At 66.6% G+C, this 110,676-nt stretch carries 119 protein-coding genes, 1 tRNA gene and 1 riboswitch (1 of these 121 running past the window's edge); of the genes, 59 read left to right on the forward strand and 61 right to left on the reverse strand.

Annotation, left to right across the window (positions count from 1 at the left end; genetic code table 11):
• Window positions 1-172: 172 nt before the first annotated feature.
• Entirely contained in the window at window positions 173-742 is a 570-nt protein-coding gene (locus ACP7AR_RS07225) for a carboxymuconolactone decarboxylase family protein (RefSeq protein ID WP_426184180.1), read from the forward strand.
• A gap of 65 nt (window positions 743-807) precedes the next feature.
• Here ACP7AR_RS07225 and ACP7AR_RS07230 read toward each other — a convergent pair whose 3' ends face one another.
• Both ACP7AR_RS07230 and ACP7AR_RS07235 read right to left on the reverse strand, forming a co-directional pair.
• The gene (locus ACP7AR_RS07230; RefSeq protein ID WP_426184182.1) at window positions 808-1,005 is read right to left on the reverse strand and encodes a hypothetical protein; all 198 of its coding nucleotides are present in this window, start codon (window positions 1,003-1,005) and stop codon (window positions 808-810) included.
• Window positions 1,006-1,044: 39 nt separating this feature from the next.
• A complete protein-coding gene (locus tag ACP7AR_RS07235) occupies window positions 1,045-1,239 on the reverse strand; it encodes a hypothetical protein (protein ID WP_426184184.1) in 195 nt (64 codons plus the stop codon).
• Window positions 1,240-1,483: 244 nt separating this feature from the next.
• On the opposite strand from ACP7AR_RS07235, the gene ACP7AR_RS07240 reads away from it, so the two are divergent.
• The gene (locus tag ACP7AR_RS07240; RefSeq protein WP_426184186.1) at window positions 1,484-1,825 is read left to right on the forward strand and encodes a LysR family transcriptional regulator; all 342 of its coding nucleotides are present in this window, start codon (window positions 1,484-1,486) and stop codon (window positions 1,823-1,825) included.
• A 4-nt stretch (window positions 1,826-1,829) separates the two neighbouring features.
• Here ACP7AR_RS07240 and ACP7AR_RS07245 read toward each other — a convergent pair whose 3' ends face one another.
• On the reverse strand, window positions 1,830-3,494 hold the full coding sequence (locus tag ACP7AR_RS07245; RefSeq protein ID WP_426184188.1) for an ABC-F family ATP-binding cassette domain-containing protein: 1,665 nt from the start codon (window positions 3,492-3,494) through the stop codon (window positions 1,830-1,832).
• Between the two features lie 59 nt (window positions 3,495-3,553).
• Here ACP7AR_RS07245 and arfB point away from each other — a divergent pair, with 59 nt between their 5' ends.
• Window positions 3,554-3,997: an alternative ribosome rescue aminoacyl-tRNA hydrolase ArfB gene (arfB, locus tag ACP7AR_RS07250; protein WP_426184190.1), complete on the forward strand. Its 444-nt coding sequence runs from the start codon at window positions 3,554-3,556 to the stop codon at window positions 3,995-3,997.
• Window positions 3,998-4,010: 13 nt separating this feature from the next.
• Here the strand turns inward: arfB and ACP7AR_RS07255 are convergent, their stop codons facing one another.
• Together ACP7AR_RS07255 and ACP7AR_RS07260 are read right to left on the reverse strand one after the other, a co-directional pair.
• Window positions 4,011-4,577 (reverse strand): HEAT repeat domain-containing protein, encoded by a 567-nt coding sequence (locus ACP7AR_RS07255; protein ID WP_426184192.1) that lies wholly within the window; start codon window positions 4,575-4,577, stop codon window positions 4,011-4,013.
• A gap of 37 nt (window positions 4,578-4,614) precedes the next feature.
• Complete coding sequence (locus tag ACP7AR_RS07260) at window positions 4,615-5,196, reverse strand: alpha/beta fold hydrolase (protein ID WP_426184194.1); 582 nt, start codon at window positions 5,194-5,196, stop codon at window positions 4,615-4,617.
• Between the two features lie 212 nt (window positions 5,197-5,408).
• Between ACP7AR_RS07260 and ACP7AR_RS07265 the strand changes: the two genes are divergently transcribed.
• Window positions 5,409-5,843 carry a hypothetical protein gene (locus tag ACP7AR_RS07265; RefSeq protein WP_426184196.1) on the forward strand — a complete coding sequence of 145 codons (435 nt, stop codon included), beginning with the start codon at window positions 5,409-5,411 and terminating at the stop codon, window positions 5,841-5,843.
• 1 nt (window position 5,844) lies between these two features.
• Here ACP7AR_RS07265 and ACP7AR_RS07270 read toward each other — a convergent pair whose 3' ends face one another.
• Window positions 5,845-6,831 carry a helix-turn-helix transcriptional regulator gene (locus tag ACP7AR_RS07270; protein WP_426184199.1) on the reverse strand — a complete coding sequence of 329 codons (987 nt, stop codon included), beginning with the start codon at window positions 6,829-6,831 and terminating at the stop codon, window positions 5,845-5,847.
• 106 nt (window positions 6,832-6,937) lie between these two features.
• Between ACP7AR_RS07270 and ACP7AR_RS07275 the strand changes: the two genes are divergently transcribed.
• The gene (locus ACP7AR_RS07275) at window positions 6,938-7,348 is read left to right on the forward strand and encodes a VOC family protein (protein WP_426184201.1); all 411 of its coding nucleotides are present in this window, start codon (window positions 6,938-6,940) and stop codon (window positions 7,346-7,348) included.
• Window positions 7,349-7,421: 73 nt separating this feature from the next.
• Here the strand turns inward: ACP7AR_RS07275 and ACP7AR_RS07280 are convergent, their stop codons facing one another.
• The 5 genes from ACP7AR_RS07280 to ACP7AR_RS07300 form a co-directional block, all read right to left on the reverse strand.
• Complete coding sequence (locus ACP7AR_RS07280) at window positions 7,422-7,952, reverse strand: putative immunity protein (RefSeq protein WP_426184204.1); 531 nt, start codon at window positions 7,950-7,952, stop codon at window positions 7,422-7,424.
• 44 nt (window positions 7,953-7,996) lie between these two features.
• A complete protein-coding gene (locus ACP7AR_RS07285; protein WP_426184207.1) occupies window positions 7,997-8,542 on the reverse strand; it encodes a hypothetical protein in 546 nt (181 codons plus the stop codon).
• A 37-nt stretch (window positions 8,543-8,579) separates the two neighbouring features.
• Complete coding sequence (locus ACP7AR_RS07290) at window positions 8,580-8,861, reverse strand: hypothetical protein (RefSeq protein ID WP_426184209.1); 282 nt, start codon at window positions 8,859-8,861, stop codon at window positions 8,580-8,582.
• A 266-nt stretch (window positions 8,862-9,127) separates the two neighbouring features.
• Window positions 9,128-9,481 (reverse strand): DUF1801 domain-containing protein, encoded by a 354-nt coding sequence (locus ACP7AR_RS07295; protein ID WP_426184210.1) that lies wholly within the window; start codon window positions 9,479-9,481, stop codon window positions 9,128-9,130.
• Between the two features lie 226 nt (window positions 9,482-9,707).
• Window positions 9,708-10,073, reverse strand: a complete 366-nt coding sequence (locus ACP7AR_RS07300) for a DUF4440 domain-containing protein (protein ID WP_426184212.1) — start codon at window positions 10,071-10,073, stop codon at window positions 9,708-9,710.
• Window positions 10,074-10,096: 23 nt separating this feature from the next.
• Here ACP7AR_RS07300 and ACP7AR_RS07305 point away from each other — a divergent pair, with 23 nt between their 5' ends.
• Complete coding sequence (locus ACP7AR_RS07305) at window positions 10,097-10,405, forward strand: GrpB family protein (protein ID WP_426187680.1); 309 nt, start codon at window positions 10,097-10,099, stop codon at window positions 10,403-10,405.
• On the opposite strand, the gene ychF is transcribed toward ACP7AR_RS07305, so the two are convergent.
• Genes ychF through ACP7AR_RS07320 form a run of 3 tightly spaced genes read right to left on the reverse strand, consistent with a single transcriptional unit; the run spans window position 10,395 to window position 12,944 of the window.
• On the reverse strand, window positions 10,395-11,468 hold the full coding sequence (ychF, locus tag ACP7AR_RS07310; RefSeq protein ID WP_426184214.1) for a redox-regulated ATPase YchF: 1,074 nt from the start codon (window positions 11,466-11,468) through the stop codon (window positions 10,395-10,397). The genes ACP7AR_RS07305 and ychF overlap by 11 nt on opposite strands.
• Before the next feature lie 24 nt (window positions 11,469-11,492).
• Window positions 11,493-12,152 (reverse strand): Type 1 glutamine amidotransferase-like domain-containing protein, encoded by a 660-nt coding sequence (locus ACP7AR_RS07315; RefSeq protein WP_426184217.1) that lies wholly within the window; start codon window positions 12,150-12,152, stop codon window positions 11,493-11,495.
• Window positions 12,153-12,191: 39 nt separating this feature from the next.
• Window positions 12,192-12,944, reverse strand: a complete 753-nt coding sequence (locus ACP7AR_RS07320; protein ID WP_426184219.1) for a class I SAM-dependent methyltransferase — start codon at window positions 12,942-12,944, stop codon at window positions 12,192-12,194.
• Window positions 12,945-13,004: 60 nt separating this feature from the next.
• Here ACP7AR_RS07320 and ACP7AR_RS07325 point away from each other — a divergent pair, with 60 nt between their 5' ends.
• The 3 genes from ACP7AR_RS07325 to rmuC all read left to right on the forward strand — a co-directional run bounded on the left by ACP7AR_RS07325 (window position 13,005) and on the right by rmuC (window position 15,405).
• On the forward strand, window positions 13,005-13,598 hold the full coding sequence (locus ACP7AR_RS07325; protein WP_426184222.1) for a 3'-5' exonuclease: 594 nt from the start codon (window positions 13,005-13,007) through the stop codon (window positions 13,596-13,598).
• Between the two features lie 38 nt (window positions 13,599-13,636).
• The gene (locus ACP7AR_RS07330) at window positions 13,637-14,044 is read left to right on the forward strand and encodes an ankyrin repeat domain-containing protein (RefSeq protein ID WP_426184224.1); all 408 of its coding nucleotides are present in this window, start codon (window positions 13,637-13,639) and stop codon (window positions 14,042-14,044) included.
• A 65-nt stretch (window positions 14,045-14,109) separates the two neighbouring features.
• A complete protein-coding gene (gene rmuC, locus ACP7AR_RS07335; RefSeq protein ID WP_426184226.1) occupies window positions 14,110-15,405 on the forward strand; it encodes a DNA recombination protein RmuC in 1,296 nt (431 codons plus the stop codon).
• On the opposite strand, the gene ACP7AR_RS07340 is transcribed toward rmuC, so the two are convergent.
• Both ACP7AR_RS07340 and glpX read right to left on the reverse strand, forming a co-directional pair.
• Complete coding sequence (locus ACP7AR_RS07340) at window positions 15,402-15,692, reverse strand: hypothetical protein (RefSeq protein ID WP_426184228.1); 291 nt, start codon at window positions 15,690-15,692, stop codon at window positions 15,402-15,404. The genes rmuC and ACP7AR_RS07340 overlap by 4 nt on opposite strands.
• 155 nt (window positions 15,693-15,847) lie before the next feature.
• On the reverse strand, window positions 15,848-16,834 hold the full coding sequence (glpX, locus tag ACP7AR_RS07345; protein WP_259061370.1) for a class II fructose-bisphosphatase: 987 nt from the start codon (window positions 16,832-16,834) through the stop codon (window positions 15,848-15,850).
• A gap of 187 nt (window positions 16,835-17,021) precedes the next feature.
• On the opposite strand from glpX, the gene fbaA reads away from it, so the two are divergent.
• Window positions 17,022-18,050, forward strand: a complete 1,029-nt coding sequence (fbaA, locus tag ACP7AR_RS07350; RefSeq protein ID WP_426184230.1) for a class II fructose-bisphosphate aldolase — start codon at window positions 17,022-17,024, stop codon at window positions 18,048-18,050.
• A 149-nt stretch (window positions 18,051-18,199) separates the two neighbouring features.
• Window positions 18,200-18,382: a DUF1918 domain-containing protein gene (locus ACP7AR_RS07355; protein ID WP_426184232.1), complete on the forward strand. Its 183-nt coding sequence runs from the start codon at window positions 18,200-18,202 to the stop codon at window positions 18,380-18,382.
• Window positions 18,383-18,401: 19 nt separating this feature from the next.
• On the opposite strand, the gene ACP7AR_RS07360 is transcribed toward ACP7AR_RS07355, so the two are convergent.
• From ACP7AR_RS07360 to ACP7AR_RS07370, 3 genes are all read right to left on the reverse strand, one after another.
• Entirely contained in the window at window positions 18,402-18,890 is a 489-nt protein-coding gene (locus ACP7AR_RS07360; protein WP_426184234.1) for a COG4315 family predicted lipoprotein, read from the reverse strand.
• A gap of 66 nt (window positions 18,891-18,956) precedes the next feature.
• Window positions 18,957-19,649 (reverse strand): anti-sigma factor family protein, encoded by a 693-nt coding sequence (locus ACP7AR_RS07365; protein ID WP_426184236.1) that lies wholly within the window; start codon window positions 19,647-19,649, stop codon window positions 18,957-18,959.
• Window positions 19,646-20,152 carry a sigma-70 family RNA polymerase sigma factor gene (locus tag ACP7AR_RS07370; RefSeq protein ID WP_426184238.1) on the reverse strand — a complete coding sequence of 169 codons (507 nt, stop codon included), beginning with the start codon at window positions 20,150-20,152 and terminating at the stop codon, window positions 19,646-19,648. The genes ACP7AR_RS07365 and ACP7AR_RS07370 overlap by 4 nt, the downstream gene beginning before the upstream one ends.
• An 83-nt stretch (window positions 20,153-20,235) precedes the next feature.
• Between ACP7AR_RS07370 and ACP7AR_RS07375 the strand changes: the two genes are divergently transcribed.
• Window positions 20,236-20,724 (forward strand): DUF2231 domain-containing protein, encoded by a 489-nt coding sequence (locus tag ACP7AR_RS07375; protein WP_426184240.1) that lies wholly within the window; start codon window positions 20,236-20,238, stop codon window positions 20,722-20,724.
• A gap of 15 nt (window positions 20,725-20,739) precedes the next feature.
• Here the strand turns inward: ACP7AR_RS07375 and ACP7AR_RS07380 are convergent, their stop codons facing one another.
• From ACP7AR_RS07380 to ACP7AR_RS07390, 3 genes are read right to left on the reverse strand one after another with little or no spacing between them, the layout of a single operon-like run.
• Window positions 20,740-21,291, reverse strand: a complete 552-nt coding sequence (locus ACP7AR_RS07380; protein ID WP_426184242.1) for an MOSC domain-containing protein — start codon at window positions 21,289-21,291, stop codon at window positions 20,740-20,742.
• Entirely contained in the window at window positions 21,288-21,812 is a 525-nt protein-coding gene (locus ACP7AR_RS07385; protein WP_426184244.1) for a DUF6264 family protein, read from the reverse strand. Before ACP7AR_RS07385 ends, ACP7AR_RS07380 begins: the two co-directional genes overlap by 4 nt.
• Before the next feature lie 60 nt (window positions 21,813-21,872).
• Window positions 21,873-22,880 carry a 4-hydroxy-3-methylbut-2-enyl diphosphate reductase gene (locus ACP7AR_RS07390; protein WP_426184246.1) on the reverse strand — a complete coding sequence of 336 codons (1,008 nt, stop codon included), beginning with the start codon at window positions 22,878-22,880 and terminating at the stop codon, window positions 21,873-21,875.
• A 149-nt stretch (window positions 22,881-23,029) separates the two neighbouring features.
• On the opposite strand from ACP7AR_RS07390, the gene xseA reads away from it, so the two are divergent.
• From xseA to ACP7AR_RS07420, 6 genes are all read left to right on the forward strand, one after another.
• Entirely contained in the window at window positions 23,030-24,307 is a 1,278-nt protein-coding gene (xseA, locus tag ACP7AR_RS07395) for an exodeoxyribonuclease VII large subunit (RefSeq protein ID WP_426184248.1), read from the forward strand.
• A gap of 19 nt (window positions 24,308-24,326) precedes the next feature.
• Window positions 24,327-24,593 (forward strand): exodeoxyribonuclease VII small subunit, encoded by a 267-nt coding sequence (locus tag ACP7AR_RS07400; RefSeq protein ID WP_426184251.1) that lies wholly within the window; start codon window positions 24,327-24,329, stop codon window positions 24,591-24,593.
• Entirely contained in the window at window positions 24,590-25,231 is a 642-nt protein-coding gene (locus ACP7AR_RS07405) for a DUF4245 family protein (RefSeq protein ID WP_426184253.1), read from the forward strand. The genes ACP7AR_RS07400 and ACP7AR_RS07405 overlap by 4 nt, the downstream gene beginning before the upstream one ends.
• Window positions 25,228-25,917 carry a carbonic anhydrase gene (locus tag ACP7AR_RS07410; protein ID WP_426184256.1) on the forward strand — a complete coding sequence of 230 codons (690 nt, stop codon included), beginning with the start codon at window positions 25,228-25,230 and terminating at the stop codon, window positions 25,915-25,917. Before ACP7AR_RS07405 ends, ACP7AR_RS07410 begins: the two co-directional genes overlap by 4 nt.
• Window positions 25,914-27,335, forward strand: a complete 1,422-nt coding sequence (locus ACP7AR_RS07415; protein WP_426184259.1) for a class II fumarate hydratase — start codon at window positions 25,914-25,916, stop codon at window positions 27,333-27,335. Before ACP7AR_RS07410 ends, ACP7AR_RS07415 begins: the two co-directional genes overlap by 4 nt.
• Window positions 27,336-27,537: 202 nt before the next feature.
• A complete protein-coding gene (locus ACP7AR_RS07420) occupies window positions 27,538-28,365 on the forward strand; it encodes a DUF559 domain-containing protein (RefSeq protein WP_426184261.1) in 828 nt (275 codons plus the stop codon).
• Window positions 28,366-28,459: 94 nt separating this feature from the next.
• On the opposite strand, the gene ACP7AR_RS07425 is transcribed toward ACP7AR_RS07420, so the two are convergent.
• From ACP7AR_RS07425 to ACP7AR_RS07435, 3 genes are all read right to left on the reverse strand, one after another.
• On the reverse strand, window positions 28,460-29,734 hold the full coding sequence (locus tag ACP7AR_RS07425) for a PhoH family protein (protein ID WP_426187682.1): 1,275 nt from the start codon (window positions 29,732-29,734) through the stop codon (window positions 28,460-28,462).
• Between the two features lie 277 nt (window positions 29,735-30,011).
• A complete protein-coding gene (locus tag ACP7AR_RS07430) occupies window positions 30,012-31,121 on the reverse strand; it encodes an aminotransferase class V-fold PLP-dependent enzyme (protein ID WP_426184263.1) in 1,110 nt (369 codons plus the stop codon).
• A 101-nt stretch (window positions 31,122-31,222) separates the two neighbouring features.
• Complete coding sequence (locus ACP7AR_RS07435; protein WP_426187684.1) at window positions 31,223-32,002, reverse strand: isoprenyl transferase; 780 nt, start codon at window positions 32,000-32,002, stop codon at window positions 31,223-31,225.
• A gap of 99 nt (window positions 32,003-32,101) precedes the next feature.
• Between ACP7AR_RS07435 and trhA the strand changes: the two genes are divergently transcribed.
• The 3 genes from trhA (at window position 32,102) to ACP7AR_RS07450 (ending at window position 34,178) form a co-directional block, all read left to right on the forward strand.
• The gene (trhA, locus tag ACP7AR_RS07440; RefSeq protein ID WP_426184266.1) at window positions 32,102-32,836 is read left to right on the forward strand and encodes a PAQR family membrane homeostasis protein TrhA; all 735 of its coding nucleotides are present in this window, start codon (window positions 32,102-32,104) and stop codon (window positions 32,834-32,836) included.
• A gap of 101 nt (window positions 32,837-32,937) precedes the next feature.
• The gene (locus tag ACP7AR_RS07445) at window positions 32,938-33,411 is read left to right on the forward strand and encodes an S-ribosylhomocysteine lyase (protein ID WP_426184268.1); all 474 of its coding nucleotides are present in this window, start codon (window positions 32,938-32,940) and stop codon (window positions 33,409-33,411) included.
• On the forward strand, window positions 33,411-34,178 hold the full coding sequence (locus ACP7AR_RS07450; protein WP_426184270.1) for an SDR family NAD(P)-dependent oxidoreductase: 768 nt from the start codon (window positions 33,411-33,413) through the stop codon (window positions 34,176-34,178). The genes ACP7AR_RS07445 and ACP7AR_RS07450 overlap by 1 nt, the downstream gene beginning before the upstream one ends.
• 7 nt (window positions 34,179-34,185) lie before the next feature.
• On the opposite strand, the gene ACP7AR_RS07455 is transcribed toward ACP7AR_RS07450, so the two are convergent.
• Complete coding sequence (locus ACP7AR_RS07455) at window positions 34,186-34,488, reverse strand: hypothetical protein (RefSeq protein WP_426184272.1); 303 nt, start codon at window positions 34,486-34,488, stop codon at window positions 34,186-34,188.
• Window positions 34,489-34,556: 68 nt separating this feature from the next.
• Here ACP7AR_RS07455 and ACP7AR_RS07460 point away from each other — a divergent pair, with 68 nt between their 5' ends.
• Together ACP7AR_RS07460 and greA are read left to right on the forward strand one after the other, a co-directional pair.
• A complete protein-coding gene (locus ACP7AR_RS07460) occupies window positions 34,557-34,943 on the forward strand; it encodes a DUF4307 domain-containing protein (RefSeq protein WP_426184274.1) in 387 nt (128 codons plus the stop codon).
• Window positions 34,944-35,035: 92 nt separating this feature from the next.
• Window positions 35,036-35,527 carry a transcription elongation factor GreA gene (gene greA / locus ACP7AR_RS07465; protein WP_426184276.1) on the forward strand — a complete coding sequence of 164 codons (492 nt, stop codon included), beginning with the start codon at window positions 35,036-35,038 and terminating at the stop codon, window positions 35,525-35,527.
• Here greA and ilvA read toward each other — a convergent pair.
• Complete coding sequence (gene ilvA / locus ACP7AR_RS07470) at window positions 35,524-36,753, reverse strand: threonine ammonia-lyase (RefSeq protein WP_426184278.1); 1,230 nt, start codon at window positions 36,751-36,753, stop codon at window positions 35,524-35,526. The genes greA and ilvA overlap by 4 nt on opposite strands.
• A complete protein-coding gene (locus tag ACP7AR_RS07475; protein ID WP_426184281.1) occupies window positions 36,750-37,943 on the reverse strand; it encodes an AI-2E family transporter in 1,194 nt (397 codons plus the stop codon). Before ACP7AR_RS07475 ends, ilvA begins: the two co-directional genes overlap by 4 nt.
• Before the next feature lie 80 nt (window positions 37,944-38,023).
• On the opposite strand from ACP7AR_RS07475, the gene ACP7AR_RS07480 reads away from it, so the two are divergent.
• Window positions 38,024-39,286: a winged helix-turn-helix domain-containing protein gene (locus ACP7AR_RS07480; RefSeq protein ID WP_426184284.1), complete on the forward strand. Its 1,263-nt coding sequence runs from the start codon at window positions 38,024-38,026 to the stop codon at window positions 39,284-39,286.
• 22 nt (window positions 39,287-39,308) lie between these two features.
• The gene (locus ACP7AR_RS07485; RefSeq protein ID WP_426184287.1) at window positions 39,309-40,178 is read left to right on the forward strand and encodes a hypothetical protein; all 870 of its coding nucleotides are present in this window, start codon (window positions 39,309-39,311) and stop codon (window positions 40,176-40,178) included.
• Window positions 40,179-40,263: 85 nt separating this feature from the next.
• Here ACP7AR_RS07485 and ACP7AR_RS07490 read toward each other — a convergent pair whose 3' ends face one another.
• The 3 genes from ACP7AR_RS07490 to ACP7AR_RS07500 form a co-directional block, all read right to left on the reverse strand.
• Window positions 40,264-40,830, reverse strand: coding sequence for a LemA family protein (locus ACP7AR_RS07490; RefSeq protein ID WP_033104860.1), 567 nt, complete (start codon window positions 40,828-40,830; stop codon window positions 40,264-40,266).
• 69 nt (window positions 40,831-40,899) lie between these two features.
• Window positions 40,900-42,213 carry a D-arabinono-1,4-lactone oxidase gene (locus ACP7AR_RS07495; protein ID WP_426184289.1) on the reverse strand — a complete coding sequence of 438 codons (1,314 nt, stop codon included), beginning with the start codon at window positions 42,211-42,213 and terminating at the stop codon, window positions 40,900-40,902.
• Window positions 42,210-43,445: an alanine racemase gene (locus tag ACP7AR_RS07500; protein ID WP_426184291.1), complete on the reverse strand. Its 1,236-nt coding sequence runs from the start codon at window positions 43,443-43,445 to the stop codon at window positions 42,210-42,212. Before ACP7AR_RS07500 ends, ACP7AR_RS07495 begins: the two co-directional genes overlap by 4 nt.
• A 57-nt stretch (window positions 43,446-43,502) precedes the next feature.
• Between ACP7AR_RS07500 and ACP7AR_RS07505 the strand changes: the two genes are divergently transcribed.
• Window positions 43,503-43,575: transfer RNA gene (locus ACP7AR_RS07505), tRNA-Leu, on the forward strand.
• Window positions 43,576-43,689: 114 nt separating this feature from the next.
• On the opposite strand, the gene ACP7AR_RS07510 is transcribed toward ACP7AR_RS07505, so the two are convergent.
• The 6 genes from ACP7AR_RS07510 to ACP7AR_RS07535 form a co-directional block, all read right to left on the reverse strand.
• Complete coding sequence (locus ACP7AR_RS07510; protein WP_426184294.1) at window positions 43,690-45,219, reverse strand: NAD(P)/FAD-dependent oxidoreductase; 1,530 nt, start codon at window positions 45,217-45,219, stop codon at window positions 43,690-43,692.
• Between the two features lie 35 nt (window positions 45,220-45,254).
• Complete coding sequence (locus ACP7AR_RS07515; RefSeq protein ID WP_426184296.1) at window positions 45,255-46,568, reverse strand: S8 family serine peptidase; 1,314 nt, start codon at window positions 46,566-46,568, stop codon at window positions 45,255-45,257.
• Window positions 46,565-47,086 carry a DUF501 domain-containing protein gene (locus ACP7AR_RS07520; protein ID WP_426184298.1) on the reverse strand — a complete coding sequence of 174 codons (522 nt, stop codon included), beginning with the start codon at window positions 47,084-47,086 and terminating at the stop codon, window positions 46,565-46,567. Before ACP7AR_RS07520 ends, ACP7AR_RS07515 begins: the two co-directional genes overlap by 4 nt.
• A 54-nt stretch (window positions 47,087-47,140) precedes the next feature.
• A complete protein-coding gene (locus ACP7AR_RS07525) occupies window positions 47,141-47,677 on the reverse strand; it encodes a septum formation initiator family protein (RefSeq protein WP_426184300.1) in 537 nt (178 codons plus the stop codon).
• A 34-nt stretch (window positions 47,678-47,711) separates the two neighbouring features.
• Window positions 47,712-48,992, reverse strand: a complete 1,281-nt coding sequence (gene eno / locus ACP7AR_RS07530) for a phosphopyruvate hydratase (RefSeq protein ID WP_426184302.1) — start codon at window positions 48,990-48,992, stop codon at window positions 47,712-47,714.
• A gap of 92 nt (window positions 48,993-49,084) precedes the next feature.
• The gene (locus ACP7AR_RS07535) at window positions 49,085-50,014 is read right to left on the reverse strand and encodes a sugar-binding transcriptional regulator (protein ID WP_426184304.1); all 930 of its coding nucleotides are present in this window, start codon (window positions 50,012-50,014) and stop codon (window positions 49,085-49,087) included.
• A gap of 88 nt (window positions 50,015-50,102) precedes the next feature.
• Between ACP7AR_RS07535 and ACP7AR_RS07540 the strand changes: the two genes are divergently transcribed.
• A complete protein-coding gene (locus ACP7AR_RS07540; RefSeq protein WP_426184306.1) occupies window positions 50,103-50,795 on the forward strand; it encodes an HAD-IA family hydrolase in 693 nt (230 codons plus the stop codon).
• Window positions 50,796-50,805: 10 nt separating this feature from the next.
• Window positions 50,806-51,504, forward strand: a complete 699-nt coding sequence (locus ACP7AR_RS07545) for an MgtC/SapB family protein (protein ID WP_426184308.1) — start codon at window positions 50,806-50,808, stop codon at window positions 51,502-51,504.
• A gap of 54 nt (window positions 51,505-51,558) precedes the next feature.
• Here the strand turns inward: ACP7AR_RS07545 and ACP7AR_RS07550 are convergent, their stop codons facing one another.
• From ACP7AR_RS07550 to ACP7AR_RS07590, 9 genes are all read right to left on the reverse strand, one after another.
• On the reverse strand, window positions 51,559-52,308 hold the full coding sequence (locus tag ACP7AR_RS07550) for a glycerophosphodiester phosphodiesterase (protein ID WP_426184311.1): 750 nt from the start codon (window positions 52,306-52,308) through the stop codon (window positions 51,559-51,561).
• Entirely contained in the window at window positions 52,305-53,693 is a 1,389-nt protein-coding gene (locus ACP7AR_RS07555; RefSeq protein ID WP_426184312.1) for an ABC transporter substrate-binding protein, read from the reverse strand. Before ACP7AR_RS07555 ends, ACP7AR_RS07550 begins: the two co-directional genes overlap by 4 nt.
• A 47-nt stretch (window positions 53,694-53,740) precedes the next feature.
• Complete coding sequence (locus ACP7AR_RS07560) at window positions 53,741-54,658, reverse strand: carbohydrate ABC transporter permease (RefSeq protein WP_426184314.1); 918 nt, start codon at window positions 54,656-54,658, stop codon at window positions 53,741-53,743.
• 11 nt (window positions 54,659-54,669) lie between these two features.
• Window positions 54,670-55,575, reverse strand: a complete 906-nt coding sequence (locus tag ACP7AR_RS07565; protein WP_426184316.1) for a carbohydrate ABC transporter permease — start codon at window positions 55,573-55,575, stop codon at window positions 54,670-54,672.
• Window positions 55,576-55,616: 41 nt separating this feature from the next.
• Entirely contained in the window at window positions 55,617-56,645 is a 1,029-nt protein-coding gene (locus tag ACP7AR_RS07570; protein WP_426184318.1) for an NAD(P)-dependent alcohol dehydrogenase, read from the reverse strand.
• A 158-nt stretch (window positions 56,646-56,803) separates the two neighbouring features.
• Complete coding sequence (locus tag ACP7AR_RS07575; RefSeq protein WP_426184320.1) at window positions 56,804-57,472, reverse strand: O-methyltransferase; 669 nt, start codon at window positions 57,470-57,472, stop codon at window positions 56,804-56,806.
• Window positions 57,473-57,549: 77 nt separating this feature from the next.
• Window positions 57,550-58,500 (reverse strand): CPBP family intramembrane glutamic endopeptidase, encoded by a 951-nt coding sequence (locus tag ACP7AR_RS07580; protein WP_426184322.1) that lies wholly within the window; start codon window positions 58,498-58,500, stop codon window positions 57,550-57,552.
• Window positions 58,497-59,501, reverse strand: coding sequence for a DUF1648 domain-containing protein (locus ACP7AR_RS07585; RefSeq protein WP_426184324.1), 1,005 nt, complete (start codon window positions 59,499-59,501; stop codon window positions 58,497-58,499). The genes ACP7AR_RS07580 and ACP7AR_RS07585 overlap by 4 nt, the downstream gene beginning before the upstream one ends.
• Window positions 59,498-59,848: a GntR family transcriptional regulator gene (locus tag ACP7AR_RS07590; RefSeq protein WP_426184326.1), complete on the reverse strand. Its 351-nt coding sequence runs from the start codon at window positions 59,846-59,848 to the stop codon at window positions 59,498-59,500. The genes ACP7AR_RS07585 and ACP7AR_RS07590 overlap by 4 nt, the downstream gene beginning before the upstream one ends.
• 104 nt (window positions 59,849-59,952) lie before the next feature.
• On the opposite strand from ACP7AR_RS07590, the gene ACP7AR_RS07595 reads away from it, so the two are divergent.
• Both ACP7AR_RS07595 and ACP7AR_RS07600 read left to right on the forward strand, forming a co-directional pair.
• Window positions 59,953-60,426, forward strand: coding sequence for a DUF4442 domain-containing protein (locus tag ACP7AR_RS07595; RefSeq protein ID WP_426184328.1), 474 nt, complete (start codon window positions 59,953-59,955; stop codon window positions 60,424-60,426).
• A 37-nt stretch (window positions 60,427-60,463) separates the two neighbouring features.
• Window positions 60,464-61,693: an APC family permease gene (locus ACP7AR_RS07600; protein WP_426184330.1), complete on the forward strand. Its 1,230-nt coding sequence runs from the start codon at window positions 60,464-60,466 to the stop codon at window positions 61,691-61,693.
• 125 nt (window positions 61,694-61,818) lie between these two features.
• Here ACP7AR_RS07600 and ACP7AR_RS07605 read toward each other — a convergent pair whose 3' ends face one another.
• Window positions 61,819-62,592 (reverse strand): helix-turn-helix domain-containing protein, encoded by a 774-nt coding sequence (locus ACP7AR_RS07605; protein WP_426184333.1) that lies wholly within the window; start codon window positions 62,590-62,592, stop codon window positions 61,819-61,821.
• A gap of 81 nt (window positions 62,593-62,673) precedes the next feature.
• Between ACP7AR_RS07605 and ACP7AR_RS07610 the strand changes: the two genes are divergently transcribed.
• The gene (locus ACP7AR_RS07610) at window positions 62,674-63,186 is read left to right on the forward strand and encodes a VOC family protein (protein ID WP_426184335.1); all 513 of its coding nucleotides are present in this window, start codon (window positions 62,674-62,676) and stop codon (window positions 63,184-63,186) included.
• On the opposite strand, the gene ACP7AR_RS07615 is transcribed toward ACP7AR_RS07610, so the two are convergent.
• The 4 genes from ACP7AR_RS07615 to nhaA all read right to left on the reverse strand — a co-directional run bounded on the left by ACP7AR_RS07615 (window position 63,161) and on the right by nhaA (window position 67,358).
• The gene (locus ACP7AR_RS07615; protein ID WP_426184338.1) at window positions 63,161-63,970 is read right to left on the reverse strand and encodes an SGNH/GDSL hydrolase family protein; all 810 of its coding nucleotides are present in this window, start codon (window positions 63,968-63,970) and stop codon (window positions 63,161-63,163) included. The two genes, ACP7AR_RS07610 and ACP7AR_RS07615, sit on opposite strands and share 26 nt — an antisense overlap.
• Before the next feature lie 53 nt (window positions 63,971-64,023).
• On the reverse strand, window positions 64,024-65,301 hold the full coding sequence (locus tag ACP7AR_RS07620; protein ID WP_426187686.1) for a histidine--tRNA ligase: 1,278 nt from the start codon (window positions 65,299-65,301) through the stop codon (window positions 64,024-64,026).
• Window positions 65,302-65,497: 196 nt separating this feature from the next.
• Window positions 65,498-66,157: a MazG nucleotide pyrophosphohydrolase domain-containing protein gene (locus ACP7AR_RS07625; protein ID WP_426184340.1), complete on the reverse strand. Its 660-nt coding sequence runs from the start codon at window positions 66,155-66,157 to the stop codon at window positions 65,498-65,500.
• The gene (gene nhaA / locus ACP7AR_RS07630; protein ID WP_426184342.1) at window positions 66,141-67,358 is read right to left on the reverse strand and encodes a Na+/H+ antiporter NhaA; all 1,218 of its coding nucleotides are present in this window, start codon (window positions 67,356-67,358) and stop codon (window positions 66,141-66,143) included. The genes ACP7AR_RS07625 and nhaA overlap by 17 nt, the downstream gene beginning before the upstream one ends.
• A 163-nt stretch (window positions 67,359-67,521) precedes the next feature.
• Between nhaA and ACP7AR_RS07635 the strand changes: the two genes are divergently transcribed.
• Window positions 67,522-70,110 carry a phosphoenolpyruvate carboxylase gene (locus ACP7AR_RS07635; RefSeq protein ID WP_426187688.1) on the forward strand — a complete coding sequence of 863 codons (2,589 nt, stop codon included), beginning with the start codon at window positions 67,522-67,524 and terminating at the stop codon, window positions 70,108-70,110.
• Window positions 70,111-70,232: 122 nt separating this feature from the next.
• Window positions 70,233-71,600, forward strand: a complete 1,368-nt coding sequence (gdhA, locus tag ACP7AR_RS07640) for an NADP-specific glutamate dehydrogenase (protein ID WP_426184345.1) — start codon at window positions 70,233-70,235, stop codon at window positions 71,598-71,600.
• Window positions 71,601-71,725: 125 nt separating this feature from the next.
• Here the strand turns inward: gdhA and ACP7AR_RS07645 are convergent, their stop codons facing one another.
• Window positions 71,726-72,322 carry a gamma carbonic anhydrase family protein gene (locus ACP7AR_RS07645; RefSeq protein WP_426184347.1) on the reverse strand — a complete coding sequence of 199 codons (597 nt, stop codon included), beginning with the start codon at window positions 72,320-72,322 and terminating at the stop codon, window positions 71,726-71,728.
• A gap of 98 nt (window positions 72,323-72,420) precedes the next feature.
• On the opposite strand from ACP7AR_RS07645, the gene ACP7AR_RS07650 reads away from it, so the two are divergent.
• Window positions 72,421-72,780, forward strand: a complete 360-nt coding sequence (locus tag ACP7AR_RS07650; protein ID WP_426184350.1) for a VOC family protein — start codon at window positions 72,421-72,423, stop codon at window positions 72,778-72,780.
• Between the two features lie 11 nt (window positions 72,781-72,791).
• Here the strand turns inward: ACP7AR_RS07650 and mfd are convergent, their stop codons facing one another.
• Window positions 72,792-76,319 (reverse strand): transcription-repair coupling factor, encoded by a 3,528-nt coding sequence (gene mfd / locus ACP7AR_RS07655; protein ID WP_426184353.1) that lies wholly within the window; start codon window positions 76,317-76,319, stop codon window positions 72,792-72,794.
• Between the two features lie 74 nt (window positions 76,320-76,393).
• Between mfd and ACP7AR_RS07660 the strand changes: the two genes are divergently transcribed.
• From ACP7AR_RS07660 to ACP7AR_RS07715, 12 genes are all read left to right on the forward strand, one after another.
• Entirely contained in the window at window positions 76,394-76,978 is a 585-nt protein-coding gene (locus tag ACP7AR_RS07660) for a GNAT family N-acetyltransferase (protein WP_426184355.1), read from the forward strand.
• Window positions 76,979-77,044: 66 nt separating this feature from the next.
• Complete coding sequence (locus tag ACP7AR_RS07665; RefSeq protein ID WP_426184358.1) at window positions 77,045-77,908, forward strand: Fpg/Nei family DNA glycosylase; 864 nt, start codon at window positions 77,045-77,047, stop codon at window positions 77,906-77,908.
• Window positions 77,909-77,985: 77 nt separating this feature from the next.
• Window positions 77,986-78,130, forward strand: a riboswitch (FMN riboswitch).
• A gap of 52 nt (window positions 78,131-78,182) precedes the next feature.
• A complete protein-coding gene (gene ribD / locus ACP7AR_RS07670) occupies window positions 78,183-79,226 on the forward strand; it encodes a bifunctional diaminohydroxyphosphoribosylaminopyrimidine deaminase/5-amino-6-(5-phosphoribosylamino)uracil reductase RibD (RefSeq protein WP_426184361.1) in 1,044 nt (347 codons plus the stop codon).
• Window positions 79,226-79,855, forward strand: a complete 630-nt coding sequence (locus tag ACP7AR_RS07675) for a riboflavin synthase (protein WP_426184364.1) — start codon at window positions 79,226-79,228, stop codon at window positions 79,853-79,855. The genes ribD and ACP7AR_RS07675 overlap by 1 nt, the downstream gene beginning before the upstream one ends.
• A complete protein-coding gene (ribA, locus tag ACP7AR_RS07680; RefSeq protein WP_426184366.1) occupies window positions 79,852-81,126 on the forward strand; it encodes a GTP cyclohydrolase II in 1,275 nt (424 codons plus the stop codon). Before ACP7AR_RS07675 ends, ribA begins: the two co-directional genes overlap by 4 nt.
• Window positions 81,123-81,599, forward strand: a complete 477-nt coding sequence (gene ribH, locus ACP7AR_RS07685; RefSeq protein ID WP_426184369.1) for a 6,7-dimethyl-8-ribityllumazine synthase — start codon at window positions 81,123-81,125, stop codon at window positions 81,597-81,599. Before ribA ends, ribH begins: the two co-directional genes overlap by 4 nt.
• Before the next feature lie 47 nt (window positions 81,600-81,646).
• Window positions 81,647-82,000, forward strand: coding sequence for a Fe-S protein (locus ACP7AR_RS07690; protein WP_426184371.1), 354 nt, complete (start codon window positions 81,647-81,649; stop codon window positions 81,998-82,000).
• 212 nt (window positions 82,001-82,212) lie between these two features.
• On the forward strand, window positions 82,213-83,382 hold the full coding sequence (locus ACP7AR_RS07695) for an ABC transporter substrate-binding protein (RefSeq protein ID WP_426184373.1): 1,170 nt from the start codon (window positions 82,213-82,215) through the stop codon (window positions 83,380-83,382).
• Between the two features lie 25 nt (window positions 83,383-83,407).
• Window positions 83,408-84,283, forward strand: a complete 876-nt coding sequence (locus ACP7AR_RS07700; RefSeq protein ID WP_426184376.1) for a branched-chain amino acid ABC transporter permease — start codon at window positions 83,408-83,410, stop codon at window positions 84,281-84,283.
• Between the two features lie 2 nt (window positions 84,284-84,285).
• The gene (locus tag ACP7AR_RS07705; protein ID WP_426184379.1) at window positions 84,286-86,010 is read left to right on the forward strand and encodes an ABC transporter permease subunit; all 1,725 of its coding nucleotides are present in this window, start codon (window positions 84,286-84,288) and stop codon (window positions 86,008-86,010) included.
• Window position 86,011: 1 nt separating this feature from the next.
• Window positions 86,012-86,737, forward strand: coding sequence for an ABC transporter ATP-binding protein (locus ACP7AR_RS07710; protein WP_426184382.1), 726 nt, complete (start codon window positions 86,012-86,014; stop codon window positions 86,735-86,737).
• Entirely contained in the window at window positions 86,734-87,960 is a 1,227-nt protein-coding gene (locus ACP7AR_RS07715; protein ID WP_426184385.1) for an alpha-hydroxy acid oxidase, read from the forward strand. The genes ACP7AR_RS07710 and ACP7AR_RS07715 overlap by 4 nt, the downstream gene beginning before the upstream one ends.
• 4 nt (window positions 87,961-87,964) lie before the next feature.
• Here the strand turns inward: ACP7AR_RS07715 and ACP7AR_RS07720 are convergent, their stop codons facing one another.
• The gene (locus ACP7AR_RS07720; RefSeq protein WP_426184388.1) at window positions 87,965-88,990 is read right to left on the reverse strand and encodes a S66 family peptidase; all 1,026 of its coding nucleotides are present in this window, start codon (window positions 88,988-88,990) and stop codon (window positions 87,965-87,967) included.
• Between the two features lie 91 nt (window positions 88,991-89,081).
• Between ACP7AR_RS07720 and ACP7AR_RS07725 the strand changes: the two genes are divergently transcribed.
• Entirely contained in the window at window positions 89,082-89,291 is a 210-nt protein-coding gene (locus tag ACP7AR_RS07725) for an AsnC family protein (RefSeq protein ID WP_426184391.1), read from the forward strand.
• Window positions 89,292-89,318: 27 nt separating this feature from the next.
• Entirely contained in the window at window positions 89,319-91,217 is a 1,899-nt protein-coding gene (locus tag ACP7AR_RS07730; RefSeq protein WP_426184393.1) for an ABC transporter ATP-binding protein, read from the forward strand.
• 175 nt (window positions 91,218-91,392) lie between these two features.
• On the opposite strand, the gene ACP7AR_RS07735 is transcribed toward ACP7AR_RS07730, so the two are convergent.
• Window positions 91,393-93,258, reverse strand: a complete 1,866-nt coding sequence (locus ACP7AR_RS07735) for a phosphoenolpyruvate carboxykinase (GTP) (RefSeq protein ID WP_426184396.1) — start codon at window positions 93,256-93,258, stop codon at window positions 91,393-91,395.
• A gap of 109 nt (window positions 93,259-93,367) precedes the next feature.
• Between ACP7AR_RS07735 and ACP7AR_RS07740 the strand changes: the two genes are divergently transcribed.
• Window positions 93,368-94,810: a helix-turn-helix domain-containing protein gene (locus tag ACP7AR_RS07740; RefSeq protein WP_426184399.1), complete on the forward strand. Its 1,443-nt coding sequence runs from the start codon at window positions 93,368-93,370 to the stop codon at window positions 94,808-94,810.
• A 10-nt stretch (window positions 94,811-94,820) separates the two neighbouring features.
• On the opposite strand, the gene ACP7AR_RS07745 is transcribed toward ACP7AR_RS07740, so the two are convergent.
• Complete coding sequence (locus ACP7AR_RS07745; protein WP_426184402.1) at window positions 94,821-95,888, reverse strand: winged helix DNA-binding domain-containing protein; 1,068 nt, start codon at window positions 95,886-95,888, stop codon at window positions 94,821-94,823.
• Between the two features lie 50 nt (window positions 95,889-95,938).
• On the opposite strand from ACP7AR_RS07745, the gene ACP7AR_RS07750 reads away from it, so the two are divergent.
• Window positions 95,939-96,589: an HAD-IA family hydrolase gene (locus ACP7AR_RS07750; RefSeq protein ID WP_426184405.1), complete on the forward strand. Its 651-nt coding sequence runs from the start codon at window positions 95,939-95,941 to the stop codon at window positions 96,587-96,589.
• On the opposite strand, the gene murQ is transcribed toward ACP7AR_RS07750, so the two are convergent.
• The gene (murQ, locus tag ACP7AR_RS07755) at window positions 96,582-97,523 is read right to left on the reverse strand and encodes an N-acetylmuramic acid 6-phosphate etherase (RefSeq protein ID WP_426184408.1); all 942 of its coding nucleotides are present in this window, start codon (window positions 97,521-97,523) and stop codon (window positions 96,582-96,584) included. The two genes, ACP7AR_RS07750 and murQ, sit on opposite strands and share 8 nt — an antisense overlap.
• Window positions 97,513-98,412 carry an N-acetylglucosamine kinase gene (locus ACP7AR_RS07760; RefSeq protein WP_426184411.1) on the reverse strand — a complete coding sequence of 300 codons (900 nt, stop codon included), beginning with the start codon at window positions 98,410-98,412 and terminating at the stop codon, window positions 97,513-97,515. Before ACP7AR_RS07760 ends, murQ begins: the two co-directional genes overlap by 11 nt.
• Before the next feature lie 139 nt (window positions 98,413-98,551).
• Between ACP7AR_RS07760 and ACP7AR_RS07765 the strand changes: the two genes are divergently transcribed.
• The 6 genes from ACP7AR_RS07765 (at window position 98,552) to ACP7AR_RS07790 (ending at window position 104,437) form a co-directional block, all read left to right on the forward strand.
• Window positions 98,552-99,409: a MurR/RpiR family transcriptional regulator gene (locus ACP7AR_RS07765; RefSeq protein WP_426184413.1), complete on the forward strand. Its 858-nt coding sequence runs from the start codon at window positions 98,552-98,554 to the stop codon at window positions 99,407-99,409.
• A gap of 124 nt (window positions 99,410-99,533) precedes the next feature.
• A complete protein-coding gene (locus ACP7AR_RS07770; protein ID WP_426184415.1) occupies window positions 99,534-100,520 on the forward strand; it encodes a GNAT family N-acetyltransferase in 987 nt (328 codons plus the stop codon).
• Window positions 100,517-101,209 carry a PIG-L deacetylase family protein gene (locus ACP7AR_RS07775; RefSeq protein WP_426184417.1) on the forward strand — a complete coding sequence of 231 codons (693 nt, stop codon included), beginning with the start codon at window positions 100,517-100,519 and terminating at the stop codon, window positions 101,207-101,209. Before ACP7AR_RS07770 ends, ACP7AR_RS07775 begins: the two co-directional genes overlap by 4 nt.
• Window positions 101,210-101,277: 68 nt before the next feature.
• Entirely contained in the window at window positions 101,278-102,594 is a 1,317-nt protein-coding gene (locus ACP7AR_RS07780; protein ID WP_426184419.1) for an extracellular solute-binding protein, read from the forward strand.
• A gap of 59 nt (window positions 102,595-102,653) precedes the next feature.
• Window positions 102,654-103,589, forward strand: coding sequence for a carbohydrate ABC transporter permease (locus tag ACP7AR_RS07785; RefSeq protein ID WP_426184421.1), 936 nt, complete (start codon window positions 102,654-102,656; stop codon window positions 103,587-103,589).
• Window positions 103,586-104,437 carry a carbohydrate ABC transporter permease gene (locus ACP7AR_RS07790; protein WP_426184423.1) on the forward strand — a complete coding sequence of 284 codons (852 nt, stop codon included), beginning with the start codon at window positions 103,586-103,588 and terminating at the stop codon, window positions 104,435-104,437. The genes ACP7AR_RS07785 and ACP7AR_RS07790 overlap by 4 nt, the downstream gene beginning before the upstream one ends.
• Window positions 104,438-104,502: 65 nt before the next feature.
• Here ACP7AR_RS07790 and ACP7AR_RS07795 read toward each other — a convergent pair whose 3' ends face one another.
• Window positions 104,503-105,012: a phosphoribosyltransferase gene (locus tag ACP7AR_RS07795; RefSeq protein ID WP_426184425.1), complete on the reverse strand. Its 510-nt coding sequence runs from the start codon at window positions 105,010-105,012 to the stop codon at window positions 104,503-104,505.
• A gap of 149 nt (window positions 105,013-105,161) precedes the next feature.
• Between ACP7AR_RS07795 and ACP7AR_RS07800 the strand changes: the two genes are divergently transcribed.
• Window positions 105,162-106,814, forward strand: coding sequence for a thiamine pyrophosphate-binding protein (locus tag ACP7AR_RS07800; RefSeq protein ID WP_426184427.1), 1,653 nt, complete (start codon window positions 105,162-105,164; stop codon window positions 106,812-106,814).
• 18 nt (window positions 106,815-106,832) lie between these two features.
• Here ACP7AR_RS07800 and ACP7AR_RS07805 read toward each other — a convergent pair whose 3' ends face one another.
• Both ACP7AR_RS07805 and phnF read right to left on the reverse strand, forming a co-directional pair.
• The gene (locus ACP7AR_RS07805; RefSeq protein WP_426184429.1) at window positions 106,833-108,602 is read right to left on the reverse strand and encodes a Na+/H+ antiporter; all 1,770 of its coding nucleotides are present in this window, start codon (window positions 108,600-108,602) and stop codon (window positions 106,833-106,835) included.
• Window positions 108,603-108,714: 112 nt separating this feature from the next.
• Window positions 108,715-109,467 carry a phosphonate metabolism transcriptional regulator PhnF gene (gene phnF / locus ACP7AR_RS07810; RefSeq protein WP_426184431.1) on the reverse strand — a complete coding sequence of 251 codons (753 nt, stop codon included), beginning with the start codon at window positions 109,465-109,467 and terminating at the stop codon, window positions 108,715-108,717.
• Between the two features lie 175 nt (window positions 109,468-109,642).
• Between phnF and phnG the strand changes: the two genes are divergently transcribed.
• Both phnG and phnH read left to right on the forward strand, forming a co-directional pair.
• On the forward strand, window positions 109,643-110,128 hold the full coding sequence (gene phnG, locus ACP7AR_RS07815; protein ID WP_426184433.1) for a phosphonate C-P lyase system protein PhnG: 486 nt from the start codon (window positions 109,643-109,645) through the stop codon (window positions 110,126-110,128).
• Window positions 110,125-110,676, forward strand: partial view of a phosphonate C-P lyase system protein PhnH gene (gene phnH, locus ACP7AR_RS07820; RefSeq protein ID WP_426184435.1) — the 5' portion only. Its footprint extends 87 nt past the window's final position; only the first 552 of its 639 coding nucleotides appear in the window; it begins with the start codon at window positions 110,125-110,127; the stop codon falls past the right edge of the window. Before phnG ends, phnH begins: the two co-directional genes overlap by 4 nt.

The raw sequence follows: 110,676 nt of genomic DNA on the forward strand, positions 1-110,676 counted from the left end.
GCTACACGACCCGCCCCCACCCCGCCGGCCGGGCGCCGACAAACACCGGGGGGGGAGGCCGCGCCACCCCACCCCTGCTTCGTCCCCGGGCTCGGATCCCCTTCTCTCCCGACGTACGAGGGAGTAGCGTGCGTCCATCCGGCCAGGACGGCCAGATGGAGAGGAACGCATCATGATCGTCATTCCACCCTCCGCCGAAGAGGTCACAGGGCACGCCGCGACCATGTACGACAGCGACACGCAGGATGACGGCTTCGTCTTCTCGCATACGCAGGTCATGGCGATCAATCCGGAGGCGCACGAGGCCTTCGAGCGCCTGATCAAGGCCGTCGTCCCGTCGATAGGCATCGGCGTCTATGAGGCCGCGACACTGGGTGCGGCGCGCGCCATCGGCTCATCGCACTGTCTTCTCGCTCACGGGCGCAAGGCTCTTCGTGCCGGAGTGCTCGACGACGACGGGCTTCGCGCATTCGCACGCCACGACGATTCCGCATTCAGCGAGCAGGAGCGAGCGGTCGTTCGTTTCGCAGAGCAGTTGTCAGCGGATGCTGCATCGATGACGGATGCGGATTCCCAAGCTCTGCGCGACGTCGGCTTCACAGACCGCCAGATCGTCGACATCACGCTCGCCGCAGCAGCCCGAAACTTCTTCAGTCGTGCACTGCTCGCCCTCGCTGTCCCCATCGACGTCGTGCCTGGTGTGGATCCGACGACGGCCGCTGCACTGACGACGTCACGCTGACAGGGAGACCTGCGCTCAGTCACTTCGCGGAGCAGCGCATCTCGTTGAGCGCTTCCGTCCTGCGTTCACGCGACCCAATCCGATACTTCCTCAGGGAGCGCCGTGAGCCAGTAGTGCGGCAGCGCTTCACGCAGGGAGATCCACTGCAGCGTCGACGGCTCGCCCGGAGTTGCGACAGCGACCTGCACGTCAGGCCCGTGGCCTGCGAGTCGCTCACGGCACACGCCGCAGGGGCTGAGCACGATGAAGTGCCCTTCCTCCATCCGGTGCAGGCAGACGGAGGCGATGATCGGTTGGTCCAGTCAGAAGGCAGCGCAGTACGGCTCGACCTCGTGACAGACGGTCGTGCTGGAATTGAGGAAGTCCGGGCTTGTGCCAGTGAGGATCGTCCGGTCTTCGAGCAGCACAGCAGCCGCTCCGCGTGCTTCTCCCGGGAACCTGTTCTCGATCAGGGCGCGGCATGCGTTCACGGTTGCGTTCAGGGCCTCTTCGCTCATCGTTCCAGCCTCACACGGGCCCGGGCTGCGGGACTGATCGATCAGGATGCCGACCTGCGCTGGACCCAGCGGGTCTACTACGCACTGTTGGGCGAGTCACTGCATGCGGACTCGGATGAGCCAGGCGACGCCGACTTTCTCGCGGCACGCATCATCGACACTCTGCTGCACGGCGCCGCGCCGCGGGAGCCCGCACGCGTACGCTGAATACCGGCCGCGATTCACGCGGACCAGGAAGGCTCCCGTGAACATCACCCTGCTTCGACGTTTCGTCGCCGTCGCCGAGGAGCTGCACTTCCCGCGAGCTGCTCAGACTCTCGGCATCCCCCTCGCTTCGCTCTACTCATCGATCGACAAACTCGAGGAAGAAGTCGGCCAGCCCCTCTTCACCCGCGATGGCGAGACGCGTCTGACGGCCGTCGGCCTGCTGCTGCTTCCCGATGCGCAGAAGCAGGTCGCTGCAGCGCCCGCCGAGACGAAGAAGCCGGTGAAGGCGGGTGGCAAGGCGAAGGCGTCAAAGGGCAAGGGTCGAGCCCCCGTCGTGAAGGGTCAGCCGAAGCCGTACAAGAAGCGTCAGGGACGCTGAGAGCTCACAGCTCCACGACCTGGCCGGCCTCGACGCGCCAGCGCCGATCAGTGTGCACAGTGTCGAGCATCCGTCGATCGTGTGTGACCAGCAGCAACGTCCCGCGGTACGAATCGAGCGCTTGCTCCAGCTGTTCGATCGCGGGCAGATCGAGGTGATTGGTCGGCTCGTCGAGCACGAGCAGGTTGATTCCTCGCGCCTGCAGCAGCGCGAGCGCAGCCCGAGTGCGCTCACCGGGCGAGAGTTCGTCGACAGGGCGATCGACATGATCGGCTTTGAGCCCGAACTTGGCCAGCAACGTGCGCACTTCTCCGGAGGCCATCTCAGGCACGAGCGCCTCGAACGCCACAGCGAGAGGTTGTGCGCCGGTCAGCAACGAGCGCGCCTGATCTATCTCCCCGATCCGGATGCTGGCTCCGAGGCTCGCCGTGCCCTCATCCGGAGACTGCTGCCCGAGCAGCGCGCGCAACAACGTCGTCTTTCCCGCACCGTTGGGGCCGGTGATACCGATGCGCTCCCCGGCATTCACCTGCAGCGAAACCGGGCCCAGAGTGAACGCCCCCTGCCTGAGGACGGCGTTGCTGAGCGTCGAAACCACGGAGCTCGAGCGTGGCGCCGACCCGATGGTGAACTCGAGCTGCCATTCCTTTCGCGGCTCCTCCACCTCATCGAGCTGAGCGATCCGACTCTCCATCTGGCGCACCTTCTGCGCCTGCTTCTCACTGGATTCGACGGACGCCTTACGTCTGATCTTGTCGTTGTCGGGCGATTTCTTCATCGCGTTGCGCACGCCCTGGCTCGACCACTCGCGTTGCACGCGGGCGCGGGAGACGAGATCCGCCTTCTTGTCGGCGAACTCGTCGTATTTCTCGCGCGCATGACGGCGGATCGTGGCGCGCTCCTCCAGATACGAGTCGTAGCCGCCGCCGTAGACCCGGTTGGAGTTCTGCGCGAGGTCGAGTTCCAGCACGCGCGTCACACTGCGGGCGAGGAACTCGCGGTCGTGGCTGACGAGTACGACTCCGCCACGCAGTCCACGAACGAACCCCTCGAGCCTCTCCAGCCCGTCGAGGTCGAGATCGTTGGTCGGCTCGTCCAGCAGCGCGATGTCGAAGCGCGAGAGGAGAAGGGCCGCCAAACCGACCCGAGCAGCCTGGCCACCGGACAACGAGGTCATGAGCACATCGTCGGGACGCGCGCCTTCGAACACGAGGCCGAGGTCTGCGAGCACGGCGGGAATGCGCTCGTCGAGGTCGGCTGCGCCACTCGCGAGCCATCTTTCCAGCGCAGACGAGTAGGCATCGGCGGGGTCCACATCGGAAGACGCGAGCGACGGGTCGCCGAGGGCCGCGGCCGCGGCATCCATGTCCTTCGTCGCGGAATCGCAGCCGGTTCGGCGGCCGATATAGCCGAGCACGCTCTCTCCTGCGACACGTTCGTGCTCCTGCGGCAACCAGCCGACGAACGCATCGGCCGGCGCCAGCGTGATGGAGCCGGCCTGCGGTTCATCGATGCCGGCGAGCAGCCGCAGCAGCGTGGATTTTCCGGCGCCGTTCGCTCCGACGACGCCGACGACGTCACCGGGTGCGACCGTCAGGTCGAGTTCGTCGAAGAGCGTGCGGTGGCCATAGCCGCCGGCGACGCCTCGAGCCACGAGGGTTGCGGTCATCATTCAATCCTGCCACCGGCGGCAGAGCATCGCCCACCACGCTTTGGCACACTGGTGGAGTGGATGATCTGCGCGTGCCTCCAGGACCGGGCGCTCCCCGCGGACTCACCATCGCGGCGAGCGAGCTGATCGAGCAGTTCTCGCGCTCCTCGGGACCCGGCGGGCAGGGCGTCAACACCGCGGATTCGCGCGTGCAGCTCAGTCTCGATCTCGCCGCGACGACTGCGTTGAGCGAGGTGCAGCGTGCCCGCGTGATCGAACGACTCGCCGCGAGACTGGCCGGCACGGTGATCACGATCAGCGCGGCCGAGCACCGGTCTCAGCGGCAGAACCGGGTTGCAGCGAGAGAACGGCTGGCCACGCTCATCCGCGAAGCTGTCATGCCGCCCAGCATCCGTCGCTCCACCAAGCCGACACACGGCTCACGGCGTCGCCGATTGGACGAGAAGCATCGGCGCTCCGAGACGAAGGCGGGCCGCAGACGTCCCACCGGCCAGGACTAGCAGCGAGTCGCTCTCAGCTCTTCGGAAGCCGTGATCGCAACTTGTCGAGGCTCTGCTGCGCCCCGCGACGGACTTCGACCTCTGGGTCTTTGAGCAGCGCCCGGATGGGGTCGATGTCGTCGGCGGATCCGATGGCGCCCAACGCCCTGACCGCGGCGGTGCGAACGCGGGGAACCTCGTCGCTGAGCAGATCGGCGAGTTCGGATGCGGCATCGAGCTCGCGTGCAGCGGCGAGCCTGGCACCCATCTCGCGCACCCGCCATGCGGGGTTGTTGAGGGTACTGATCAGAAGCGATGCCGCAGATCCGTCCACGACGGATTCATCCCAGACGTGCAGCAGCGCACGTGCGCCCCAGAGCTCGGGCCAGTACAGCACCGGAGCGCCGTCGATGATGCCCCGCGCGTGCTCTCCGCCGACGAACAGCAGGAAGTCCGCACCCTCGTTGTTGCCGGCGAGCAGCGAGAGGGAGCGCGACACGACAGCCTGCTCACCGTACCGTTCGACGGCTACCGCCAGACGACGCTCAAGGGGAAGCTCGACGGGAACGGGGGCCGGGGATGCAGGAGAGTTTCGGGACACCCCTCAACCATAGGCGGGACACGCGACGATGCGATCCTCAATCCCAGTCGAGGTACTCCTCGATGATGACGGCGGTCTCGATCGGGTGCGTCGCCGGGAACAGGTGATCAGCTCCGTCGACGGTCTTGATGCTCGCACGCTCTGGGGCAGTGGATCGCAGAGCCTCGGCAGTGGCAGACGGCGTGACCTGGTCGTCCGTCGCCTGCACGATGAGCACCGGAATCGCCGGGGCCAGCGCGATCTCGTCCTCCTCGACGCCGAGCAGCAGCAGCCCGTTGACCCGGTCGGTGTGCTGTGCGGCGAAGATGCGTGCGGCAGTGCCGCCGAGTGCGTGGCCGCCGATCCAGGTGTGATCGAGTCCGAGGTGGTCGATCACCAGTGCAGCATCCTCGACGCGATCGTGCAGCGTCGTCGCACGATCCTGGCCGCTCGAGTCGGCCCTGGGTCCGATTCGCACGACGTGGAAGCCGGCCTCTTCGGCAAGATAGTGCGCGACAACTCCGAGGCCGTCGCCGTTGAGCTCGCGGCCCGAGATGAGCACCAGCGAAACCGGTCCTTCGCCTTCCACGATGTACGGGACCGCACGGCCGTCCTGCTCAAGAATGCTCTGCTGCGTCATTGTGCTCTTTCCCTTTGGTGCTGGTGTGGCGGCTGGCCGGGGCCGAATTCGTCGCTGACATCCACGATACTGTCCGAAGCTCACCACATTGCCGTGCGGGCGTCGTTGCCACAGCCTCGGTGATCGATCAGGAATCGAGAAGCGCGAGCACGCGCCGAGTCGTAACTTGGTCACAGGTGCACACGGCACCGCAATCGAGAGAGGTGCCCGACATGGCTGAGAAGACCGCCGGACTGTCGAAAGACGAACGCGACGCCGTCAAGCAGCGTGCCGCCGAAGTGCGCGCACAGGAGAAGGCCGGAAAGTCTCGCGCTGCGGGCGAGAAGGCGGTCCGCGAGGCCATCGCCGCGATGCCGGATGACGACCGTGCGCTTGCGGGAGGCATCGACCGAATCGTGCGCGAAGTGGCCCCGCACCTGATCCCGAAGACCTGGTACGGCTTCCCCTCCTACGCCGACGCGGAAGGGAAGATCGTGGTCTTCTTCAAAGCCGCATCCAAATTCACCACGCGCTACGCGACCCTCGGTTTCGAGGAGTCGGCGCAACTCGATGACGGCGACCTGTGGGTGACCTCGTTCGCCCTGCTCAAGCTGACGCCGGAGACCGAGAAGACGATCGCCGACCACATTCGCAAGGCAGCGGGCTGATTCATCGGCCATCGCCGGCCGCATGCAGCATCCGCGTGGCAGTAGTCCTCACCCGGCTGCGCAGCTCCTCGGGATGATCGATCAGCACCTCGCAGCCGAGAGCGGCGATGACGGCCGGCAGCCAGTCGAGACACTCGGCATGGATCTCGGCACGATGCCAAGTCTGGGCGTCTTCGCTCGGATGATCCGCTCCATGGTCCAGCCTTTCGAGTCGAGCCACGCTGGGCGGCAGATGCACCCGGATGCGCTCCTCGGTATCTCGAATGCGCAGCACCACCTGCCACCGGTAGTCCGCTTCGGCGAAGAGGTCGAGGAGTCGGCGTGCCGCGTCGGGTTGCTGCGGTGACTCGAATTCCCCAGGCACTACCCGAGCCGTCCGAATGCGATCCACGCGGAACGTGCGTTCCTCATGTTTGTCCGTGTCGAACGCGACGAGATACCACCGGTCTGCGTGCGCGATCAGCCCGTACGGATGGATCGTGCGCTTCGAAGGCACTCCCCGGCCGCTGAGGTAACGGAGATCGAGTACCCGTCGAAGGCCGACGGCCTCGGCGAGAGTCAACATCACGCCAGGGTCGGGAGCCACCGTTCCGGGCGGCGTCGTACGCGTCATCACCCCGAGCAGGGCGTCGATCCTTCTCGCGTCAGCAGCCGGTAGCGCTCGTTTGATCTTCGCCAGCGCGGTCTGCGCGGCGATCTCGGACGCGTGCGAATCCGCCTGCGCACGGGCGAGCCCGAGAAAGACCGCGACCACTTCCTCATTGCTGAACATCAGTGGCAGCACGCGCTGGCCGGGGGCGAGCCGATAACCGCCGTAGCGCCCTCGCAGCGCCTCAACGGGTACTCCCAGATCGTGCAGTCGCGTCACATCTCTGCGAATGGTCCGCTCATCGACGCCGAGTCGTTGGGCGAGCTCCGAAACCGTGCGCAACTCGGCGGACTGCAACAGCTCGAGCAGTCGCAACGATCGCGCTGTCGTGTCGGCCATGACACCCATCATCACTCACATACCGGGCAGGTTTCGCCCGGTATCTCTTCTACCGTCGCTTCCGTGACCAGATTCGTGGTCCGCATCCGCAACACGAGGAGAAGAAATGCAACTGGCAGCCACTCGCATCATCACGGACGACGTCGACGGACTCGTCGCGTTCTACGAGGCAGTCACCGGGATCACCGCTGAACGGCTTCACCCGATGTTCGCCGAGCTACGCACCGTATCCGGCACGCTGGCTATCGCCAGCACTGCCACGGTCCCCTTGATCGGCGACGATGCCGCCGAAGCGCGTGCCAATCGAGGCGTCACCTTGGACTTCTTGGTAGACGACTTCGACGAAACCTACAGCGCGCTTCAGGACGTGATCGAAGTGTTCGTGAATGAGCCGACCGTCATGCCCTGGGGGAACCGCTCGCTCCTCGCTCGGGACCCCGACGGAAACCTGATCAACTTCTTCACTCCGGTCAGCGAGTCGGCCCGCACCCGATTCGCGGTGGCGGCGCACGACTGACCTGCAGGGCGCCCAGGTGTACTGGGCGCCCTTACGATCGCGCGGTGCAGTATCCAACGTCGTGGCGGAGCTCCTAACCGAGTTGCTCCTGGATCTCACGGATCGTCGATCCCAGGATGCCGCGTGAGAGGAGACCGGCGCCGAGCGGCCCCGACGAATCGCTGCCCAACGCGGGAAGCAGCCGCAGCGTTGATCGCTCTCGTTCGCTCAGATCGGCCAATTGCCACTGAATCTCGTCGTGAACCGCTGTCGGTCGATCCGCATTCGCCAAGGAGACCGCCTTCGTCGCATACGCGGCAGCACCCAGCGCGTGAGCACCCATGTGCGCTACGGCCGAAGATTGCGCCACCGCTCTGGCCGCTGCGGCACCGGCCGGAGTGGTCGCGGCATTAGCCGCTTTGACGGCCACGAGGCGCTTGCTGATCTCATCGGCTGCCGTACTCTCTCCGGCGCTGTACGCACGCGTTCGCTCGACGGCATCCCTGATCTCAGCCCGCGCCGAGTCATCGGCGTCGAACAGCGGCAGAACCCGCTCTGCGCAGGCAAGTGCCCAACGCGCAATCACTCGTCGGTCTGAATCGCTGAGGGTCTGGATCGATGCCACGAACAGATCGTGTCACATCGGAGCGGGTTGAGAGTAGGCGTGCGTCATCCCTGTGCACCAGTCCCTGAGGGCCATGACCAGACGACGTCGGCGACTCCGCCGATCGTCTCCTGTTCGCGGATGACCCGTCGCAAGTGGGATGCCGCTCGCTTCGTGGTCGGAGTGATCGGCGAATACCAGACCCAGTCCTTCGGGATGATGTGAAGCGCGAGCGTCTCGAACTCCCGCCGTTGCTCGACTGACTGCACGAGTACGACGGCGAACCGGCCGATCCCCCACCAATACCTCGGCGCTCGCACGAGCACCGACGTTTCAACGAGCCTCCGCCCGTAACCTGCGTCGAGATCGAGGAGCATCTCGGCATGGAACCCGTCACCGCCGTAGAAGTGAACCAAGTCCATCTCGAGCCTTCGCCGCATCTCCTGCAGACCGCTCGACGCCGCATCTTGCACCGAAGCTACCGCGATCGGGAAGATCGCATGCGCACCGCGATCGATGACCGGCGTACCGAGCTCAGCCCACTCGATCGGTCGGCCCTCGACACCATCGAGTGCGCGCAGGATCGCGAAGCCGTCAGCGATCCGTATCATCCGTGTACCTCAATCTGCATCAGCGTGCACGACGGGCTCACCAGAGCCACGGTGCACGAAGCACTTTTCGCAATCGTTCGACGGCCTTGTGCATCGCGTCGGTGCCCACGTCCTGGAACGATCCCATTCCGCCGCGAAAGAGAAGGTTCGACTCTTTGACCGCGATCTTCAGATCCCTCTGGCTCTCGACTCCGTCGAACAACCCGTCGAGCCAGTCGGCGGCATCCGCGCGCCGTCCGTCGCCGTCCTGCCGCGCGGCGACGCGCAATCGCTCGACGGCGTCACGGATCGTCGCGAGTGATTCGGCTGTGGTCGGCATGCTCTGGATGCTAACAGTCGCTCACACCTCAGATCCGTCGGCGTCTACCCTCGCGGTTCATCGGCGTCTACCCTCGCGGCGACCGCGATCGCAAGCGTCGCGGCAACCGGGCCCCAGAGCGGCACGGTGCCCGCCACCGTGGTCCACGTGGGTCCGCCGATGAGGATGGTCAGGAACGCGACGCCGAACGACCCGCCGAGCTGGTTGACGATGAAGAGCGTGCTGCTGCCGGAGGGGATGAGCCTGGGAGCGAGTCAACTCGACGTTCAGTCGAGCACTGAGCGAACGATCTCTGCGATGCGCTTCTCCGTGCTCTCGTCCACAGTCTCGAAGTACCACGCGGCCGGCATCAGGTTCCCGTCAGCGCCGCCTGCGGCTCGGAAAGCCACCTTTTCGGTGAGCGCGAGGTTCAACCGTTCGTCGTTACGCAATGTCACTAGCGCGGGCGTGCTCGCAGACATCGCGTAGGCGGGCATTCCGTACCAGATCCGCGGCTTCAGGTCGGGTGCTGCAGCCACGATGACGTCATGCGCGCGATGCATGACCGAGCGCCTCGGCTCGTCCATCTTCGAGATCTTGTCGAGTACCTGCGCCAGGTTCTTCTCGTCCTTCGATGACATGTCTTGTCCTCTCGTCCGCCGGTGCATGGCATCGGCGCAATGAAGTCGGCGCATCTGTGCGCCGCACCCCATCCGGACATGTCCTGATCTGCTCAGGCCTCTCCGCGATGATTCACGTGGATCGCCACGTGGAAGCGCAGTCGGTGGCGTACCACCGCGATCAGGTTAACCGATGCGAAGACGGATTGCACCCGTGCTTGTCATAAGCCAAGCTCTCAATGACGGCTCAACTCGCGGGCGTGTCCTGGCTGAACGTGTTTCGCCAGCGGCCGTCGACGTTGACCCACAGCGAACTCACGAACATCGCCTCTCGCACGGAGCTTTCGGGCCGCTGATAGTCGGCGCGATAAGAGAGCATCACCGCAGTCGCTGACACGACGATCAGTCGCGCTTGGGTGATGGCATACGACCCAATCACCGGCCCGTCGGAAAGCTGGTCAACATGATCGTCCCTTGTGGCAAATCCCGTCGGATACAGCCCGACGAAGTCACCCGACAGCAATTCACGATCGGCGCCGGCATCACCGTTGACCTGTGCGGCCCAGACCTTGGATTCAAGATTGACAAAGAACTGCGTGTCGCACTGGCACATCGCGCCATCGTCGCACAGTTCGTCTGAATCGAACCGCTGGGAGTGATCACCACGGCGAGATCTCGGCGGGTCGGCGCTATCTGACTCGCAGATCTCCTCCCGCCACCAACATCCACTTCATCGATTCGTCTTCATCGCTGTGGAGCGACAACCTCGTGTTCCGCGACTTTCTTCGATCCCATCCCGATGCTGCGAAGGCCTATGGCCACGCGACGGAACTTGCCTCGGACAAGGGCAGGCTACTCGCCTACTCGGACGATCGAAGGGGAATCGGGCGGCACACCGCGTCCGCGACCGAAGCGCTCAGCCTGCCCGACTACCTCAGTTGTTGAAGCGGAACTCCACCACGTCGCCGTCCTGCATGACATAGTCCTTGCCCTCGAGGCGGGCCTTGCCCTTCGCGCGCGCTTCCGCGACTGAGCCCGTAGCGACGAGGTCGTCGAACGAGATGACCTCGGCCTTGATGAAGCCCTTCTCGAAGTCGGTGTGGATGACGCCCGCAGCCTGCGGCGCCTTCGACCCCTTGGGGATCGTCCAGGCTCGGGATTCTTTCGGACCGGCGGTCAGATACGTCTGCAGGCCCAGAGTGTCGAAGCCGATGCGTGCGAGCTGATCGAGGCCGGACTCGTCCTGGCCGGTGGATGCGAGGAGCTCTGCGGCGTCCTCAGGGTCGAGATCGATGAGCTCCGACTCGATCTTCGCGTCGAGGAAGATCGCCTTGGCCGGCGCGACCAGTGCCTCGAGCTCAGCCTTGCGCGCAGCATCCGTCAGCACCGCCTCGTCGACGTTGAAGACGAAGATGACAGGCTTCGAGGTGAGCAGACCGAGTTCTTTGATCGGGGCGAGGTCGAGGCCGCTCACCGAGAGCAGGATGCCGCGTTCCAGAGCGTCCTTCGCGGCGTTCGCCGCTTCCAGAACGGAGGGGTCGGCCTTCTTGCCTCGTACTTCCTTCTCGATTCGCGGGATCGCCTTCTCGACGGTCTGCAGATCGGCGAGCATGAGCTCGGCGTTGATCGTCTCCAGGTCGCCCTTGGGGTTGATCGCGCCCTCGACGTGCACGACATCGTCATCGGCGAAGCCGCGGACGACCTGAGCGATGGCGTCCGCCTCACGGATGTTCGCGAGGAACTGGTTGCCCAGCCCCTCACCTTCACTCGCGCCGCGTACGATTCCGGCGATGTCGACAAACGACACGGCTGCCGGGAGGATGCGCTCGCTGCCGAAGATCTCGGAGAGCACGTTGAGTCGCGAATCGGGCAGGTTCACCACACCGACGTTCGGCTCGATCGTCGCGAACGGATAGTTCGCCGCGAGCACGTCATTCTTGGTGAGGGCGTTGAAAAGAGTCGACTTGCCGACGTTGGGCAAGCCCACGATCCCGATAGTTAGAGCCACGGGATACGAGTCTACCGGCGGTCGCTACTTCAGCCGCTTCCACTGCCCTTCGGAGATCACATCCACGTCCGTGCCGACGACGCGAACGGCGCTCTGGTCGTCGATCGCGTATGCGGGTGCTTCGATGCGCTCAGCCCACTGCTCGGCATGCGCAAGAGTGTTCTCGGGGAACGTCGGGTAGTCCAGGTGGGGGAAGATCGAGAAGTCCACGACGCCGAGCACTCCCTCACCCGGCTCGGGCGACTTCCACTGCTCGAACTGCTCGCCGATGCGGGGTGTCATCACCATGCTTCCCGCGCTGACCCCCACCCACACGGTCCGCTCAAGACGAGGGAACAGAGCCAGCAGCCCCGATCGGCGTATCCAATGCGCCAGATAGGTCGCATCACCGCCGTCGACGAGCAGGGCATCGACCGATTCCACCCACAGGATCCATCGCTCCCCCTCCATCGATGGCAGCGCCGTGAGCTCGAGAAGACCGACCGACTCCCAGCCGAGGGCGGTCATCGACTGCGGTCCTGCAAGCGAGCGAAGGGTGACATCCGGCGTGCACATCGGATGCCCGTATTGAGCCGTCGGGATGTACAGCGCTGATGACGCCTCGATGGGTTTGCCGAGTAGCTCGACCAGGGCCTCGCGGATGCTGGAGTTCGTCACTCCTCCAGAGGTGAGCAGGAGTCTCATTTCCTCAGCGTACGACCGTACGGGGCCCGAATAACAGCCTCAGTCGGCGCGCACGGCTCGGAAAGCCGTCGTCACATAGGGCAGGTCGATCGTCGCGTCGCCGTACATGCCGATCGTGTCGAACAGGGTGTCCATATCGTCATGGATGCCGTGTCGCTCCGCATCGGAGGCCGTGATGAGATGACTGCGCGAATCGGCCATGCGGTGCACCTGCTCGCGGGTCATCGGCCGCACCCACTCCCAGCGCTCGACTTCGATCCGACCGAACGGGCCCGCGATCTGCGGTCCCCGAGACGTCGGACCGTTCACCATGTTCTCCGCGGAGCTCGAGTGCATGATCTCGGTCAGGCGGCGAACCCACTCTTCACTCTCGTCGCGGATGTTCCAGATCAGTCCGAGCGTTCCGCCGGGGCGCACGACGCGACCGATCTCGGCGGACGCCGGAACCGGATCGACCCAGTGCCATGCCTGGCCGAGCACCACAGCGTCGAGGGCCGAATCGGGCAGCGGCAGGTGCTCGGCGGTACCCGTGAATGTCGGCACACCGGGGACGCTCTCGCGCAGCTTCGCGAGCATCGCGGGGTCGGGGTCGATCGCTACGACCTCGGCATCCGGGGCCGAGATGAGCACCCGCGTGAGCTTGCCCGTGCCAGCGCCGACATCGGCGATCCGGCACGATCCGTGCGGCAGGTTCTCGAGCATCCACGCCACGGCCTCGAACGGATATTCCGGTCTGGCCGCCTCGTAGTGATCGGCCGCCGCACCGAAGGAAGTCGCCCGCGCATCGTTCATGTGTGCCAGCCTACGGCGAGTCTGCGGGAATGCACTCGGGTACGGGGAGAAGGTAAAAGGGTGCCATTGGACTTCACCGCAATCGACTTCGAGACGGCGAATTCCAGCCCCGCCTCAGCATGCTCCGTCGGACTCGTCCGCGTTCGCGACGGCAAGGTCGTCGCCACCGCCGGCTGGCTGATCCGCCCTCCGGCAGGGCACGATGAGTTCCAGCATTGGAACATCAAGATCCACGGCATCCACCCTGAGGATGTACGCGACGCCGCGAGCTGGGAAGAGCAGTTCGACCGACTGTGCTCGTTCGCAGGCGCCGACGTCCTCGTCGCGCACAATGCCGGCTTCGACACGAAGGTGCTGCGCAGCGCATCCGAGGTCACGGGACTCGAGTGCCCGCCGTATCGTTCGCTGTGCAGCCTGCAGGTGGCGCGCAAGATCTACGACCTCGATTCGTATCGCCTGCCGATGGCCGCAGCGGCCGCCGGATTCGCCGAGTTCTCGCATCATGACGCGCTGGCGGATGCTCGCGCCTGTGCCCAGATCGTCATCGATGCCGCCGTACGGGCGGGAGCCGCAGATGTCGACGAACTCGCGCGTGCGCTGAGCCTGCGCGTGGTGGACGCTCCGGTACGCGTCCTCGAGCGGGCTGTCGCCTGATTCATCACAGCGCACCTGCGTCAGGGCACAATGAGTGCATGACGAATCCCACCGGCGACTCCCCCGTCAGTCTCGATGTCATCGAGGGCACCTTCGACCTCGCCCGCGAGGGACGCACGGGCCCGCTGGGCGAGATGATCGACGCCGGGGTGCCGATCGACGTACGCAATCCGCGCGGTGACACCGTGCTGATCGTGGCGACATATGCCGAGCAGGAGCACACGGTGGCGGATCTCGTGCGACGCGGAGCTGATCTGGACGCCTTGAACGCGTCGGGCCAGACGGCGATCTCCTGCGCGGTGTTCCGCAAGAACGAGACCTTGCTGCGAATGCTGCTCGATGCCGGCGCCGATCCTGATGCCGGGCCGCTCTCGGCCGTCGCCATCACCGAGCAGTTCGCACTCCCCGAGATGCGCGCGATTCTCGACGAGTACGCGAACCGCTGATCTGGCCCAATCCCTGAGCGGAGCGGCATCCGGCCGATGTCCGTGGCCGGGTGCACTCTGGATGCATGGATGCTCCGCTGATCGCTCTCATCGCCGTCGCCGCCCTTGCGGCCGGCCTCGCCGTGGGCTGGTTCGCCCGCGCGGTGCGCGATGCCACCAAGCACGCCAGCAACGCCACAGAGCTCGCTCGCATGCAGGCCGAACTCACTGCCGCCCGCGATGATCGCGACCGGCAGTACGACCTGTATCGCGACGCGGTGGAACACGCCCGCACCGAGCAGCGCGCCGAAGCGCAGCGAGTGCAGCAGCAGAATGCCGTCTTGACCGCCCTCGCTCCCGTGCGTGAGTCGCTGCAGCAGATGCAGAGCAAGGTGGCATCACTCGAGCAGGAGCGGCATGCGCAGTTCGGCTCTCTCGCCGAGCAGCTGCGCCGAGCGCAGGAGTCCGACGAAGCGCTGCGCGCGACGACAGAGTCTCTCGCGGGAGCGCTGCGTTCGACGTCCACACGTGGGGTGTGGGGCGAGACGCAGCTGCGACGCGTCGTAGAGGCCGCGGGCCTCACCCGGCACGTCGACTTCGATCTGCAATCCACCATCTCGTCTGATCGTGGCCAGGGTCGCCCGGACATGGTCATCCGCCTCGCGGGGGGAACCTCGATCGCAGTGGATGCGAAAGTGCCGCTCGACGCGTACCTCGAGGCGAGCGCGCTGACGGGCGGCGATGCCCAGGAGGCGCAGCGCCGCCAGTTCATGCAGAAGCATGTCAAGGCCGTCCGCGCGCACATCGACGCACTCGCGAAGAAGGCGTACTGGTCGGGACTCGACGCCAGTCCGGAGTTCGTGATCTGCTTCCTGCCGAGCGAATCATTGCTCGCTGCCGCAATCGACGAGGACCCGACGCTGCTCGACTACGCGTTCGGCAAGCGTGTCGCGCTCGCCTCTCCGGTGAACCTGTGGGCCGTGTTGAAGACGGTCGCGTTCACCTGGACGCAGCAGGAGGTCTCGACCGAGGCGCGAACACTGCTCAACCTCGGCACGCAGCTCTTCGACCGGCTCGGGGTTCTCGCCGGGCATGCCGATGACATGAGGCGCGCACTCGAGCGCACGGTGGAGAGCTACAACCGCTTCGCCGGTTCACTCGAGACCCGCGTGCTGGTCACGGCTCGTCAGTTCCCAGGAATCGACGCCTCGGCACTGGAGGCAGCGCCGCAGCCGATCACGACGTCGCCCCGCCGGTTCACCGCACCCGAGCTGATCGAGGGTGCTGAACCGGTCGAACGCACCGCACGGATGGAGAGCGCGCAACTCGAAGGACTCCAGGCCGACCTCGACGCCGTACGCGAGCGCATGGACGAACGCTAGGCGCTGTAGGGAACCCAGCTGAGCAGGGCGATCACCAGGCCGGAGGTCACGACGAAGGCACCGATCATCCACCACGAACTGAGCTCATGACCCTCGGGCCGGCGCACGCGGAAGAGCACATCGGCACGCCGCGCAGGATCCACGTTGGCAGCGGGGACTGTCGCGGCTGCTGCCGCGGCGACGCGGGCGGCTTCGTCCTCTGGAGTGATCCGAAGGATGCGACCGGTATTCGTGGTGACCATAGCTGTCGCCCGTGACTTCGCGTCCCGCGTCTGCTCCTTGGTCATCTCACCCTCCTGGATGCCGTCGTGAATATGACGGCGACGAACCCAGGACCTATTGTGCCAGCAAAGACTGAGTAAGACCGGATACACGCTCCATGCGGCATACCGGGTCGGTAACGATCAGCGCAGTGCGAAAGGGAGAAGTGGGCCTTCGATCCTTAGAGCCACTTGGAGACGAGGTGCTCCGAGGCGATGCGACGGAGGGTGCCTGAGGCGCCACGCAGCACGACCGATTCCGTGTAGACGTAGTTCCCCTCGCGTCGAACGCCGGCGACCAGCTGACCGTCGGTCACACCCGTGGCGACGAAGATCGTGTTGTCGCCCTTCACGAGCTCATCGGCTTCGTAGACGTAATCCATCTGCAGCCCCGCGTCGATGCCGCGCTGACGCTCATCGTCGTCACGCGGCCACAGCCGCCCCTGGATGTGCCCGCCGAGCGCCTTGATCGCGCATGCCGTCACGATGCCTTCCGGGCTGCCTCCGACGCCGACGCACATGTCGGTGCGCGCACCATGACGGGCGGCGTTGATGCCGCCGGCGACATCGCCGTCGCTCATCAGACGCGTACCGGCACCGGCCGCACGGATCTCTTCGATGAGCTTCTCGTGACGCGGACGGTTCAGCACCGATACGACGATCTCGTCGACCGGCTTACCGAGAGCTTTGGAGAGCAGACGGATGTTCTCACCGATGGGCAGCCGGATGTCGACGACACCGACACCGGCGGGACCTGTGACGAGTTTGTCCATGTAGAAGACGCTCGAAGCGTCCAGCATGGTGTCCCGATCGGAGACCGCGATGACAGAGAGAGCGTTCTGACGACCAGCTGCCGTCAGCGAGGTGCCGTCGATCGGATCGACGGCGATGTCGCACTCCGGGCCTCGACCGGCACCGACGGTCTCGCCGTTGAACAGCATCGGGGCGTTGTCCTTCTCACCTTCGCCGATGACGACCCGCCCCTGGAAGTTCACGGTGCCGAGGAATGCGCGCATGGCGTCGACCGCCGCTCCGTCCGCGGCTTCCTTGTCGCCGCGGCCGATGAACGGCACCGCGCGGATCGAGGCGGCCTCGGTCGCACGAACCAGTTCCAGCGCGAGGTTTCGATCAGGACGCAAAGGGCTCATATCGGCCGTCAGACTCACCATGTGGTCAGCCTAGCCAGCAGCCTGCTCGGAACCGCTGGTGTTTCACGCGAATTCACGCGAAGGAATTGCGTTTCTTAACCGTGGTGAAGAGTGCTGGGTGGGTGCGGGCGCCGGAGCCCGCGGCATCCGCTCGCCTGCACCGATAGAGTGAAAGCTGTCCCGGCTTCATCTATCGCAGGAGTTCCTCATGCCCGTCGCCACTCCGGATCAGTACGCAGAAATGCTCGACCGCGCGAAGGCCGGTGGCTTCGCGTATCCCGCGTTCAACGTCTCCAGCTCGCAGACCATCAACTCCGTCCTCCAGGGGCTGACCGAGGCCGGTTCCGACGGCATCATCCAGGTCACCACAGGTGGCGCCGACTACTTCGCCGGCCACACGGTCAAGGCGCGCGCCACCGGCGCTCTCGCGTTCGCGCGGTACGCCACCGAGGTCGCCAAGAACTACCCGGTCACGGTGGCCCTGCACACCGACCACTGCCCGAAGGACGCCCTCGCCGGCTTCGTCGAGCCTCTGATCGCCGCCTCTGAAGAAGAGGTCAAGGCCGGGCGCAACCCGATCTTCCAGTCGCACATGTGGGACGGATCGGCTGTTCCCCTCGCTGAGAACATCGAGATCGCGAAGGACCTGCTCCCCCGCATGAAGAACATCAACGCGATCCTCGAGGTCGAGATCGGTGTCGTCGGCGGCGAGGAGGACGGCGTGCAGCACGAGGGCTCGAACGATGCCCTCTACACGACCTTCGCGGATGTCGACCAGGCCGTCCAGGCACTCGGTCTCGGCGAGCAGGGCCGCTACATCGCCGCCCTCACCTTCGGCAACGTCCACGGCGTCTACAAGCCGGGTGGCGTGAAGCTGCGCCCGGAACTGCTGGGCGAGATCCAGGAGCAGGTCGCCGCGAAGTACAACACCGGTGCGAAGCCGCTCGACCTCGTCTTCCACGGCGGTTCCGGCTCGACCGATGACGAGATCGCGCTCGCGGTCGCCAACGGCGTCATCAAGATGAACATCGACACCGACACGCAGTACGCGTACACGCGTGCGATCGCCGACTACATGTTCAAGAACTACGACGGCGTCCTGAAGGTCGACGGCGAGGTCGGCAACAAGAAGCTGTACGACCCCCGCGCCTGGGGCAAGGTCGCCGAGTCGGCGATGGCCGCTCGCGTGGTCGAGTCGACCCGCCAGCTCGGCTCACACGGCCAGTCCAAGAGCTGACACTCCGTTCGCATGAGAATGCCTCGGCCCGGTTTCGGGTCGAGGCATTCTCATTGCCTGGACGCCCGCCCTGGCGCAAGTCCTTGCGACTGCGCGCCGCGAGGAGCATCGTTGAAGCATCCGATCCACGAGGGAAGGGTGTGATGGTCATGCACGCGAAATCCGGTGACCGGTTGATCGTCGAAGGGCGCACGGACACGGCGCACAGGCGCGAAGGTGAGATCCTCGAGGTCCATGGCGAGGACGGCTCCCCGCCCTATCTGGTGCGGTGGGACGACGGCCATGAAGGCACCGTGTATCCCGGACCCGACGCGCACGTCTCGGAGGCCTGAGTCGAAAGCGCCCCGCGCCTCACTCCGCCATCCGCTCCCCATCCGGTGACAGCACCCACCACACGTCGTTCACCGCCTGACCCGAGACGTCTCCGGCCTCAGCGTCAGCAGCGAAGTAGTACAGGGGCCAGCCGTTGAGCGTGACCTGGGTGGAGCCGTCGACGCCGGTGATCGTGCCGAGTTCACCGGTCACTCCGTCGCCCGCCACCGGGTCGCCTTCTGTGGTCACCGCCGGCCAGTTCGTCGCGCACTGCCCCTCACAGGTGCTCTCCCCTGCGCCCTGCGTGTCGCTGTCGAACATGTAGACGGTCATCCCCTCGGCGTCGACCACGATCTCGCCGAGCGTGGAGTCCGCGACCATGAGCTGAGCACCCTCGATCGCCATGCCGTACCCATCGTTCGGCTCTTCCGCCGGCGAATCCGGGTCGGACGCGCCGCCTGCACAGCCTGACAATGCCACCGTGAGCAGGGCGGCCATCGCAGCGGCCCTGCCGATCTTCTTGAACATGGATCGTCCCTTCCTCTGCGATCGCAACTGCGGTCACCGGGGAAACGACGTCGGCGCGAGAAGGGTTCAACCGGAGACTTCGACGCGCATCAGCACCTGCCCCGATCCGACGGCGCGGATCTCCAGTGTCTCGATCCCTCCGAGATCCAGCGCCGTACCCGCGCTGAGCCGAGCCGTCGTCCCTGGGCGCGCACGCCAGCTGGAGACGGCCTCCTCAACACCGTCGCTGCCGATCACGTACAGCGCGTACGGCCAGCCATCGCCTCCCCCGGCCGATCCGCCGTAGACGCATTCGAGATCGATGCGCGTGCCCCAGCCGACCTCTGTGAGTTCCGCGCTCGCTTCCAACGGCACTTCCGATGTGGCCTGCATCGTGACGACAGTGACGTCCTGCGGTGACTGTCCGAGCGGCAAAGTCACGGCGAGCACGACCGCGACCACCGCGGCCGCGGCCGCGACTGCCGCGCCCGTCCACCATCGCGTGCGGAGGCGACGCACCCGATCCGCTGTCGCGATCGTGGCGAGCTCGATGCGTCGAGACGGGTCGGGCCCGGCGGGCGTCTCCGTGAGATAGGACTCCGCATGCCCTCGCTCGACGCGTCCGAGCAGGCCGATCACCGGCGCCAGCTCTGCGACCGAACGACCGCACGCCTCGCAGTCCTCCAGATGCGCCTCGAAGAGGCGCCGGTCCGCCGAATTCAGCGCGCCCAACACGTACGCCGCATCCCATTCGGCGAATTGTGCGTGATCCGCGTTCATCGCGTCACTCCCTTCTCCTGCAGAGCGAGTCGCAGTGACCGGATGCCGTAGTGAAGGCGCGACTTCACTGTTCCCTCTGGGACATCGAGTTCTGCCGCGATCTCGGCGACAGTGCAACCGCCGAAGTACGCACGCATGATGACCACACGGTGATCATGCGTGAGGGTGGCCAGTGCATCCTCGATGAGGATCGCCTCGAACAACGCATCTGTGGCGTCGTCCACCACGCGCTCAGGCGCATCAGGCGCAGGGAACTCGTGGCGCTTTCGCGCACTGCGCGCTTCATCGATCACGAGGTGCCGCGCAACGGTGAACATCCACGACCGCGTGGTGGACGTCTCCTGTTCGAGGATGCGCGGGCTTCGCCAGGCACGCAGCAGCGTCTCCTGCACGATGTCGTCGGCGCCGGCGCGGTCACCCGTGAGATGCACCACATACCTCCAGACCGGCCCTGCGTGCGCGTCATAGAGCGCGGTGAGCCGTTCGGCCTCATCGAGTGCCATCTGCTGCACCTCCCCTGACAACACGTGGTGGAGGGTCGGAAGGTTCAGGTGAACCGGGTGCCGGTTCCTGTCGTTCTCCCAGTATGAACTCCCTGCCCTTGGCCGGAGCCCTCGAGATCGGCGGGCTCCCCCTGCACCCGCTCATCGTCCACCTGGTCGTGGTCCGGGCGCCCCTCACTGCGCTCGCGCTCGTGCTGGGCACGCTCTGGCCGACCGCGCGGCGACGCCTCGGCATCGTGACGCCGTTCGCCGCGCTCGTCGTGCTGATCCTCGTGCCGATCACGGTCGCCGCCGGGGAGAGCCTGAAGGCCGTGGTCGGCCCGCTGCCGGCCGTCGAGCGTCATGAATCGTGGGGGCGGATGCTGCTGCCCTGGGCGATCGTCCTCTTCGCGGTCGCTGCCGCTCAGTGGGGCTGGTACCGCTTCGGGCGGCCCCGTGTAGTCGAGGAACGCCCCTCGCTGGCTCGCGTCGTGGGCCTCGCGATCGGCGTGCTCGCTGTGGGGGTGAGCGTCGCGGTGACGGTCATCGTCGTGCTGATCGGTGACTCCGGAGCCCGCGCTGTGTGGGGGTGAGTTGAACGCGAGCGCTCACCGGGCTCGATACACCTCGAGGATCGTCGGCGCATCGTCAGGACGCTCCAGAACGGTGATCTCGTCGCCGGCCTCGATGCGGCCCGTCGTGACGACGCGCAGATAGGCACCGAGCCTGCCCGCCTGGGAGAAGCGCTTGACCCAGCCGCGCTCATCCTCGCCCCCGACCCAACGTGCGAATGTCTGACACGGATGCCGCGACGTGGTCACCTCGACGATCACCTTGTCGCCGATCCGCCATCGCTCGCCGACCTTGGCCGCGCCCAGGTCCATGCCGTCCACGCGCAGGTTCTCGCCGAACCAGCCCGGCGGCAGTTCCCGACCGAGCGCATCGGCCCAATAGGCGGCATCGTCCTGCGAATACGCGTACACCGCCTGGTCGAGCCCGCCATGATTCCTGCGGTCCGCCTGCACATCGGCGTACACCCCGTACGCGCCGACACGGACGGAGCCGGAGACAGGACGCTTGTCTATCGCGGTGGTGCCGACGGGGCCGGAGTCAGGTCGCAGCTTGTGCACCACGCAGACGGCGAGAACGCTCGCGCTCAACGACCCGCCATCCCGTCGACGTAGGCGATGAATGCCGGGTCGCCCAGCATCGGCACCATGATGCAGATCGAGACGATGAGCATGGTCGCGGCCGCACCGACGAGGGGAACCCACCAGGTGAGCTTTCCGGTGCGCAGGCGTCGGAGCGAGAGCCAGGCGGTGATGGCCCATCCCACGACGAGGAGTACGGCGGCTGTCGTGCCCCACAGCCTGCCCTGCGCGAAGTTGGTGAACTCACCGTCGACGCCGAGGATCCTCATGCTCTCGTTCATGACGTTCGGCAGATCGAGATACGCCAACCCCGTCATGACGACGTTGACGAGGCCGTAGGCAAGCAACGCGACCGTGATGATCCGATCCCACGGCCGTGGCTTGGCGACCGATCGGGCGGGACCGGCAGGCGCCGGTTGTTCGATCACCGTCGCGGCGACCGGCGCAGCATCCAGCGGCGGGTGGCCGGCCAGACGTCGTTGTTCGTCCGGGGTCGCATACTCGCCGTACTGGGGCCGCTGATCGGTCATCCCGTCATGCTAACCGGCCCGACTTCGAACCGATCGCAGAAACAGTCGGCTCCCGTCGATTCACCGCGTCGCGTCAGCCGCAGCAGCTGCACGACCACCGAGCGCGCGGGCGTCGCGCTGCCCGGAGGAATCCTGGCGGAGCTCCTTGGGGAGCGAGAACATCAGATCCTCTTCGGCGGTGCGGATCTCCTCCACGTCGCCGTAACCGGCGGCAGCGAGGGTCTCGAGCACTTCCCGCACGAGGACCTCCGGTACGGAAGCTCCGCTCGTCACGCCGACGGTGGCGACGCCGTCAAGCCATTCCTGCTTGATCTCGTCGGCGTAGTCGACCCGGTATGCAGCCTTCGCTCCGTACTCGAGGGCCACCTCCACGAGCCGCACGCTGTTCGACGAGTTCGACGACCCGACGACGATCACCAGTTCGGCATCGACGGCGACCTTCTTGATCGCGACCTGACGGTTCTGGGTCGCGTAGCAGATGTCGTCGGACGGCGGATTCTGCAGCTCGGGGAAACGCAGTCGCAGCCGGTTGACGGTCTCCATGGTCTCGTCGACCGAGAGGGTGGTCTGCGACAGCCAGACGACCTTCGACGGGTCCTTGACCTGGACGGTGTCCGCCTCCGCGGGAGAATTCACGATCGTGACATGCTCGGGGGCCTCGCCCGCCGTGCCCTCGACCTCTTCATGTCCTTCGTGGCCGATGAGCAGGATCTCGAAATCGTCGCGGGCGAAGCGCACGGCCTCTCGGTGCACCTTGGTCACCAGCGGGCAGGTCGCATCGATCGCTTGCAGTCCTCGATCGGATGCCGCGTTCACGACCGCGGGAGAGACACCGTGCGCGCTGAACACGACGTGCGCGCCGGTCGGCACCTCGTCGACCTCTTCGACGAAGATCGCGCCCTTCTCCTCGAGCTCCGTGACGACGTGGATGTTGTGCACGATCTGCTTGCGCACGTAGACAGGGGCGCCGTAGCGCTCGAGTGCCTTCTCGACAGCGACGACAGCACGGTCGACGCCGGCGCAATAGCCACGTGGTGCGGCGAGCAGCACCCGCTTGTGTCCGTCCACCGGGTTATTCTGAAGCCGCGCCGCCCGCGATCGTGGGATGCGGGGAAGGGGAAGATGTACCGTGGTCTGACTCACCCTCCGATCCTACCTTCGAACCGTCATGACGGGCCTGGACGGACGCTCAGACGCGCAAGCACGGAAGGGGCCAGATGACGGTCTTCGAAGCGACACCGGCGAAGGGCGAGACGCCACCGGCGGATGCCGTGGCACCGCGGGACTCGACGGCGGATGCTCCGACCTCGGTCGCCCGCCTGAACGGCACGATCCGCGACTTCATCGCCCGATGGAACGTCGTCTGGGTCGAGGGCGAGATCACCTCCTGGAACGTGCGCGGCGGCAATGTCTTCGGTCGACTGAAGGACACCCAGTCCGATGCGCAGATCTCGATCCGCCTCTGGTCGAGCGTTCGTGGGCGCATCCCCGCCGATCTCGGCATCGGCGATCACGTCGTCGCGGCGGTGAAGGCCGACTACTTCGTCAAGGCAGGCGACTTCAGCTTCACGGTGTCGTCCATGAAGCACGTCGGACTCGGAGACCAGCTCGAACGCCTCGAGAAGCTGCGAGCGCAGCTGCGCCAGGAGGGCCTGTTCGATTCGTCGCGCAAGAAGTCGCTGCCTTTCCTGCCCCACGTGATCGGTCTCATCACGGGCGAGAGATCGGATGCTGAGAAGGATGTGCACCGCAACTCGGAGCTGCGCTGGCCACAGGTGCGCTTTCGCACCGAATACGCCGCGGTGCAGGGCGATCGCTGCGTGCCGGAGACGCTGGCTGCCCTGGCGAAGCTCGACGCCGACCCCGAAGTCGACGTCATCATCATCGCCCGAGGCGGAGGCGACCCGCAGACCCTGCTCGGCTTCAGCGATGAGCGCCTCGTGCGGGCGGTGGCCGCGGCATCCACTCCGATCGTCTCCGCGATCGGACACGAGAACGACCACCCGCTTCTCGATGACGTCGCAGACCTCCGCGCCTCGACGCCGACGGATGCTGCGAAACGTGTGGTGCCCGACGTCGGCGAGCAGCGCGCGCTGATCGGCCAGCTGCGCTCACGCGCGACCACCCGGCTCACGCAGCGCATCTCGCACGACATCCAGCAGCTCGAGCAGGTGCGCTCGCGTCCGGTGCTGCGCTCCCCCGATCCGATCATCGACGCACGCGCGCAGGAGATCTGGTTGCAGGTGTCGCGCGGACGCGACACCATCACACGGCGCCTCGACATGGCAGCGCGCAAGACCACCGAGCTGCGTGCATCACTGCGCGCCCTCTCGCCGGCCGCGACGCTCGCGCGGGGCTACGCGATCGCGCACCTCGACGGCGGTGTCATCCTGCGCGATGCGGCGGACGCTCCGGCCGGCGCCGCGCTGACGATCACGGTCGACCGCGGATCGCTCGCCGCCCGTTCGGAGGGCGAGATCGCGGAAACGGAGTGACACGCGTGCGGGACGTAGGATGGAAACCGTGACTGCGCCGACCGACTCCCCTGTCGAGACCCTGTCGTTCGAGGCCGCGCGCGACGAGCTCGTGCGCGTGGTCGCCGAACTCGAACAGGGCGCACCGACACTCGAGCACTCCCTGGCCCTGTGGGAGCGCGGCGAGGCACTCGCGGCCCGTTGTGAGGAGTGGCTGCTGGGCGCGAAGCGCCGACTCGAGCAGGCTCGCGCCGCAGCATCCGACACCTCAGCGACGTCCGCCCCGTCCGGCGAGGACGACTCGTGAGCAAGAGCGCTCCGATCGTCGCCGAACTCGGACGCCCCGAGACGCCTGAGGAGACCGCGGCACGCAAGGCGGAGTTCAGCAAGAGCTACCGCGCGAGCCAGAACTTCCGCAACCTCATCGCCGCGCTTCTCATCACCCTGGCCGTGGTCGCCGTCGTCATCTTCGCCGTCCCTCGCGGCGAGCGCGCGTCCGAGACGAAGGTCGACGTCGCCGCCATCGCGCAGGATGTCGAATCGACCATGGACCGGCCCGCGATCGTCCCGGAGCTCGACGGCTTCTGGCGGGTCAATGACGCCGAGCTGCAGAGCGGGGCGACTGTCGTCTGGAACATCACGCTGGCACCGGCCGCGGAAGATGAAAGAGGGTTCATCCGCGTCGCACAGGCCTTCGACGACGACTCGTCGTGGGCGCCGCAGATGCTGGGCGGAACCGCCGCCACCGACACCACCGAGATCGGCGGGTTCGAGTGGGATGTCTACTCGCTGGGCAGCGACACGAAGGACAACGTGTCGTATGCGATCGGCACGCAGGCGGGCGACGACTACGTCCTGCTCTACGGCTCACGGTCGGCTGACTCGACAGCCGAACTCGCAGAGTCCCTCGTTCCTCAGATCAACGCCATCGCGGAGGCCTCATGACGACGCTCACCCCCACAGCAGCCTGGCAGCAGATGCTCGACGGCAACCGCAGATTCGTCAACGGGGAGCCGCGCCATCCCAATCAGGACGTCGAGCGGCGTCACGATCTCGCCCACCAGCAGAACCCGGTCGCCACGCTGTTCGGCTGCTCGGACTCGCGCCTGGCCGCCGAGATCATCTTCGATCTCGGCCTCGGCGACCTGTTCGTGGTTCGCAATGCCGGACAGGTGATCGGCGAGTCGATCGTCGGAAGCCTGGAGTACGCGGTCGAGATCCTCAAGGTTCCGCTCATCGTCGTGCTCGCCCATGACGAGTGCGGCGCGGTGCGCGCAGCCATCGACGGCACCGCGATCGACGCGACGCCGCTTCCGCCGCACATCTGGAAGCTGATCGCGCCGATCATCCCCGCAGCCCGGAAGGTCCTGGCGGAGAACGGCGGCACATCGCCGGCCGACATCGACGCCGAGCAGGTCGGACGAGAGCACCTCCGCAACACGGTCGCGAACCTGCTGCAGTCGTCGGAGCTGATCAGCGACGCCGTCGCCGAGGGCAGACTCGGCATCGTCGGGGCCAACTACCGTCTTGCCGAAGGCACGGCCGTGCCCGCCATCTCTGTGGGAATCGACACAGTGGAAACCGACACCAAGGGGATCGACGTCCCCGCAACCGAGGAGGGATCGCAGTGACCGATACACACCAGCGCAGCGGCGAAGAGTCGCAGGGCTACCGCATCGAGCACGACACCATGGGCGAGGTCCGCGTGCCAGTGAAGGCGCTGTACGGTGCGCAGACGCAGCGCGCAGTGGAGAACTTCCCGATCTCCGGCAAGGGCCTGGAATCGGCGCAGATCGCCGCCCTCGCGCGTATCAAGAAGGCCGCTGCACTCGCGAACAAGGAACTCGGCACCCTCGACGGTGCCATCGCAGATGCGATCGCCTCAGCGGCCGACCGCGTGGCCTCCGGCGCGCACGACGGGGAATTCCCCGTTGACACGTACCAGACCGGCTCCGGAACCTCGTCGAACATGAACATGAACGAGGTTCTGGCGTCCATCGCATCCAGCATCCTCGGCTCTGCCGTGCACCCGAACGACCACGTCAACGCGTCGCAGTCATCGAACGACGTGTTCCCGACCTCGGTGCACATCGCTGTGACCCAGGCGCTCATCGACACGCTCATCCCGTCGCTGGACCACCTCGCCGTTGCACTCGAGGCGAAGGCGGAGCTGTGGAAGGACGCCGTCAAGTCCGGCCGCACGCACCTCATGGACGCGACGCCCGTCACCCTCGGCCAGGAATTCGGAGGCTACGCGCGTCAGGTCCGCCTGGGCATCGAGCGCGTGCAGTCCGCTCTCCCCCGCGTCGCCGAGGTGCCCCTGGGCGGCACGGCCGTCGGCACGGGAATCAACACCCCGCTCGGATTCCCGCAGAAGGTCATCGCCCTGCTGGCGGAGGAGACCGAACTGCCGATCACCGAGGCCAAGGATCACTTCGAGGCTCAGGCCAACCGTGACGGTCTGGTCGAGGCCTCCGGCGCACTGCGCACGATCGCCGTGTCGCTCACGAAGATCAACAACGACCTGCGCTGGATGGGCTCCGGTCCCAACACAGGACTCGGCGAGCTGCACATCCCTGACCTGCAGCCGGGATCGTCGATCATGCCGGGCAAGGTCAACCCCGTCGTCCCCGAGGCCGTGCTGATGGTCTGCGCGCGGGTGATCGGCAACGACGCGACCGTCGCCTGGGCCGGAGCATCCGGTGCCTTCGAGCTGAACGTCGCGATCCCGGTCATGGGCACCGCTCTGCTCGAGTCGATCCGCCTGATCGCGAACGCCTCGCGCGTTCTCGCAGACAAGACCATCGACGGTCTGGTCGCCAACACCGAGCGCGCTGCCGCGTTCGCGGGCATGAGCCCGTCGATCGTGACGCCGCTGAACAAGCTCATCGGCTACGAGGCAGCGGCGAAGATCGCCAAGCACGCCGTCGCCCAGGGCATCACGGTGCGCGACGCCGTGATCGACCTCGGCTACGTCGAGCGCGGCGAGCTCACAGAAGCCCAGCTGGACGAGAAGCTCAACCTGCTGAGCATGACCCACCCGGGCTGAGTTCTCCGGCCTCGGCTTCGGACACGCCTGCACGACCCGGGTACACCTGCACGACTGTTCTTCTGATCGGATCGTGCATCCGTGCCCGGGCCGTGCGTCTGTACCTGGGTGACTCTTTCTCCACCGCGGTCGCACGCGTCGTCTTGTCCACATTCGCCCCGATCGAGCCTCGGAGCGTGCGCGCTTCAGGCACAGTCGTGCCATGCTCGATCCAGTCACCGTCATCAGCCGTATGGGCGGCATCGCCCGCGGCACACAACTGCAGAAGGTCGGCATCTCGCGCAAGCGGCTTGCCCAGGAGGTCTCCCGGAAGCGCATCGAACGAGTGCGCCCTGGTATCTTCGCCGTCCCACGAACGGATGCCGCAGTCCGTGCCGCAGCCGCTCATGGCGGCGCGTTGACATGCGGCTCTGCGCTTCGCTTCCACGGTGTCTGGGTTCTCGAGGAACCAGGCACGCACGTCTGGCTCGGAGACAACGGACGCACGCACTCCCATCACGGTTGCTCGTGCATGGACCACCATTTCCGAGGGCGCACCCGGTTCGGAGTCGTCGACGTCGAGACGGCCCTCGTCCATCTCTACTCATGTGCGGGAGAAGAGGCATTCTTCACTGCGTTGGAGTCGGCCCGGCGCAAGCGGCTGCTGTCGAAGTCGGCCCGATCGCGCGTGCGGGCGGCGCTTCCGGCATCCGCTCGTTGGCTCGTCGATCTCGCGCGATCAGACGCGGACAGCGGGCTCGAGTCGCTCCTGCGCCTGAGGTTGCATATCCTCGGCATCCGCCTCGACTGCCAGGTCGTCATAAACGGCGTGGGGAAGGTGGACTTCGTGATCGATGGACGCTTGATCCTTGAGGCTGACGGCAAGGAGAACCACGACGGCGAGGTGCTACGCCACAAGGACCTGGTCAGGGATGCCGCAGCATCCCGACTCGGATATGAGACCCTGCGCTTCGACTACGCGCAGATCATCCATGACTGGCCGACGGTGCAGTCGGCAATCGTCGGCGCCATGCGCCGGATGCGCGGCTGACGGGCACATCCGCACGACTGAGGTACACCTGCACGAGCAGTCGGGCGGATGGCTCGTGCATCCGTTCCCGAATCGTGCAGGTGCACCCCGCCGCCTAGTTGAGCTCCCCGCCCTCCAGCAGCTCCGTCACGAGGGCGGCGATCGCCGAGCGCTCCGATCGCATCAGCGTCACATGTGCGAACAGGTCATGGCCCTTCAGGGTCTCGATCACCGAGGCGATGCCGTCGTGACGGCCGACGCGCAGGTTGTCGCGCTGACCTACGTCGTGGGTGAGCACGACGCGCGAGTTCTGACCCATGCGGCTCAGCACCGTAAGCAGCACGTTGCGCTCCAGCGACTGCGCCTCGTCCACGATCACGAACGCGTCGTGCAGCGAGCGTCCCCGGATGTGCGTCAGCGGAAGCACCTCGAGGATGCCGCGCTCCACGACTTCCTCCATGACGTTGCCGGAGACCACCGATCCGAGCGTGTCGAACACCGCCTGACCCCACGGGCCCATCTTCTCGCCCTGGTCACCGGGAAGGTATCCGAGCTCCTGCCCGCCGACGGCGAACAACGGGCGGAACACGATGATCTTCTTCTGCTGCTGTCGCTCGAGAACTGCCTCCAGCCCGGCGCACAGCGCGAGCGCCGACTTGCCGGTGCCGGCGCGGCCGCCGAGTGAGACGATGCCGACGTCGGGATCCATCAGCAGGTCGATCGCGATGCGCTGCTCGGCCGAACGGCCATGCATCCCGAACACCTCGCGATCGCCGCGCACCAGCCGGTACTCGCCGTCGCCGGTGATCCTGCCGAGCGCCGATCCTCGCTCGGAGTGGATGATGAGGCCGGTGTTGATCGGAAGACCGCGAGCGTCTTCACTGATCCCGACCTCGCTCTCGTACAGGTCGCTGATCTCGTCGCCGGAGAGGTCGAGGTTCGCGATACCGGTCCACCCCGAGTCCACAGCCTGCTCGGCGAGGTATTCCTCGGCGGAGATGCCGAGGGATGCCGCCTTGACCCGCATCGGCAGATCTTTGGAGACGATCGTGACGTCCTGGCCGTCCTCTGCCAGGTGCATGGCCACCGCGAGGATGCGGCTGTCGTTGTCACCCAGACGGATGCCGCTGGGCAGCACCGATCCGTCGGTGTTGTTCAGCTCGACGCGCAACGTGCCGCCTTCGCCGATCGGCACGGGGAAGTCGAGTCGTCCGTGCTCGATGCGCAGCTCATCCAGGTGGCGCAGCGCCTGCCGTGCGAAGTAGCCGATCTCCGGATCGTGACGCTTGCCCTCCAGCTCGGTGATCACCACGACCGGGAGAACGATCGAATGTTCGGCGAAACGGAAGAACGCCTGCGGATCCGACAGCAGCACCGAAGTGTCGAGCACGTAGGTGCGAAGGTCCTGATCGGGCTTCCCTGAGGATGCCCGACGCGAGGACTGACGGGTGGACTGCTGTGCTGTACGTGTGGTCACGACCCACTCCCGACCCGGGACTGATTCCCGGCTATGCCACGAGTCGACCAGGGGCCACGAGTCGCGATCCGGAAGGCCGACTCGAACGGGCACCGTGCCCGATGCCTAGAACGTACGACCACCCGGCGCCGCACAGGGTGAAGACACGCCAGCGATTCCCCACAGATCGGTGAACTCCGGGTGAACGCCGCTAAGCCCCCAGCGTGCCGATCGCCTCGTCGAGCATGCGCAGCGTCTCGTCGCTCGTGCCGGCATGCGCGGCGAGGCGCACGGTCGCACCTCGGGTGGTGGCCACGATGCCCGCGTTCGTGAGGGCTGCGGACAGGGCGGCTGGTTCTTCTGGCGCGAGCGTGACGATGCCGGCGCGCTCGTTCCTCGCCCGCGGTGTCAGCACCGCGATGCCGTGACGGTCGGCTGTCTCGAGGATGCGGTCGACGCGCTCCCCGATGGCCTCATCGATCACCGCCACGCCCGCCTCGCGCACGTCGCGCAGACCGATCGCGAGACGAGCGACGGCGAGTTGATCGGCGTTGCCGACGACAAAGGCGCGAGCGGATGCTGCCGGCGCAGGCAGCTCGTCGACGGGGAGCCCGCCCTCCACACCGGCGAAGCCGGACAGCACGGGTGCGATGCGCTCTCGCGCCTTGGCGGAGAAGGAGGTGAAGCCGGTGCCCCGCGCGGCGCGCAACCACTTGTAGCCGTGCCCGGCCACGACATCGGCCACGGAGTAGTCATCGTCCACGACACCGAACGACTGCACGGCGTCGACGATCAGCAGGCGATCCGGACCCAGCACGTCGCGCAGCGCAGCGAGGTCTGCCCGGTAGCCGGTGCGGAAGTCGACATGGCTGACCGCGAGCGCGGTCACGTCATCGTCCAGAGCCTCTGCGACGGCATCCGGTGTGACGAAGGTGTGCTCAGGGTCGATCCAGCGCGGAGCGAGTTCGCCCGCCGACGTCTGCGAGGCACGCTCGAGCGTCATGCTGATGCTCGGGAACTCCGCCGACGACGCGATGACCGTTCCCTTGAGCCCGTAGAACGCATGCATGAGGCCGTGCGTCGCCGAGGGCTGCAGCGTCACCGTTTCGGCGTCGACGTCGAGCAGTTCGGCGGCGAGGTCGCGTGCCTCACCGAAGCGCTCGCTGACGAGTGCCAGCGATGAAGGCCGGCCGCTGCCCAGCAGGTCGGCGTCTGCGAACACCTCGGCGCGCACCGTCGGCGAGATCGGCCCGAATGCTGCCCAGTTCAGGTAGCCGGGATCGCCGTCGAAAGTGGCGAGATAGTCGTCGAAAGTGCTCACCAGTCGATTCTCCCACGCGAGCGACGCTTCGACAGGCTCAGCGAGCAAGCGACAGGCTCAGCGAGCCGGCGACAGGCTCAGCAAGCGAGCGCCGCGATCGATCAGCGTCCGAAGCGCCGATCACGGTCGACGTAGTCGCGGATCGCTCGCAGGAAGTCGACCTGACGCAGATCGGGGCCCAGGGCTTCGACGAAGTAGAACTCGCTGTGCGCGCTCTGCCAGAGGAGGAAGTCGCTGAGCCGCTGCTCTCCGCTCGTGCGGATGACCAGGTCCGGGTCGGGCTGGCCGCCGGTGTAGAGATGCTCGCCGATCATCTCGGGGGTGAGATGTGCCGCAAGATCCTCCAGCGTGCCGCCGGACGCATCGTGTTCGGCGATGATCGAGCGCACGGCGTCGACGATCTCGTTGCGTCCGCCGTAGCCGACTGCGAGGTTCACATGCAGTCCGGCGTGACCGGTGGTGCGCTCCTCCGCGTCGCGCAGCACACGTGCCAGCTCCTCGGGCAGGATGTCGGAGCGGCCGACGTGCTTCACCCGCCAGTCGCCGTTCTCGGCGAGGGTCTCCGCGAGCTCGGCGATGATCTCGATGAGGTCGGCGATCTCCTTCGAATCGCGTTTTCGCAGGTTGTCGCTGGAGAGCAGGTACAGCGAGACGACGCGCACCCCGATGTCGTCGCACCAGCCGAGGAACTCGCGCATCTTGGCCGCACCTGCGCGATGCCCGTCCGCCGGGGATTCGAGACCCAGTTGACGCGCCCAGCGCCGGTTGCCGTCGATCATCATCGCGACGTGATGCGGGACGGATGCCGGATCCAACTGTCGCCGGAGCCTCTTGCCGTACAGCCGGTACAGCGGCCCCCTGCCCTCGCTCGAACGTGCAATCACCTGCCCACGTTATCGCGCCGAGGCGCGTCCGTCCTGTGAGCGCGCAGTCCGGCTGCAAGTACATCGTCGACTCGAACCGCGGCTTAGAGTGAGCACGTGAGCACTTCAGACGCCGACTCCGCCCCCGTCCCCGAGCTCCCGTTGCTGGAGGACGCACACGCAGACGCCCTTGTCGAGGTCAAGCCGACCTGGCGCGGTTGGCTGCACGCCGGTACCTTCCCGGTCGCTATCGTGGCCGGCGTCGCACTCATCGTGCTCGCGGACGGCGCCGCCGCGAAGTGGGCCGCCGCCGTCTTCATGGCGAGCTCGCTGCTGTTGTTCGGCAACTCCGCGCTGTATCACCGCATCGATTGGAGTCCGAAGACCAAGCTGGTGCTCAAGCGCATCGATCACGCGAACATCCTGCTGCTGATCTCCGGCACCTACACTCCGCTGGCCGTCAACGCCCTGGTCCCGGAGAAGGGCACTCTTCTGCTCATCCTGGTGTGGAGCGGTGCTCTGCTCGGCATCCTGTTCCGGGTGTTCTGGATCAACGCGCCGCGCTGGCTCTACGTCGCTCTCTACCTCGCGCTCGGGTGGGCGGCGATGATGTACCTGGTCGACCTGTGGAACGCGAATGCCGCCATGATGGTGCTGGTCGTCGTCGGTGGGCTGCTCTACACCGGCGGCGCCGTCATCTACGCGATGAAGAAGCCCAACCCATGGCCCGGCCATTTCGGCTTCCACGAGATCTTCCACCTCTGCACGGTGCTCGCGTTCCTGTGCCACTGGACCGCCTGCCTGCTCATCTCGATGGCGCCTTACACGCCGTCGCTGGGTCTGCCAGGCTGATAAGCAACAGTTCGCAACAGGATGTGATCTCGCCGGCATCCGCAGATAGATTCGCGGTGCAGCCTGCCAGGCGTGCACCCGGAACGACGAAGGAGATCCTCATGGCCGATGTCGAGAGCTTCACGCTCGATCACACTGCCGTCCGCGCCCCGTATGTCCGTCTGATCCAGACCGAGCGCGGCCCCAGAGGCGACGCGATCTCGAACTTCGATGTGCGCTTCGTGCAGCCGAACGAGGGCGAGATCCCCACCGCCGGTCTGCACACGATCGAGCACGTGCTCGCCAGCCTGCTGCGCGACCATCTCGAAGGCGTCATCGACATCTCCCCGTTCGGCTGTCGCACCGGTTTCCACCTGATCACGTGGGGCGAGCCGAGCGTCTCAGCTGTTGTGGCTGCCGTCCGCGTCGCCCTCACGGCGATCGCCGAGGACATCACCTGGGAAGACGTTCCCGGAGTCGACGCGGTCAGCTGCGGAAACTACCGCGACCACAGTCTGCACAGCGCGCGGGAATGGTCCACGCGCATTCTCGAACAGGGCATCAGCCTCGACGCGTTCGAGCGCGTAGGAGTGTGATGTTCGACGAACTCAGTTCTCGAGTCGTCTTCGTCACCGGTGGCAACAGCGGCATCGGCGCCGGCGTGGTGGACGCGTTCCTCGCAGAGGGCGCCACGGTCGTCAGCGCCGATCTGAGCCTGCCTGCGGGGTTGAATCAGACCGGTGAGCGCGCGTGGGCGGTGCGGCTCGACGTCAGCGACGAGACCGCAGTGGAGAGCGTTCTGGATGCCGTCGCCCGGGCCATCGGCACTGTCGACGTGGTCGTGACGGCGGCGGGCACGTCGACGATGGGCTACGCGACCGAGACCACGGTCGGCGACTGGGATCGCAACCTCGATGTCAACGCGAAGGGCTCGTTCCTCGTGGCCCGCGGCGTCGCGCGCAGACTCGTCGCCGCGGACCGGACCGGACGGATCATCTTCATCTCATCGCAGGCCGGCAAGAACGGCTACCGCGGCATGACGGCGTACGTCGCCTCCAAGCATGCAGTGCTGGGCGTGACGAAGACCATGGCCGTCGAACTCGCATCGCGCGGCATAACGGTGAATGCGATCTGCCCCGGCATCATCGAGACGCCGATGAAGCACCGCGAGCGCATCGAGGGTGGCGCGATCCGCGGTATGACCGCCGAAGAGGTCGCAGACGAAGACCGCTCTCAGGTGCCTCTCGGCCGAACCGGTACGACACAGGACGTCGCCGGTGTGGCGCTGTTCCTCGCCAGCGATCTGGCGAGCTACATGACCGGCCAGGCACTCAACGTCACCGGCGGCATGACGATGCATTGAGCGGGGCTCAGCGCCCCGGATCGTCCTTCGCGGATGGTGCTTCGCCGTCGTCGTCCGCATCGACGGCGGTGCCGGCGTCCGAAGCCTGCGCATCCCGGCCTGCTGCCTCTTCCGCGTCGAGTTCTTCGCGCACCTCTTCGCGGTAGCGCACCCGTCGGATTCGACGATTCATGTCCCAGATGAGCAGGACGACGGCGATCACGACGACCACGATCACGAGGAATCCCGCGGGACCAGGCGTGACGGAATCGGGCTCGACGGTCATCGTCGGCGTCGGAATCGGAGTCTCTGTCCCGAACAGCACGAGCATGTGTCCGCCTTTCATGCGCAGGTCGCATAACCTGGAACCACAAGCCTAACGACCGAAAGCCCCGCCCCGTGACGACTGCACTCGAGCTCGATGAACGATACGGTCGCGGACGCCGCAGGCGTACGTCATGGATCATCGGCGGTGTCATCGCCCTGGTAGTGATCGTCATCGCGTCGTGGATGACCGTCTCGCAGTCGGTCAACGCGGTGGATGCCGATGATCTGAGCTACGAGCTCGTCGACGAGCACACCGTCACCGTGCGCTTCCAGGTCACGGCACCTCAGGGCAGAGACATCGCGTGCGCTGTGGAAGCGCTCGATGAGGAGTTCGGCGTCGTGGGTTGGAAGATCGTCGAGCTACCCGCCACGGACAGCCACATGCAGCAGTTGACGGCGACGGTGCCGACGGTCGCCGAAGCCACGACAGGTTTGGTGAACTCCTGCTGGGTCGCATAGACTCCCCTGAGACAACCGACGCCCTGGCCACTTGCCGGGGCGTCTTGGCATATCCCCACCGCCCTGAAGGGCGTTCGACAAAGGAGCACGCTGTGTCCACAGACGCTCAGGTACCCTTCCTCACCCAGGAGGCCTACGATCGGCTCGTCGCTGAGCTCGAGACTCTCTCCACAACGGGTCGCGACGAGATCGCGAAGCGCATCGAAGCCGCCCGCGAAGAGGGCGACCTCAAGGAGAACGGCGGATACCACGCCGCGAAGGACGAGCAGGGCAAGCAGGAGGCGCGCATCCGCACGCTCGAACAGCTTCTGAAGACCGCGAAGGTCGGCGAGGCTCCCGCCAGCCGCGGCATCGTCGAGCCGGGCACCGTCGTCACGGCGCTCGTCGCCGGTGGCGAGGAGGTCTTCCTCCTCGGCAGCCGCGAGATCGCCGCATCCGGGAGCGACCTGGACGTGTACAGCGAGGCCAGCCCCCTCGGCCAGGCGATCCTCGGCCTCAAGGTCGGCGAGAAGACCAGCTACGAGGCCCCGAACGGCAAGTCGATCTCCGTCGAGGTCACGAACGTCGAGACGTACGCGGGCTAGTCCGGAACGACGACCGGGTCGTAGCCGGCCTGTCGCAGCGTGTCGAGCGTCAGCTCGGTGTGCTCCGCTCCCCTGGTCTCGATGCTCATCTGCAGGATCACTTCGCTGATCTGCAGGCCCTGGCCATGGCGGGTGTGCATGACCTCCATGACGTTCGCGCCGGCCTGGGAGACGAGTTCGGAGACCCTGGCGAGTTGGCCGGGTCGGTCGGGCAGCGGGATGCGGATGGTCAGATAGCGACCGGATGCCGCCAGTCCATGCGACACGACGCGCTGAAGAAGCAGCGGGTCGATGTTGCCACCGGACAGCACTGCCATCGTCTTTCCTGTACCGGAGACCTTGCCTGCGAGGATCGCGGCGACGCCGACGGCGCCTGCCGGCTCGACGACGACCTTCGCCTGCTCCAGCAGTACGAGGATCGCGCGCGCGATGTCGTCGTCGGTGACGGTCACGACCTCGTCGACGAGATCCTGGATGATCTCGAAAGGCACGGCGCCGGGCTTCGCGACCAGGATGCCGTCTGCGATGGTCGGCAGCGTCTCGATCTCGACCGGATGGCCTTCGGCGAGCGACGGGGGCATGGCGGCGGCGTTCTCCGCCTGCACGCCGATCACGCGCACCGTGCGTCCGGCCTTCGCCGCCGCAGCCTTCGCAGCGGCGGCAACGCCCGCGATGAGTCCTCCGCCGCCGATACCGACGAGGATCGTGTCGACATCCGGCGCGTCCTCGATCAGCTCGAGGCCCAACGTGCCCTGACCGATCACCACGTCGCGGTGATCGAAGGGGTGGATCATCACCGCACCGGTGCGCTCCGCGAACTCGGCGGCGAGTCGCAGCGAGGTCGCGACGGTCTCGCCTTCGAGCACGACTTCAGCGCCGTACCCACGGGTGGCGAGCAGCTTGGGCACCGGCACCCCGAGAGGCATGAAGATGGTTGCGGGAATCCCGAGCGCCTGCGCAGCGAGAGCGACACCCTGCGCGTGGTTGCCTGCGGATGCCGCGACCACTCCGCGCGCTCGTTCCTCTGCCGTGAGCCGCGAGAGCCGGTACGCGGCGCCACGGATCTTGAACGATCCGGTGCGCTGGAGATTCTCCATCTTCAGCACGACGGTCTCACCGAGGATGTCTGACAGTGCCCTCGACGGCAGGGTCGGCGTGTGCGAGATCACTCGCTCCAGCCCCCGTGCGGCTTCTTCGAACTCGGCCAGACTGGGGACTGCACTCATGTATTCCTCCGACGCCGCTCGCGCGGCACTGTACTCCAGATCAGATCACCGGCTGGTTGTCTGCCGGTCTTCCAGGAACCGCTGCTGAGAGTCACGGCGACGACGTTCACGAACGCCGCCAGCGGAACAGCGAACAGCGCGCCGGGGATTCCTGCGATCATCGAACCGCCGGCGACCACGAGCACGACGGCGAGCGGGTGCACCTTCACGGCGGACCCCATCAGGATCGGCTGCAGGATGTGGCCTTCGAGCTGCTGGACGCCGATCACGACGACGAGCATCCAGAACGCGTTCCACGGGTCGTTGTAGACGAGCGCGAGGAAGACCGCCACTGCGCCGGTCGCCACCGCACCCACGATCGGGATGAACGCACCGAGGAACACGAGCACCGCCACAGGGATCGCCAGCGGGACGCCGAGCAGGAAGGCACCGAGACCGATGCCGATCGAGTCGATCGTCGCGACGAGCAACTGGGTCTTCGCGTAACTGACGACTGTCCGCCAGCCGTTACGTGCGGCCGCATCGACGGCGGGTCGTGCATCGCGAGGGAAGAGCTTCGTGGTCCAGTGCCAGATGCCGCCGCCGTCGGCGAGCAGGCAGATCAGGACGAAGATCGTCAGCAACGTGCCGACGAGGACATGACCGGCGGTCGAGCCGATGGCGAGCGCCCCGGACCAGAGCAGTTGCGCCTGTTCCTGGATGAGCGCGAAGCCCTGGTCGATGTAGTCCTGGATCTGACCGGCGGACAGATGCAGCGGTCCATCCATCAAGTACTTCTGGAACTCCTCTACAGCCTGCATCGTGCTCTTCTGCACGGATGGCCACTCGCGTGCGACTTGCCATCCGACGAGCCACAGCAGACCCGCGACGATCGCGAGGGTGCCGATGAGGACGATCAGGATCGCGAGCCATCGAGGGAAACGCTTGCGCAGCATCAGTTCGAAGGCCGGCCACAGCAGAGCCGTGATGAGGATGCCGACCAGCAAGGGGATGACGAGGAGCTTCAGCTGGATGACCAGCCAGACGACGACGCCGGCGGCGGCGGCGATCAGCAGCAGCCTCCAGGCGTAGCCGGCCGCGACGCGCAATGACAGCGGTACCGCGTTGTCGGCCTCGGTCGTGACCGTGCGGTCGGTCGGCATGCGACCCCACAGAAGATCGCGCTTGCGAGGGCGCTGCTCATCCGTCATGTGGTCAGTCTAGTTGCGAGGCTGAGCGGATGCTGCGAGGGCGCAGCGTCCATGTCGGAGGCGAGCGATACGCTGACGGCGTGACCGAGACTCTCAGTGCCGCGCAGGCTCGCCGTGTCGCCCTCGCCGCCCAGGGCTTCACACGGCGTCGCCCGACGACTGCCGTCGCTGCTCGCCACGTGCATCGTGCGATGGAGCGTCTCGGCGTGCTGCAGATCGATTCCGTCAACGTGTTCGCACGCAGTCATTACCTGCCGCTCTTCTCGCGATTGGGCGCATACGACCCGGCGCTGCTGGACCGCGTCTTCCTCTCCCGCACCACTCACTACGTGGAATACCTCGCCCACGAGGCGACCTTCGTGCCGGTGGAGGACTGGTCGCTGTGGCGATTCCGGATGGAGGCGTTCCGCAGGCGCTGGGAATCGGACCCGCAGTCGTGGCTGAGCCAGAACACGCGCACTGTCGCCTGGGTGAAGGACGAGCTGCGCACTCAAGGCCCGCTGCGGCCCGCCCAGCTGCGGGCGGATGCACCGCGCGAGCGCGGCACCTGGTGGGATTGGGACGACGTGAAGCTCGCTCTCGAGCATCTCTGGCGCACTGGAGACGTCGCGATCAGCGGCCGTCGCGGGTTCGAGCGGCACTACGCGCTGGAGGAGCAGGTGATCCCGGCGCAGGTGCGCGAGCGCGTCGTGCCCCGAGAAGAAGCCATCTTCGAGCTCATCCACCGCGCAGCACGCTCTTCCGGCGTCGCGACGGAGTCCGACCTGGCCGACTACTACCGCATCAAAGATCGCAAGGCCGTCCGCGCGGCGATCGACGATCTCGTCGACAACGGTGATCTGCAGCCTGTCCGAGTACGCGGCTGGGAACGCGGCGGTCGCCAGGTGCCTGCGTGGCTGCACCGTGATGCCGTACTCCCCCGCCGTATCGAGGCGGCGGCGATCCTCACCCCGTTCGACCCTGTGGTCTGGTTCCGAGATCGAGCGCTACGGGCATTCGACCTCGACTACCGCATCGAGATCTACGTACCGGCGCACAAGCGGCGCTACGGCTATTACTCGCTGCCCGTGCTGGTCGGAGACCGCATCGTCGCGCGCGTCGATCTGAAAGCAGACAGGGCGTCGTCGACACTCCAGGTGCAGTCTGCGTGGTGGGAGCCGCAGGCCCGCGCAGAAGACGCCGAGCCGATGGCACGTGAACTCGCGCTGGCCGCCACCTGGCAGGGGCTGGAGAACGTCTCGGTCTCCGGCTGGGGCGACGCCGCAGATGCCGTGGCAGGTGCCCTGCACGTCGAACGCGGGGGTGTGAGGCGCCACGTTCACACCCGGCAGGAGTCAGCGTGAGGCAGCGGTCGTGAGAAGGCGCATGCCGCGGATCGTCGGCGGCGCGATCGCGGTCGTGCTTGTCGCAGCGGCGCTCGCATGGTTCCTGATCCCGCGCGGCAGCCCCGAAGACGAGGCTCTGGCGTATCTGCAGGCGCTGGCCGACGGCGACGTCACCGCGGCGGAAGCGACAGGCGTCGACCTCCCTGCAACGTCGGCGTCGGCGTTCGCCGACGCGAGCGACCACCTCAGCGGCGGCGCAGTCGAGTCTTCGACGGCAGACGATCGAACAGCCGTCGTCGTGGTGTCGTACGAACTCGCTGGCGCTCGACATGAGAGCACGCTGACCCTGTCTCAGCGTGACGGGCGCTGGGTGCCGGAGGCGGCATCGGCGCTCGGATCGGTGCAGTTCACCGTTCCGGTCAGACTCACCGACACCGTGCTGCCGGCCGGTACGACTGCGCTCCTGCCGGCCGTGTACGACGCGAGCGCCACGCCAGTGGAGTTCCTCGACGGCAGCGCCACGATCGAGGTGCTTCCCGGTAGCACGCAGCAGGTCGACGTCGACGCCGCCCTTCGCCCTGAGGCCGTCGACATCGCGCAGACTCAGCTCGATGAGCACCTCGCGACATGCACACAGCCGACCTCTGAAGCTCCGCCGTCTTGCGGCATCACGATCCCGTGGGCGGCCGACTTCTCTGCGATGAGCGAGATCCGCTTCCGCATCGAGAAGATGCCGGTGATCTCGCTCACCCCGTCAGCGTTCCAGGCGGACGACGGGGTGCTCGTCGCCACTGTCGACGGAACCGCGTTCGACGGATCGAAGAAGACGCTCACGTATCGATCGACGAATTGGAGTGTGCGCGGAGACGTGGCGTTCACCGACGACGACATCGTGCTGAACGTCTGGTGAGCGACCGAGGTGTCAACGCGCTGTCGCTCGCTCAGCAGTGACACGAGAAGCCTCAATGCGCCGCGGCGCCGTGCGGCTTCTCGTGTCAGAACTGAACTCGCGGCGGTTCTGAGATCGCAGCGTTGTCCGCGACCTCGAAGAATTCCCGCTCGGTGAAGCCGAGTCCACGCGCGAAGAGGTTGTTCGGGAACACCTTGATCTTGGTGTTCAGCTCGCGTACGCCGCCGTTGTAGAAGCGGCGGGCAGCCTGGATCTTGTCCTCGGTGTCGACGAGCGCATGCTGCACCTGAAGGAAGTTCTGGCTGGCCTGCAGCTGCGGATACGCCTCAGCGACCGCGAACAGGCTCTTCAGCGCCTGCTGCAGGTGACCCTCGGCGATTCCGGCCTCACCTGGACTTGTCGCGGAAAGAGTCTCCGCGCGGGCACGGGTGACGTTCTCGAATACGGCCTTCTCATGCGACGCGTATCCCTTGACGGTCTCGATGAGGTTGGGGATCAGGTCGGCGCGTCTCTTGAGCTGCACCGTGATCCCGCTCCACGCCTCGTCGACGCGGACGTTCAATTGCACGAGGGAGTTGTAGGTCGCCCAGAAGTAGATGCCGATGAGCACCACTACGGCGACGACAATCAGAACTGGAATGAGCCATTCCATGGCACATGACCCCCTTCATGAGTTTTATTCATACTAGCCACCGTGCCTGCGCGTGAACTGGGCGACGCGTCACTCTCCGAGCACTCGGTCGAGATACCGATTCGCGAACCGTCGATCGGGATCCAGCCGGTCGCGCAAGGCCACGAAATCGTCGAACCGCGGATAGCGCTCACGCAACTGCTCTGCGTCCAGAGTGTGCAGCTTGCCCCAATGCGGGCGTCCGCCGTGTTCGAGGCAGATGCGTTCGACGGCCTCGAAGTACGCCGTCGGGTCGGCGCGCCAGTAACGGTGTACCGCGATGTACCCGCTCTCCCGTCCATGCGCAGTGGAGAGCCAGCGGTCATCAGCTGCGGCGAAGCGCACTTCGACCGGGAACTCGATCTTCCAGCCACGTTCGGCGATGAGCTCCCTGATCTGCTGGAATGCAGGGATCACGTTCTCGGCCGGCAACGCGTACTCCATCTCGCGGAACCGCACATTCCGGCTCTGTGTGAGTACCCGGTGCGAACGGTCGGTGTACTCGCGGTCGCCAGTGAGCTTCACGGCGAGGCGACTGAACGGGGGCGTGATCGCCGGAACGACCTGTCCCGCGGCGCACACCATCCGGTACACGCCGTTGGAGAGCAGAGTCTCATCGATCCACCTGCCCGCCGTCGGCAACGGCTTGCGCGGCGTCGACTCCGGCAACCTGGTCTGTCGCTTCGTGAGAGCGACCTCTGTGTGCGGGAACCAGTAGAACTCGAAATGATCGAATGCGGAGGCACGCTCTTCGAGTGTGGTCACCACCTCGTCGAGCGGTGCAGGCTCGTCGATGGCGTGCATGACGAAGGCGGGGACGCACTGCAGCGTCACATCGACGAGGATTCCGAGTGCGCCGAGCCCCAGCGCAACGGCCGGGAGCAGTTCCGCGTTCTCGTCGTCGTCCACTCTGATGAACTCCCCGTCGGCTGCGACCAACGTCGCGCCGACCACCTGCGCCGCGAGCCCCCCGAAACGCGCACCCGTTCCGTGAGTGCCGGAGGAGATCGCACCGGAGATCGATTGACGGTCGATATCACCGAGATTCTCCATCGCGAGGCCGTACGGGGCGAGCAGACGAGGGATGCGGTGCAGCCGAGTGCCGGCGAGCAGCGTCACACGTGCACGGTCGGTGTCGACGGATACCAGCCCCTGCATGTCATCGAGCTCGAGAAGCACCCCCGGAGCGACCGCGATACCGGTGAAGCTGTGACCGGCGCCGACCGCCTTGACCTGAAGGTTGTGCGCGACCGCCGCCTGCACCGCGCGCTGCACGCCCTCCGGGGTGCGGGGACGCTCCACGCTCGTCGGCTTGACCGACGCCGAGCGCGCCCAGTTCTGCCACGTGCCGCCCGGGCGCGTCACAGGAACGCCTTTCCTTCGCCGCGGTACGTCGGCAGTTCATCGATGACCTCGCCGCCGGACACCAGGTGGTACGCGGCGATGCGTTCGGCCGGTTCGCCGCTCTTCGCATGGCGGAACCAGACCCGGTCGCCGATCCTGAGCGTGCGTGCTGCAGCGCCCTGCAACGGCGTCTGCACCTCGCCGGCGGCTTCACGCGCCATCGTGCGCAGGCCCTGCGGCCAGACCGCACGAGGTTGGCGCGAAGCCACGGCGGGACCAGATGCGATCCAGCCCCCGCCGAGCACCGTGGCGATGTCATCGGACGGACGGCGCACGACATCGAACGCGAACGCGCTGGCGGGTGCAGGCCGGAAGGATCGGTAGCCGTCGAACAGATGCCCGCCGAGCAGTCCGCTGCCCGCAGATGCCTCGGTGACCGATTCATCGCTCCCGGTGAACTCCAACGAGCCGGTGCCTCCGCCGTTGAGGAACTCCAGCGGTGCGACAGCGGTGAGAGCATCCGCGATCTCGGCGCGACGGTTGCGCAGCTCTGCCCGTGACCGGGCCTGCACCATGCGGATCAACGGTGCATCAGAACCGTCGTCTCCCTGACCTGCGATCTGAGCCTCATACATCTGCAGGCCGACCAGACGGAACCCAGGTCGACGTGTGATCGCACGAGCGAAGCCCGACACGTCGGCGGCCGTGAACAGCGGCGATCGGCGCACGCCGATATGTCCGAGGGCCGCTGAGCGCCATGAGGCGTCAGCGTCGATGGCCACCCGTATCGGCTCACGCCGGTCGGGCGATGCGATGGCGTCGATCAGGTCGAGATGAGCGATGTCGTCGACCATGAGGGTGATCCGGGATGCGGCGAGCTCATCGTGAACCAGCCTCTCGAGACCTTTCCGGTCGACGGTCGGATACCCGAGCACGATGTCGCCATGGGTTTCGGCGAGCCAGAGCGCTTCGGCGAGCGAGAATGAGAGGATGCCGCGATAACCGGGGATGCGCAGCACGGCGTCGAGCACCGTCCGCACCCGTACAGATTTGGACGCGACACGGATCGGTATGCCGCCGGCACGTACCAGCAGATCCATCGCGTTGTGACGCAGCGCATCCACGTCGATCACCGCGACAGGCGCCGGAAGATGCGCGGTGGCATCCGACAGCCTCGGCCACCAGAGCGCAGGGTTCTCCCAGTCGCGCGGGCGGGCGGCAGTACGGCTCAGGTCAGCGGTGAGGTCGAGCACTCCCCCACCATACGACGTCGGTTCCCGGACGGACGCGAAGCTAGGCTGTGATGGCACGCCCCCATAGCCCAATGGCAGAGGCAGGCGACTTAAAATCGCTTCAGTCTGGGTTCGAGTCCCAGTGGGGGCACAGTCGGAGGCCGTGGTGCGGAGAACGACCGATGCGCATACACGGCAAGAACAGAACCGGCCCATATCGCGACGTGATGCGCGACATGGGCCGGTGGCGAAGCAAGCGGCGGTTCTACTTCGCCGGAGCCTTCGTCGTGGTCTTCTTCGCAGCCGGCTTCTTCGCAGGGGCAGCCGTCTCGGCCTTGTCATCTGCGGCGTTGTCCGCGACGGCGGCCTTGGCCGGAGCCTTCTTCGCCGCGGCGGGCTTGGTTGCAGCTGCCGGCGCCGCTTCGGCCTTGACGTCAGCGGGCTTCGCAGCAGCAGCGGGCGCAGCATCCGCCGCAGGACGCGGACGCGCGGCGAACTCCTCGAAGACGTAACGGGGGTTCTGCACGGTCTGCAGGTTCACGAGGTCACGGCCGAGCCACAGGTTGTTCCACCAGTCCCACAGCACGCGCCACTTGCGCTCCCACGTCGGCATTGCGAGCCCGTGGTAGCCGCGGTGCGCGATCCAGGCGACGAAGCCCTTGAGGGCGAGGTTGCCGGACTGGAACACGCCGTTGTAGAGGCCGAGGCCGGCGACTGCGCCGAGGTTCTTGTGGAAGTAATCCTTGGTGCCCTCGCCACGGATCACGGCCACCAGGTTCTTCGCGAGAAGCTTCGCCTGACGCACCGCGTGCTGAGCGTTCGGGACGCAGTAACCGCCGACTCCACCGCCGGAGAGGTCGGGGACAGCGGAGACGTCACCCGCAGCCCAGGCGCCTTCGACGAACTCCTCCGCGGAGCCGACGCGCAGGTCTGCACGGGTCTGGATGCGCCCGCGCTCTTCGATAGGAAGGTCGCCGCCGCGCACGACGGTCGGGTTCGCCATGACACCGGCGGTCCAGACGATCAGGTCGGTCGGGATGACCTCGCCGGTGGAGATGGCGACGTTTCCGTCGACCGCACCCTGCACCTGCGTGTCGAGGTGCACGTTGGCACCACGCTTGGCGAGATCCTTCAGCACCCACTCGCTCGTCTTCAGCGAGACCTCGGGCATGATGCGACCCATCGCCTCGATGAGGTGGAAGTGGGTGTCCTCGAAGCGCAGCTGCGGGTACTTCGACAGCAGCGAAGACGCGAGCGATCGCAGCTCGGCGAAGACTTCGATGCCGGCGAAGCCACCGCCGACGACGACAGTGGTGAGGAGGCGATCGCGCTCAGGCCCGGCGGGCAGCGAAGCGGCCTTGTCGAAGTTCGACATCAGCTTGTCGCGTACGGCGACGGCTTCTTCGATCGTCTTCAGCCCGATCGCGTTGTCGGCGATGCCGGGGATCGGGAAGGTGCGGGACACCGCTCCGGCCGTGACCACGATCTGGTCGTATTCGAACTCGTACGGGTCACCGGCGGGAGGCGTGATGGTCGCGACCTTGTTCGCGTGGTCGATGCCGGTCACCTTGGCGGTGACGACATGCGTCCGCTTCAGGTGACGTCGGTGCGCGACGACGGCGTGCCGCGCCTCGATCGAGCCGGCGGCGACCTCGGGGAGGAACGGCTGGTACGTCATGTACGGCAGCGGGTCGACCATGGTCACGTCGGCTTCGCGCTTGCGGAGGTGCTTCTCGAGCTTCCAGGCCGTATAGAAGCCCGCGTAGCCACCGCCGACGATCAGAATCTTGGGCACAGTGCTGTTCTCAGGCACAGAAGGACAACTCCTAGTCAGGGGGCTGGCGTGCTTTGCTTGCGCGCCGATCGGATGCGCCGGGCAGCAGCGGTGACGCCTAGCGCGATAAGAATACCAGGCACAGTGAGTGCGATGAGCGGAAGTGTGCCGTAGCGCAGTGAATCGGCGCTCGGAAGCAGCGGAGAGCCCGGTTCGGTCGGCGGGTCCGCCGCGGGCAACGGCTCGACCTGCACAGGCGTGACTTCGGGCTCGGGAGCCGGCTCGGCATCCGCACGGCGGTAGAGACGCACCCATTCCGCGAGATCACCCATCGGGTTCTCATCGACGAGTGGAACGGATGCCGTCACCGCGGCTGACGCGTCCAGCAATCCGTAGCCGTACAGCGGATCGGGCAGCTCGGAGACGCCCTGCACCGGAAGCGCGGTCTCGATGATCCGGTTGATCACGTTCGCAGCATCCAGTTCCGGATGAGCCGAGCGGATCAGCGCGGCGGCTCCGGCGACGATCGGCGCAGCTCCGCTCGTGCCGCGCCACCACTCCAGCTTCCCGTCCGCGGAGATGCCTCGCAGCCCTTCGCTCGGCGCCGAGATACCGATCGTGATGCCCTGCGTCGACGCTTCGATGCTGGCGGTGCCGGTCTGGTCGACGCCGCCGACAGTGAGCACTCCGGGTATGGTGGCCGGTGCGCCGATGACGTCGGTTCCGCTGCCCCGGTTTCCTGCTGCGACGACGACCACGACGTCGTGCTCGAATGCGTAGAGGAACGCGTCGTCCCAGCTCTCGTCCCAGTCCAGCGTGTTGGTCGTGAACGACATGTTGATGATGTCTGCGCCGTGATCGACCGACCAGCGGATGGCCTCTGGTACCTGTTCGACGAATGGCACGGCCGCCGCGGCGCCGAAGCCCACCGACACCGAGAGCAGTTTCGCCTCGGGCGCCACGCCGATCATTCCGGTGCCGTCGGCCTTGCCTCGACCTGCGGCGAGCGACGCCACCCATGAGCCGTGGTCGCCGTCGATGGCGCCGACGGGAGTACGTCCGTCAGGCGAGCCGGTGCCCGAGACGTCAGTGCCGTCGACGACAGCATCGCCGAAGACCGACGGCACCTTGCCGATGCCGGTGTCGATGACCGCGATCGTCACGCCTTCTCCGCGCGTCGTCTTCCACGCCTCACGGATACCTGCTCCATCGAGCCAGTACTCGGATGCGCGTACCGGGTCGGACGGGTCGTCGGGAACGGGTCCTGGTGTCGGCGTCGGTGTCGGTGTGGCAGTGGCACCGGTGAGCAGAACGGATGCCGCCACCGCCGCGACTGCGACGGCGCTGCGCAGCATCGCCTTCAGCTTCATGCGGTCGCGGCTCCCGGATCTTCGCACTGGCAACGCTCGGGCGACCACGACGATCGAGCGAGCGCGGCGTCGCCGATGGGATTGACGCCGGGGCCGGCCGCGAGAGCGTGACCCGCAAGTGCGTGCAGGCATTTCACACGTGTGGGCATGCCGCCCGCAGAGATGCCGTCGATCTCCGGAACGTCGCCGAATCGGGCGCGATCGGTGATGTAGGCCTCATGCGCTGCCTGGTACGCCGCCGCGGCGGCCTCGTCCTCCGCGAGGAGTGCCGCCAGATCTGGCATCACCTGGGTGGCTTCGAGCGTCGACATCGCGGCGGTCGCCGCCGGATGCGTCAAGTAGTAGAACGTCGGGAACGGCGATCCGTCCGGCAGACGCGGACTTGTCGCCACCACGGTCGGGTTTCCGCAGATGCACCGTGCCGCGATGCCGACGACTCCGCGCGCCGTACGCCCCAGCTGAGCGGACACGACGTCGATCTCGGCAGACGTGGGCGGGGCGAAGGGCGGTGTCGTCACGCCTTCAGCCTACGGGAGTACACCCTGTGGAATCCCTCAGTGACAGGTCTGAGGTCATTGACCGGAAGCGGCGTTCTGGGCGAGTCCGGCTCCGGCGATCGCGCGCAGCAGCTGCGGCATCCAATCGGCAGGCGTCTTCTCGAGTTCGTCACTCACCGGCGCCTGCTCCTGCGGGATCGATGAAGGGTCGAGGTCGTTGTCCACGAGGTAGACGACCTCACCAGGCTTCACGTAGTAGAGGCGCTCGCGGGCCTGAGTGGTGATGAACGCCGGATCCTCCCAGCGTTGCTGCTCCTGCTCCAACGCTTCGATCTCTTCGGCGCTCACCTGCACTGATGCCTCGAGCGCGGCGATCTTCTGTCGCTGATCGATGTACGTGCCGAGTGTCGGCACCAGAACCCACGCTCCGAGTACGACGAGCGAGAGCATGATCACCATGAATCCGGACAGGCGGATGCCGGAGGCCCACTCCCGCACGTCGACCTCTCGAGCGACGGCTCGGGATGACCGGGGAGAGCCCGTCTTCGACGCGCCCGAGGTGGACCGCCCGTTCGCAGGGGATGCAGAAGGGGGAGTCGGACGTCTCGCCATGACTCCCCCTTCCGTGATTCTGTCTCAGCTGCGCTCAGCCCTGGAGACGGGGGAACGCCGAGCGACCCGCGAACACCGCGGCGTCGCCGAGCTCTTCTTCGATGCGCAGAAGCTGATTGTACTTCGCGACGCGCTCGCTGCGAGCAGGCGCACCAGCCTTGATCTGACCCGAGTTCGTCGCGACCACCAGGTCGGCGATCGTGGTGTCTTCGGTCTCGCCTGAGCGGTGCGACAACATGGCCGTGTAGCCCGAACGATGCGCGAGGCTGACAGCGTCGAACGTCTCGGTCAGCGTGCCGATCTGGTTGACCTTCACGAGGAGCGAGTTGGCGACGCCGCGCTTGATGCCGTCGGCGAGACGCGTCGGGTTGGTGACGAACAGGTCGTCGCCGACGAGCTGCACCTTCGAGCCGAGCACATCGGTGAGCGCCTTCCAGCCGTCCCAGTCGTCCTCGGCGAGCCCATCCTCGATCGTGATGATCGGGAAGTCGTTCACAAGCCCGACGTAGTACTCGGTGAGTGCTTCCGCATCCCAGTCCTTGTTGTCGAGGCGGTAGACGCCATCGTTGAAGAACTCGGTGGCGGCCGCATCGAGGCCGAGAGCGATGTCGGTGCCGGGCGTGAAGCCGGCCTTCTCGATGGCCTTGATCAGGAACTCGAGACCCTCGCGGTTGCTGGGCAGGTCGGGGGCGAAGCCGCCCTCATCGCCGAGGCCGGTGGCGTAGCCGGCAGCCTTGAGCTCGCTCTTGAGGACGTGGTAGGTCTCGACTCCCCAGCGCAGCGCTTCGCTGTAGGTCTCCGCGCCGATCGGCGCGAGGAAGAACTCCTGCATGTCGATGCCGTTGTCGGCGTGCGAGCCGCCGTTGATGACGTTGAACAGCGGGACGGGCAGGACGTGGGCGTTCGCGCCGCCGAGGTAGCGGAACAGCGGCAGGTCAGCGCTGTCGGCTGCTGCCTTGGCGACGGCGAGACTGACGCCGAGGATGGCGTTCGCGCCGGTGCGCTGCTTGTTGTCGGTGCCGTCGGTCTCGATGAGGATCTCGTCGACGATGCGCTGCTCGCTCGCCTCGACGCCCTCGAGTGCCGGGCCGAGCTCGTCGATGATGGCGTCGACAGCCTTCAGCACGCCCTTGCCGCCGTAACGGCGCTTGTCGCCGTCACGCAGCTCGTACGCCTCGAACGCGCCGGTGGATGCGCCAGAGGGGACGGCAGCACGCTGGACGATTCCATCGTCGAGGAGCACCTCCACCTCGACGGTCGGGTTGCCGCGTGAATCCAGAATCTCGCGTGCGCCTACAGCCTCGATGAGTGCCACGTATGTGCTCCTTGCTCAGGGAAAGGGTTGTGGTGGAGCGTCGTCGATCCACCGCCAGTCTAGTGCGCGGCATCCGCGGTTCACATGCCGAGTCAGTCCTGAAGCGCGAGCTGCGCCGAGCGCACGTCGGTGATGATGACATCCGCCATTCCTGAGCGCAGAACGGCGTTCACCGCGCGTTCCTTGCCCGCCCCGCCACCGATCGCGACCTTCAGACCGATGTCGCGCAGCTGCTCCTCCGAGACGCCGACGAAACGATCTCCGAGGCCAGGGACGGTACGGCCGTCGGCATCCAGCAGCGACGTGCCGTACTCGGCGATCACGCCTTTCTCGGCGAGGCCGTCCAGCTCCCCTGTCTCGATGAGCTGGTCGGCCAGAAGCGAGGCGCTGGGCCATCCGCCGATCGTGAGGAAGGCTTTCGTCACGTGGTCGAAGCGACCCAGCGTGTGTTGGATCGCCGGGTGCTTGAGGATCACGCGCGCTTCGGGCTCGATCAGAATGGGTGCGTACAGCGGATACGTCGCGCCGCCCGCTGCGCGGCCGACATTGGAGATCACCTCCACGCCGTCCTCGAGCCTCGGCCATCCGATACCGGTGAGCTGGACCACGTCTGCGCTCGGCAGCTGCGTGATGGCTCGCGATGCCAGCACCAGGGTGCGGCCGGGAGTGAAGCCGACGACGTCGTCCTCTTCGATGGTCTCGACGATCACACGAGCCGTGACGGAGGCGATCGCCTCACGAACCTTCAGCTCATGGGTCGAGTACGTCGCGACGACGAGTGCGGACTGCAGACCGAATCGCTGCGCCAGTCGGGCCGAGAGCTCGACGTCGACGGGATCGGCGACCGTCGCACGCACTTCGACGAGACCGAGTTCACGCGCCCGGCGCACCATCCGCGCCGTCGCGAACCGCGAGCGGCCGATCTCGTCGGCGATGTCGTTGACCGTGCGGCCGTGGGCGAGGTTCTGCAGCGCGACATAGACATGGAGTACCTGCTGGTCCAGCGGAAGCGATTTGCTCATAAGAGCACCATACGACGACTTATGAGCGACTCGCCATAGCCTTGTGGCGTCGTCGAGCAACGTCGGCCAACACAAGAACGGATGCTGCATGAATCGTCTCGCCCCCCTCGCTGCCGCTCTGCAACGGGGAGAGCCGATCGAGATCGACGGCGCCCTGTTCGACATGGACGGCACCATCGTCGACTCGATCCCCGCCGTCGAGGACGCCTGGCAGATCTGGGCCGCCGAGCACGGCCTCCCTGCGCCGTCGGCGACCATGCATGGCAAGACGGCGAGGGCGGTCGTACGCGCATCCGGGCTCGCCGTCGCCGATCAGGCGCGTGCAGAAGCACGGCTCGCCGAGATCGAGGCTCGACCGGGGCAGCGGCTCAGATCTCTTCCCGGGGCGCACGCACTGCTCGAGGCCATGCCCGAGGGGCGATGGGGTGTCGTGACGTCTGCGGCGCCGACCGTGGCCGTCGCCCGCCTGCAGGCCACCGAACTGCCGGCACCGGCGTTCAGAGTGACCGGAGGGGACGTCACCCAGAGCAAACCTGCGGCTGAACCGTTCCTCCTCGGCATGCGGCACCTCGCCGATCGCGGTCATGCGGGCGTCGTGATCGCGTTCGAGGACACCGTGGCCGGTGCGACCTCGGCGACAGCGGCCGGCTGCCTCGTGATCGGCGTGCTCGGCACCGACACCCGCGCGCAGCTCGAGGGCTGCGCGCACGTCGTCGTCGACTCGCTGGAGCGGATTCGCGTCGAGCACAGCGGCGATCGCCTTCTCATCCGGATCAGCTGAAGGAACACCCGTGCTCATCGAGCTGTACTCCGAGACCACGCTCACCGAGATCGCGCTGCTCGCCATCGCCTTCCTGCTCTCGGCGATCATCGGTGTCGAGCGACAGCGCAAGCTCAAGAGCGCCGGTCTTCGCACCCATACGCTGGTCGGCCTCGGCTCCGCCGTCTTCACGCTCGTGTCGGCGTACGGGTTCAGCAATGTCGTCGGGGCCGAGGTGATCCTCGACCCGTCGCGCATCGCCGCCCAGATCGTGTCCGGCATCGGCTTCCTCGGAGCCGGCGTCATCTTCGTGCGCAGGGGCGCGGTGAACGGCCTCACGACCGCGGCATCCATCTGGGTGACCGCCGCGATCGGCATGGCATGCGGCGCTGGAATGCCGATCATCGCTGTCGCCGCCACCGTGCTGCATCTGCTGACTGTCGGTGTGCTCACGTTCGTCGGGAGGCTCATCAGTCCGGAGGTGCCCGACCCCGTCCTCACGATCCGTTACCGCCGCGGCAACAACGTGCTGCGGCAGGTGCTGGAGATGTCAGCCAGGCAGGGGTACCACTCCGCCCTGGAAGAGGCCAGCAGCGATGAGGACACCAAGCTGCGCGAGTTGACCCTGCGCTTCACCGGAGACCTCACGGAGTTCCCCGCGCTGGTCGGCCAGCTTTCCGAGATCGACGGGGTCGAGTCGGTCGTCTCCGGTGGAGATGACGACGACTGATCCCGCGCGAAAGGGGTGGGTCCCGCGAGCGCGGTCCCACCCCTTTCGCTGCGCTCAGCGGGCAGCCACGCCCTCCTCCGCAAGGACCTCGTCGCGCCATGCGATGGCCTGCGCCGGATCATCCGACGTCGTGCCGTCGACACCGAGGCGGAGCGCCTCACGCATCTGCTCGATCGTGCGCATCGGCCACACGTGCACCTCGATGTCGCGAGCATGGAGTTGCTCGACCAGTTCGCGCGTGAGGCCGGGGAACCCGCTGGCGAAGCGCGTCACCTTCGCATGATCCAGGAGCGCCCAGAGGCCGCCATCGAACTCCTCGGCCTTGGCGAGTTCCGTGACGATGACCTGTCGCCCGATGTGCGGCATCGCCTCGGCGGCGTGGCGCACGGCATCCGCGTCGAACCCCGTGAGCACGGTGCGTGCGGCATCGTCGGGGCGCTCTTCGAAGAAGCGGGCGAGATACGGGACGACGGCGGGATCCTTGATCTCGAGCTGGATGAAGGTGTGCGTCGCGTCGTACATCTCGGCGAGTGTGACCACTCCCCTGCCCGAGTCCAGCGTCGCCGCCTGCAGCTGAGCGAGCGTGAGCTCCGCTGCCGGCCCGAGGTCGCGCGCCGAGTCGTCACCTGCGGTGCGGTCCAGCGTCGCGTCGTGCAGCAGGAACAGCTGCTCGTCCTTGCTGAGGCGCACATCGAGTTCGATCTCGTCGACGCCGATCTCCTCGGCGAGCGCGTACGAGGCCAGGCTGTTCTCGGGCAGATGGGCCATCGCACCGCGGTGCCCGACGATGAGCAGGCTCATCATGCACCCACCTTCGCGTCGTACTTCGCGCGGATCTTCTCGAGCGCGGGTTCCAGGTTCGCCTGCACGGTCTTGAGAGTCTTCTCCGCATCGGCGTTGCCGGAGTACACCGCCTGGATCGCGCCCTTCATCTCCGGCACGGCCTCCGGCACGAACTTGCGCACGACATCCGGCCCCTGAGCGATCTCGAGCTGGTCGATCGCGACCTGGTAGTTGGGGTTCTCGCCGGCCTTGGCCTTGACCTTGTCGGATTCCAACGCGGCCTTCGTGGTGGGCATGTATCCGGTTCCGAGAGTCCATTCGATGGCCGCATCCCCCGACGAGAGGAACTTCAGCACCTCCCAGGCCGCCTTCTTGCGGTCGTCAGAGGCATAGCCGAGGATCGACAGCCCTCCTCCGCCTGTCGGGACGCCGGTGCCGTCCTCCTTGGGGAGGTACCCGCATCCGAACTCGAACTCCGCGGACGACGCGATCCCGGTGAGTGCGCCGGTCGATTCCGTGATCGAGGCGGTCGCGCCGGCGATGAAATCACCACCAGGGTCAGCCGAGAGGTAGCCGGACTTGTCGTCGTGGATGAACGCACGGTCGAATTCCAGTGCGTTGATCGTCCCGTCGGACGTGAACGTCATATCAAGGCCGTCGGAATAGCCGCCGCCGAACGCCCAGGACGATCCCTGGAAGTACCAGTCGTCGTTGCCGCTATAGCCGCGCATGGCGACCTTGGTGCCGTTGCGAGAGTAACCGGCGAGCGCCTTCCCCCACTCGCGGTACTCGGAGTACGTCTTCGGGGAACGGTCGGGCAGACCCACCTCCGCGAAGATGTCGCGATTGAAGTAGAACAGCGGTGTGGAACGACCGAACGGCACCCACCAGATCTTGTCCTTGAGCGTGCCCTCCTTGAGGAACTGCTCGTGGAAGGAATCCGTGCCGAACGAGTCATCGAAATACCCGGAGAGCGGCTCGAGGGCATCGTTCAGGTAGAAGCGGTTCCAGACGACGTCGCTCATGACCGACAGGTCGGGGACCTGCTTGGCCTGAAGGCTCGCCGCGAGCTTGGATTCGACCTTGTCATAGCCCTCGAAGATCTGGACCTCGCAGAAGATCGCCTCCTGCGACTCGTTGAATGCGTCGATGTTCGCCTGCAGGATCTCGGCGTTGTGCGCCGTGAACGGGCTCCACATCACCACACGCTGGCGGTCCTTGTACTGCTTGGGCGTGTCACCGCTCGGCTGGCCGTAGACGGTGCCGGAGCCGCCCCCTCCACCGAAGCAGCCGGCCAGCAGGGGCGCGCTCGCCAGGAGCAGGCCTCCGGCGAGCGCCTGGCGGCGAGTGATGTTGAGAGAGGCGAGTCTGCTCTGCGGCGAGGAAGGCCGATCGAACAAGTGCATGATTCTCCTTTTGTGATGTTGGGCAGTTGTTGAGATCAGGGGTGAGATCAGCGGCCGCTGCCGGCGGCGGCGCCGGTGAGACCGGTGACGATGAAGCGCTGAGCGAAGAGGAACACGACGAGCATCGGCAGCACGACCACGAGGGTGCCCGACATCAGAACACCCCACGAGGTGAGGCCGTCATTCGCCTTCAGATACATGAGGCCGATGGGGAGGGTGCGCATGTTCACCGAGTTCGTGATGATGAGGGGCCACACGAAGTTGTTCCACTCGTCGATAACGGCGATCAGACCGACCGTGGCGACGGCGGGGATCGACATCGGCAGCGCGAACGAGAAGAGCTTGCGCAGATGTCCGGCTCCGTCGACCTCGGCGGCCTCGAACACCTCTTTCGGGAGCGACAGGAAGTGCTGACGAAGAAGAAACGTTCCGAACGCGGATGCCACACCGGGCAGGATGAGTCCCGCGTAGGTGTTGATCAGCCCCATGTTCCCGATGGTGATGTAGTTCACCAGCAGTGTGACGTGCCCCGGAACCATCAGCGCGCCGAGCATGACGAGGAACAGCACGTTCTTCCCTGGGAACGGCAGGTACGCGAACGCATACGCCGTGAAAACGGCGAGCACGATCTTCGCCGTCGCGCCGACCACGGTGACGATCACGGAGTTCGTGATGAAGGCGTCGAACGGCGCGAGCTCCCACGCGGCGACGAGGTTGTCCCAGGTGAACTCCGACGGCAGCCACTTCGTCGGCCAGGTGTAGATCTCCCCGTTGGTCTTGAACGCGGTCGTGACCAGGATGTACAGCGGCAGCACGAACGCGAGACCTGCGGCGATCAGGAGCAGGTAGCCCCACCAAGTTCGCGCGAAACTCGCCCTGCGGCGGTGCCGCTTGCGGTCACCGGACGTGACGCCTCCGGTGCTCAGCGTGTCGTCCGTGGCCGGCCGGTCCTGAAGTGCAGTCATGATCGCGGCCATCAGTAATGCACCTTCTTCTCGATGAACTTGAACTGCAGCGCGGTGATGATCATGAGGATCACGAACATGACGGTTCCCGCCGCGGCCGAGTAGCCCACGTTGGAGCGCTGGAACGCCTGGTCGTAGATGAACCAGCTCAGCGTCGTCGTTGCGGATGCCGGGCCGCCGCCGGTCATCACCGCGATGATGTCGAACGCCTGGAATGCGCTGATCGTCTGGGTGATCACCAGGAAGAAGGTCGTCGGAGACAGCAGTGGAAGCGTGATCCGGCAGAAGGTCTGCCATCTGTTCGCGCCGTCGATCCGCGCGGCCTCGAGCACTTCAGACGGAAGCCCCTGCATCGCGGCCAGGTAGACGATCGCCACGAAGCCGACACCCTTCCAGATCGACACGATCAGCAGTGCCGCAAGCGCCCAGTTCGCGTCCGTCGTCCACGCCGGGGAATCCAGGCCGAACATGTTGAACGCCACTCTGGCAAGGCCGTAGTTCTGATCGAAGATGAACAGCCACACGGCAGCGATGGCGGCACCGGAGATCACGTGCGGCGCGAAGACGATCCCGGTGACCGCTGTGGTGCCGGGCAGCTTCATCGAGAACAATGCCGCCAGCGCGACGCCGAGCAGCAGACTCACTCCGACCACGACCACCACCCACACGACGGTGATCCACAGCACGTTCTGGAAGGACTCCGAGGCGAACAGCGCCGTGTAGTTCGAGAAGCCGACGAAGAAGGGTTCCGGCGAGATGAAGTCCCAGCTGGTGAGGCTGAGGTAAAGATTCTCGATGATCGGCCAGTACGCGAAGACCGCGATGAGGGCGAGGTTGGGGAAGGCGAACAGGGCGAAGAGCGCGTATCCGCGGCGACGACGGCGACGGAAGGCGGGCGAGCTGCGCTTCGAAGTCACACGGGTCGGCGCCTCTGGGGGCGTGATGGTGGTGGAGGACATCAGCGAGTGGGGATGCCGTTCGGATACACGACCGCCTTGAGGGAATCGGGCACGTCTGCGGCGAGTGTCAGGGCTGCCTCCGTGTCGGCAAGATCGAATCGGTGAGTGACGAGCGACTCGACGTCGACGCGTCCGCTCGAGACGAAAGCGATGGCGGTCGGCCAGGTGTGGGCGTAGCGGTTGACGAGGGCGATCGAGATCTCTTTGACGTTCAGCCGAGAAAGCGCCAGGCTGACGTCCTGTTTCGGCAGACCCACCATTGCGGCGCGCCCGCCGTTGCGCAGTCGCCAGAGCCCCTGCGCGAGAGCGCCGGGTGCGCCGGAGCACTCGAGCAGCACGTCGGCGTCCTCGTGACCGGGCCCTTCGGGCACCTCGCCCACCTTCTCGGTGCGGAAGCCGAGTCGTTCCGCGACGCCGAGGCGGAAGTCCGAGATGTCGGAGACGACGACGTCGGCAGCGCCTTCTGCGCGGGCGACCTGTGCGGCGAGGATTCCGACGGGCCCGGCGCCTGTCACGCGCACCCGGTCTCCGGGGACGAGCCCGGCGCGGCGGCACGCCCACAGGCCGACGGAGAGCGGTTCGCACAACGCCGCCGCCTCGAACGACATCGAATCGGGAATCGCGAACAGATTGCGTGCATCGATCGCGAGGTTCTGCACGAGCGCGCCGTCATAGGGCGGAGTCGCGAGGAAGATGAAGTCCGGACACAGGTGATACCGTCCGGCGAGGCACTCCTCGCAGTTGCGGCATGGCGTTCCTGGTTCGATGGCGACGCGATCGCCGGCCGCGACGTGAGTCACGCCCTCGCCGGTCGCGACGACCGTGCCGGAAGCCTCGTGGCCGAGGATGATCGGGCCGTCGACCTTCCAGTCCCCGATGTATCCCACGCGGTAGTACGCCGTGTCCGACCCGCAGATGCCGACGGCTTCGATCCTGACAACCGCTTGGCCCGGGAGCGGATCGGGACGCGGTACCTCCTGCACATCGATCGATCCGAGAGCGGGCATGACCGCTGCGAGATTCGCCATCGTTGGTGTCCTTCCGTCAGGCGCCGAAGCGCCCGTTCGTGATCAGAAGTCACGCTAACCGGATGACACACGCGAGAAACGGCAGCGCTCAAAGGAGCACGGTGCAATCACATAGGAGCAAGAATTCACGCAGAGTGAAGCGTCAATACATCTGTCGTTCAGACCACGACGGCAAGAGCCACACCGTCCCAGCCCTTGATACCGACCGTCTGCAACGCCGTCGCGTCGAAGCGAGGATCCTCCCCGAGCATGCGGAGCCCCTCACGCGTACCGATCACTCGCGGGTCGGTCGTGTCGTCGCGGACGATCTCGCCCTCCCTGCCGATGTTGTCGAGCACGATCACCGTTCCAGGGCGCCCCAGCCGCGCCGCCCAATCGAGGTAGACGGTGTTCGACTCCTTGTCGGCGTCGATGAAGACGAGGTCGAACGGCTCGGAGCCCTCGAGAGTCGGCAGTACGTCGGCGCCGCGTCCGATCCGGATCGCGACGCGCTCCCCCACACCTGCAGCATCGATGCTCGTTCGGGCGATGGATGCGTTCGCAGGCTCGGCTTCGATCGTCGTCACCGTGCCCCCTTCACCGACCGCCCGTGCGAGCCAGATCGTGGAGTAGCCACCCAGCGTGCCGATCTCAAGCACTCTGCGTGCGCCGCTCATTCGGGCGAGGAGGTTCAGAAGCTTGCCGCTGACAGGGGCCACCTCGATGTCAGGGAGGCCGGCGGCACGCTGCGATGCGAGCGCTGCCTCCAGCGCTGAGTCGTGCCCGACAAGGGTCTCGGCGAGGTACTCGTCTGCGCGGCGCCAGTTCTCGGCGGTCGATTCAGCCATGGCTCCACCCAACTCCCACGGCTCCCTGGCGTCAAGGTCTCCGCGCCATCAAGGGAGCGGTTCGGTAAGGATGTTCCTCATTCGCCGATCCGTCGCGGCGCAGACAGCATCCGCCCCACCGCACCATCCAGTTCTGGCTGCCGTCGGAACTGCCCGGTCAGCACCAGCACGACCGCGACCAGCGCGCATGTGATCCACCCGGCTGCTCCCAGCATTCCGGCGAGCGCCAGGTCGACGTTCGTCCCGGCCGCATGGACCCAGACGATCATCCCGCCTCCCGCATTCATGGCCCCGTGCGCGAACACCGCCGGCCACAGCGATGCCGACCGCAGCCGCAGCCAGCCGAGCAGCACACCCCACGCGACACAGCCTGCCGTCATCAGCAGCACCCCGGTGAGATCAGTGATGCCGAAGTTGTAGCCGAGCAGAATCAGCGGCGAGTGCCACAGACCCCACACGATGCCGCTGATGAGCAACGCGGACCACGTACCGTACTGGCGCAGCGCCGGGAGGAGGAAACCACGCCAGCCGAGCTCCTCACCGAACGCGAGCACCGCGTTGATCGTCGCGGCAGCGAGCGGGATCAACGCCAACTGCGAAACGATCACGATCACAGCGGGCGGAGCCGGGAGCCCGGCAGGCAGCGATGATTCGAGCTGCGCCGCGAACCCGGAGAAGTGGACGAGATCCAACGTCACCCAGCCGCATAGAGCGGCCACTGCGATCGACAGCGCGGTGAGCACGATCGGGCCGAAGAGCCCGAGCACCGTCATCCACACCACGCGCTTCGCGGGGCGCAGCGGCCATATGCCGAGGAACCGAAGACGCTCTCCCTTCGGCACCGGCCGCAACGCGAGCATGGTGATCAGTACGGCGAGGGCCGGCGTGTACATCATGACCGGGATGACGACGCCGGTGAGAGGATTGGCCAGTCCGCCGTTCAGCCACAGCGGCAGGGCGACGATCCAGGCCAGGCCGCAGGCGAGCAGGATGAACGCGATCGTGGCGGTAGGGCGGATGCGGATCATGAGGTGCTCCCCTTCGTTGCGGTGATCAGGACAGACGCAGCTGTGCGAGCATCATCGATCGTGACGACGAACGCGCGCCCCGTGGTGCGCGTGACCTGCAGCGCTTCACCGGCGCGAAGCACGACACCCATGCGACCGTCAGCGGCGATGCGCAGGCCCCATCCGCCGAACTCGGCCAGCGGGTTCACCTGCACGACCTTCACGTCGGTGATCTCGGATGCGGCGATGTCCCAGCGCGGCCAGCCCGCGACCGACCGCACTCTGAGACCTGCACTGTTGACCCGCACCCGGAAGACGAGCGTCACGGAGATCAGGGCGACCAGCAGGACAGTCACGATCGCGCAGATCCACCAGACGGACGGCTCGAGGATCGCGACCCACACCGTCGTGACGATGAGCAGCAGCACGGCCGAGACGAGGATGATGACCGCCGCACGCGACATGGCCACGGCGGCGAACCATGCGGCCCGCTCCCCCGGCTGCAGCCGCAGCTGGGCCACGGGACCCGCATCCGGGCCCGACGACACGCTGACCTTCGGCTGCACGAACCAACCGATCACGCCCAACACCACCATCGCCGTCAAGCCCATCGCGATGACCGGCCCGATGCCGAAGCCGACGTCGACCGACTCTCGCTGCACCGCCACCGATCCGACAGAGGCGATCGCGATCAACCCGGCCATACCGAGCGACATCGCCGCAAGGAATCGGCAGACGGGACCCCACGCGCTGCGCATCATGAGCAGTATGGGAACGCTGATCAGCAACGGAACCGCGAGGCCGATGCCGAACTGCATCCAGACGAGGATCACCGGTGCTGCGTAGCCGTCCGGCCCTTCCGGACCCCAATGCGTGGTGATCCGATCCGGCAGATCAGGCAACCATGCGAGCATGAGCGCGACGCTTGCAGACGCGATCAGGATCGGCGCGATGAGACCGACCCACGCGAACGCGCGACGAGCGCGTCGCAGGTCGGAGTTGATGGCGACGGCTGTGTTCATGATTCGATCTCCGTGACGAGGGCGGCGAGAGTGGTGGGTGAGATTCCGAGCGAAGAGGCCCGCTGCACGAGCGCTGCTACGTCGCTGGCCAGTTCGGTGAGAGGTGCGGCCGAAGCCGACACCACGGCTCCCCTGCCCCGACGAAGGTCGATGAGCGCCTCGTCGCGCAGTTGCTGGTAGGCACGCAGGACGGTGTGCAGGTTGATGTCGAGCGCCTCCGCGACTTCGCGGGCCGAAGGCAGTCGATCTCCGGGCACGAGGCGCCCGGCGAGGATGTCCCCCCGCACGGATGACGCGACCTGCTCGAACAACGGCCGCGAACTCTCCGCATCGATTCTGATCAGCACTTCGACCTTCTCCCTCAATTAGGGTAATTCTAGTTCAACTAGAACACTTGTGGCAACTCTCCACCCTGCTTTGTGGGCGTGGTCGGCTGCGCCACACTGGCGTCATGCGCATCACTCCTCGTCGACTCGCCCTGGGAATGAGCCTGTGGGCTCCGAACCTGTTCAGCGGCATCCGCATCCGTCGTTTCAGCGCGGACTGGACGCACGCGACCGTCGAACTGCACGTGAACCTGATCACCCGCAACTACGTCAAGACGGCGTTCGGCGGCTCGATGTCGGCCATGACCGACCCGTATTTCTTCATGCTCGTGATGCACCAGCTCGGCCGCGACTACGTCGTGTGGGACACCCGCGGTGAGATCGAGTTCGTCAAGCCGGGCCGCGGCGTGCTCACCGCGGAGTTCCACGTCTCGCCCGAGAAGACAGCCGAGCTCCGCGAGCGCGCGCGAGACGGCGCGAAGGTGCTCGAGTGGTTCGATACCGTGATCACCGACCACGAGGGCGACATCGTCGCGAAGGTGCGTCGCGAGGTCTACATCCGTGAGAAGAAGCGCGTCACAGCGGCGCGCCAACCCTGAACCCCATCTGTTCACCATCGCGTGCCACGATGACCGGGTGGAACTCGCACGTCGCCTGACACTCACGGATGCCGTCTCCATCGGGCTTGGATCAATGGTCGGGGCCGGCGTCTTCTCGGTGTGGGGGCCCGCGATCGAGGTGGCCGGCTCCGGACTGCTCGTCGCGCTCGCGATCGCCGCGGTCGTCGCGTTCTGCAATGCCACCTCGTCTGCACAGCTGGCCGCCGTGCATCCTGTCTCCGGCGGCACCTACGCGTACGCACGCGCCGAGATCGGCCCATGGTGGGGATTCATCGCAGGCTGGTGCTTCGTGATCGGCAAGATCGCGAGCTGCGCCGCGATGGCGCTGACCTTCGCCGCGTACGCCGCGCCGGCGGGCTGGCAGGTGCCCGTCGCGATCGCCGCCGTCGCGGCCCTCGCCACCGTGAACTGCTTCGGTGTGACGCGCACGGCCCTCCTCACCCGCGTCCTCGTCGTATCGTCGCTGGTCGGGCTCGCCATCGTTGTCGCCGCGGGGTTCGACGCCGCACCGACGGCATCGCCTGTTCCTCTTCCTGACCTCACTGCGTACGGCGTCCTGCAGGGCGCGGGGCTGCTGTTCTTCGCATTCGCCGGCTACGCGCGCATCGCCACGATGGGCGAAGAGGTCATCGACCCCGCACGAACCATTCCCAGAGCGATCGTGCTCGCGCTCTCCGGTGCGGTCATCGTCTACGCGCTCGTCGCCATCATCGTGCTGCTCACGCTCGGTGCGGATGCCGCCTCGACCACGGCGCCTCTCGCCGCGGTCGTGGAACAAGCCGGGTGGTCGGCGATCGCGCCCGTCGTACGAGTGGCGGCGGCTGCGGCGTCCTTGGGCGCGCTGTTGGCCCTGCTCACCGGCATCGGCCGCACGACGCTCGCGATGGCGAGAGAATCCGACCTGCCGCGCTTCCTCGCCACCGTGCATCCGCGCTGGAAGGTGCCCCATCGCGCAGAGATCGCGATCGCCCTCATCGTCATACTCATCGTGCTGTTCGCTGACCTGCGGGGTGCGATTGGTTTCTCATCGTTCGGTGTGCTGCTGTACTACCTGATCGCGAATGCCGCGGCGTTCCGGCAGTCCGGCTCGGCTCGTCGCTACCCGCGGGCTCTGCAGGTGCTCGGCGTGCTCGGGTGCCTGGTGCTGGTGAACACGCTGCCGATCCTCGCGACACTGATCGGCACAGGCGTCGTGATCATCGGGGTGGTGTACCGGATGCTGCGGCTGCGGGCCCTGCGTCGGTGAGCGGCTCGCACACCTGCAGGGTCGGAACACGGATGCAGGGCGACACACCGGCGAATGGCCCTGCATCCGTACGATCGCCCTGCAAGTGTGCAGGCACACCCGGCATGTCGGCAGGTCGGCGGCGGTCAGGACGCCCGATAGGTGCTCGGAGCGATGCCCAGCACGGTGCGGAAGTCGTTCGTGAGATGAGAGTGGTCGGCATAGCCGAGGTCGGCTGCGAGCGTCGACAGATCGATGTCAGGCTGCTCACGAACCCGCTGCGCTGCCTCCTGCAACCGTCGACGACGGATCATCGCGGCGGGAGGCAGCCCCACATGACGGTGTGCGAGGCGCTGCAGCGTGCGCAGCGACATCGACAGGCGCGCCGCTGCATCCTCAGCGCGGGTGATCGTGGCATCGGCCATCAGGAGCGCCGCCATCTCGTTCGCCTGCCGGGCGGCCGGTGCCACCTGTCCGATCTTCTCGACGAGCCAGTCGGCGAACGCCTGTGCCGCACGTTCGCGGTGCGTCTCAGCGCCGGACACCATCTCCTGCGTCACCGCTGCGAGCAGATCCGGAGCATCGAAAGGCATCGAATCGTCACGGAGCGCGGACGGATCGTCGACGAGTGCCACAACCGACGCCGGCTTCAGCAGCGCGCCCACCGCCCATCCTCGACCGACCAGATCGCGATGCGTCGCCTTGGTGGAAGCACCGACGAGTTCGATGCCGCCCGGTTCTATGACGAGGTTGAGTGCAGGATAGGCGACGACATGCTGCCGCGACGTGCGACCGGGTTCGATGCTCCACTCGGGGATCCAGAACCATTCGACGAGTTCTTCGGCCTGAGTCGGCGGCGGCAGCCGGTGGAACTCCGGCATCCGCGCCGGGTACAGGATCCCCCGTTGAGCGTCGATCATGCTCTGACGATAGCCACGGCATCAGACAACATGTCGTGAATCTCCAAGCGCCATCCCGGACGTGCTTCGTAGCGTGAAGGCATGAACACGACTTCCGGCCTCACCGGCACCCACACCACGAACGGTCGCCCGAACAACGCGACCTCCCTCACCCCGTTCCTCGCGATCGTCGGGGCGGCCGGCGCGATCGAGTTCTATCGCGATGTCTTCGGCGCGACGGTCATCGACGTCACCGAGATGGGCGGGCTCGTCGTCCATGCCGATCTCGATTTCGGATTCGGGCTGCTCCAGGTCGGTGAACCGAGCCCGGACTACCACCTCGTTCCCGCGCCCGCGGGTGAGAGCGACTGCTACTCACTCGGCCTGTATGTGCCCGACGTCGACGCGGTCTGCGCGCGCGCCGAGGCAGCGGGAGCGACCGTGCGGGAGGCGCCGTCTGATTTCGTATCGGGAGACCGCTTCGCGAGCATCCGCGATCCCTTCGGCGTCCGCTGGTCGCTGATGAGCCGCATCGAGGACCTCAGCCCAGAGGAGAGCGCCGAGCGCGTGGAGAAATGGGCCGCATCGTTCAGCGCGAGCCAGTCAGACGCGTGAGTTCACCGCGCGACTCGAGTGCCGTGACCACGGCCGGCAGCAGCGCATCGGCTGTGGCGCGATAGCCCGCGGCGCTGGGATGGAACCTGTCGAGGCTGAACATCTCGTCCGACAGGTCGCGGAATGTCGGACCGAGCACCTGTCGCAGGTCGACCGGAACGGCGCCAGTGCGCCACGCGACCTTCGTCTGTTCCAGTGCGAGACGGCGCGACATCCGCGACAGCAGGGCCCGCAACGGCTGCGGCACCGGTTGGAGCGTACCGAGGTCAGGGCAGGTGCCGACGACGACGAGGGTGCCTGCGTCGCGCAGCCGGATGATCGCCCGCTCCAATCGCTCGGCCGCTGCCGACGGCGAGACCGTGTGCGTGACGTCGTTGCCGCCGACCACGATCACGGCGACGTCGGCGCGGTAGTCGTCGGGAAGCGCATCGAGTTGACCGGCGAGCGCGGACGATTCCGAGCCGACGACCGCCGCGGTGCGCAACCGCACCGGGGACTGCATCCGCTTCGCCAGGCCTTTGGCCATGCGTCCGCCCAGCGTCTCCTTGCGGTGCTCTGCACCGAGGCCGGCAGCAAGCGAGTCCCCCAGCAGCAGCAGTTCGATCGGTCGACCGTCCAACGCCCGTTTCCACACCCGGTCGGCGACCAGAGACTGCTCACCGAGCGGCTTTCCGATGCGTCGCCGCGCGATCGCTGCCTGGTGGACGAGCAGCGAACGTCCTCCCAGCACGATCGCCGAAGCCACCGCCGTCGCCACGGCGATCGAGATGCGCACCCGGGCCATGCGTACCATCACACCGCGCGGGAATGAACGTGGCGTGAACGCCGGCGCACCGCTCAGGCGAGCGGTTTGATCTCCAGTGAGCCGACCTCAGCGCCGGCGGAGAGAGTCGCGAAGGCGGTGTAGCCGTCCGCGGCAGAGCGCTCGAGCAGCGCCTTGAAGTTCTTCACCCTGCGCTCCAGGCGCACCCGCGAGCCGGAACGGATGAGCGCGGCCTTGTGGGCGACGAGCTCTGATACCGGCACGTCCGCGTCATGCACGAGCACGACGGCCTCGGCATCGGCATCCGCCCCGAGATCGACGAGATCGACGAGGCGCTCGAAGCCGAGCGAGAAGCCCACCGCGGGCACCTGCTGGCCGAGGAACCGGCCGATCATGCCGTCGTATCGTCCGCCGCCGCCCAGTGAATACGGCACAGACGGATGCGCGAGCTCGAAGATCGTGCCGGTGTAGTAGCCCATGCCGCGCACCAGGAACGGGTCGAACACGAGCGGGATGTCCCCTTCGACAGGCTCAGGGGACGAGTTGCTGCGTCCGGCCACCACGGCATCGCCGATGCCGACGAGGTGGGCGATGACGTCATCGGGGGCGTTCTCCGGCAGTGCCTTACGAATCTGGCGTTCGCCGAACGGATGGAACTCCATGGTCTGCGGCCGCCGGAGGAACGTGTCGAAAGCCTCCACCGCCGATGCCGTCGCACCGCGTTCGCGGAGCTCGGCGACGATTCCGTCAGCGCCGATCTTGTCGAGCTTGTCGATCGTGATCAGTACGCCCGGGCGTTCGTCGGCGCCGAAGCCGAAGGAATCCAGCATCCAGTCGAGCACCCGTCGGTCGTTGATGCGCACACTCGCACCGTCGAGACCGAGTGCGTCGAGCGCGTCGAGTGAGGCGACCATCAGTTCCGACTCGGCACGCGAGGAGTCGTCGCCCATGATGTCGATGTCGCACTGCACGAACTGGCGATAACGCCCCTTCTGCGGCCGCTCCGCTCGCCACACAGGGCCGATCTGGATGGCGCGGAAGACACCGGGAAGCTGACCCCGGTTGCTCGCGAAGAATCGGGCGAGCGGAACCGTGAGGTCGTAACGCAGACCGAGATCGCTGAGGGCGGCGGGATCTTCTGCCCCGTCACGGATCGCCTCGGCATCCAGACCACGACGCAGCACGTTGTAGGCGAGCTTCTCGTTGTCTCCGCCCATGCCGGAATGCAGACGCGAGTACTCCTCGAGCGCCGGCGACTCGATCTCGTCGAACCCGTGCGCCAGGTAGCGCGCACGGATGACGGAGAGCACACGCTCACGGCGGGCCTTGTCGGCGGGGAGGATGTCGCGCATGCCGCGCGGCGCGTTCACAGTAGCCACGCGTCTATCTTTCCAGGTCTTGCAGGTTTCCAGATCGGCACGGTCGCCGACGCGCCCCATGGCGCACCGGTGGGGAAAACCCAGACCGTTCAGCGTGTCGGCGGCGTGTCAGCGTGCGACGCGCCACCGACACGCCGGATCATCCCGGTTTCCCACCGGATGGGCGTGCTCAGCCGGCTTCAGCCTTGCGGACGTCGTCCTCGAGCAGGCGTAGGCGCTCACGCAGTGCGCGCTCGGCATCCCAGCCGTTCTCTCGGGCCGTGGCTGCGAGCATCAGCAGCAGGTCGCCGAGCTCCTCCTCGGATTCCGGTGCCGCCCCGACCTCGGCGGCATCGTGAGCGGCGAGCGCGACGTCGTCGCCGGCCCGCGCCGCCCGACCGAGCACTTTCTGTGCGAGCGCCAACGCCGGCATCCCCCGGGGCACGCCGTCGAGCACGCTGGTACGGGTGCGTTTCTCGGCGGCCTTCGCGGCATTCCAGTGCACCAGCACCGCTTCCGGTGTGTTCGCCACCGCATCGCCGAACACGTGCGGGTGCCGGCGCACCATCTTCTCGGTCAGTGTCTCGGCCACATCGTCGATGTCGAAGGGATCGTCGGGATCCTGCGCAGCGATCGCCGCATGGAACAGCACCTGCCAGAGCAGGTCGCCGAGCTCTTCGCGAAGGTCGGCTCGCGTGCCGTTCTCGACGGCGTCGATCACCTCGTGCGACTCCTCGATCAGGTATGGCACGAGGTCGCGGTGGGTGATCTGCTGCGACCAGACGCACCTCTCGCGCACCGCGCGCATCGTCTCGGCCGCCGTGCGCAGCGGATCAGGGCGTTCGGTCATGCTGTTCCTCGTCGAGTCGGTGTCCACGTGGCGTCTCAGCGCTCGCGACAGCAGCGCGGCGGTGCCACGCAGCCCGCCACGAGACGATGATCCCGGAAAGGATCACGGCGGTCAGAGATCCGACGAGCACGCCCAGAATCGCCTGATCACGGATGCCGGCGTCGTCCGGGAAGGCGAGGTTGGCCAGGAGCAAGGACACCGTGAACCCGATGCCGCCCAGCGTCCCGGCTGCCAGAAGATCAACGATCGTCAACGCCGGTTTCCTCCCCCGCGATCCGATTCGAATCGCGATCCAGCCGAAGGCCATGATGCCGATGATCTTTCCCACGGGCAGCGCGATGGCGATGCCGAAGAACGCCGGCGACAGCTCAGACGGCGAGACGGCAGGAATGACGACGAACGCGGCCGTGAAGGCGAAGATCGGCAGGATCGCACCGTTCACCCACGGCTCGAGCACGTACCGGGTCTGCATCGCGGGCGACTGCGTCATCGCCAGACCGAGCATCACACCGGCGATGGTCGCGTGAATCCCCGAGAGCAGGACGAGACCCCACACGAGCACACCGACGATGATCATCGCGGACACGATGATCCAGGAGCGCTCGGTCGGCAGCTGGCGCGCCAGCGCTCCGAACACGACGACGCCGACCAGTGCGATCACCAGGTAGAGCCAGTTCAGATCGTGGGCGAAGAGCACCGCGATGAAGATGATTCCGATGATGTCGTCGAGGATGGCCAACGCGAGAAGGAAGACGCGCACGGCCGCAGGCAGACCCTTGCCGAACACGGCGAGCACGCCGAGCGCGAAGGCGATGTCGGTCGCGGTCGGGATCGGCCAGCCGGATGCGGTCTGCTCTCCCCCGGCGATGATGAGGTAGATGACGATCGGGATGATCACGCCGCCGGCAGCGGCGATCGCGGGCTGCACTGCCTTGTGCAGGGAGTTCAGCTCGCCACGAGTCAGTTCGTACTGCAGTTCCATCGCGACGACGAAGAAGAAGATCGCGAGGAGGCCGTCCGAGATCCAGTGCGCGACGGACAGGTCGATTCCGAGTCCAGGGATGGCGATGTGGAATCCGAGCAGCGCATCGATCGGAGCGAATGTCGGCAGGTTCGCCAGCAGCAGGCCCAGCGCCGCAGCCAGGAGCAGAAGCACTGCGGGGAACTGCTGGCTGCGCAAGAGGTTTCTGGATTCAGACATCGATCCCATGCTATGCCTGCGATCGACGATGCCTCGGGCCGTCACGTGGTCAGGAGCGCTCCTCGCCCGCGGCTAACCTCGAATGGTGACTCCTGAGCCCACCAACACAGAGGCAATTCGCGTCATCGGTCGTTTCGAAGCCGGACGCGGGATCCCAGACGAGATGCGCGCTGATGTGCGCATGCTCGGCGCACTGCTCGGTCAGGTGCTGCGCGAATGCGGCAGCGCCGGACTGTTCGAAGACGTCGAGCGATTGCGGCTGGCGACCATCCAGGCATACGAGGAGGAGAGCGCCGAAGCCTTCGAACGGGCCAGTGAGATCGCGGATTCGTTCTCCGTCGAGCGGGCCGACGAGGTCGCGCGCGCATTCACCTGCTATTTCCACCTGGTGAATCTCGCCGAAGAGCACCAGCGCGTACGCATCCTGCGCGAGCGAGCCGGTCACCCTGGGCGCGAGGATGCCGTGGACACCGTCGCCACCGCATACGCGCAGCTGCGCCGGGAGATCGGCGACGAAGAGGCCACTCGCCGCCTCAAGGATCTGCGCTTTCATCCGGTGTTCACCGCTCACCCCACCGAGGCCCGACGCCGCGCCGTCTCCGCCAGCATCCGCCGGCTCTCCGAGCTGCTCACGCAGCACGACGGCGCAAGCGACGGCGGCGCCGAGCAGCACCGCGCACACCGGCGCATGCTCGAAGAGGTCGACACGCTCTGGCGCACAGCACCGCTGCGTGCGCAGAAGCCCTCGCCCACCGACGAGGTGCGCACGGTCATGTCGGTGTTCGACGAGACCCTCTTCACCACCGTTCCGCACGTCTACCGCCGCATCGATGATGCCCTGCGCGGCGAGGACTCAGGGGCGACTGCTCCCGTCGTCCCCGCCTTCGTGCGTGTCGGATCGTGGGTGGGCGGCGACCGCGACGGCAACCCGTTCGTCACGGCATCCGTCACCCGTGAGGCGGCGCAGATCGCATCCGACCACGTGCTTCGCGGCCTCGAGCGCGCGATCGACCGCATCGGGCGCGGTCTCACACTCGACGCCGAAGGCACTCCGCCCAGTAGCACCGTCATCGCGCTGTGGGAGTCGTTCGTCCAGACCGACGAGGCCCGCGCCGCGGAGATCGCCGCGCGCTCTCCGGAAGAGCCGCACCGCCGCGTGCTGCTCGCTCTCGCCCACCGTGTCGCGCAGACGCGCCTCGGCGAGTCCGGCGGATACCGCGACCCCGAGCACCTGCTCGTCGACCTTCGCGCTGTGCAGGACTCGCTGGCCGAATCAGGGGCGAACCGACACGCGTTCGGCGGCGTCCAGCATCTGATCTGGCAGGTCGAGACCTACGGCTTCCATCTCACCGAGCTCGAAGTTCGCCAGCACTCGCAGGTGCACCGCGAGGCCCTGGCAGAGCTCGACGCCGGTGGAGAGCTGAGCGAGAAGACACTCGAGGTGCTCGACGTCTTCCGCGCTGTCGCCGACATCCAGCGCGCGTACGGGCCCCGCGCGGCCGGCCGCTACGTCGTCTCGTTCACGCAGTCGGCCCAGGACCTCGCGAACGTGCATCGCCTCGCCCGTCATGCACTGGGTGACGACGTGCCGGTACTGGATGTCGTACCGCTGTTCGAGACGTTCGCCGACCTGCAGGCCGCACCGGAGATCCTTGCGGAGGTCGTGGGCTATCCGGAGTTCCGCTCTCGTATGGCCGCCACCGGCAACCGCCTCGAGGTCATGCTCGGGTATTCCGACTCGTCGAAGGACGTCGGTCCTGTGGCCGCGAACCTCGCCCTGTACGAGGCGCAGGAGAAGATCGCCGTCTGGGCGAAGGATGCCGGTATCGCGCTGACGCTCTTCCATGGCCGTGGTGGCGCCCTCGGACGCGGTGGCGGGCCGGCGAACTCCGCGATCCTCGCGCAACCGCCGCACTCGGTCGACGGACGCTTCAAGCTCACTGAGCAGGGCGAGACGATCTTCGCGCGCTACGGCGAACCGGCCATCGCGATGCGCCACATCGATCAGGTCGCGGCGGCGACTCTGCTGGCGTCGTCCCCGAGCGTCGAACAGCGCACGAGCGGCGCGGCGGCACGCTTCGCCGACGTCGCGCGAGTGATGGATGCGACATCGCGAGAGAAGTTCTTCGCCCTGGTGAAGGCCGATGGGTTCGCGCCATGGTTCGCCACGGTCACGCCTCTCGAGGAGATCGGGCTGCTCGCGCTGGGCTCCCGCCCTGCACGCCGCGGCCTCTCGGTGGAATCGCTGGAAGATCTCCGCGCCATACCGTGGGTCTTCGCCTGGACGCAGGCACGCATCAACCTCGCCGGCTGGTTCGGACTCGGAACGGCTCTCGAGAGCGTCGGAGACGAAGCGCTCCTGGGGGACGCCTACCGCGATTGGCCGCTGCTTCGCACCATGGTCGACAACGTGGCGATGAGCCTGGCCAAGACCGATGAGCGCATCGCCCGTCGATACCTCGCGCTGGGCGACCGCGACGATCTCGCGCAGTTGGTGCTCGACGAGCTCACGCTGACCAAGGAATGGGTCATCCGCCTCACCGGCGGGAACGGCCTGCTCGAGAACAAGCCGATCCTGCAGCGCGCCGTGACTCTGCGCAGCCCGTATGTGGATGCGTTGTCATTGCTGCAGCTGCGTGCCCTGCGCGAGCTGCGCTCCGCAGCATCCGGATCCGGAGCAGACGACGAACAGCGCCGTCTGCTGCTCCTCTCGGTCAGCGGCGTCGCCGCCGGCCTACAGAACACCGGGTGACAGCCCCGTGGCGCACACCACGGAAACACCCGGGGTAAGGTGAAATCTCGTGCCCGACCCGGCACGCCTTCTCGCGCGACACGATCGCCCCCTCAGCCACACTCTTCAGAAAGCCGTCCCGCGTGACCGCAACCCACACCGAATTCCACCCGCTCACCGCGACCGTCCAGCCCGTGTTCGACACGGTGCTCGCCCGCAGCCCGCACGAACCCGAGTTCCAGCAGGCTGTGCACGAAGTGCTCGGAACGATCTCGCCCGTGCTCGAGCAGCACCCGGAGTACGTCGAGGCCGGCATCCTGGATCGCATCGTGGAGCCGGAACGTCAGATCATGTTCCGTGTTCCGTGGGTGGATGACGCCGGGAGGATGCAGGTCAATCGCGGTTACCGCATCCAGTTCTCGTCTGTTCTGGGTCCGTACAAGGGTGGGCTGCGCTTTCACCCCTCGGTGAACCTGTCGATCATCAAGTTCCTCGGCTTCGAGCAGATCTTCAAGAACGCGCTCACCGGTCAGGGCATCGGCGGCGCGAAGGGCGGCTCCGACTTCGATCCGCACGGTCGCTCCGACGCCGAGGTCATGCGCTTCTGCCAGTCGTTCATGAGCGAGCTGTACCGCCACCTCGGCGAGCACACCGACGTCCCTGCGGGCGACATCGGCGTCGGAGGGCGCGAGATCGGCTACCTGTTCGGCTCGTACCGCAAGATCACCAACCGTCACGAGTCCGGCATGTTCACCGGCAAGGGCACCGGCTGGGGTGGCGCAGAGGTGCGTACCGAGGCCACCGGATACGGTGCGGTCTTCTTCGCGCAGGAGATGCTCGCGGTGCACAACGAATCTCTCGACGGCAAGCGTGTCGGCATCTCCGGCTCCGGCAACGTCGCGATCTACGCGATCCAGAAGGCCACGCAGCTCGGTGCGACTGCGGTGACGGCATCCGACTCCTCCGGGTACATCGTCGACGACGCCGGTATCGACCTCGATCTGCTGCGTCAGATCAAGGAGGTCGAACGCGGCCGCATCGTCGAGTACGCCAACCGGCGCTCCAGCGCGCGTTTCGTCGAAGGCGGGAGCGTCTGGGACGTTCCTGTCGACATCGCCGTGCCCTCCGCCACGCAGAACGAGGTGAGCCTGGCCGATGCCGAGGCGCTCATCGCGAACGGCGTGCGTGCCGTCTCCGAAGGCGCGAACATGCCCTGTGTTCCGGATGCGGTCGCCGCGTTCCAGCAGGCCGGCGTCCTGTTCGCCCCTGGCAAGGCCGCCAACGCCGGTGGTGTCGCGACATCCGCTCTCGAGATGAGCCAGAACGCTTCCCGCCAGCGCTGGAGTTTCGGTGACAGCGAGAACAAGCTGCGAGAGATCATGGCCGACATCCACGACGCCGCGTTCCAGGCCGCCGAGAAGTACGAGGTGCCGGGCGACTACGTGACCGGTGCCAACATCGCCGGCTTCCAGCGGGTCGCTACGGCGATGCTCGCCCAGGGCGTGATCTGAGCCGCGGCGCATCACACATGCACGATGCGGTCACAGATGCACGAGAGATCACGGCGATCTCTCGTGCATCTGCGCTCACGTCGTGCATCTGTTGACGAAACACCAGACCGAGCGGATGCCGCGACTCACGCCGGGCGATCGTCGGCGTGCCTCGCCAGCGAACGGCCGTAGCGCTCGGTGAGCTGCACCATGACATCCGGGGTGTCGCGATCGACCCCGAACACGTAGCCGGGAAAGTCGAGCTCCCGCTGTGCTGCCCAGATCTCCTCGTGCCTGTCTGGTGAGAGCACGAGCAGCGGATCGCCGACCGCGACCCAGCCGATCGGGACGACCGTGTCCTCTGGGAGTGTCGTCCGCAGGTGCACGACCGCGTTGATGCGCACCTCGGCGCGATCGCCGATGTGCGCACCGTTGAACACGCGTGTCCCTGTTGCGAGGAACACCTCGTTCCCGATAACCGCACCGGACACGGATGCCCCTGGGCCGATCAGCACGTGGTCGCCGACGTGCACAGGATTGGCGGAACTGGCCCGCACGATCGCGTTCTCCATCACGATGACGTTCTCGCCCAGGGTGATCGGGCCGCCCTCCGCAGTGATCACGGCGCCGTGCAGCACTTGGCAGTCCGGTCCGATCTCCACGTCGCCGGAGATGACGGCGGTGGGCGCGATGACGGCGGTCTCATGGACGCGGGGGCGAACCCCGAGGTGCTCGTACAACATGCGGCCAGACTAGTCCTACCGGAACGTGTGCGATCGGCCTTCCCGCTCGAACCCACTCACCCTTGTGCCACGTCTCGTGGTGGGCGTACGGTCTCGGCATGACGGTGACGAGGCTGTTCCCTATCCTGCGCACGACCGATCTGTCGCGACTGGTGATGTTCTACGAGCGAGCGTTCTCGGCAACCGTCGATTATCGCTACGAGCACGAGGGGCGAGCCGTCTATGTGGCGCTCGCGGTGGGCGGCGGCGCCATCGGGATCGGTCATGAACCCGAGGTGTCGAGCGGTGATCCGGTAGCGATCTGGCTGTACGTCGATGAGGTCGACAGCGCGTACTCGCGAGCGACGGATGCCGGGGCGACGCCGGTCGCGGCCCCCGACGACATGCCCTGGGGCGAACGCGTCGCGCAGGTGCGCGATCCCGACGGCACACTGCTCTATCTCGGCTCGGCGGCCTGATCCGCCCGGGGTCAGCTCCCGGCCTTGACCGGCTCAGGGAACAGGGCGATGAGCAGCTGCGACACCCATCCGAGGATGTCGGCATCCACCGGCAGCGGTACGAGCAGCGCCTCTCCTCCGCCGACCAGCTTGGCCTTCGGGTACAGCCGCTGCAAGCGCACCTTCATCGAATCCTCAAGGCGCGCCGGAGCGATCCGCAGGTTCGACCCCATGACGACGACATCCGTGAGACCGGCCGTGGCCGCACGTCGACGCAGTCGCGCGATCGCGAACAGACCGTCGACCTCCTCCGGAGGCGTGCCGTAGCGGTCGGTGAGCTCCTCGACCACGAGGTCGATGGCATCGTCCTTCGCCGTCGCGGCTGCCGCAGCAGACAGCTTCTGGTAGGCCTCGAGGCGCAGTCGCTCGCTGTCGATGTACGTCTCGGGGATGCGCGCATCCACCGGCACCTCCATCCGGAGTTCATTGCCGGTCTCGACGTCCTCGCCGCGGAAGTTCGCCACTGCTTCGCCGACCATCCGCAGGTACAGGTCGAACCCGACGCCGGCGATGTGACCGGCCTGCTCTCCGCCGAGCATGTTGCCTGCTCCGCGCAGCTCGAGGTCCTTCAACGCCACCTGCATGCCGCTGCCGAGGTCGTTGTTCACTGCGATGGTCTGCAGACGATCAGCCGCGGTCTCGGACAGCGGCTTCGAGTCGTCGTAGAGGAAGTAGGCGTACGCGCGCTCCCGCCCTCGTCCCACGCGCCCACGGAGCTGATGCAACTGGCTGAGGCCGTACTTGTCGGCCTTGTCGATGATGATGGTGTTCGCGTTCGAGATGTCCAGTCCCGTCTCGACGATCGTCGTCGAGACGAGCACATCGAACTTGCGCTCCCAGAAGTCGTCGACGACCTGCTCGAGCAGGTGCTCGCCCATCTGCCCGTGGGCTACGGCGATCCGCGCCTCAGGCACGAGCTCGGCCAACTCCGAAGCGACCCGCTGGATCGACTGCACGCGGTTGTGCACGAAGAACACCTGGCCCTCGCGCAGGATCTCGCGCCTGATCGCCGCGGCCATCTGCTTGTCGCTGCGCGGACCGACGAAGGAGAGGATCGGATGCCGATCCTCGGGCGGTGTGGCGAGAGTCGACATCTCGCGAATGCCCGTGACCGCCATCTCGAGCGTGCGCGGAATCGGCGTCGCGCTCATCGCGAGGATGTCGACGTTCGTCTTCAGTTTCTTCAGCTTGTCCTTGTGCTCGACACCGAAGCGCTGCTCCTCATCGATGATGAGCAGCCCGAGATCCTTGAACATGATCTGATCCGTGAGGATGCGGTGCGTGCCGATCACCATGTCGACCGAGCCGTCGAGCAGGCCTTCAAGGGTGAGGCGAGCGTCCTTGTCGGTCTGGAAACGTGACAGCGCGCGCACCTTCACCGGGAACCCGGCGAAGCGCTCGGCGAACGTCTCGAAGTGCTGCTTGACCAGCAGCGTCGTCGGGACGAGCATCGCGACCTGCTTGCCGTCCTGGATCGCCTTGAACGCGGCGCGGACGGCGACCTCGGTCTTGCCGAACCCGACATCGCCGGAGAGCAGTCGGTCCATCGGGATCGGCCGCTCCATGTCGGCCTTGATCTCGTCGATCGTCTGCAGCTGGTCGGGCGTCTCGGCGAACGGGAACGCCTCTTCCAGCTCACGCTGCCATGGGGTGTCCGGTCCGAACGCGTGCCCCTTCGCCGACATCCGCGCCGAATAGAGCTTCACGAGCTCGACGGCGATGTCGCGCACTGCGCGGCGGGCCTTTCCCTTGGCCGCTGACCAGTCGCTGCCGCCCATCTTCGAGAGCGTGGGCGATTCGCCGCCGACGTACTTCGAGAGCAGGTCGAGCTGGTCGGTCGGGACGTACAGCTTGTCACCCGGGTAGCCGCGCTTGGATGGCGCGTACTCCAGCACCAGATAGTCGCGTGTGGTCTTGGTGGCGTTGCGCCCGCCTGTCGACACCTCGCGCTGCGTCATCTCGATGAACTTCGCGATGCCGTGCGTCGCGTGCACGACGAAGTCACCGTTCTTGAGCTGCAGCGGGTCGACGACGTTCTTACGGCGCGATGCGAGTCTCTTCACCACGCGTTGGTCACCGCCGATGGTGCGGCCGTAGAACTCGTTGTCGGTGAGGACGGCGAGCTTCGCCTCTGGCACCTGGAACCCCGCCTCGAGCGCGCCGAGGACGAGCGTCGCGACGCCGGCCTCTGGTGCGTCTGTGAGCGAATCGACGATGCGAGCCGCGAGCCCCCGATCGGACAGCACGTCTCTGGCGCGGTCGACGAGACCCGAACCGGATGCCGCGATCACGAGGCGCCACCCGTCGGCGAGCCGTCCCTGCACGAAATCGATCGCGCCGTCCACGTTGCCGTGGAAGGACGGGATGATCGACGCGTCGATGTTCGCTGCGTCGTCATCGTCACTGGCGAACGGGCTGAAACGCCACCAGACGCCTTCGCGCTCGCGCACGATCTCGCGCAGCCTGGCCACGCTGATGAAGTCGCCGGCCCCCAGATCGATCGGCGCCGAGGCACCGGAGGTGGCGGCGCTCCACGCCGCGTCGAGGAACTCGCGGTTGGTCTCACCGAGACTCTGCGCTCGAGCGGTCGAGCGCTCAGGGTCCACGAGCGCGACGGCGGTGCCTTCTGGGAAGTACTCGGCGAGCGACTTCAGCGGCCCGGACACTGCGGGCAGCAGCGACTCCATCCCCTCGACAGGAATGCCCTCGGCCATCTTCTCCAGCATCCCGGCGATCGCTGGGAAACCGGAGATAAGAGAGCGCGCACGGTCTCGCACGTCAGCGGTCAGCAGCAGTTCACGGGTCGCCGGCAGCTCCACACGGTCGACATCCCCCGGGAGGGAGCGCTGGTCGGCCACCGAGAAGGCACGGATCTGGTCGATCTCATCGCCGAAGAACTCGACACGGTACGGATGCTCGGATGTCGGCGGGAAGACGTCGAGAATGCCGCCGCGCACGGCGAACTCACCGCGGCGCGAGACCATGTCGACACGCGAGTACGCGCGCTCGACGAGTTGCTCGATCGCACTGTCGAGTTCGAGTCCTCGAGCGCCGAGTGCGAGCTCCAACGGTGCGGTGTCGCCCAGATTCGCCGCGATCGGCTGCAGCGCTGCGCGTACCGAGGCGACGACGACGAGCGGCCGTTCTCCAGACCAGGTCGTGATGCGTCGAAGTGTGTCCAGGCGTCGACCGACCGTGTCCGGGCTGGGGCTCAGACGTTCGTGCGGCAGCGTCTCCCATGCCGGAAAACTGAGGATCTCAGCATCCGGAACATACGAGCCGAGCGCCGCCGCGAGCGATTCCGCGCGACGACCCGTCGGCGCGATGACAAGCAGTGATGCCGGATGTCCTGAACCCGCACGCTTGTCGAGCAGTCCCGCGATCGTCGGGGCATCGAGGCCGTCGACCAGCCCCAGATCGGCATCGGTCTGCGCCCAGGTGAGGGCGTCATGGTAAAGAGACGCCTCTTCCAAGGCGCGCAGAATCCCCGGAACAGTCACCTGACGAGCTTAGTCCGCCCCGCAGACACCGGGGTTGCTCATCGCCGGCTGACACCTCGCCATAGGATTTCGGGATGGAACCCGTCATCCTGAGCACCGACCGCCTCGTTCTCCGCGCACCGACGACCGATGACGTCGATGCGATCACGGACGCGTGTCAGGACCCGGAGATCCCGCGCTGGACGACCGTTCCGAGCCCGTACACGCGTGCAGACGGCGAAGACTTCGTGAAGCTGGTCACCGGCTGGTGGGAATCCGGCGAAGAGACCGTCTGGGGCCTGTTCCATCACGAGGTGCTCGTCGGAATGATCGGCCTGCACAACATCGCACCCCACGCCACCGGTGCGTCGGCCGAGATCGGATTCTGGGCGACCGCCGGCACGCGCGGGAAGGGATTCATGGTCGAAGCGGCTCGCGTGGTGATCGATTGGGGCTTCGCAGAGCTGGACCTCGCCCGCATCCGCTGGCAGGCGGTCGCCGGGAACGTCGCATCCGCCCGCACCGCGCGCGCACTCGGATTCCGCTATGAGGGCCTCCAACGGCAGGCCCTCACCAGCCCTCGTGGCCGCGACGACGGCTGGATCGCCGGGCTCCTGCCCACCGACGATCGCGCACCGGTCGAGTGGAGCGTCCTGCCCGGCGCGGACTCCTCGAGCTGAAGGGTCGTGCCGGTTCATCTCAGGATGCCGGTGGCCCGTGTCGCATCCCAATGGCAGGATGAGGACATGCCGGAGATGCCTGAGGTGCAAGGGCTGGTCGCGTTCCTCGGCGAGCGCGCCGTCGGCCGCACGATCACGCGGACGAGCGTCGGAGCGATCGCCGCCCTGAAGACTTTCGATCCGCCGAACACCGCCCTGCACGGTGCGCAGATCACAGCATCCACTCGTCACGGCAAGTTCATCGTCCTGTCATGCGGCGACGACCTGCACCTCGTGTTCCACCTCGCGAAGGCCGGTTGGCTGCGCTGGTACGAGATGCTGCCGGTGACGCTCATCAAGCCGGGCAAGTCGCCGATCGCGCTGCGTGTCGCCCTCAACGACGACAGCGGGTTCGATCTCACCGAAGCGGGGACGAAGAAGTCGCTCGCCGTCTACGTCGTGCGCGACCCTCAAGACGTGCCCGGCATCGCACGACTCGGACCGGATCCGCTGGATGACTCGTTCGATCGCGCCGCGTTCGCGGCACTGTTGGATGGCCGTCGCACGCAGATCAAAGGGCTGCTGCGCGATCAGTCCGTCCTCGCAGGCATCGGCAATGCCTACTCCGACGAGATCCTGCACGCCGCACGCATGTCGCCGTATGCGATTGCCGCAACGCTCGACGAGGCGGAGATCGATCGTTTGTTCACCGCGATGCGCACGACGCTGACGGATGCCGTGGCCGAAGCATCCGGCAAACCACCCTCCGATCTCAAGGATGCCAAGCGACGAGGGATGCAGGTGCACGCGCGACGAGGAGAGCCGTGCCCGGTCTGCGGTGACACGGTGCGCAGCGTGTTCTTCGCGGACAGGTCGCTCGAATACTGCCCCACGTGCCAGACCGGCGGCAAGCCTCTCGCCGACCGACGGCTTTCGCGGCTTCTGAAGTAGATCCTTCGACACGCTCAGCAGTCGTCAGTCGGTCACGGAATGAAATGCGTGTGCATACGTTGACTACACTGAGCATCAACGTGCTCCGGGGTCGGTGTGAATCCGAACCGGCGGTGACAGTCCGCGAGCGTCGAGGGAAACCGAGATGCCGATCCGGTGGAATTCCGGTACCGACGGTGATGCGAGAGATATCTCGCTAGTCCGGAAGGGAGGCAGCACGATGCGCGCACGCGCGCCGTCTGTCATCCCCGGAGCAAGAGCAGAAGGACGACGGATGGCAGTGCATGAGGTGGAGCGCCACGCGATGACCCGTGCGCTCGAGCTGGCCGCACGCGGACCACGAGGGGCCAACCCTCAGGTGGGCGCCGTCATCCTCTCCCCCGCAGGTGAGATCCTCGCCGAGGGATGGCACCACGGCGCCGGCACCCCGCACGCCGAGATCGATGCCCTGTCGAAGCTCCAGGGCGACGCTGCACGGGGAGCGACTGCTGTCGTCACCCTCGAACCCTGCAACCACACCGGTCGCACCGGTCCCTGCTCGCTCGCACTCATCGACGCCGGAATCTCGCGCGTGATCTACGCGCTCGACGATCCCGGTGTCGTCTCAGGTGGTGGCGCCGAGCGACTGCGAAGCGCCGGCGTCGAGGTCGAAGCAGGCGAACAGGCAGACGGCGCCCGCGCCCTCATCTCGGACTGGCTCACGGCGCAGCGCCTCGGCCGCCCGCACATCACCGTGAAGTGGGCGCAGAGCCTGGATGGCCGCGCCGCAGCGGCCGACGGCTCGAGCCAGTGGATCACCGGATCCGCAGCACGCGCCGATGTGCACCGCCGTCGCGCAGCGGCCGACGCGATCATCGTCGGCACCGGCACAGTTCTCGCGGACGACCCTGCGCTCACCGCCCGCGACGGCGACACGCTCTACGAACACCAGCCGATACCGGTGGTGATCGGCTCGCGTGAGACGCCGACCGACGCGGCGGTGCGCCGGCACCCGCACGAGGCGCTGTTCTATGCCGCGGGCGACCTGCAGTCGGTGATCGCCGATCTGCATGAGCGCGGCATCCAGAGCGCCTTCATCGAAGGCGGGCCCACGCTCGCCAGCTCGTTCATCGCTGCCGGTCTCGCCGATCGCGTGCTCGCGTACGTCGCTCCCGTTCTGCTGGGCGGTGGCCGACTGGCGCTCACCGAGATCGGCGTACCGACGATCTCGGCCGCGCGTCGACTCGCGGTCGAAGAATGGGTCCCGCTCGGCGCCGACATGCTTGCCATCGCCACGTTCGAAGACAACGAGTCCGACCACAACGAAGGAGTCCGCTGATGTTCACCGGAATCATCGAGGAGATCGGCGAGATCACTGCGATCGCGCCTGCCGGCGACGGGTGGCGGCTGACCGTCCGGGCGCCGAAGGCAGCGCACGATCCCGTGCACGGCGAGTCGATCGCCGTCTCCGGCGTGTGCCTCACTGTCGTCGGGTCGACGCTCGACACGTTCGACGCTGACGTGATGAAGCAGACGCTCGACGTATCGGCACTCGCCGCAGCATCCGTCGGCACCCGCGTCAACATCGAGAAGGCGATGCCCGTCGGCGCGCGCCTCGGCGGGCACATCGTGCAGGGCCACGTCGACGGCACCGGCGAGGTCCTCGACGTTCGGCCCGGCGCTGAGTGGAGCGTACTGCGCATCTCCCTGCCTGCGGATCTCGCGCCTCTGGTCGTGGACAAGGGCTCGATCGCCGTGGACGGAACCTCTCTCACCGTCAGCGCCGTCAGCGACGCCGCGGCCGATCACGCCTGGTTCGAGATCTCGCTCATCCCGGAGACTCTCGTCGCGACCACACTCGGATCCCGCTCCGTCGGCGATCGCGTCAATCTTGAAACCGACATCCTCGCCCGTCATGTCGAGCGCCTGCTCGCGTTCCGGGCTGTCTCGGAAGGAGGCTCGCGATGAGCCTTGCCACGATAGAAGAAGCTCTCGCGTCTCTGCGCGCCGGCCGACCGGTCATCGTCGCCGACGATGAGAACCGCGAGAACGAGGGAGACGTCATCCTCTCGGCCGAACTCGCCACACCCGAATGGGTCGCATGGACGGTGCGCTGGTCATCCGGCTTCATCTGCGCGCCGATGCCGGCCGACCTCGCCGACAGCCTGAACCTTCCGCCCATGGTCGAGTCGAACGAGGACGCCCGCTCCACCGCCTACACGGTCAGCGTCGATGCGGCAGAGGGTGTCACGACGGGGATCAGCGCATCGGACCGCGCACACACGCTCAACGTGCTGGCCGACCCGGCATCGACATCGACCAGCGTGATCCGGCCAGGGCACGTGCTGCCACTGCGGGCCGTCGACGGCGGTGTCCGAGAGCGCGGGGGGCACACGGAAGCCGCAGTCGACCTGATGAAACTGGCAGGTCTTCAGCCCGTCGGCGCGATCGCAGAGGTCGTCGCCGAGGACGGCAGCATGATGCGTCTGCCTGGACTCAAGGAACTCGGCGCACGTGACGCTGTGCCCGTGATCACGATCGAGCAGCTCATCGCTCACCTCAACGAGATCGATCCTCAGGATGAACCCGTCGTGTCGTCGCGCGCAGGCAAGCGTCGAGTGAGCCTTCGAGCAGATGCCACGGTTCCGACCGATCACGGCACGTTCCGCTTCCTCGCGTACAAGGACCGCGTGACCGGCACCGACCACATCGCGGTCGTGTCCGGCGAACTCGGCGAGACGGCTCTGGTGCGCGTGCACTCCGAGTGCCTGACCGGTGAGGCGTTCGGATCGCTCAAGTGCGAGTGCGGACCGCAGCTCGACGCTGCCCTCGACGCGATCGAGAAAGAGGGCGGCGTCGTCATCTACATGCGCGGTCATGAGGGGCGCGGCATCGGTCTCATCAACAAGCTGCGCGCCTACAGCCTGCAGGAAGAGGGCCTCGACACCGTCGATGCCAATCTCGCCCTTGGGCTGCCGGCAGATGCCCGCGAGTACGCGGCGGCCGCCGGCATCCTCAGTGATCTCGGCATCTCGAAGGTGCGCCTGCTGACCAACAACACCGACAAGGTGAAGCAGCTCCGCGAACTCGGACTCGACGTCGCGGAGCAGGTGCCGCTGATCGTCGGCGTCGGACCGAACAATCACCAGTACCTCGAGACCAAGCGGGACCGCATGGGTCACATCATCGGCGAGGCCGAGCTGGCCGAGGCTCTCGCACAAGGGAAGGACAACGCATGAGCGGCGCAGGAGCTCCATCGACGGCCGGACAGATCGACGCGACAGGACTCGACGTCGTGATCATCGCCGGCACCTGGCACGAAGTAATCACGGACGGCATGATCGCCGGCGCGGAGCGAGTGCTCAATGCCGCCCATGCGACGCATCGGCTCGTGCGCGTGCCAGGGTCGTTCGAGCTGGCTGTCGCGGCACAAGCGGCGTTCGCAGGGGGCGCGGACACCGTGGTCGCGCTCGGGGTCATCATCCGTGGTGGCACCCCGCACTTCGAGTACGTGGCCGCGGCCACGACAGACGGCCTCACCAGAGTGGCGCTGGATGCCGGCAAGCCGGTCGGCTTCGGCGTGCTGACTGTGGACGACGAGAAGCAGGGACTCGATCGTGCCGGGCTCGATGGGTCGAAGGAAGACAAGGGCGCCGAGGCCGCCGACGCCGCGCTGAGAACAGCGCTGGTGCTGCGCGAGCTGCGCGGCTGAGGCTCGCCTTCCTGGCGGAAGGTGCCCCGCAGGCCTAACCTGTGGCCATGGAGACTCTGCGTCTGATCGTCGTATTCGTCCACCTCATCGGCTTCGCCGTACTGTTCGGAGCCTGGGCCGCGCAGGCATTCGGAGGCAAGCGGCAGATCACGAAGCTGATGGACTACGGCCTGGCGATCGCCGGCCTCGCCGGCTTGGCACTCGCCGCGCCTTGGGGCATCTCGTATGACCTGAACTACGTCAAGATCGGCGTCAAGCTCGTCGTGCTGGTCATCATCGGCGCGATGCTCGGCATCGGATCCGCCCGCCAGAAGCGCGGCGATGCCGTCCCACCCGCCGTGTTCTGGCTGATCGGCGTGCTGACCCTCGCGAACGCCGGCATGGGGCTGCTCTGGCGCTGACGCGCCTTCGGATAACGGTCGCGCATCGCTCGTGCCCATAGAGCCTCAACCTCGCCAGTACGCGCTGCATCTTCCCTATACTCGACCCCGTCGCCGTAACGCGCGCCCATCACAGAGGCTGAGGCGCTGCAACCTCAGAGACGCTCCGCCGATTCATCGGAACGGAACCGATCCGCGGCCTAACCATCCACGCCTCACGATCGGAGAATCCCATGCGATACCTGCTTCGTTCCGCCGTCATCCTGTCCGCATCCGCCCTCGTGCTCTCCGGCTGCGCCTCCAGCGGCGGCGAGGCAGGCGGCGACGGATCCCTGGCCGGATCCGGCGAGGGTGACAGCTGCGTCATCGAGTCGCCCGTCTCCATCGGTGCCGCGCTCAGCCTCACCGGCGGCGCTGCGAGCTACGGTGAGTCGCAGCAGAAGGGTCTCGAGCTCGCCCTCGAGCAGCTGAACGAGAAGGACGGCGTCACCTACGACCTCAAGGTGGAAGACGACGGCACCGACCCGCGTCAGGCCATCGGCGTCTTCGAGACGTTCGCTGCAGACGGCGCGAGCGCGATCATCGGACCCACGCTGTCCAACACCGCATTCCAGGCGCAGCCCGTCGCGCAGGATGCCGGCGTCCCCGTCCTCGCGATCTCCAACACCGCCACCGGCATCACCGAGCAGGGCGACTTCATCTTCCGCGACTCCCTCACCGAGGCGCAGGTCATCCCGCAGACCATCCAGGCCGCCGTCGAGGCCAACGACCTGGAGAAGGTCGTCGTGATGTACAGCAACGACGACGCGTTCACCGAATCGGGCTACGAGGTCATGGCGTCCTCGCTCGAGGAGGAGGGCATCGAGGTGCTCGACACCCTGACGTTCTCGGTCAGCGACACCGACTTCCGCAGCCTTCTCACCGCAGCCAAGTCTCTGGACGCGGACGCGATCGTCGTGTCGGCACTGATCGAAGCCGCGATCCCGCTCGTCACGCAGGCGCGCGAGCTCGGCCTCGACCAGCCGATCATCGGTGGCAACGGCTTCAACAACCCGCAGCTGATGGCCGATGCAGGCGACGCCGCCGAGGGTGTCATCGTCGGAGCCGCCTGGAACTCCGCCTCCGACAGCCCGGAGAACGCCGACTTCCTGGCCGCATACGAGGAGAAGTTCGGCTCGGCTCCCGACCAGTTCGCCACGCAGGCGTACACCGGCCTCATGATCATCGACCACGCCGTGCGCAGCGGATGCTCGGCAGAGCGCACTGATATCCAGACCGGTCTCACCGAGGTCAAGGACTTCGCCACGCCACTGGGATCGCTGACGATCAACGCCGACCGCGACGCTGAGCACCCCGCCGTGGTGCAGATCGTCAAGGACGGCGCATTCACCGTGATGCCGTGACCTTCACGTCCTGAAGGAGCGTGCCATGCAGCAACTACTCAACGGCCTGTTCCTCGGTTCGATCTATGCCCTCTTCGCGATCGGCTTCACGCTGGTCTTCGGCATCCTCGACCGATTGAACCTGGCTCATCCGGCCGCTTTCGCGGCCTCGGCGTTCGTCGGTATCTGGCTCACGGAAGCATTCGATCTGCCTATCGGCGTGGTCCTGATCCTGGTGTTCTTCTTCGGTGCGGTGATGGGTCTGCTCATCGAACGGATCGCGTTTCGCCCGTTGAAGGACCGACCGGATGCGCATTTCGCCGGGCTGATCTCCTCGATCGCGCTCGGCGGCATGTTGATAGCCCTGCTGCAGGCCGCCTTCGGCCCCAACACGCGTCGGTTCCCCGCCGGTACCGCGCCGGAAGGTGGTGTGGAGGTCGCCGGACTCACGGCGAGCTACATGCAGATCGCCATCCTGGTGATCTGTCTCGGACTCATGATCGCGCTGACGGTGCTCGTGAACCGGTCAGCGCTCGGGCGCTCGATGCGTGCTGTGGCGGAGAACCCCACCGCCGCTCGAGTGCTGGGGGTCAACGTCGATCGCGTCACCGCCCTCACCTTCGCCATCTCGACGGCGCTGGGTGCAGTGGCCGGTGTGCTGTTCGCCCTCAACGTGAACAGCGCCCAACTCGGCATGGGAGGTGCGATCGAGCTGAAGGGCCTCGCCGTGATCATCGTCGGGGGCATGGGATCGCTGCCCGGTGCGCTCGTCGGCGGACTGCTGCTCGGCGTGGCCGAGGTCTTCGCGATCCAGTACATCGGATCGAGCTGGCGCGACCTCATCGCGTTCGCCCTGCTGTTCCTGATCCTGCTGGTCCGCCCGCAGGGCCTGTTCGGCAAGCGCAAGGTCAGGGAGGTCTGACCGTGTTCACCGAATCGACCCTCGTCTTCATCGCTCTCAACGGCATCTTCGCCTTCTCGTTCTATGCCGTGCTGATCGCGGGCCAACTGAGCCTGGCGCAGGCCGGCTTCGCGGGCATCGCCGCGTTCGCGGCCGTGTCCATCGCCCCCGCGCCCACCGAGTGGGGGCCGGTGCCCACGCTGTTGTTCTCGATCGCGGTCGGCATGGCGGTCGGCGCACTCGCCGCGCTCATCCTCGGTCTGCCGACGATGAGATTGCGCGGCGTCTTCCTCGCGATTGCGACCTTAGGCTTCGCCGAGGCCATCCGCATCTTCATTCTGAACTCGGAGTGGACCGGCGGCGCGCAGGGCATGTCGGTGCCCAAGATCCTCAACCCCGCGATCGCATGGATCGTGCTGGCGATCGTCACGTACTGGTTCTGGCGTCAGGCGCGTTCGCGCTACGGACGTGCGCTCGAAGCAATCCGTGAAGACGAGCTCGCGGCACGTTCGATCGGTATCAACGTCGGCGGCCACCGCCTGACGGCCTTCCTCACCGCCGGGGTTCTGGCAGGCCTGTACGGCGTGCTGTGGGCCTATTACGTGCGCCTGATCGCGCCGGAGGACTTCGCCTTCGAGACGGCGATCGACGGCCTGGTCACGGCTGTCGTCGGCGGAACGGCGAACTTCTTCGGCCCCATTCTCGGGAGCGGGTTCCAGACGCTGCTGCCCGAGATCCAGCGCGCGATCGGCATCGAGGCAGGCTGGATCCGTCCGTTCCTGTCCGGTCTGCTGCTGCTCATCGTGATCCTCTATCTGCCGGGCGGCATCGCGTCGATCATTCCTCGTCGCAAGCAGCGCATCGACATGGCGACGCTCGACTCTGACGCGCCGTCCACCGGACGCGTGCACCCCGCCAAGGGCGAGATCGTGGCGGAGCTGAAGGGACTGTCGAAGGAGTACGGCGGAGTGCATGCGGTGCGCGGCGTCGACCTCACCGTGCGAAGCGGCGACGTCGTGGGGCTCATCGGTCCGAACGGCGCGGGGAAGACCACGCTGGTGAACATGATCAGCGGCATGATCGCCCCGTCCGGCGGTTCGGCCACCGTCCTCGGCACGAAGGTCGGCGACACTCCGGTGCATAAGATCGCCGCGGCAGGTGTCACCCGCACGTTCCAGCACTCCAAGTTGTTCAACAGGCTCACTGCTCTGGAGAACGTCCTCATCGGTGCGCACCTGGTGGCGAAGCCGACGTTCCTGCGCCGTCTGATCTGGTTGCCGTCGGCGCGGCGCGACGAACGCCTCGCACTCGAGCATGCCGCGCGGTGCCTCCGCCGGGTCGGCCTGCTCGACAAAGCGGATGTCACAGCGAAGGGGCTCTCCTACGGAGACCAGCGTCGGCTCGAGATCGCGCGTGCCCTCGCCGCTGATCCTTCGCTGCTGATCCTCGACGAGCCGGCCGCGGGTATGAACCACGTGGAGGCGGAGGGGCTGTCCGAACTGATCCGCTCGCTGGCTGCGGACGGGCTGACGATCATCTTCATCGAGCACAACGTGGGCATGGTGCTCGGCACCTGCGACCACATCATCGTGCTGAACTTCGGCGAGGTGCTGGCCGACGGCACTCCCGAAGAGATCTCAGGCGATGAGCGCGTGATCGACGCCTACCTCGGCAGCGCTGACGCCCCGAGCGCCGATGCCCCGGCCGATGCCGGCGCTGATGCACCGGATTCCGAAGGGAGGGTGTGACATGCCCGATCCACTGCTGAGTGTGAAAGACCTCCGAGTCTCCTACGGACGAGTGGAGGCGGTGCGAGGTATCTCGTTCGACGTCGAGGCGGGGTCCCTCGTCACCCTCGTCGGTGCGAACGGTGCGGGAAAGTCGTCGATCATCAACGCGATCTCCGGCATGGTGCGACCCGCCTCGGGTTCGATCACGTTCGACGGGCGCGACATCACTCGCACCCGTTCGCACAAGCTGGTGCCCCTTGGCCTGGTGCAGGTCCCTGAGGGCCGCCAAGTTCTGGCGACGATGACGATCGCAGAGAATCTGCAGATGGGCGCCCGCAGCCTCGGCCGCGGCGCATCCTCCGCGATCGACGAGATGTACCAGCGGTTCCCCGTGCTCGGCGAGCGCCGAGCGCTGCCGGCCGGCTCGCTCTCTGGAGGCGAGCAGCAGATGCTCGCCATCGCCCGCGCCATGCTCGCTCGGCCGCGTCTGGTGCTGATGGACGAGCCGTCGATGGGCCTCGCCCCGAAGATCGTCAACGAGGTGTTCGCCGTCATCGAGGAGATCCGTGCATCCGGCGCCACTGTGCTGCTCGTCGAGCAGAACGCGCGCCGCGCACTGCAGGCCGCCTCCCACGGGCACGTGCTGCAGAACGGTGAAGTGGTGCGTTCCGGGTCCGCAGCGGATCTCCTCGCCGACGACGCCATCATTCAGGCGTACCTCGGCACAGGAGGCATCCAGAAGTGAGCGCCGGTGAGCGCCGCCGCATCCGTAGACGCGTCCCCACGTGGGGTGCTGTCGCTCCGCTGCTCGGTTTCCGCCGCCCTGTGCTTGATCCGGTCGAGCGCCGACTCCGATCGGCGCTCAGCATCAAAGACCTCGCCAGCATCGCACGACGCACCACGCCGCGTTCGGTCTTCGAGTACGTGCACGGCGCCGCCGAGGACGAGATCAGCGTGCGACGAGCACGCGCGGCGTTCGCCGGTGTCGAGTTCTCGCCGCGCGTGCTGCGCGATGTCGGGGCTGTGGACACCACGACGACGATCCTCGGACGACCGGCGGAGTTCCCCCTGATCCTCGCTCCCACCGGTTTCACGCGGATGATGCACCACGAGGGCGAGATCGCCGTGGCACGTGCCGCCGCGCGGGCAGGCGTCCCGTACTCCCTTTCGACGATGGGCACCACGTCTCCGGGAGAACTGCAGCGGGAGGCCCCAGGAGACAACTGGTTCCAGCTCTACCTCTGGAAGGATCGCGCGGGCACGCAGCGGTTGATCGAGGAGGCTCGCGCCACGGGTTACGACACGCTCGTGCTGACCGTCGACACCCCGGTGGCCGGCAACCGCATGCGCGACGCGCGCAACGGGCTGACGATCCCGCCCTCGCTCAACCTCAAGACGATGTGGGACTTCGCCCTGCATCCTGCCTGGTGGATCAACGTCCTCACCACCGAACCGATCGAATTCGCCAGTCTGCGCTCGTTCGACGGCACTGTGGCAGAACTCGTCGCCAAGATGTTCGACCCCACTCTGAACATGAGCGATCTGGCCTGGCTGCGGGAGCAGTGGAAGGGCAATCTCGTCGTGAAGGGCATCCAGTCCGTCGAGGACGCGAGGGCGGTCGTCGATGCCGGCGCCGATGCCCTGGTCGTGTCGAACCATGGTGGGCGCCAACTCGACCGGGCCCCCACGCCGCTGCGGCTGCTCCCCGAGGTCGCAGAGGCCGTCGACTCCCGCTCACAGGTCTTCCTCGACACCGGCATCCTCTCGGGCGCCGATGTGCTGGCGGCGGTCGGACTCGGTGCGGATGCCTGCATGGTCGGCCGCGCGTATCTTTACGGCCTGATGGCCGGCGGCGAGCGCGGTGTGGACCGGATGCTGGAGATCATGCGCGCCGAGGCGATCCGCACGATGCAGCTGGCCGGAGTCGCGACCATCTCCGACCTGCGCGGACGGGTGAGTCTGCGCTGACCTCTCAGTAGCCCGCGAAAACCTGCTGCGCTGCGCCGTCCAATGTGACGCGTCCGCCGTATGGCACGATCCACTGCGGACGCGTGTGGCCCAACGGGACGCCGACGCACACGACAGCATCCGGGTTGTAGTGGGCGACCGTCTCGATCACGACAACGCGCTGCGCGTCGCGGAGCGCCTGGGCCTCGCTCTCGGACGGGTGGAACTCGAAATCGCTCACGGGTGGGCGCGCGACGATCACGCCCGCCGCGGCCTGGAGTATTCCGCGCTCCCCCAGACCACGCAGCCAGCGGGCGACCCAGCCCGCGGGCGGACGCTCCTCGCTCGTCTCGAGCAGCAGGATCGCGCCGTCGAGGTCGGATGCCGCGGGCAGGCGATCCGCGAACGCCACGCCGTCGATGACCTCGAGGCAACCACCCCACGTGCGGCCCTCGACACGGCGAGCGGGCCCAGCCCAGGCCCAGGGCTCAGTCGGCCGGCGATCTCCGTACTCCGCGAGCGCGCGCGGGTCCTCCCAGCGGCGGCCGACGTCCTCCGATTCCCCCGGCTCGGTGAGCTCGAGCTCGCCGCCGTCCAACAGCGCTGCGCGGAGGGACCGAAGGTGGATGTCGTCGACGGCAGGGCCTGGTCCGAGATGCACGGCGGTCGAGCCGCCGTAGTAGCCGGGCACGCCGTGCTGCCACAGCCAGTTCAAGATGTTCGTGTTGTCACTGTGGCCCAGGAACGGCTTGGGGTCGGCCTGCGCCAGCGTGGGATCCAGATGCGGGACGACGAGGACCTGATCGTCGCCGCCGATCGTCGCCAGGATCGCACGGATGCTCGGATCGGCGAACGCGGCGTTGACATCGGCGGCGCGCGCCTCCGGGCTCGCGTCGAGCTGGCGCGTCGTCGGGTACTCGACGGGGATGAGTCCGGTGAGCTCGGTCAGCCTCCGCAGAGCCTGCTCGTGCAGCGCAGGGGCGACAGCAGGGGCCGCGAAGGACGGGGAAAGGACGGCGATGCGGTCACCCGGTACGGGTTTCGATGGCATCCCACCATTGTGTCGGACAGCCGGCGCCCTTCCCCCTCATCGATGTCAATCATTGTTGACAACGGCTCGACGTCAAACTAAGTTGACGTTCATGAGCGTTCCATCCACCGCACAGGCACTCGACCCTCAGGGCGAACCACTGTCCGAGCTGCACCGGCTGACCGAGCTTCGTCGCGACCTGTCGCGCGTGGAGGAGGCGCAGGTGCGCCGTGCACGCAACGCCGGTTACTCCTGGCAGGCGATCGCCAGCGCGCTCGGCGTGACCAAACAGGCTGCGCACAGGAAGTACGGTCGTAGATAACCCCTTTTCTTCAGATCGAGGTCACACATGTCTCGTACGGCGCCCACCCGTCGCCGCGGACGCGGCGCGCCGGAAGACGGTCCGCGCGCCACGTTCCGCCAGCTGCTCCCCTTCCTCTTCGAACACAAGAAGACGCTCATCATCGTCGCGATCCTCAGCGTGATCGGCGCGGCGACGTCTCTCGTCCAACCGCTGCTGGTCGGCCAGGTGATCGCGGCTGTGCAGGCGAACGAGACCCTGGGGCTCCTGGTGTGGCTGCTGGTCGCTTTCGTGCTGGTCTCATCCGTCATCTCCGGCTATCAGCACTACCTGCTCCAGCGCACCGGCACGGCGGTCGTGCACTCCAGCCGTCGGCAGCTGATCGCCCGCATCCTGCACCTGCCGATCCGCGAGTTCGACGCCCGCCGCACCGGCGACCTCGTCTCGCGCGTCGGCACAGACACGACGCTCCTGTACGCCGTGCTCACTCAGGGCCTTGCGGATGCTGTCGGAAGCGCCGTGCTGTTCCTCGGAGCGCTGATCGCGATGCTCCTGATCGATCCGATCCTGCTGCTGCTGATCGTCGTGGTCGTCGGAGTCTCACTCGCCGTCGTGGTGATGCTGAGCGGCCGCATCCGCACGGCATCCAGCGCACAGCAGGTCAAGGTCGGCGAACTGGCCTCGGCTGTCGAGCGCGCGGTCGGATCGATCCGCACCGTTCGGGCGTCCGGCGCCACGGAGCGAGAGACGGCATCCGTCTCAGCGCTTGCCGGTGAAGCGTACGGTCTCGGCGTTCGCATCGCCAAGGTCTCGGCGTTGGTCGTGCCGATCTCCGGCATCGCCCTGCAGGTGTCGCTGCTCGCGGTGCTCGGCGTAGGAGGGTTCCGTGTCGCGGCGGGCGCGATCACGATCGCGTCTCTCATCACATTCGTACTGTTCCTGTTCATGCTGATCATGCCACTCGCGACGACATTCGGCGCGATCACCTCTGTGAACCAGGCTCTCGGGGCGCTCGGTCGCATCCAGGAGGTGCTGGATCTTCCGACCGAGGATCAGGAGGACGCCGCGATCGCCGCGTCTGTCGAACCAGCCGCTGAGCCTGTCGAAGCGTCCGTTCCCGCGCTCTCGTTCCGCGATGTCCGATTCCGGTACCCCGAGGCCGTGATCGCAGCACGCGAAGCGGCGGCGACCGAGGCCCGCACAGTGCTGGTCGACGCCCATCTCGAGCGCAAAGCGCCTGAGACGGATGCCGAGCGGCCGGCCGACGGTGACGTTCTCCGCGGTGTCTCGTTCGCCGTCCCACGGGGCGCTCGTGTCGCTCTCGTCGGCCCCAGCGGCGCAGGCAAGAGCACGATCCTCGCACTGATCGAGCGGTTCTACGATCCGACCGGCGGCTCGATACGCCTCGACGGGCTCGATATCCGCACGTATCCGCGCGCCGAACTGCGCTCACGCTTCGGCTACGTGGAGCAGGACGCCCCGACACTTGCGGGCACGCTCGCGGACAATCTGCGCCTCGCCTCGCCCGATGCCACTGATGCGGACTGCGAGCGGGTGCTGCGCACGGTCAACCTCGGCGACGTGCTCGAACGCGGCACGCTGGGGCTTCAGACGCCCGTCGGCGAGGACGGCGTGATGCTCTCCGGCGGCGAGCGCCAGCGTCTCGCGATCGCCAGGGCACTGCTCACCGAGGCGCCGATCCTGCTGCTCGACGAATCGACGTCATCGCTTGATGGCCTGAACGAGCAGCGCATGCGTGAGGCGATCGACGCCGTCTCCGCCGACCGCACGCTCATCGTGATCGCGCACCGCCTGTCGACCGTCGTCGACAGCGACCTGATCGTCGTGCTGCAGGACGGCGAAGTCGTGGGCCAGGGCACGCACGCCGAACTCATCGAGCGGGTGCCGCTGTACCGCGACCTCGCCCGCCACCAACTGCTGGTGTGATCCGCGCTTCGCCGAGACCCCCGCCTGTTGGCGAGACCCCACGTTGCGGACGTCCACAGCACGGGGTCTCGGCAACAACGTGAGGTCTCGAGCGAAGAACGCGATGGCAGGATGACGGGACCACTCAGCCACGGGTCTGTCCCTGTCATCCCGCCATCGCGGGTCTGATCCGGTACTACTTCGCCTGCGCGAGCCGGTACCTCAGTGAGGCGAGCTCGGCACGAAGCGCTGCCGGAAGCGTGTCACCGAACGTGTCGAAGAACTCTTCGGTCGAATCGGCCTCCTTCGACCAGGCATCCGCATCCACGGCGAAGAGCTCGTCGAGATCCTGCTGCGAGATGTCGAGGCCGTCGAGGTTGAGGTCATCGATCACCGGGAGACGCCCGATCGGACTGTCGACCACCCCGACCTCACCGCTGATCCTGCGGATGATCCAGTCGATCACGCGCGAGTTGTCGCCGAACCCCGGCCACAGGAAACGGCCGTCGTCGCCTCGGCGGAACCAGTTGACCTGGAAGACCCGCGGTGCGCGGTCGAAGCGCAGGGAGCGTCCGACCTTCAGCCAGTGCGCGAAGTAGTCGCCCATGTTGTAGCCGCAGAACGGGAGCATCGCGAACGGGTCACGGCGCAGTTCACCGACCGTGCCCTCGGCCGCTGCCGTGCGCTCGGACGAGATCGTCGAGCCCAGGAACACGCCGTGCGTCCAGTCGGTTGCCTCGACCACGAGCGGGACGTTCGTCGCACGCCGCCCGCCGAACAGGATGACATCGAGTGGAACAGCCTGCTCCCAGTCGTCCGAGATCTGCGGGCATTGCGCAGCCGAGACGGTGAAGCGCGAGTTGGGGTGCGCGGCCGGCCGGCCGGAGTCCGGCGTCCAGTCGTTGCCCTCCCAGTCGATCAGGTGCGCCGGAGGCGTGTCGGTCAGCCCTTCCCACCACACGTCACCATCAGGGCGGAGTGCGACGTTGGTGAAGAGAGTGTTGCCCCACAGCGTCTCGACCGCCGTGACATTGGTGGATTCACCGGTGCCAGGGGCGACGCCGAAGAACCCGGCCTCCGGGTTGATGGCCCACATGCGGCCATCCTCGCCCGGTCGGATCCACGCGATGTCGTCGCCGAGAGTCTCGACCTTCCAGCCGGGGATCGTCGGGCGCAGCATCGCGAGATTCGTCTTACCGCACGCCGACGGGAATGCGGCCGCGACGTGGTATGCCTTGCCCTTCGGGTCGATCACGCGGATGAGCAGCATGTGCTCTGCGAGCCAGCCCTCGTCACGGGCGATGACGGATGCGATGCGCAGCGCGAAGCACTTCTTCGCGAGGATGGCGTTGCCGCCGTATCCGGAGCCGTACGAGTAGACCTCGAGCGTGTCGGGGAAGTGCACGATGTACTTCTCGTCGTTGCAGGGCCATTCGACATCCTGCTCGCCGGGAGCCAGCGGAGCGCCGACGGAGTGCACGGTCTTGACCCACGGGGCGCCTTCGGCGATCTGCCTCGTGACAGCATCGCCGACGCGCGTCATGATGCCGATGGATGCCACGGCGTATGCGCTGTCGGTGACCTGGACGCCGATGTGCGAGAGCGGGCCTCCGACGGCTCCCATCGAGAACGGTACGACGTACATCGTGCGTCCGCGCATCGACCCCTCGAAGACGTCGGTCATGGTCTGGCGCATCTCGACCGGATCGGCCCAGTTGTTCGTGGGACCGGCATCCTTCTCCTGCTCGGAGGCGATGAAGGTGCGAGCTTCGGTGCGCGCGACGTCACTGGGGTGCGAGCGCGCGAGGTAGGACCCAGGCCGCCACTCGGGGTTGAGCTTGATGAGCTTGCCCTCGGCGACGAGGCCGCGCAGCAGCGCGTCGTTCTCGGCCTGCGACCCACCAACCCAGTGAACGGATGCCGGCTGCGTGAGCGCGCGGATCTCTTCGACCCATGCGACCAGCTCTTTCATCGCCGGCGTGTCATAGGTGGGGACAGCACCAAGGCTGCGCGCCGCGGAGACGGCGGGAACGCGGGGTGTGAAGGTCTCGGCCATAACCATGTCTGCTCCCTCGAAGAGTCGGTGTGTATCTCCATTCTGTGCAACTTCAACCACAGATTTCTCGCATGAATGCTCGTAAGAATCATGATTCTTTCGATATGCTCAAGTAATGAGCGGCTCCGGCATCCACCTCACGACCCTCGGTCATCGAATCCGTCATCATCGCGTGGCGAAGGGCTTCACGCTCGACGAGCTCGGCGCCAAGGTCGGCGTCGCAGGTTCCCAGTTGAGTCTGATCGAGAACGGCAAGCGCGAACCCAAGCTCTCGCTGCTGCAGGCGATCGCGCAGGCCACTGCGACCGACGTCTCCGACCTCATCTCTGGAGAGCCGCCCAACCGCCGAGCAGCGCTGGAGATCGAGCTGGAGCACGCGCAGGCGAGTCCGGTCTTCCGCCAGCTCGGGGTCACGCCGGTGCGAGTGTCGAAGGGGATGCCGGATGAGACGATCGAATCGATCCTCGGCCTTCACCGCGAGCTTCAGCGTCGTGCGCGCGAGGCCATCGCGACGCCCGAGGAGGCGAGGCGCGCGAACACCGAGCTGCGGCTGCGCATGCGTGCGCAGAACAACTACATCGGCGACATCGAGAAGCTCGCCGAGAAGCAACTGAAGGCCGCGGGCCACGTCAGTGGCGCGCTCACGCACCGCACCGTGAGCATCATGGCCCAGAAGCTCGGGTTCGAGCTGCTCTACGTCAACGACCTGCCGCATTCGACCCGCTCGGTGACGGATCTGGAGAACAGCCGAATCTATCTGCCGCCGGCATCCATTCCCGGCGGTCACGGCCTGCGGTCGATGGCGCTGCAGGCGATGGCGCATCGGCTCCTGGGGCATACTCCCCCGACCGACTACGCCGACTTCCTGCAGCAGCGCCTGGAGATCAACTACTTCGCGGCGAGCTGCCTGGTGCCGGAGACCGCCGGTGTCGCCTTCCTTCAGCAGGCGAAGAAGGATCGGAACCTCGCCGTCGAGGACTTCCGTGACGCGTTCGGTGTCACGCACGAAGCAGCCGGTATGAGGATGACGAACCTGCTGACCGAGCATCTCGGAATGAAACTGCACTTCCTCCGCGTCGACGAGACCGGCGCGATCACCAGAGTGTACGAGAACGACGACCTCCCGTTGCCCATGGATGTCACCGGCGCGGTCGAAGGCCAGCCGGTGTGCCGGAAGTTCCAGGCGCGGGCGGCCTTCACCCAGCAGAACCGCACGACGGAGCACCACCAGTACACCGACACTTCCTCTGGCACCTTCTGGTGTGCGACGCAGACGGGGGCTGCCAGCGACGGCGAGTTCTCGGTGACCGTCGGCGTCCCGTTCGACGACGCACGCTGGTGGCGAGGGCGGGAGACGACCGATCGCGCGGCCTCGACGTGCCCGGACGAGGCGTGCTGCCGTCGTCCATCCCCTGATCTCGCCGAACGGTGGAGCGCCAAGGCATGGCCGAGCGCGCGTGTGCACACGCACATGTTCTCGCCGCTCCCACGCGGCGCATTTCCCGGAGTCGATGAGAACGAGGTCTACACATTCCTCGCTCGCCACGCAGCGGAGTGAGGCGCCTCGATCAGCCGGAGATGAAGGCAGCGTATCGGTCGAGCGCTGCGGCGATGTCGGCATCAACGGCCGCACCGGCCGTGAGCAGCTCCGGCACAGGGTCGTCTTCGTGTCGCCCCACTGCGGTGGAGTGCCGCCAGGTGCCGACAACGACGCCGTCCGCGACGAGGATCGGTCGCACCATGCCGTTCTTCCCCGGTCCGATCGCCGCCAAGAGCTCTGGAGGGCAGGAGACGGTGCGATCCGCATACGAGATGTAGTACTCCTCGAAGGATCCGAGAGCGATGACGGTCGGCGCAGCTGCGTTCCGTCGCGGCTTCGAATCTGCGACGAACACCCCCTCATCGATCTGCCGGACGCGTTCGTCGGCAGCGGCTGCAGCAGACCGAGCAGAGCCCAGAGTGAGGCCGGCCCACCACGCGAAATCTTCGGCGGTGGCCGGGCCATGCCCGACGATGTAACGGACGAACATCTCCGCGGCCGGATCGCTCGGCGTGGCCGATTCCGGAATGTGCTCCTCCGTGAGCACGAACAACTGATCGCGCGAGACGGCGTCTGCCCTGCGCACGACCGGTCCCTGGCAGATGATGCCGCGCAGGGCGAGGTTCTGCACCGCGAAGAGTCCGCGCTGTCCACCCGGCTCGATGCCGGCCTTCTGCAGCACATCGAACAGCTCGACACGAGTCAGGCCGTTGCCGCCGCTCAGCGCCCCGCGGATGGCGCGCTCGGAGGTCGCGAGCTCGTCTGCACCGAGGCCGAGCTCCCGGTAGCGAGGTGCTGCCATGTGCAGCTGCCGCTCCCCCGTGACGCGCAGCATCCATGCAAGGTCTTCTGCGGCGACGATGTGCAGCGTGCCGCGCTGGGTCCAGGCGCGCACCAGCGCACCACGGTTGAACAGCCGATCGACGCCCCGCAGCGTCGGCGCACCCGTCGTGCGCGCGGCGAGCGCCCATCGCCCTGCCCAGAACTCCTGAGCCTGGACAGCGAGCATGTGACGCGCAGCATCCGTCACCGAACGGGTCGGCGCCGTGAGTCGGTGAGCACGCAGGCGCGCAGCGCGCAGCGAATGCGGATCCATGACCCCATCCTGCCGCGTGCCTCAGACTTTCGCCGGGATACCCTGAAGGCATGACGACGACCCTCGCTGCACGCGCTGTCCTTCTCGACATGGACGGCACGCTCGTCGACTCCACCTCGGTCGTCGAGCGGCTCTGGCTGGAATGGGCCGAGCCGCATGGGCTCGACCGCGACACCGTTCTGAAGACCGTGCACGGCCGCCAGGGCTGGCAGAGCATGGCCATCCTCCTGCCGGAGCGCGATCATGCGATCAACCTCGAGGAGAATCAGCGGATGTTGGCGCGCGAGAGCGCGGAGACCGACGGCGTTGTCGCGATCCCCGGCGCCGCCGACCTGCTCCGATCACTGGGAGGAGTTCCTCACGCGATCGTCACTTCGGCGGACCTCGCGCTCATGACGGCGCGGATGGGTGCCGCGCTGCTGCCGATCACCGAACTCGCGATCACCGCCGAGCGGGTGTCCCACAGCAAGCCGGACCCGGAGGGTTTCCTGCTCGCAGCATCCGCTCTGGGCGTCGACCCCGCCGAATGCGTCGTCTTCGAAGACTCCGGAGCCGGCATCCGTGCCGGTATCGATGCGGGGATGACCGTGATCGGCGTCGGACCGCATGCGCCATCATTCGCACCGGCGCATCACGTCGACGACCTCACGCAGATCACGATCGTCCCCGCCGGCGACGGGTTCGAGATCCGGATCAGCTGAGCGCTGAGATCGCTTCGCGCAGGATGCCGTCGGCCTCCGCCAGGGCGCGCGTCGCACGCTCCGCGTCTGCTCCGGTGGCGAGGATGAGCAACGCGAGCTTCACTGAGCCGTCTGCCGTGCGCAGTGCGGCAGACGCCTCATCGACGCCGACGCCGGCGAGCTGCGAGACCGTGCGCACCGACCGGGCGTGCAGTTTCTCGTTGGTGGCGAGCAGGTCGACCATGACGCCTCGGTAGGTCTTGCCGAGTTTGATCATCGACAGCGTCGTGAGCATGTTCACGACGAGCTTCTGCGCGGTCCCCGCCTTCAGCCGAGTGGAACCGGAGATGAACTCCGGACCTGTCACGACCTCGATCGCGATCTCAGCGACGGCGCCGATGTCGGAGTGCGGATTCGATGCGATCGCGGCTGTGAGAGCGCCGACACCGCGAGCGTACCTCAGCCCTCCCACCACGTAGGGGGTGCGACCGGATGCCGATATGCCGACGATCGTGTCACGGTCGGTGATCTCCAGCTCGCGCAGGGACGCTTCGGCGGCCTCCGCATCGTCCTCGGCGTTCTCCACGGCCGAGCGGATCGCGGTCTCGCCGCCCGCGATGAGGCCGACGACCATCGACGGGTCGGTGCCGAACGTCGGCGGGCATTCGCTGGCATCGAGCACACCCACCCGCCCGGCCGTCCCTGCACCGATGTAGATGAGACGCCCGCCGCGGCGGAATCGCTCTGTGATGCCGTCGACAGCACGCGCGATCTCGTCAGCGCGCTCAGCCACAGCGAGCGGCACGCGCTGATCCTCGGCGTTCATCCGGCGCACGAGCTCTGCGGTCTCGAGCAGGTCGAGATCGCCTCGTTCGGTCGTGGACGCCTCGGTGGCCAGGGCGGACAGCACCTCGAGCATCTCGGTGAGTCGGGTGGATTCGGAATCATTCGGCACGGCGGACGAACCTTTCGTGGGGCAGGTCTGTGCGGTGCGCGAGGAGCGCGGCACCGTCGAAGGCATCGCCGACGGGGTGCACCATCGTGCGGCCGGCTGCGGTGAGGGAGCGCTCGAGCTGGGAGCGGAACCAGGCGTGGTCGGTGAGTCCGCCATGGATCGCGACATCGCGGATGCGACCGGATGCGGCGAGCGCGGATGCTGTGAGCAACCGGACTGCTTCGGCGACGATCTCGCTGGCGACGGAATCCCCCTCGGCTGCGGCATCCAGCACGAGCGGAGCCAATGTCGCCAATTGACGAGCGGTCGGGATGTCACCGGCAAGCCACGTGATGGGATCCGGATGCGGCGCGATGTGCGCGCGGACGGTGTCGGTCAGCGCGGTCGCAGCGCCCAGCGCATCCCTGGCACGAAGCACGGCGCGGGCGCCTTCTCGGCCGATCCACGAGCCGCTGCCGAAGTCACCGAGATCGGGGCCCCAGCCGTCCACGAGTCGCAGGCCGTCGGCAGCCACTCCGAGCGCCACGGCGCCGGTGCCGGCGATCAGCAGCGTGCCGGCGGCACCCTCCAGCGCGCCGACGTGCGCCGTCACGACATCGGATGTGACAGCGACGCGCGCTCCAGTCGCGTCGGAGAGAGCACGCGCAAGAGCGGCTGCGGCATCCGGAGCGTTCCACGCTCCTGCCGCGCCCACGCCGATGCTGTCGATGCGCTCAGCTCTTGCGAGCAGCGGCAGGATCACCGCCGCTGCGCTCGAGACACCATCGACGGACGCGAGGCCCGGCGTACCGGCATCCGTATAGGTCTCGCGACGGTCTGCCGTGATGACGGCGACACGGCAACGGGACTTTCCGAGATCAACGGCGGCCGTGATGTGCTCGATCGGCATCTCTCAACTCTCGCGTCGACGACTCAGGCGCAACCATACGGAAAGAGTCTACAGTCAGCGTACGATTACTGAAAAGAATTTACCACTGAGCGAACCCGCTCGCGCGACATACTGTAATCCCCTACCCCGAGGAGCACGGATGAGCATCCAGTCGACCATCGAAGCAGCTGCCTCGACACTTCCACCCTCTCTTGCCCGCATCGCGGCGGTCGTCCGTGAGAACCCGCCGATCGTCATCGACATGACGATAAACGAGCTCGCTGACGCGTGCAGCACGTCCGTCGCGTCGGTCGTACGATTCTGCCGCGCCATCGGCTTTAGCGGTTACGCTCCTTTGCGCATGGCGCTCGCGACCGAGCTCGGTAAGGAATCCGCACAGTTCTCGGCAAAAGGCGCGTTCGGCTCCGAGATCTCCGACGAGGACTCCCTGCACGAGGCCGTGTCGAAACTGGCCGCCCTCGAACTCCTCGCCATCGAGGAGACCGTGGGCAGACTCGACTTCGAAGTGCTCGACGCAGCCATCTCCGACATCGACGGCGCCGAACGCATTCTGCTCTACGGCATCGGTGCCAGTCAGTTCGTCGCAGAAGACCTCGCGCACAAACTGCTGCGGGTCGGCCGCAACGCACACGTGATCACCGATCCGCACGAGGCGATCGCCGCGACCGTGTTGAACGCGGGCCCGACCGTCGCGATCGGATTCTCACACTCCGGCACCACGGGCGAGACTGTGCGATTCTTGCGCACAGCGGGAGGCAACGGCGCTTCGACGATCGCCGTGACTTCCGCCAAGGACTCTCCTCTCGCCCGTGCCGCCGACCACGCCCTATTCACGGAAGTTCGTGAGTCGACTTTCAGAGCCGGGGCGATGGTCAGCCGTATCGCTCAGCTGGCCCTCGTCGACTGCCTGTTCGTCGGCGTCGCGAAACGCCGCTTCGCCGAGACCGTGGATGCCCTGCAGCGCACTCGCGAGGCGACTCGGGCCTTGCGGGACTGAAGCCCTCGCCCGAGCATCGAGGCTTCGGGGATCGTCATGTTTCTGTGATGTAAATCATCTCCATTGGTATCGACAGTTTTGAACATTCTTGCCATACTGAGGTCACTCACCCGGCGAGAGGACGATGACGTTGATGCAGTTTCCCGGCACCACCACGGTGCGAAGCCTACGATCCGGCGATGGCGCTGAACTCGCCCACGCATGGACGAGATCTGCACCACAGGACGGGATCACAGCTCGTCGTCTGCGGAACCTGATCCTTCTGGATCGAAACTTCGACGCGGACGGCCTGTTCATCGCAGAGGATCAGGGCGCGATCGTCGGCGCCGTCTATGCAGTGCGCCGTCGCGTCGCACACGATGGCGACGACCTGGAGCCATCCACCGGTTGGATACCGTTCTTCTTCGTCGTGCCAAGCCACCGCAGCCACGGCCTCGGTCGCGCACTCATCACGCAGGCTTTCGCCTGGCTGCGCGGCCACGGAGTCCGCGAGGTCATCTTCTCGGCATACACGCCAAACTACGTGCTGCCGGGCCTGGACGTCGAGCGCTACCCCGAGGCATCCACACTGCTTGCTTCGATGGGCTTCACTCGCGTCGAGCACCCGAGCGCGATGGATCGTTCCCTGATCGGTTATCAGATGCCGTCAGAGGTCCGCGAGCGCATCGATGCGCTTCGCGGCGAGGGGTGGTATCTGGGTACCCCGGATGACGACGACCTCGTGCCGCTGATCCGCATCGCCGGTGACTCGTTCAATTCCGACTGGGCCAGGGCGATCCGCGAGGCAGTCGTCGGTGGCATGCCCACTGAGCGCATCATCATCGCCAAGAGCCCGGAGGGCTCGGTGCTCGGCTGGGCCATGCATGGCACCTACGAATCGGTCGTCGAGCGCTTCGGCCCGTTCGGCGTGCTGCCGGAGAGCCGTGGTACCGGTCTCGGCAAGGTACTGCTGCACCTCACTCTCGAGCGCATGACAGCGCTCGGCGCCCACAGCGCCTGGTTCCTCTGGGCCGATGAAGGATCAACCGCATCGGCACTCTATGCGAAGACCGGCTTCGCAGCGACCCGCACATTCGACATCCTGCGTGCAGAGATCGGAGACTCAGAATGACCAAGACCGTCGTCGCCGTCGGCGGCCACATCGGAGACATGGAACTGACCGCGGGGCCGACACTCGCGAAGGTCGTGCTCGAAGGCGGCCGCGCCATCATCATCGATTGCACCTACGGAGAGCGGGGGCACCCGACGATCGCGCCGAGCGTCTACCGCGAGCAGAAGGTTCGCGAGGCGCAGTTCTTCGCGGACACGATCGGCGCCGAGCTGATCACGCTCGATTACTCCGACGGCTTCCTTCCGGATGATGAGGCGGTGGCCGAGCAGATCGCCGCTGTGATCCGCGATTCGAAACCCGACATCCTCATCACCCACTGGCTGCATTCCATGCACCGCGACCACGAGCGCGCGGCGCAGGCCGCAGAGCGGGGAGCATTCCTCGCATCCATCCCTATCGAGGAGATAGACGCCGAGCGGCACTCAGTCCCGACGATCCTGCACGCCGAGAACTGGGAGGACATGGAGGGCTTCGAAGCCGACACGTTCTTCGAGATTCCCGATGAAGCATACGAGCTGTGGCGCACCGGCATTCAGGAGCACGCCTTCGCCCGCGGCGAGACGTATGGATTCCGCTTCATCGACTACTACTCCGCGCTGATGCAGGTGAAGGGATGCCTCGTGGGCGCCCAGCGCGCGACCGCGTTCAAGAGCGCCGGCACCGAGAAGTTCGCCCTCGCAGGGCCCTGAGTTCTACCCGATACCCGATACCCGATACCCGATACCCGATACACACCATCCGACAACGAAGGAATGCCATGAAGAAAACAGTCCTCGCAGCGACAGGCCTCGGCGTGGTCGCCGCTCTGACACTGTCCGGCTGCGCCGGCTCTACAGAGTCCGGATCCGGAGACGGAACCCAGGAGATCACGTTCCTGACGCATTGGGGGCCTGACCAGGTAGCGATGCTCGAAGCCGCAGGGGACGCATTCACCGCCGAACACCCGGACGTCAAGCTCACGGTGCAGTCAGTGCCGTTCGGCAACCTGCTCTCGACGCTGCGAACCCAGGGCACCTCCGCGAACGGCCCGACGATCGTGGGGGCATACGACGCCTGGCTTCCTGAGCTCGTGCGCGACGGGCTCGCCGCCAAGGCGCCAGGCGACGTCGCCGACGATGTCAGCGCCAACTGGCCGAGCGGTGTGGTCACGGCCGCAAGCAACGGCGGCGACCTGTACGGCGTGCCCAACGAGATCGATCTCTACGCGTTGAACTACAACGCCGCCCTGTTCGAAGCCGCAGGAATCAGCGAGGCTCCGGCCGATTGGGATGCCCTGGTGGACGATGCCGCGAAGCTCACAACCGGCGATCAGCAGGGAATCGGCTTCATCACCGGCTGGAACAGCGGCGCTGTGCATCCGTTCCTCTCGCTGCTCGCGTCAAATGGCGGCACCTTCCTCAACGAGGACGGCACAGCGTCGAATCTCACCAGCGAGGAGGCGATCGAGACCGCCGAGCTGTACGAGACGCTGGTGAACGCGGGCTCGACCGACGCCTCGAAATCGACAGCGAACGCGAACACGACGGGGCCGTACCTCGACAACTTCGTCAACGACAAGACCGGCATGCTCATCATGGCGAACTGGTGGGAGAGCTCCCTCAAGGACGCCATGGGCGATCGGTTCGCTGAGGTCGCAACGGCACCGATCCCGGTCGGTCCCAGCGGCACTGAGTCGAGTTCGATCTCGTACTCGTGGATGACAATCGTCAACAGCAAGGCCGACGAAGCGAAGCAGGATGCCGCGTGGCAGTTCCTCAGCTACCTGAACGGTGCGGACTCCGGCGAGAACGGTTCTTCAGCGATGGGCGACATCCTCATCTCGATGGGCATCATGCCGACGCGCAGCTCCGACATCGAAGCGCACGCCGACACACTCGGCACGCCGTTCCTGTCGACCTACGTCGAGGCGCTGGATGCCGCGACGCCGTTCCCGACGGTGCTCGGCGGTCCTGCGGCCACCGACGCCCTGCAGGTCCAGCTCGAAGCGCTACTGAACGGGCAGGTCGACGCGAAGACGGCGATGGAGAACGCCGCCCGCGACGTCGACGCCGCTCTCGCAGCCGCCCAGCAGTAACCCGACAGTGACGCGGGGCTCCGTGCCGGAGCCCCGCATCCGTCTGAAAGGCACATCCCGTGACGACCGCCACGACAACGACCACGCTCTCCGCCGCCCCGCCCCCGCCGATTCGTCGACGACGCAACAAGACCGCGAAATGGTCGGCGCTGTTCCTCAGCCCTGCCATGATCGTGATCGGCGTCTTCACAGTCATCCCGATGCTGATGACGATCTGGATCAGCCTCAACAAGTGGTCCATGTTCACCTCGATCACCGACATGACCTTCGTGGGCCTCGACAACTACGCGCGGCTGCTCGGCGACGCCTCGCGTATGCAGGCGATCGCGAACACTGGAGTCTATGTCGGCCTCTCGGTCCTGATCACCATTCCGCTCGCGCTGCTGATCGCGCTGCTGCTCTACTTCCCCAAGCTGAAGGGAAAGGGCGTCGTGCGGACGTTGCTCTTCGCGACGTACGTCATACCGACGATCGCGATCGTCATCATCTGGGGAAACATCTACTCTCCCGGGTACGGCCCCCTCAGCGCGATGGTCACCGCCATCGGCCTGACACCCCCCGGCTGGCTGAGCGATCCGCAGTGGGCGCTCCTGTCGCTGGTGATCTTCAATGTGTGGCAGATGCTCGGCTACTACGTCATCCTTCTCATCGCAGGTCTCACGCAGATAAATGAAGAGCTGTATGAGGCGGCCCGTATCGACGGCGCCGGCCTCATCCGACAGACCTGGTCGATCACGATCCCCCTGCTGCGTCCGTCGCTCGTCTTCGTCGTTCTGATGACGTTCGTCAACTCGATCCAAGTCTTTGACCCGATCTACCTGCTCACGCAGGGGGGACCAGCGAATTCGACCAACGTCGTGGGATTCGAAATCCAGCGTTCGGCCTTCCAATACGGAATGGCTGGAGAATCCTCTGCCCTGGCCGTCTCGCTCTTCCTGATGATCGTTGCCATCGGCGGAGTTCTCGGAATCATCATGAAGGGACGCAAGCGATGAGCGCCGCCTCCTCCACCACCGTCCGACGCCAGCTCGGAAAGACGCTCCAGTACGTCCTACTCGCGATCATCGCGCTGATTCCGCTCTTTCCGCTGTACTGGTTGCTCATCTCAGCGGTGAAGACGCCTGCCGAATTCTCCCAGATTCCGCCGACTTGGTTCCCCTCGACACCGACGCTGGAGCCGACCATCACCGCGCTTACGGCGGTGCCGTTCTTCCAGTCGATGCTCAACAGCATCATCATCGCCGGTGGGGCGACGATCTCCGTACTGGTGACGAGCATCCTCGCCGGGTACGTCTTCGCCAAACACCAATTCCGCGGTCGTGACGCACTGTTCTGGGCGATCATCGCCACGATGTTCCTCCCGCCTATCGTGACGATCGTCCCGTTGTTCTACCTCGTTTCCAGCATGGGGCTGTCTGACACGTATCTGGGCGTACTGCTGCCATGGCTCGCGAACGCCTTCGGCATCTTCCTGATGCGGCAGTTCATCCAGGACATCCCTGATGAGCTGATCGAAGCAGCGCGCGTGGACGGCGCCGGAGAGTTCAGGATCGTCTGGCAGTTCGTCGTGCCGCTTCTGAAGCCGGCGATCGTGACGCTTGCCGTGTTCATGTTCGTATATGCCTGGAACAACTTCTTGTGGCCGCTGTCGATCCTGAAATCCGAAGCGCTGTACCCCGTGGTGCTGACGCTGAACCGGCTCATGTCGTACACGATGAGCTTCGAGTATCAGAACGTCGTGCTCGCTGGTGCGGTCATCGCTTCGCTGCCGACTCTGCTGGTGTTCCTGGTTACCCAGCGTGTATTCGTGGCTGGTATTGCGGCGAGTGGAGTCAAGGGCTGATCTGCGTACTGTCGAAGATCCATGACAAGTCGTTGCCGACCAGGCCCAGAACGATCTTTCGACCGTCACGCCGTCGGCGGCAGCCCCAGGTCTTCTTCGCGCACCGTGCCCTGGAACGACCAGGGGAAATTGATCCAGAGATCGGTGTCCTTCCACGCGTAATCGGGCTGGATGATCGTCGACGGCTTCGTGTAGATCGTCGCAGACCGTACTTCGGCGCCCTTGGCCTGCAGCAACTCCACGGCCAGCGCCAGCGTGCGCCCCGAGTCGGCGACGTCGTCGACCAGCAGCACGCGACGCCCATCGAGGTAGGCCATGTCGAGTTCGGGCGGCAGCACCTCCGGCGCATCCAGGACCGTGCCGATGCCGGTGTAGAACTCCACGTTGATCGCTCCGCAGTTCTTCGCGCCCAGCCCGTAGGCGATCGCTCCTGCGGGCAGCAGCCCACCGCGGGCGATCGCGACGACGACCTCCGGCTCGAATCCGCTGGCGACGATGCTGCGCGCGAGGTCTCGCGTCGCTGCTCCGAAGCCGTCCCAGGTGAGTGTCTCGCGTTCGATCGCAGCATCCGTCATGCGTCTATTCTGCCGTTAGAATCGTCGATGTCCGGATTGCCTCGAAAAGGGGCGCCGGTGCCCGAAAAAGGGGCACGAAGCATTCGCCGCGATGTCGCGCGAAGCGAGACACACACGGAATCGATCCGTCGTCTCGAAAGGCATTCCCCATGCCCACTGTCTCCGCTCACGTCGCCCTCACTCTCGCTCAGCACATCGACGCCGTCTTCGGTGTGATGGGCAACGGCAACGCCCACTTCCTCGACGCGCTCGAGCGCCAGACGCCGGTGGAGTTCACCGCCGTGCGCCACGAGCAGGGCGCGGTCGTCGCCGCCGATGCCCATCACCGCGCGTCCGGGAGGATCGCCGCCGCCACCACCACCTACGGCGCCGGGTTCACGAACACCCTGACCGCGCTCGCGGAGGCAGTGCAGGCGCATGTGCCGCTCGTGCTCGTGGTGGGCGACGAGCCCACCTCCGGCCCGCGCCCATGGGACGTCGATCAGATCGCGCTCGCTTCGGCCGTGGGCGCGCGGACGTACACGGTCGGACGAGCGGATGCCGCGGCGACCACGATCATCGCGATCGAGCACGCTCTCACCTATCGTGTGCCCGTCGTACTCGCGATCCCGTATGACGTCGCCGCGCTCGAGGCTGGGCCGGTGCCGCCCGCCCCCGCGCCCCGCATCCCCGCGCCGCTTCACCCGAGAGGCGAGTTCGCCGACGGGATGCTGGATGACATCGTTGCGGCGCTGCGCGAGGCGAAGCGGCCGTTCCTCCTGGCCGGCCGAGGCGCCTGGCTGGCCGGCGCCGGGGACGCGCTGGGTGCGCTTGCCGAGGCGACAGGGGCACTGACGGCGTCCACGGCGCTCGGCCGCGGTGTCTTCCCCGCAGCGGAGTACGACCTCGGCGTCTCGGGTGGCTTCGGCGCCGAAGGCGCCATGCAGCTGGTGCGGCAGGCCGATGTGGCCGTCGTCTTCGGCGCCTCGCTGAATCAGTTCACGATGCGCTTCGGTGAACTGTTCGCCCCTGGCACGCGGGTGTTCCAGGTCGATGTCGCCCCGGCCGCGACGCATGCGCACGTCGGCGGTTTCGTCCGCGGTGACGCGAGGATCGTGGCAGAAGAGCTCGCAGCGCGAGTGAGCACAGTGTCCACCGTGCACGGGCCCTGGCGAGAATCCGTCGACATCGAGGCGGCCCGTTCCTACGATGCCGGAGACGATCTGGCCCCCGACGGCCGGCTCGACCCACGCTCGGCAGCCAGGCGCATCGCTGAGCTCCTTCCGGAGGACAGGGTCGTCGTCTCCGACGGCGGACACTTCATCGGCTGGGCCAACATGTACTGGCCGGTCTCCGCGCCGGACCGCATGATGATGATCGGCACGGCGTTCCAGGCCATCGGCCAGGGCTGGCCGAGCGTCGTCGGGGCCACGAGAGCGAAGCCGGAGTCGACGATCGTGCTGACATCCGGAGACGGCGGCGGCCTGATGGCGATCGCTGATCTCGAATCGGCGGTGCGTGCTGCCGGCGGCCACGGTTGCGCGGTGATCTGGAACGATGCCGCCTACGGCGCCGAGGTCCACCTGTACGGTCTGAAAGGTCTCGCCGAAGAGCCGATGCGCATCCCGGAGGTCGATTTCGCCGCGTTCGTCACGGCGGTGGGCGGCGAGGGCGTGGTGGTGCGCACGCTCGATGACCTCGACCGGCTGGGCGAATGGGCCGCCGAAGACCCGGCGACCCGGCGGTTCCTGCTTCTCGATCTGCGCATCTCAGGCGCCGTCGTCGCGCCGTATCAGCAGGAGATCATCCGGGTGAACTCCTGATCAGCAGCGCTGGACGGGTCAATCGACCTGCTCGATGCCCTGCACGCGCACCTGCTCGAGATCGAGGCGTGCGGAGATGCTGCGCACGACGAGATCGTCGACCGTGCCCGCGCGCCGCAGTCCATGCAGCACCTCGCGTTTGTGCTCGAGGACCGCGAGCTTGAGACGGGCGTACTCCTCGTGCCGGATGATGGGCGAGCGCTGCAGGACATCGACATCAGCAGACGTCGCCACCATCTGCAGAGTCGTGCCGTCGGAGAGTTCCTCCGTCGCACCACCGACGCCGCCGATCGGATCGAGAACCGTGTCGGCCGCCGTATCCGCCGCGAGCGGATCAGGGGCGTCCAGCAGATCCTCCATCGCCCCCACCTCTGCGTCGATCAGCGCCCGTTCCCTCGCCAACGCGCGTGCGTTCGCCAACTCGAGCATCTCGTAACCGTCGCGGCGCACACGATCACGAACCTCGTCGCTGACCCCGTGCTCGGAGGCGAGCGAATCCAGCGCCGCCATCGCGGCGCCGGAGATCGCGCGCTCGGCGAGGTCGTACTCCTCGTCGGCTGCGTGGTCGACGGGGAATCCCGCCCACCGCACGACGGCGGGCAGCAGTGGCCCCTGCACCAGCAGGCTGAGCATGATCACGCCGGCGGTGACGAAGATGATCTCGTCGCGTCCTGCCAGCGTCGAGCCGTCGGAAGCGGTCAGCGGCACGGAGAGAGCGATCGCGAGCGAGACTGCACCACGCATACCGGCGACGGTGCTGACGATCTGCGCTCGGGTACGAAGCCCGCGGGGATGCGCGGCGGCACCCGCTCCGCCGAATCTCTGGAAGGGCACGGACAGCAGCTGGAAGCCGAAGCGGACCACCAGAAGCGTCACCCATACCGCGATCGTCGTCAGCACGAGCCATCCGATCATGCGCAGGGATGTCTGGTGCACGACCCATTGCACCTCGAGGCCGATCAGCACGAAGAGGGCACCGTTGAGCAGGAAGACGCCGAACGGCCAGACCGCCTCCGACTGGCGCCGTGAGGCCGCCGTCGTGATCCGAGGACCGAGGTAGGCCGCGATGAGACCGGCCACCACCACGGCGAGCACACCGGAGGCGTGGATCATCTCGGCGAGCAGGAAGGCGACGAAGGGCACGAGCAGCATCGTCACGTTGATGGTCATCGTCTTCCGAACCCGCTGCAACACCAGCCAGGCGGCCGCGGCGACAAGAGCCCCGACGGCGACGCCGCCGAGGTAGGACACGACGACTGTCCAGGTGACCGAGAGAGGTGTGACGTTGCCGCCGACGGCAAGCGAGACAGCGATCGCGTAGAGCACGAGCGCCGTACCGTCATTCGTGAGGCTCTCGGCCTTCAGCTTCATGAAGGCGCGCTGCGGCAGCAACCGCCCGAGTGCGGCGACGGCAGTGGCGTCGGGTGGTGCGACTGCGGCGCCGAGGATGAGCGCGATCTCCCACGGCATCCCGAACAGCACCGCCACCCCGGCTACCGCGAACGCTGACGCGACGACGAGCAGCGTGCTCATCGGAAGGATGTACCGGAAGTCCCGGCGGATGGAGCGCAGCGACGTCGTCAGGCTCTCCCAGAACAGCATCACCGGCAGGAAGAGCAGCAGCACCGTCTCCGGCGGCAGCTGCACCTCGCGCAGCGCTGGCACGAATCCGAGCAGCAGACCGAACACCACGAGTACCAGAGGCAACGCCAATCGCAGACGCGGAGCCAGCATCGTGCCGACCAGAATCGTCAGCCCGAGCAGGACCGTGATCTCGAGACCTTCCATGCGACCACCTCATCTGCCTCGCGGGCCGAGCCGCGAACGCGCTCAGAACACAGCATCCATTGTGCTCCCGGTATTCCCTCTGCAACAGATGTAATCGAGGCAGGCTCGCCGGTCAGTCCGGATGCGGCGGCTCGATCTCCAGACGCACGCGCTGTGCTGCGAAGCGCGTCACCAGATACTGCAGCGGCGTGCCGTCGGGAAGTGTGTCCAGCGCCTCGGCGACCAGCACGATCGCGCCGGGCCGGATCGCGAGAACCTCCGTCTCCGCTGCCGTGGCATGGCGTGCACCGACGACGGTCGACGCGCGGACGTAGTCGTCGATGCCGTGCATGCCGAGGGCCGCAGTGATCGATCCGGTGCGCCGAAGCGAATCGGCGATGTCGGGCAGGCGCTCGGCGGCGAACCAATGCGTGCCGACAGAGATCGGCTGGCCGTCCGCCGACCGCGTGCTCTCGATCCTGACCACGTCCCCATCCGTCAGACCGAGTCGACGCGCGACGTCTTCCGGGGCCGTCTCGGTCGTGCTGTGCAGCACGCGGCTCTTCGATCGGGACCTCCCCTCATCACCGAGGCTGCGTACCATCCGAGTGCGCAAGCCGATCCGGTGCACCAGCACAGCCTCGCCGGTCACGAAGGTGCCGCTCCCCCGTCGCGACTCGATGAGGCCGTCCTCCGCGAGCGCTGCAATGGCTTGGCGGGCGGTGTGGCGATTGACGCCGTAGCGCTCGGCGATCGCGTGCTCGGTCGGCAGCCGGTCGCCGGGTCGCAGGCGGCGGTCGGAGATCTCACCGCGCAGCTCTTCCGTGATCAGGCGCCACGCAGAGTAGCCGCTGCTCGATCGGGTGACCGGGTCAGGGGTCGTCATCGCGCTCCTTCTGTGATCGGGCTTCGGGTCGAGCGACCCTGATTCACCGGATGTTCATCGATTCGTGCGCCGGTGTTGCCCCTGCGCTCTTTCCTTCTCGACCATACCGACCTACGATCTAGTTGTCTAGATAAGTAGATAACTTGAAGGAGTCGAACGTGAAGGACAACGCATCGTGACCGCAACCGATGGCACGGCTCGCGAGGTCGCGGTCGACGAACGTCGACGCGCTGCCCGTGTGCTCGCCAACGCGTCGATCGACGAACTCGCCACGCTGTGGGCGCAGTGGAAGGACCAGCCCGAAGTCACTTATCTGCGCGGACCTGAGGCCGGACTCGTGATGGTCCAAGGGCGCGTCGGCGGCACGGGCGATCGGTTCAACCTGGGTGAGGCGACCGTGGCCAGGGCCACAGTGATGCTTCGCGGCGAGGGGGTCGACGGTGTGAGCGGCACCTCCTACGTACTGGGCAGCCATCCCGATCATGCGGGACTCGCGGCTGTCTTCGATGCGCTCCTGTGTGCCCCGCAGCAGCGTGCGCGCGTGCTCACAGACGTGATCGAGCCTCTTGAGCGCGGCCAGCGCACTCGGGACGCCGCCGTCCGGGCAGATGCACGCAGCACCGTCGTCGACTTCTTCACCGTCGCAAGGGAGCACGAATGAGCACGCTGACAGCGCAGAACCACACACCCGGATTCGCCAGCCCCGTACACGACGCCCAGCGCGTCTTCCGTGCCGTGCTCGAAGCGCTCGCACGGCCGACCGCGCCGCAGGTCGTCGACGCCGTCGTCGACCCGCCGCATCCGCTGGGAGCGACGGCCGGTGCGGTCATCCTGACACTGTGCGACGAGCAGACACCCATCTGGCTCGACGACGTGCTGCGCACCACGCCAGAGGTCAGCGCTTGGATCGCATTTCACACAGGAGCCCGCATCGTCCGGTCTGCGGCGGAGGCACTGTTCGTGATCGCCTCCTCACCGGAGACCGCTCCTGCGCTCGCCGAGTTGCGGCGGGGAACCGACGAAGAACCGCACACGTCAGCGACGCTCATCATCGATGCCCGCGCCAGTGCAGGCATCGGCGCCCTGACCGCCTCTGGTCCAGGCATCCGCGAATCCTCGCAGTGGGACGGCGCAGGGCTGCCGGCCGGCTTCCTCCCCCAGTGGCAGGAGAACCGCGCGCTGTATCCGCGCGGCATCGACCTCATCGTC

Origin of the sequence: Microbacterium sp. TWP3-1-2b2 (assembly GCF_049896145.1) — a bacterium.
Taxonomy (GTDB): domain Bacteria; phylum Actinomycetota; class Actinomycetes; order Actinomycetales; family Microbacteriaceae; genus Microbacterium.

Bases quoted from the DNA above. Each gene is read 5' to 3' on its own strand.
- ACP7AR_RS07225 (WP_426184180.1), top strand. From the start codon at position 173: ATGATCGTCATTCCACCCTCCGCCGAAGAGGTCACAGGGCACGCCGCG.
- ACP7AR_RS07230 (WP_426184182.1), bottom strand. From the start codon at position 1,005: ATGGAGGAAGGGCACTTCATCGTGCTCAGCCCCTGCGGCGTGTGCCGT.
- ACP7AR_RS07235 (WP_426184184.1), bottom strand. From the start codon at position 1,239: ATGAGCGAAGAGGCCCTGAACGCAACCGTGAACGCATGCCGCGCCCTG.
- ACP7AR_RS07245 (WP_426184188.1), bottom strand. From the start codon at position 3,494: ATGACCGCAACCCTCGTGGCTCGAGGCGTCGCCGGCGGCTATGGCCAC.
- ACP7AR_RS07260 (WP_426184194.1), bottom strand. From the start codon at position 5,196: ATGACGCAGCAGAGCATTCTTGAGCAGGACGGCCGTGCGGTCCCGTAC.
- ACP7AR_RS07265 (WP_426184196.1), top strand. From the start codon at position 5,409: ATGGCTGAGAAGACCGCCGGACTGTCGAAAGACGAACGCGACGCCGTC.
- ACP7AR_RS07270 (WP_426184199.1), bottom strand. From the start codon at position 6,831: ATGGCCGACACGACAGCGCGATCGTTGCGACTGCTCGAGCTGTTGCAG.
- ACP7AR_RS07275 (WP_426184201.1), top strand. From the start codon at position 6,938: ATGCAACTGGCAGCCACTCGCATCATCACGGACGACGTCGACGGACTC.
- ACP7AR_RS07285 (WP_426184207.1), bottom strand. From the start codon at position 8,542: ATGATACGGATCGCTGACGGCTTCGCGATCCTGCGCGCACTCGATGGT.
- ACP7AR_RS07290 (WP_426184209.1), bottom strand. From the start codon at position 8,861: ATGCCGACCACAGCCGAATCACTCGCGACGATCCGTGACGCCGTCGAG.
- ACP7AR_RS07295 (WP_426184210.1), bottom strand. From the start codon at position 9,481: ATGTCATCGAAGGACGAGAAGAACCTGGCGCAGGTACTCGACAAGATC.
- ACP7AR_RS07300 (WP_426184212.1), bottom strand. From the start codon at position 10,073: ATGTGCCAGTGCGACACGCAGTTCTTTGTCAATCTTGAATCCAAGGTC.
- ACP7AR_RS07315 (WP_426184217.1), bottom strand. From the start codon at position 12,152: ATGAGACTCCTGCTCACCTCTGGAGGAGTGACGAACTCCAGCATCCGC.
- ACP7AR_RS07320 (WP_426184219.1), bottom strand. From the start codon at position 12,944: ATGAACGATGCGCGGGCGACTTCCTTCGGTGCGGCGGCCGATCACTAC.
- ACP7AR_RS07330 (WP_426184224.1), top strand. From the start codon at position 13,637: ATGACGAATCCCACCGGCGACTCCCCCGTCAGTCTCGATGTCATCGAG.
- rmuC (WP_426184226.1), top strand. From the start codon at position 14,110: ATGGATGCTCCGCTGATCGCTCTCATCGCCGTCGCCGCCCTTGCGGCC.
- ACP7AR_RS07340 (WP_426184228.1), bottom strand. From the start codon at position 15,692: ATGACCAAGGAGCAGACGCGGGACGCGAAGTCACGGGCGACAGCTATG.
- glpX (WP_259061370.1), bottom strand. From the start codon at position 16,834: ATGGTGAGTCTGACGGCCGATATGAGCCCTTTGCGTCCTGATCGAAAC.
- fbaA (WP_426184230.1), top strand. From the start codon at position 17,022: ATGCCCGTCGCCACTCCGGATCAGTACGCAGAAATGCTCGACCGCGCG.
- ACP7AR_RS07355 (WP_426184232.1), top strand. From the start codon at position 18,200: ATGCACGCGAAATCCGGTGACCGGTTGATCGTCGAAGGGCGCACGGAC.
- ACP7AR_RS07360 (WP_426184234.1), bottom strand. From the start codon at position 18,890: ATGTTCAAGAAGATCGGCAGGGCCGCTGCGATGGCCGCCCTGCTCACG.
- ACP7AR_RS07365 (WP_426184236.1), bottom strand. From the start codon at position 19,649: ATGAACGCGGATCACGCACAATTCGCCGAATGGGATGCGGCGTACGTG.
- ACP7AR_RS07370 (WP_426184238.1), bottom strand. From the start codon at position 20,152: ATGGCACTCGATGAGGCCGAACGGCTCACCGCGCTCTATGACGCGCAC.
- ACP7AR_RS07375 (WP_426184240.1), top strand. From the start codon at position 20,236: ATGAACTCCCTGCCCTTGGCCGGAGCCCTCGAGATCGGCGGGCTCCCC.
- ACP7AR_RS07385 (WP_426184244.1), bottom strand. From the start codon at position 21,812: ATGACCGATCAGCGGCCCCAGTACGGCGAGTATGCGACCCCGGACGAA.
- xseA (WP_426184248.1), top strand. From the start codon at position 23,030: ATGACGGTCTTCGAAGCGACACCGGCGAAGGGCGAGACGCCACCGGCG.
- ACP7AR_RS07400 (WP_426184251.1), top strand. From the start codon at position 24,327: ATGGAAACCGTGACTGCGCCGACCGACTCCCCTGTCGAGACCCTGTCG.
- ACP7AR_RS07410 (WP_426184256.1), top strand. From the start codon at position 25,228: ATGACGACGCTCACCCCCACAGCAGCCTGGCAGCAGATGCTCGACGGC.
- ACP7AR_RS07420 (WP_426184261.1), top strand. From the start codon at position 27,538: ATGCTCGATCCAGTCACCGTCATCAGCCGTATGGGCGGCATCGCCCGC.
- ACP7AR_RS07445 (WP_426184268.1), top strand. From the start codon at position 32,938: ATGGCCGATGTCGAGAGCTTCACGCTCGATCACACTGCCGTCCGCGCC.
- ACP7AR_RS07450 (WP_426184270.1), top strand. From the start codon at position 33,411: ATGTTCGACGAACTCAGTTCTCGAGTCGTCTTCGTCACCGGTGGCAAC.
- ACP7AR_RS07455 (WP_426184272.1), bottom strand. From the start codon at position 34,488: ATGCTCGTGCTGTTCGGGACAGAGACTCCGATTCCGACGCCGACGATG.
- ilvA (WP_426184278.1), bottom strand. From the start codon at position 36,753: ATGAGTGCAGTCCCCAGTCTGGCCGAGTTCGAAGAAGCCGCACGGGGG.
- ACP7AR_RS07475 (WP_426184281.1), bottom strand. From the start codon at position 37,943: ATGACGGATGAGCAGCGCCCTCGCAAGCGCGATCTTCTGTGGGGTCGC.
- ACP7AR_RS07485 (WP_426184287.1), top strand. From the start codon at position 39,309: ATGCCGCGGATCGTCGGCGGCGCGATCGCGGTCGTGCTTGTCGCAGCG.
- ACP7AR_RS07490 (WP_033104860.1), bottom strand. From the start codon at position 40,830: ATGGAATGGCTCATTCCAGTTCTGATTGTCGTCGCCGTAGTGGTGCTC.
- ACP7AR_RS07515 (WP_426184296.1), bottom strand. From the start codon at position 46,568: ATGAAGCTGAAGGCGATGCTGCGCAGCGCCGTCGCAGTCGCGGCGGTG.
- ACP7AR_RS07525 (WP_426184300.1), bottom strand. From the start codon at position 47,677: ATGGCGAGACGTCCGACTCCCCCTTCTGCATCCCCTGCGAACGGGCGG.
- ACP7AR_RS07535 (WP_426184304.1), bottom strand. From the start codon at position 50,014: ATGAGCAAATCGCTTCCGCTGGACCAGCAGGTACTCCATGTCTATGTC.
- ACP7AR_RS07540 (WP_426184306.1), top strand. From the start codon at position 50,103: ATGAATCGTCTCGCCCCCCTCGCTGCCGCTCTGCAACGGGGAGAGCCG.
- ACP7AR_RS07550 (WP_426184311.1), bottom strand. From the start codon at position 52,308: ATGATGAGCCTGCTCATCGTCGGGCACCGCGGTGCGATGGCCCATCTG.
- ACP7AR_RS07555 (WP_426184312.1), bottom strand. From the start codon at position 53,693: ATGCACTTGTTCGATCGGCCTTCCTCGCCGCAGAGCAGACTCGCCTCT.
- ACP7AR_RS07560 (WP_426184314.1), bottom strand. From the start codon at position 54,658: ATGACTGCACTTCAGGACCGGCCGGCCACGGACGACACGCTGAGCACC.
- ACP7AR_RS07570 (WP_426184318.1), bottom strand. From the start codon at position 56,645: ATGGCGAATCTCGCAGCGGTCATGCCCGCTCTCGGATCGATCGATGTG.
- ACP7AR_RS07575 (WP_426184320.1), bottom strand. From the start codon at position 57,472: ATGGCTGAATCGACCGCCGAGAACTGGCGCCGCGCAGACGAGTACCTC.
- ACP7AR_RS07580 (WP_426184322.1), bottom strand. From the start codon at position 58,500: ATGATCCGCATCCGCCCTACCGCCACGATCGCGTTCATCCTGCTCGCC.
- ACP7AR_RS07585 (WP_426184324.1), bottom strand. From the start codon at position 59,501: ATGAACACAGCCGTCGCCATCAACTCCGACCTGCGACGCGCTCGTCGC.
- ACP7AR_RS07595 (WP_426184328.1), top strand. From the start codon at position 59,953: ATGCGCATCACTCCTCGTCGACTCGCCCTGGGAATGAGCCTGTGGGCT.
- ACP7AR_RS07605 (WP_426184333.1), bottom strand. From the start codon at position 62,592: ATGATCGACGCTCAACGGGGGATCCTGTACCCGGCGCGGATGCCGGAG.
- ACP7AR_RS07610 (WP_426184335.1), top strand. From the start codon at position 62,674: ATGAACACGACTTCCGGCCTCACCGGCACCCACACCACGAACGGTCGC.
- ACP7AR_RS07615 (WP_426184338.1), bottom strand. From the start codon at position 63,970: ATGGCCCGGGTGCGCATCTCGATCGCCGTGGCGACGGCGGTGGCTTCG.
- ACP7AR_RS07620 (WP_426187686.1), bottom strand. From the start codon at position 65,301: ATGCGCGACATCCTCCCCGCCGACAAGGCCCGCCGTGAGCGTGTGCTC.
- ACP7AR_RS07625 (WP_426184340.1), bottom strand. From the start codon at position 66,157: ATGACCGAACGCCCTGATCCGCTGCGCACGGCGGCCGAGACGATGCGC.
- nhaA (WP_426184342.1), bottom strand. From the start codon at position 67,358: ATGTCTGAATCCAGAAACCTCTTGCGCAGCCAGCAGTTCCCCGCAGTG.
- ACP7AR_RS07635 (WP_426187688.1), top strand. From the start codon at position 67,522: ATGCGCGCTGATGTGCGCATGCTCGGCGCACTGCTCGGTCAGGTGCTG.
- ACP7AR_RS07645 (WP_426184347.1), bottom strand. From the start codon at position 72,322: ATGTTGTACGAGCACCTCGGGGTTCGCCCCCGCGTCCATGAGACCGCC.
- ACP7AR_RS07650 (WP_426184350.1), top strand. From the start codon at position 72,421: ATGACGGTGACGAGGCTGTTCCCTATCCTGCGCACGACCGATCTGTCG.
- ACP7AR_RS07660 (WP_426184355.1), top strand. From the start codon at position 76,394: ATGGAACCCGTCATCCTGAGCACCGACCGCCTCGTTCTCCGCGCACCG.
- ACP7AR_RS07665 (WP_426184358.1), top strand. From the start codon at position 77,045: ATGCCGGAGATGCCTGAGGTGCAAGGGCTGGTCGCGTTCCTCGGCGAG.
- ribD (WP_426184361.1), top strand. From the start codon at position 78,183: ATGGCAGTGCATGAGGTGGAGCGCCACGCGATGACCCGTGCGCTCGAG.
- ACP7AR_RS07675 (WP_426184364.1), top strand. From the start codon at position 79,226: ATGTTCACCGGAATCATCGAGGAGATCGGCGAGATCACTGCGATCGCG.
- ribA (WP_426184366.1), top strand. From the start codon at position 79,852: ATGAGCCTTGCCACGATAGAAGAAGCTCTCGCGTCTCTGCGCGCCGGC.
- ribH (WP_426184369.1), top strand. From the start codon at position 81,123: ATGAGCGGCGCAGGAGCTCCATCGACGGCCGGACAGATCGACGCGACA.
- ACP7AR_RS07690 (WP_426184371.1), top strand. From the start codon at position 81,647: ATGGAGACTCTGCGTCTGATCGTCGTATTCGTCCACCTCATCGGCTTC.
- ACP7AR_RS07695 (WP_426184373.1), top strand. From the start codon at position 82,213: ATGCGATACCTGCTTCGTTCCGCCGTCATCCTGTCCGCATCCGCCCTC.
- ACP7AR_RS07700 (WP_426184376.1), top strand. From the start codon at position 83,408: ATGCAGCAACTACTCAACGGCCTGTTCCTCGGTTCGATCTATGCCCTC.
- ACP7AR_RS07710 (WP_426184382.1), top strand. From the start codon at position 86,012: ATGCCCGATCCACTGCTGAGTGTGAAAGACCTCCGAGTCTCCTACGGA.
- ACP7AR_RS07720 (WP_426184388.1), bottom strand. From the start codon at position 88,990: ATGCCATCGAAACCCGTACCGGGTGACCGCATCGCCGTCCTTTCCCCG.
- ACP7AR_RS07725 (WP_426184391.1), top strand. From the start codon at position 89,082: ATGAGCGTTCCATCCACCGCACAGGCACTCGACCCTCAGGGCGAACCA.
- ACP7AR_RS07730 (WP_426184393.1), top strand. From the start codon at position 89,319: ATGTCTCGTACGGCGCCCACCCGTCGCCGCGGACGCGGCGCGCCGGAA.
- ACP7AR_RS07735 (WP_426184396.1), bottom strand. From the start codon at position 93,258: ATGGTTATGGCCGAGACCTTCACACCCCGCGTTCCCGCCGTCTCCGCG.
- ACP7AR_RS07740 (WP_426184399.1), top strand. From the start codon at position 93,368: ATGAGCGGCTCCGGCATCCACCTCACGACCCTCGGTCATCGAATCCGT.
- ACP7AR_RS07745 (WP_426184402.1), bottom strand. From the start codon at position 95,888: ATGGATCCGCATTCGCTGCGCGCTGCGCGCCTGCGTGCTCACCGACTC.
- ACP7AR_RS07750 (WP_426184405.1), top strand. From the start codon at position 95,939: ATGACGACGACCCTCGCTGCACGCGCTGTCCTTCTCGACATGGACGGC.
- ACP7AR_RS07760 (WP_426184411.1), bottom strand. From the start codon at position 98,412: ATGCCGATCGAGCACATCACGGCCGCCGTTGATCTCGGAAAGTCCCGT.
- ACP7AR_RS07765 (WP_426184413.1), top strand. From the start codon at position 98,552: ATGAGCATCCAGTCGACCATCGAAGCAGCTGCCTCGACACTTCCACCC.
- ACP7AR_RS07770 (WP_426184415.1), top strand. From the start codon at position 99,534: ATGACGTTGATGCAGTTTCCCGGCACCACCACGGTGCGAAGCCTACGA.
- ACP7AR_RS07775 (WP_426184417.1), top strand. From the start codon at position 100,517: ATGACCAAGACCGTCGTCGCCGTCGGCGGCCACATCGGAGACATGGAA.
- ACP7AR_RS07780 (WP_426184419.1), top strand. From the start codon at position 101,278: ATGAAGAAAACAGTCCTCGCAGCGACAGGCCTCGGCGTGGTCGCCGCT.
- ACP7AR_RS07790 (WP_426184423.1), top strand. From the start codon at position 103,586: ATGAGCGCCGCCTCCTCCACCACCGTCCGACGCCAGCTCGGAAAGACG.
- ACP7AR_RS07795 (WP_426184425.1), bottom strand. From the start codon at position 105,012: ATGACGGATGCTGCGATCGAACGCGAGACACTCACCTGGGACGGCTTC.
- ACP7AR_RS07800 (WP_426184427.1), top strand. From the start codon at position 105,162: ATGCCCACTGTCTCCGCTCACGTCGCCCTCACTCTCGCTCAGCACATC.
- ACP7AR_RS07805 (WP_426184429.1), bottom strand. From the start codon at position 108,602: ATGGAAGGTCTCGAGATCACGGTCCTGCTCGGGCTGACGATTCTGGTC.
- phnF (WP_426184431.1), bottom strand. From the start codon at position 109,467: ATGACGACCCCTGACCCGGTCACCCGATCGAGCAGCGGCTACTCTGCG.